Origin of the sequence: Nocardiopsis sinuspersici, from assembly GCF_001998325.1 — a bacterium.
GTDB lineage: Bacteria > Actinomycetota > Actinomycetes > Streptosporangiales > Streptosporangiaceae > Nocardiopsis > Nocardiopsis sinuspersici.
In genome coordinates this window covers 3,322,589-3,434,237 of record NZ_MCOK01000001.1, presented here as the reverse complement: position 1 = coordinate 3,434,237, position 111,649 = coordinate 3,322,589, and the positions used below count along the sequence as shown (strand labels likewise).

Here is a 111,649-nt window from a genome sequence, read left to right as displayed (position 1 = left end):
GGCGACGCCCCCGGCATCTTCGGCGACCTGCTCGACCTCGACCACGGGGTGTCGCGCACCGGCCGCCTCACCGACGGCTTCGTCGTCCTGGCCGGGGGCCGCTCGGGCCGGCGCTGGACCCGCCCCATCGTCATGGAGAGCATCCTGCGCGGCGCCATGGGCCGGATCAGCGCCTACCGCCGCGTGCGCCTGCACAACGTCAGCACCGCCGCCATCGCCGGATACGCCGCCGAGGGCGTCATGCAGGCCCTGGCCGAGCTCATGGACAACGCCGCCAACTTCTCCGCGTACGGCACCGAGGTCCACGTCTACGTCCAGGAGGAGGACACCGGCCTGACCGTCATCGTGGAGGACGGCGGTCTGGGCATGCGCATGCGCGAGCGCAGGCTGGCCGAGAGCCTGGTCACCCACCCGCGCGACCTGTCCACCCTGCGCGGAACCCGCATGGGCCTGGCGGTCGTGGGCCGCCTCGCCGACAAGTACGGGCTCAGCGTCAGCTTCCGGCCCTCGGCACGCGGCGGTATCGGCGTCGTCGTCCTCGTCCCGCCCCACCTGGTCACCGACTCCCGGCCCGTGCTCGACGGGCCGGGCTCCGCCCGCGACACCGGGCGGCGCTCCCTCCCCGCCGAGGACGCCGCCCACGACCGTGTCCTGGCCGCCGCCCCGGCCGCGTCCTCGCGCCGCGCCTCCGGGCTGCCCCAGCGGCGGCGCGGCCAGACCCTGGCGGCGGCGCTGCGGGAGGAACCGCGCCAGCTCTCCCAGCAGCCGGCGCACATACCCGGAACCGGCGACCCCGGCACCAGGTTCGCGGCCTTCCGCGACGCGGGCGGCACCGGTGACGCCCCGCACGGGACGCGGTGACACCCACTCCACCGCTCCGGCCGCACCGGACCCACCGGTCGCCCGGCACGACGAAGAGCCCAGACAAGCCGAAGGGAAGAGCGAAGGCCCGATGGAGACCATGGACACCAGTCTCGACTGGCTTCTGGAGAACCTGCGCCACAGGACACCGGGCATCCGCCACGTCCTCGTCCTGTCCAGGGACGGACTCAAGATGTGCCACACCAGAGAACTGCACGTGGACCGCGCAGACCAGCTCGCCGCGATCTCCGCGGGCATCCAGAGCCTGTCCCTGAGCGCCTCCGCCGAGTTCGGGGACGGCGGCGGGGCGGGCCAGGCCATGGCCGAGTTCGGCGGCGGGGTCCTGCTCATCGTCGGCGCGGGCGAGGGCGCCCACCTGGCGGTCGTCACCACCCAGGAGGCCGACGTCGGCGTGGTCGGCCACAACATGAACGAGCTCGTCGAGCAGATCGGCGGCTTCCTGACGGCGGCGCCGCGCCGGACCGCCCGGACCGACTGGATCGGGGAGGGCGACCGGATCGGCATGACCGGGGAGACCGGCCGGGGCGGTCGGACCGAGTGGGCCGGAACGGGCGCCGAACAGACGCGATGAACCACGGACCTCTCCAGCGGGAGTCCCCGGACCGCCTGTACACCGTGACCGGCGGACGCGGCGACGCCGACGCCGACGCGCTCGACTCGGTCACCCTCATCGTCTCCGAGTGCGAGCCCGTGCCCGGAATGCAGTCCGAGCACGCCGCGATCCTGCGGATGTGCGTGTTCCCGACCGCCGTGGTGGAGGTCTCCGCGGAACTCGGGCTGCCCGTCAGCGTCGTGCGGATCCTGCTGCTCGACCTGCTGGACACGGGGCGGGTGGCGGCCCGCCACCCCGCCTCCTCGGCCCAGCGTGCCGAGGGACACGACCCCGAGACCCTGAAGCAGGTGCTCCTTGCCCTCCAACGCCTCTGAACAGCGGGCCGCGCCGGTGCTCCGGGCCCCGCTCGCCACAACGGCCGACAACGCCCTCAAGATCGTCGTCGTCGGCGGCTTCGGCGTCGGCAAGACCACCCTGGTCGGCTCCGTCAGCGAGATGCGCCCGCTGAGCACCGAGGAGGTCATGACCCAGGCCGGCGAGGGCGTCGACGACGTCAGCGCGGTCCGCGACAAGCGCACCACCACCGCGGCCTTCGACTTCGGGCGCATCACCATCGACGAGCGGCGCGTGCTCTACCTCTTCGGCGCCCCGGGCCAGAAGCGGTTCTGGTTCCTGTGGAACCAACTGTTCACGGGCAGCCTCGGCGCGGTCGTCCTCGTGGACACCGACCGGGTCCGGGACTCCTGGTACGCCATCGACCGGCTCGAACACCACCGCACGCCCTTCGTCGTCGCGGTGAACCGCTTCGGCCCCGGCCCCGGTCCCGGCCTCGCCGAGGTGCGCCGAGCCCTCGACGTCTCCGACCGGGTCCCCCTGGTGGACTGCGACGCGCGCAGCCGCGAGTCCAGCCGCGACGTCCTGGTCACCCTCGTCCAGCACGTGTCCGGACCCGTACGCGGGTCCGCGGCCGTGCCCGCGTCCACCTCCGTGCCCACGTCCGCATCCACTCCCGAGGACACGCAGTGAACGACACCCCGGGCCTGACGGAGGCCGCCGCCCCGCCCAGCAGCGGTCCGCCGTCCCCCGACCACGCCGAGGCCGTCCGCTTCTACGGCCCCGACATCGCCCGCGATCCCGCCGGGCTCTACGAGGAGCTGCGCAGGCGCTTCGGCCCGGTCGCGCCCATCCTGCTGGACGGGGACGTCCCCGCCTGGTTCGTGCTGGGATACCGGGAGCTGCACCACGTCACCAGCAGGCCCGAGTGGTTCGCCCGGGACTGCCGCCGCTGGAACCAGTGGGACGACATCCCCGAGGACTGGCCGCTCCTGCCCTACGTGATGTGGACCCCCTCGGTCATGTTCGCCGAGGGGGCCGACCACCAGCGCCGCGCCGGGGCGATCGGCGACGCCCTGGACGCCACCGACCGCATCGACCTCAAGGCCCTGTGCCAGCAGGTCGCCGACGGGCTCATCGACACCTTCTCGGCCGAGGGCGAGGCCGACCTGGTCGGCCAGTACGCGCACCACATCCCCGCCGGGGTGGTCGCCCGCCTGTACGGCATACCGGAGGGGGAGGTCCCGGCCATGGTGCGCGACATCCTCCTGTCGCTCGACGTCACCGCCGACGCGGGCGGGGCCCACCAGCGGCTCCACACCCGCATGGGGAACCTGGTCGCCGACCGCCGCCGCGCGCCCCGCGACGACGTGCCCTCCCGGCTCCTGCTGCACCCGGCGGGCCTGAGCGACGCCGAGGCGGTCATCGACCTCCTCGTCATCCTCGCCGCGGCCCAGGCGCCCACCGGCAACTGGATCGGCAACACCCTGCGGCTGATGCTGGTCGACGACCAGTTCTCGCTCACCCTGCAGGGGGGACGCAGCAGCTCCGGCGAGGCCCTCAACGAGGTCCTGTGGAAGAACACCCCCACCCAGAACTTCATCGGCCGGTGGGCCGCGCAGACCTGCGAGCTGGGCGGGCGCCGTATCCGCCGCGGAGACCTGCTCGTCCTGGGCCTGTCCGCGGCCAACTCCGACCCCCGCCTGCACGCCGGGCTCCCCGACATCTACGCCGGCAACCGCGCGCAGATGTCTTTCGGGCACGGCGAGCACGGGTGTCCCTTCCCCGCTCCGGAGTTGGCGACGACGATCGCCCGCACGGCGGTGGAGAGCCTGCTGGACCGGTTGCCGGACGTGCGGATGGCGGTTCCGCCGGACCGGCTGGAGTGGCGGCCGTCGGTGTGGATGCGCGGGCTGTTCGAACTCCCGGTGCGGTTCACGCCGGGGAGGTAGCGCACCGAGGAGGCGGCGGGACGGAGGATGGCGCGGCGGGAGGAGGTGTCCGTCCTCCCGCCGCGCACCGCGGCCCCGGTGGCTCGGCGGCTCGGCGCGGCCGGGTCCGGCGGTCTCTCAGCCGGTGGTCGGGGTGAAGCGCAGCGGCAGCTCCCGCAGCCCCCGGGTGAAGGCGCCGGCCTCCTCCAGGGTCGCGCCCTCGGCCAGGCGGACGTCGGGCATGGCGTCCAACAGGTGGTCGGTCGCCACCCGGACCTCGGCCTCGGCCAGGAGGGCGCCCACGCAGAAGTGCCGCCCCAGGGCGAAGGCCAGGTGCTCGGCCGCGGCGGTGAACGAGGTGGCCTCCCGCAGCTCGGGGCGCAGGACGTCGAAGGTGTCGGGGTCGGTGAAGTGGTCGCCGTCGCGGTTGGCGGAGCCGATCAGGCAGATGAGGGTCGCGCCGGCGGGCACGGTCCCGCCGCCCAGTTCCACGTCGTGCCGGGGCTGGCGCATGATCATCTGCACGGGCGGGGTGTGGCGCAGGGTCTCGGCGAACGCGCGCGGGATCAGGCTCCGGTCCTCCCGGACCCGGGCCAGCTGCTCGGGGTGGGAAACCAGGTTCGCGAACATGCTCGCCACGGCCTTGTCGGTGGTCTCCCCGCCCGCGGCCAGCAGCAGGCTGCAGAAGGCCTTCACGTCCTCGTCGCTCATCCGGGTGCCCTCGACCTCGGCGGTGCACAGGGTGGACAGCAGGTCCTCGCCGGGGTTCTCCCTGCGCTCGCGGATCACCGGCAGCAGGTGGGCGGCGAGCTCCTCGCGTGTGCGCAGCCCCTCCTCCGCGACCTCGGAGTCCTGGGAGAGGTTGCCCAGGAAGGCGATGATCGACGTGTACCACCGGTGGAACCGGTCGTGGTCGGACCTGTCCAGGCCGAGCATGTCCACGATGACGTTGATCGGGAACCGCGTGGCGAACTGCGAGACCAGGTCCACCTCGCCCGCGTGGCGGAAGGCGTCGACCAGCTCACGGCTGTTGCGCTCGATGACGGGCAGGAATCGCTCCCGCAGTTCCGTGCCGCGAAAGGCCGGGGCGACCAGGGCCCGCCGCACCGCGTGCTCGCGCCCGTCCATCTGCAGGATGGTGCGCCCGTGGACCGGCTCCAGTTGCCAGTCGTAGTTGCGGGTGGTGAAGACCGGGTCCTTGAAGGCCCGTCTGACGTCCTCGTAGCGGGAGACGACATAGCTCTGTGTGGCCTCGTGCCAGAAGAGGGGAGCGTGTTCGCGCATGAGGCGGTAGGCGGGATATGGATCTGCGAGGAACTCCTGGGAAAGGATGTCCGGGACCTCGGGAGCCACGGTCATGTCCGTCTCCTTCGCCGGTGGGGGGAGGCGCGCGTCTCCACAGTAGGTTTCACCCCCGAGCGGGTCCAGGGAAAAGGGTCCTTTCCTGTCTTTTGGTGCCGAAGGGAATAATGACCGGAATTCCTTTTATGGGAGATATGTCAGTTGACGGATCAGGCTCCGGCGGTCCGCTCCGACTCCTCCCGGGCCTCGCGGGCGATCCGGTCGAACTGGGCTCCCATGGCCTCGGCCAGGGCGTTCGCGGCGGACAGGGGGCGGACCATGACGACGAGGTCGTCGATGAGGCCGTCGTCGTCGGTGTGCAGGAGGTCGCAGCCGTTGATCCGCCTGTCCCCGACCCTCGCCTCGAACACGAGGACGTGGTCGCGCCCGTCGGCGCCGGCGATCTCACGCACGTAGCGGAAGTCCTCGAAGACGCGGGAGACGCCGCGCACGATCGCCGCCGTGATCGGCCTCCCCTCGTAGGGCTGGAAGGCGACGGGGCTGGTGAAGACGACGTCGTCGGCGAGCAGGGCGTGGACGGCGTCGTGGTCGTCCGCCTCGACGGCGGCGCGGAAGGGATGGGTCACGGCACTCTCCATGATCAATTCGTTGATTAGGTGTGTTGGAGAGTAACAACGGCCGACCGCGGGTGTCCAGGGCAACAACGAGTTGTCTAGGTGCGTCGTTGCCTAGTGGCGGTTATGCTGCCGGCATGGCACTGCGCAACGCCGTGATGGCCGCCCTTCTGGACGGCCCGGCCTCCGGATACGACCTGGCGAAGAACTTCGACGCCTCCGTGGCCAACTTCTGGGCGGCCACCCCCCAACAGCTCTACCGCGAACTCGACCGCATGGAGGCCGACGGGCTGGTCGAGGCCACCGTCGTCGAACAGGAGCGGCGTCCCAACAAGCGGGTCTTCTCGCTCACCGACGAGGGACGCCGCGTCCTGCGCGAGTTCATCGCCGAACCGCCCCGCCCGGCCGCCGTACGCGACGAGCTCCTCGTCCAGTTGCAGGCCGCCGACGCCGGGGACCCCGAGGCGGTACGGGCCTCCGTCGCCGAGAGGATCGAGTGGGCGCGCGGCAAGCTGGCCCGTTACGAACGCCTGCGGGAGCGCCTGCTCGACGGCCGCACCGAGGAGGAGCACCTGGCCCGCGCCGAGCGGATCGGCCCCTACCTCACCCTCATGGGCGGCCTGGCGCTCGAACGCGAGAACGTGCGCTGGGGCGAGCGGGTCCTGGACGCCCTGGACCGCCGCGCCGCCGTCCGCCGGGCCTGAGCGCTCCCGCCCGCCCGGAGACGACGGCGCCCGGCCCGCTCGGAGCCCGGCCCCCCGTCCCCGTCCCCCGGCAGGCGCCACGCCGCCGTTCACGCGAAGGCGTCCTCCCCGGTCAACTCGGCGGAGAACGCCCACAGGCGCTCGGCCTGGACGGGGTCGACCGCGTGGTCGCGCACGCCGGCCCGGTCGGGGTCGGTCCCGGCGGGCACGGCGACGTCGCAGTCCTCGCAGTACACACCGCCCACCCCGTCCAGCTCCGGGGAGGCGGCCGCCCACACCTGGGTGGCCGCGCCCTGCTCCGGCGTCTTGAACGCCGGGTCGGCCAACGCGCCGTTCTCGTCGATCCAGCCCCGGTCGACCATCTCCTCCCGCGTCATGTGCCGCTGCAACGGGGTGAGGATCGCCCCCGGGTGCAGGGAGAACGCCCGCACGCCGAAGGCCGCGCCGAGCCGGTCCAGGTGCACCGCCAGCAGCGCGTTGGCGGTCTTGGACTGCCCGTAGGCCAGCCACCGGTCGTAGCCCCGGTCGAACCACGGGTCCTCCCACCGGATCGGCGAGGCCTGGTGCCCGGCGGAGGACACCGACACCACCCGCGCCCCGCCGTCGGCCAGGGCGGGCCACAGCCGGTTGACCAGGGTGAAGTGCCCCAGGTGGTTGGTGGCGAACTGGTACTCCCAGCCGGGCCCGGCCGTGGCCCGCGGACAGGCCATCACCCCGGCGCCGTTGACGAGGACGTCGATCGCGCGCCCCGTCTTCAGGAAGCGGGCGGCGAACCCGCGCACGTCGTCCTGGTCTGACAGGTCCAGCCCGTCGACCTCCACCCCCTCGATGCCCTCCAGGGCCTCGGCGGCCGCCTCGGGGCGTCGCGCGGGGACGACGACCCGGGCGCCCGCCCCCGCGAGGGCCCGGGTGGTCTCCAGTCCGATCCCCGAGTACCCGCCGGTGACGACCGCCAGGCGCCCGGTCAGGTCGACGCCCTCCAGGACCTCGCGCGCGGTGCTGCGCCCGCCGAAGCCCGAACCGATTCTTTGCTGTGGTGTGCCCATGCCCGGAACCCTAGGAACTGGAGCGCGCTCCAGGTCAAGCTCTCGGCCGGTTCCGGACCGGGCTCCGGGCCGGGCGGCGCACACGGAGGGGGAACGGCCGGCACGTCGGCGCCCCGGGCCCGTGCCCTCCCGGGCCTCCTCCGGCCGACCCGCCGGTGCACCCACCGCCTTCGCGGCCGTGTCACCGCCACACCGCGGGGGCGTTCCGAAAGCCCGGCCACCACTGGGATAGCGTGATCGCGACCACCCCCTCAGCACCGAGGAGCGAGCGCGCGATGAACGTGGAACACAGGGACGTCGAGGTCAACGGAATCCGCCTGCACATCGCGGAGCAGGGCAGCGGACCACTCGTGCTGCTCCTGCACGGCTTCCCCGAGAGCTGGTACTCCTGGCGCCACCAGTTCGCCCCGCTGGCCGAGGCGGGGTACCGCGTGGTCGCCCCCGACCAGCGCGGCTACGCCCGCAGCGAGCGGCCCGAGGAGGTGGACGCCTACACGCTGCCGCACCTGGTCGGCGACGTCGTCGGCCTCATCAGGGCCCTGGGCGAGGAGAGCGCGGTCCTGGTCGGCCACGACTGGGGTGCGCCCGTGGCCTGGAGCACCGCCATGATGCGCCCCGACCTGGTCCGCGGCGTGGTGGGCCTGAGCGTCCCGCCGTTCCCGCCCGCCATGATGCCCGCGCCCTCGGTCACCCGCAGGGTCTACGGCGAGGGCTTCTACCAGGTCTACTTCCAGGAACCCGGTGTCGCCGACGCCGAACTGGCCGCCGACCCCGCCTCGTTCCTGCGCCGGGTCCTGGTCGGCGCCTCGGGGGACAACCCGTACGCGGACGAGCCGCAGCTGTGGATCGTCCCCGAGGGCTCCACCCTGCTGGACTCCCTGCCCGAGCCGGACGAACTGCCCTCCTGGCTCACCGAGGAGGACGTGCAGGCCTTCGCCCGCGACCACGCCCTGCACGGCGCCCGGGCCTACACCGGACCGCTGAACTGGTACCGCAACATCGAGCGCAACCAGGGGCTCATGTCGCCCTTCCAGGGACGCGGCATCGACGTCCCCGCCCTGTACATGGTCGGGGACATGGACATGGTCACCGTCATGCGCGGGATCCCCGAACTGCGCGAGGCCCTGCCGGCGATCGCGCCGAAGCTGCACGACAGCGTCACCCTGCCCGGCTGCGGCCACTGGACACAGCAGGAGCGTCCCGCGGAGGTCAACGCCGCCCTGGTGGACTTCCTCGCCCACCTCGGTACGCGGAGCTGAGCGGTCCCTATCCGGTACCGGTCCCTACCCGGTGACCCGGGCCGCGGGGGCCGGGGCGCGGTCCGGGCCGGGACCGCCGGCGTAGACCCCCGCCAGGGCGGACAGCACCTCGGAGCAGCCCGCGGCGACGGTGAGCGCGGCGACGTCGTCGGCCCGGGTGCCGCCCCGGTTGAGGACCACCACCGGCATGCCCCGCTCGACCGCGCGCTTGACGTAGCGCCGCCCCGAGAAGACGGTCAGCGACGAGCCCGCCACGAGCAGGGCCGACGCCCCGTCCACCAGGTCGTAGCCCTCCATGACGCGCGCCTTGGGCACGTTCTCGCCGAAGTAGACGATGTCCGGCTTGAGCACGCCGCCGCACGACTCGCAGTCGGCCACCCGGAACCCCTCGGTGGCGGCCAGGGCCGCGTCGGCGTCGGGGGCGACCTCCACGTCGGGGACCCCGTCGGCGAAGCCGGGGTTGAGCGCGCCGAGCCGCTCGGCCAGCGCGTCGCGGGCGGTCACCTCCGAGCAGGACATGCAGACGACGCGGTCGTAGCGGCCGTGCAGGTCGATCACCCGCCTGCTGCCCGCCTTCTCGTGCAGGGTGTCCACGTTCTGGGTGATGACCCCCGCCAGGGCGCCGGAGGACTCCAGCGCGGCCAGCGCGCGGTGGCCGTCGTTGGGCAGGGTCCGGTGCACGTGGCGCCAGCCCACGTGGTTGCGGGCCCAGTAGTGGCGGCGGAACGCGGCGTCGCCGACGAACTGCTGGTAGGTCATCGGCTTGCGCGGCGGCGAGTCCGGGCCGCGGTAGTCGGGGATACCCGAGTCGGTGGACAGGCCCGCCCCGGTCAGCGCGACCACGGGCCCCTCGCCGAGGGCCTCGCGCATCCGGGACGCCAGGACCTGCGGGTCGTCGGCGTCGAGCGTGTTCCTCACGCCTTCGAGGGTACGCGGCGGTCCGGATGCGCGAGGCCTCCCCGGCGGGTCAGGCGCTTCTCTCCAACTTCTCCACGGCGCGCTCCAGGACGGCCTCGAAGTCCTCCGCCATCCGCTCGTCCGCCTCGGCGGCGACCTCGGCGCGATGGGAGTCGTAGCAGTCGGGGCGGCTGTCGTCCCTGCACGCCTCGACCAGTTCCATCGGCGACAGGTCCGAAGAACCGCCCAGGTCGAGCGCCATCAGGACGAAGTACATGTCCTCGACCTGGCCCCACGCGGTTCTCGCCACCATCTCCATGCCCTCACCGGACAGGGTCATGACGAACATGCCTCCTCCCTCGGGTAGGGCGGACGAGTTCGCGGAGGAGAGTGTGCCCTCGAACTCGGTTCCCTCGTTGGCGACGGTCATCCTGGAACAGGAGTCCAACATCTGCTCGAACCCGGCTTCGTCGGCCGACACGTCACCGAAGTCTCCCGAAACAAGGACGTAGCTGTAGACGACGGCGGACCCCGAGGAGGAACCGGGCCGGGTCGCGGTCTGGCCCGCACCCTCGACGGCTTCCTCCGGTAGTTGTTCGGGGCCTCCGCCCAGGGCGGCCCCGCACTCGGCCGGCTCCACGTTGCCGAGGTCGCCCGTGGCCGAGGCCCCGTCGAAATCCTCGATGTCGATCTCCTCGACGGTGAACCCGTCGGGGTAGGCCTCCGGGGGCAGCAGCAGGGCGTCCAGACGTTCGCTGCCGCGTAGTTCGAGCTGTGGGTCGCAGGCGGTGGTCAGGACCAGGGCCGCGAGGAGGGGCAGGGCGCCGTAGCGGTACAGGGGAGCCATGGGAGAGCCTCGTCGTCGTGTCGTTGCTGTGCCGACACGTTCCGACTCCGCCGGAACACGCGCGGTTCCCGTCCTCTCCGTCCGGATCCGGCCGCCTGGCAGGCCTCGTGGCCGTGGGAGGGGCCTCCCGGGAGCGGGCACCCGCTGGATGAGCGCGCGCCCGAGGCCCCGCAGCTGTGGAAGGGGCTCTCCGGGGACCGGCGCCCGCCGGTCACCGCTCGGACGAGGACTGGCGGCGGGCGCCCCCGTACCAGGGGCGCCCGCCGTTCGCGGGCCGCGGGGCCAGCAGGCCGACCGGTTCAGCCGAGGCAGACGAGCAGGTCGCCGCCCTCGACCTTCTGCACCGGGTCGACCGCCACCCGCGTGACCCGTCCCGCCACGGGAGTGGTGATCGAGGCCTCCATCTTCATCGCCTCGATGGTGGCCACCGTCGCTCCGGCCTCCACCTCGTCGCCCTCGGCGACCGCCAGGGTGACCGCGCCCGCGAAGGGCGCGGCGACCTGCCCGGGGTCGTTCTTGTCCGCCTTCTCCGCGGTACGCACGTGCGAGGCCAGCGCGCGGTCGCGGATCTGCAACGGGCGCAACTGGTCGTTGAGCGTGGCCATGACCGTGCGGACCCCGCGCTCGTCGGCCTCGCTCACCGCCTCCAACTGGATGAGCAGCCGCACACCCGGGGACAGGTCCACCGAGTACTCCTCGCCCTCGCGCAGACCGTAGAAGAAGTCCGTGCTGGACAGCACGCTGGTGTCGCCGTAGGCGGACCGGTGCTCCTCGAAGTCCCGCGTCGGGCCGGGGAAGAGCAGCCGGTTGAGGGTGGCGCGCCGGTCCTCGGCCAGTCCGGCGCGGTCCTCCTCGCTCAGCTCCTCCGTGTCCCGTGCCGGGGGCCGTCCCTCCAGCGCCCGAGTGCGGAAGGGCTCGGGCCACCCGCCCGGGGGGACGCCCAGTTCACCGCGGAGGAAGCCCACCACCGAGTCCGGGACGTCGAAGCGCCCCGGGTCGGCCTCGAAGTCGGCCGGGGACACCCCCGCGCCCACCAGGTGCAGCGCCAGGTCGCCCACCACCTTGGAGGAGGGGGTGACCTTCACCAGGCGGCCGAGCATCCGGTCGGCGGCGGCGTACATCGCCTCCACCTCCTCGAAGTGCTCGCCCAGCCCCAGCGCGACCGCCTGCGTGCGCAGGTTGGAGAGCTGCCCGCCCGGGATCTCGTGGTGGTACACCCGCCCCGTGGGCGAGGACAGCCCCGCCTCGAAGGGGGCGTAGACCCGGCGCACCGACTCCCAGTAGGGCTCCAGCTCGTTGACCGCGTCCAGGCTCAGGCCGGTGGAGCGCTCGGTGTGGTCGAAGGCCGCCACGACCGCCGACAGCGACGGCTGGGAGGTGGTGCCCGCCATCGAGGCCACCGCGCCGTCCACCGCGTCGGCCCCGGCGCCCGCCGCCGCGAGGTAGGTGGCCAGTTGGCCGCCCGTGGTGTCGTGGGTGTGGATGTGCACCGGCAGGTCGAACTCGCGGCGCAGCGCCGTGACCAGCCGCTCGGCGGCCGGGGCGCGCAGCAGTCCGGCCATGTCCTTGATCGCGAGCACGTGCGCGCCCGCGTCCACGATCCTCTCGGCCAGCTTCAGGTAGTAGTCGAGGGTGTAGAGCTTCTCGCCGGGGTCGGACAGGTCCGAGGTGTAGCACAGCGCCACCTCGGCCACCGAGGTCCCCGTCTCACGCACGGCCTCGATCGCCGGACGCATCTGCTCGACGTCGTTGAGCGCGTCGAAGATCCGGAAGACGTCCACGCCCGTGTCCGCGGCCTCCTGCACGAACGCGCTGGTCACCTCGGCGGGGTAGGGGGTGTAGCCCACCGTGTTGCGCCCGCGCAGCAGCATCTGCAGGCAGATGTTGGGCACGGCCTCGCGCAGCGCGGCCAGCCGCTCCCAGGGGTCCTCGGCCAGGAAGCGCAGCGCCACGTCGTAGGTGGCGCCGCCCCAGCACTCCAGCGACAGCAGCTCGGGCAGGGTGTGGGCCACGGCGGGCGCCACGGCCAGCAGGTCGCGGGTGCGCACCCGGGTGGCCAGCAGCGACTGGTGGGCGTCGCGGAAGGTGGTGTCGGTGATCCCCAGGCCCGGGGACTCGCGCAGCCACCGCGCGAACCCCTCCGGTCCCAGCTCGGCCAGGCGCTGGCGCGAGCCCGGGGGCGGCGATCCGGCCTCGGGCAGCGGCGGCAGCTTCGTGGCCGGGTCCACCAGTTGCGGGCGCTCCCCGTGCGGCTTGTTCACCGTCACGTCCGCCAGGTAGGTCAGCAGGCGGGTGCCGCGGTCGGCGGAGGGGCGCGCGGTCAGCAGCTGTGGGCGCTCCTCGATGAAGGAGGTGGTGACCCGGCCCGCCTGGAAGTCGGGGTCCTCCAGCACCGCCTGGAGGAAGGGGATGTTGGTGGCGATGCTGCGGATACGGAACTCGGCCACGGCCCGCCGGGCCCGGCTGACCGCCGTGGCCAGGTCGCGGCCCCGGCAGGTCAGCTTGACCAGCAGGGAGTCGAAGTGCGGGCTGATCTCGGTGCCCGCCGCGGAGGTGCCGCCGTCCAGGCGGATGCCCGAGCCGCCCGGGGACCGGTAGGCGCTGATGGTGCCGGTGTCGGGCCGGAAGTCGTTGGCGGGGTCCTCGGTGGTGATGCGGCACTGTAGCGCCGCGCCGCGCACGTAGACGCCCTCCTGGGAGATCCCGAGGTCGGGCAGGGTCTCGCCGGAGGCGATGCGCAGCTGCGACTGCACCAGGTCCACGTCGGTGATCTCCTCGGTCACCGTGTGCTCGACCTGGATGCGCGGGTTCATCTCGATGAAGACGTGGCTGCCGTCCGCGCCGACCAGGAACTCGACCGTGCCCGCGTTGCGGTAGCCGATCCTGCGGGCGAAGCGCACGGCGTCGTCACAGATGCGCTCGCGCAGGTCCGGGTCGAGATTGGGCGCGGGGGCGAGCTCGATCACCTTCTGGTGGCGCCGCTGCACCGAGCAGTCGCGCTCGTAGAGGTGGACGACGCCGCCCTCGCCGTCGGCGAGGATCTGCACCTCGATGTGGCGGGGGTCGACCACGGCCCGCTCCAGGAACACGGTGGCGTCGCCGAAGGCGGTGGCGGCCTCGCGCATGGCGGCCTCGATCGACTCGCGCAGCTGCTCCGGCCCCCGGACGCGGCGCATGCCCCGGCCGCCGCCACCGGCGACGGCCTTGACGAACAGCGGGAAGCCGATCCCCTCCGCGGCGGCCACCAGGGCCTCCACGTCGTCGGAGGGCTCGCTGGACTCCAGGACGGGCACGCCCGCCTCACGGGCGGCGGCCACGGCGCTGGCCTTGTTGCCGGTCAGCTCCAGCACCTCGACCGGCGGGCCCACGAAGGTGATCCCGGCGCGGTCGCAGGCGCGGGCCAGCTCGGGGTTCTCCGACAGGAAGCCGTAGCCGGGGTAGACGGCGTCGGCCCCCGCCTCGCGGGCGGCGCGGATGATCTCGTCCACGGACAGGTAGGCGCGTACCGGATGGCCGGGTTCGCCGATCTGGTAGGCCTCGTCGGCCTTGAGCCGGTGCAGCGAGCCGCGGTCCTCGTGGGGGAAGACAGCGACGGTGCGGGCGCCCAGTTCGTACCCGGCGCGCATTGCGCGGATGGCGATCTCGCCCCGGTTGGCCACGAGCACTTTGTGGAACACGGAGGTCTCCTCCTGGTCGGTCACGCGTCATGCCGGGGAGTCCGGCGCCGTTGCCGGGGCCCACGGTCGGGCGGGTCAGGGGCACGATAACCAGAAGGCGGTTCGGGAAAACCACCCGGGTGCGCCCTTCGCGCAGGTGGCGGCGCTCCACCGCTGGTCACGTCATACACATCCTGCCGGACTCGACGGCCCCGGGCGTGCACGGGTGCGCCTGGTCACACGGATGCGGACGCGGCCTTCGCACGCCTGCTCCGGCAGACGGACCGATCCGCCGGGGACGCGGGTCCTGGTCACCCCCGGTGGGATTCCTCCGTCCGGGCGGCTCCGTGGCCGTCCGTGCTCGGAGGTCGCGCCGGATAGGTGACGGTGCGGTCGTCGTGCACCACGGCCCCCGAGGTGAGTCGGGCGGCGTCGACGCGGTGAGCAGCCATGATGTGGAACACCTCGTCGCCGTGGGCGAGCAGGTGGTCGGCGATGAGGCGCCGGTGGCATCGCCACCACACCGCCTCCGAGCACATCACGGCGGCGCGGTGGTCTTCGCCCGCCTCACGTAGCCGGGCGAGCCCCGACCCGAACTCGGCTGAGAGCCCGTGGTCGGCGTAGTTGTGAAAACCGCGGTTGCGCCAGAACCCGTTGACCTCGGGAGAGGTGTTCCCGGCGACCGGGCGCCGCCCGCCGAGTTCAGCGATACGTGAGTACCGTACGCCGACGTTCCGTAGGGCCCGGGCGAGGACGTCCTCGTCGAACTGCGGGTTGCGGCGGGAGCCGGGGAGCTTTCGCACATCGACCACCACCTCCACGGCGGCCTCGTGCAGCAAGGCGGCGAACTCTCCGAACGTGCGGTCGGAGTGGCCGATGGTGAAGAACGGCGGCGCCATCGCGGTCAGCCGTCGCCGGACGCCCGGGTCAGGGACCCGTCCTTGTGTACTGCCACGTGGTCGGTCCTGTCGCTCTCGATCTCGTACTGCGGCTCGTCCTCGGAGGCGCGACGCGTACGGCCCCTGAACGTGAAGTCGCGGGTGTGGACCCTGGAGACCGTGCCGGATACGCGTCCGGCCTCGGAGTTCCAGCTCACGTGGTCGCCGACGTCGAAACGGCGTGTCATCGCCTACCTCCTCCGGCCGTGGCGCAACGGCGCCTGGGGGACGGGTCCTCGGCTGCCTCGGACATCCTCAGGGTATGCGGGCAGAGCCCTCGGCGCCCGCCGGGAGACACGGCGTGTGCTCCGTCCGGGTGCCGGAGGCGGCCCTTGCGCACCCGGACGCCGTCCGCGGGTCCCCGGCGCCACCCCGGTGACGCCTCCGGCCCGTCCGTCAGCCGGACCGCGCGAGCGTGTCCGGGGACAGTGCCAGTGCGCTGGGGAGGGCGTCGAAGGCCCGCCCGACCTCGGTGATCAGTGTCTCGGTGTCGTCCGAGCCGCCCCGGTGCTCGCGTGTGCGCATCCAGTTCTTGGTGCCGTAGCGCACCGAGGCCAGGGCCATCTCGCCGATGAGCCGCAGCCGTACGTCCTCGCGGCCGTCGATTCCGAGTTCGTCCTCCAGCATCCCGACCAACCGCTCATGGAGGTCCTGTGTGGTGCCCGCGTGGTGCACGCGCAGGGCCGGGGTGCGGGCCGCCAGCCTCCGGGTGGCCAGGTAGCGCTCGGCCCAGTCCTCGGACAGGCCCCGGACCGCGTGCGCGTAGCAGTCGCGCAGCCGGGGCAGCACCGGCCCGCTGATCCGCAGTCGTGCCACCTCGGCGGCGTAGGCCTCCCACAGCTCGCCCTCGGCGGCCATGGCGACCTCCTCCTTGGAGGAGTAGTAGCGGAAGAAGGTGCGCACCGACACCTCGACCGTGTTCACCAGGTCCTCCAGCGTGGTCTCGTCGAATCCCCGTTCGAGGAACATCCGCAGGGCGGTGTCGGCGAGCACGCGTCGTGTACGCAGCTTCTTGCGCTCGCGCAGGGGGAGGGCGGGCTCCTCGTTTCCCAGGGGCTCGACGGTCATCGGGCCAGCATAGCGGCGGCGCGTTCGGGGACCGGGAAACCCGTTGCCCACTGACGCCGGTGATGGCATAGTGCCTATGAGTGTATTTTGCCAGTGACTGGCAGATTGGCCGGGCATCCGGCCACCCCCTTCTCCGAGAGCGAGCACATGAACGACGAGAGCACCGCCCCCGTCCCGCGGGGCCAGCGCGTCGAGGCGCTGGGAGACCAGCTCGTCAAGGTCCACGACATGCTGCGGGCAGAGCTGGCCTCGCTGCGCCGGGACCTCGCGGCGGGGAGGGGCGCCTCCGGCGACGGGGTGCCCTTCGAACAGCAGCTCCGCAAGAAGTGCCTGTCCTTCTGCGGGTTCCTGCACGGCCACCACACCGCGGAGGACGAGCGCCTGCTGCCCGGACTGGCCGAGAGCCATCCCGGGCTCGCGCCCGTCCTTGAGCGCCTGACCAGGGAGCACTCGGTCATCAGCAGGTCGCTGGACCGGATCCAGGAACTCGTGGAGAGCGGCGACCCCGTCCGTGTCCGCGACGACGTCGAGCGCTTCGCCGCCGAGGTGGAGGCGCACCTGGACTACGAGGAGCGCCAGATCGTGGAGGCCCTGAACTCCTACGGCCCCGTCGTCATCTGAGAGGTGCCGCCGGAGGGCCCGGACCGGGAAGCCGTAGTCTGACTGTCCAGGATGTCGGAGTAGTGGTCACTTCGGGGCTGTGAGGGCTCCGGGGGCCGAGGACGGAGCGGGGGACCGGGTTCCTTGGTGGCTGGGGAGGACGCGCGGATCCTCGCGCTCGAACGGCACGTCCGGGAGTTCTGGCACGGGCACGAGGTGGAGGACGTCACCTGGGAACAGGCGCTCGTCCTCGACCGGGTTCCGGACTTCACCACCTACCGGGTGGCGCCCAGGAGCGCCGGCGAGGCCTGGGTGTACGTGACGGCGGGTTCGTCCGTCCACGAGGCCGGGGGCGGCACGGAGTTCTTCGTCATGTCACCGGTCGCGGCGCAGGTCCACGCAAAGACCCTGGCCATGGTGAGCCACCTGCACTCCTTCGAGGAGTACCGGCTCGGCGTGGGCTCCGTGATCGACGTCGGCGGCCCGTGGATGGACGGCTCGCGCATGGACCACCTCCTGGTGTGCCTGCCCTACTCCTACGGCCCCGCGCTCGAACGGGCGCCGGAGGAGGCCGGGAGAGCGCGGTTCCTGTGGCTGCTGCCGATCCACCGGAGCGAGGCGGCCCTCATCGGAACCGAGTCGCTCGACGCCTTCGAGGAGATCCTGGAGGCGGAGGGCGTCAACGTCCTGGACCTGGACCGGGCCCCTCTCGTGTGAGGCGGGCCGCCGTCCTTCCCGGCCGGGGCGACCGCCGACCCCGGAAACGGCGAGGACCCGCCACCCTCTCGGGCGGCGGGTCCTCTGCTCGGACGCGGGGAGCCGCACGGTACGGGCGGACCTGTCCCCAGGTCCCTCAGTCCTCACCGCTGCGGCTCCGGTCCGTCAGCCGCGCGGGTCGGCGATGTTGCTGACGGGCCCCTCGACGCGGTAGTCGTCCAGCGCGGTGACCACGTACGCGGTGCCCTTGTCCTCGGTCTCCAGCGAGGTCCTCCCGGTCACGCGCACGAGGTTCTCGGAGGACAGCACGTCGCAGTACTTCTCCACGTCGCCCGACTCCACCAGCTCGGCCTCCTCGGAGTTCAGCCGGTAGACGGCGTAGGAGCTCGCCCCCTCGGTCTTCTCCCACTCCAGCCTGGCCCGGTCGTCCTCGGACGTGGCGGTCAGCCCGCTCACGGCCTCGACCAGCGGCTCCCCCTCACGGGAGTCGTCGGACAGCGGCGGCAGGGCGGGGTCGCTGTAGTGGTCGCCGGCGAGTTCCTCGTAGGCCTCGTCGGCCACGTTCGTCAGGGACTTGAAGGAGAAGTAGACGTCTCCCCCGACCTCGGGGTAGTCGGCGGTGTAGTGGAGCTGGCTGCTGAGCGTGTCCCTGTCCCAGCCCTTGTCGCCGGCGCGGTAGGCGGCCTGGCCGATGTAGAGGTCCACGTCGGTGCCCTCGACCTGCTCGGACCACCACGGCACCAGCTTCTCGTAGTCGGCGACGTCGAATCCGCGCTCCCAGTAGAGCTGGGGCACGACGTAGTCGACCATCCCCTCCTTGATCCAGGTCCGGGTGTCGGCGTGCTGGACGTCGTAGGACTCCAGGCCCGAGGTGTCCGAACCGTTGGGGTCGCTGGTGTCGTTGCGCCAGATGCCGAACGGCGAGATCCCGAAGCGCACCCAGGGCTTGGTCTCCTGGATCTGGTCGTGCACGCCGCTGACGAACTCGTTGACGTTGTCGCGGCGCCAGTCCTCGCGGTCCTCGAAGTCCTCGCCGTGCTTCTCCCACGACTCGTCGTCGTCGAACTTCTCGTCCCCGTCGGGGTAGGGGTAGAAGAAGTCGTCGAAGTGCACGCCGTCGATGTCGTAGCGCTCCACGACGTCCATGATCACGCGGGTGACCCACTTCTGGACCTCGGGGTTGCCCGGGTCCATGAAGCCCTCGCCGCCGTAGCGGATCATCCAGTCGGGGTGCTTCTTGACCGGGTGGTCGTCGGCGAGCTCCTCGATGTCGGAGTCCATGCCGACCCGGTAGGGGTTGAACCAGGCGTGCAGTTCGAGGCCGCGCTCGTGGGCCTCGGCCACCGCGTACTTCAGCGGGTCGTAGCCGGGGTCGCCGCCCTGCTCGCCGGTGAGGTACTTGGACCACGGCTCCAGGTCCGACTCGTAGAACGCGTCGGCGGTGGGGCGCACGTGCAGGAACACCGTGTTCAGTTCGAGGTCGGCGGCCTCGTCGAGGCGCTTGTCCAGCTCCGCCTTCTGCTTCTTCTCGCTCAGGCCCGGTTCCGAGGGCCAGTCGATGTTGCCGACCGTGGTCAGCCACGCGCCGCGCATCTCGCGCTTGTCCTGCGTCGCCTCGCACTTCGCGGCGGCACCGGGGCCGGGGCCGGGGCTGGTACCCGGCGCGGCGGGGTTGTCGGCGGCGCCGACGATCGCGTATCCGGAAACCATGAGTCCCGTGGCGGCGGCCACGGCCATCCACCGGGAGCGCCAGCGGGGTGAGAGGCCGGCTCGTCGTCCAGGGGTCAAGAGAACTCCTTGAGCTGGGGAGACGTCGTGTCGACGTCGCATCGGACCTCAGAGTAGGCGAAGGAGTAACGTTTTGGACAACGTTGGGCCGATTCGTGGTTTGGATCTCATCTGACAGGGGAGAACAATCTGTCGGCCGCTGAGAGGTGCCTTCTGAGGGTTCCCTCCTCCAACACCGCCGACGGCGTGAACGTTCCCGCTCGCACACATTGTTCTGGGAGGTCAGGCCGCCTTCGGGACGCGGGCATCCAGCGGGCGGGAGTACGGCGACCGCCCCGCCGGGTGCGTCCCGGCGAGGGCGGCGGTGGCGCCCTCGGACCGTTCCGCGGGCGCGGCCCGGGCTCAGGAGGGGACGAGGACCCCCGCGAGCAGGAGCACGGACAGCAGCGCCGCGACGGTTCCGGCCGCTACCAGGTAGTGGCGCGGCCGTGAGGCCCCGGGCATCCACGCGACGACCGCGGTCACGGCGGCCAGGGCGGTGGTCCCGACGGGCAGCAGCAGCCGCCAGGCGCGGTCGAAGGAGTCCATCGGCAGGTAGGCGTTGGCCCCGTACAGAGACAGGACCAGCGCGGGAAGGCCGATCACGGCCGCCCCGGCTCCGACCGCCAGCGTGAAGCGCTCCTGCGCCTCGGTGCCCTGTGCCACGGCGAAGGTCGACATGCTGCCGAGCAGCGAGTGCAGCCGCTCGACCTCCTCGGCCAGCTCCCGGTCCATCGCCTCGCAGTGCCGGATCCCCGCGCGCAGTCTCGGCGTCCACCCGGGTTCCCCGCCGGCCTTCGCCTCCGGCTCCCGGACGCGCCGGTAGGCCTCCCGGTCCCACAGCCAGACCCACAGCCCCGACCGGGCCGCCTCCACCGCCTGGTCGCGTGCCCGGCCGACGGCGGTGGACAGCTCCACGGCCGCCGCGAGCAGGGGGCGGAGCGGCCCGCCCGCCCGTCCGGCGAGGTGGTCGGCCATGCTCTGTTCGAGTTCGTAGCGCAGCTCACGCAGGCGGAGCACCTCGTTGCGGGAGGACTCGGCGAACGCCTTGGCCATGGTCACCGCCGTGGAGCGTTCGTCCCCGACGACCGCGTGGGCGGGTTCGGCCAGTGAGGCGACGAGTGCCTCGTCCGCCTCTCCGGGGACGACCGGCTCCTGGTGCCAACCGCCGGTCTCGGACCACACCGCCTGCACGGCCAGGGTGACCCGCGCGGCGGTGTCCCGCCCGGTGCCGACCCGGAACTGGCCGACGACGACCCTGCGCCGCCCGTGGGGGCCCACGACCCTCAACAGCGGTGCGGCGAGGAGCACCCGGGCGCCCGACAGCCCGGCCTCCCCGCGCCCGGGGGCGTCCAGGGGGGACGAGACGACCCCTTGTACGACCTCCGCCTCGGTACCGTGCCCCTCCCGGCGGGGACTGCCCGCGAGTACCTTGCGCTGATTCCGCCCGGATTCCATGGAGAAAGACACTAGGGCCCGGTGTTCGCGCGTCCGCGGGCACCCCGGTGTGAACGGCTTCGCCGCGGGGCCGGGCGCCGCGCGCCCCGGGCGCGGTCCGCCATCCGCCATCCGTCGGCCGCGGTCCGCGCACCCCGGGCGCGGTCGTGTTCACGCCTCAGGGCCGCCCGTGCTCACCGCGCGGCGCTCAGGTCCCGGGCGCCGCCGTGGACTCGCGCACCACGAGCCCGGGAGGGGCGATGGCGGGGACCTCGGCCGCCGTGCCGCCGAGTTCGGCGACGAGCCGCAGCGCGGCCGCGCGCCCGAGCCCCACCAGGTCCTGCCCGACCGTGGTCAGCCGCGGCTGCACGAGCGCGCCCAGGGGCAGGTCGTCGTGGCCGACCACCGACAGGTCCCGGGGCACCTCCAGTCCCCGCCTGCGCGCGGCGTTGATGCCCGCGATCGCCATCATGTCGTTGGCGTACAGGATCGCGGTGGGCCGATCGGCCAGGGACAGCGACTCCTCGGTGGCGGAGGCCGCGGCCTCCGCGGTGAAGTCGGGGACCGGCAGCAGGACGGGGGAGAGCCCGTGCCGCCGGGCCGCCTCCTCGAAGACACGGCGGCGGAAGCCGGTGTGCACGCGGTCCTCGGGGCCGAGGACGTAGGCCGCGCGGCGGTGGCCCAGCGCGGCCAGGTGCTCGACCGCCTCGGTCACGCCCCGCTCCTGGTGGGGAGCGCGCACCGCGGGGACGGGGTCCTCCCGCCACGGCGTGCCGATCAGCACCGCGGGCAGCCCGAGCCCCCGCAACAGGTCGAAGCGGGTGTCGCGGACCAGGCTCTCGGTGAGGATGACGCCGTCGACCCTGCGCTCCTCGGCCAGGCGGCGGTAGGCGCGCCGCTCGGCGTCATCCTGACCGCCCACGATGTGCAGCAGCAGCCCGTAGTCCACGGGGGCGAGTTCGCGCTCGATCCCCGAGATCAGCACGGTGAAGTGCGGGTCGGAGGTCAGCAGGTCCGGCGGGCGGCGCGAGACCATGCCGATGGCCCGGGTGCGCGCCCCGCGCAGAGCCACGGCCGCGGCCGAGGGAGACCACTGGAGCTTGTCGACCGCCTCCAGGACGCGCCTGCGGGTGGGCTCGGCGATGCCGCCCTTGTTGTTGACCACCTTCGACACGGCCGAGACCGACACCCCCGCCAGCGCGGCGACGTCGGAGATCGTGGGACGGCCGCCGCTCCTGCCGGCGCCCATCACCGTGCTCCGGGCCTGGGCGGGACACCGGACACGGGGGCTGCCTCGCGCACCAGTGCCGCTCCCTTCGTGGTCGTGGGATCCCGTCGCCGCGCCCGGAAGGGGCGGCGCTGACCGGGGCGGTCAGATTACCAGCCGCCACGGGGCCGGCCCCGGATTCTTCTGATGTCCGGAAACCGTTGCACACACGCGTGTCACGCGTGCTTCCCGTCGACAAAGGCTTACAGGGGGGTCGACAGCCCCGCCAGGAAAACGATATACCTACGGCGAAGGAACCGCGAGGAAGGGCCGTTATGCAGCGCAACTCCGCCAAGCTCGGTACGGTCGGCCAGCCCCTGGTCTGGGTCGGCGCCAACTTCTGGTCCCGCACCGGGGGGCCGCTGATGTGGCGCGACTACGACGGCGCGGTCATCGACGGGGAACTGCGTGTCCTGCGCGACCACGGCATCACCGTGACGCGCAGCTTCCTGTACTGGCCCGACTTCCAGCCCACCCCCGACACCCTCGACCCGCGCATGCTGGAGCGGTTCGACGACTTCCTCGAACGCCACCGGGCCCTGGGCATGCACACCATCCCCACGTTCATCGTCGGCCACATGTCGGGACAGAACTGGGACCCCGCCTGGCGCGAGGGCCGCGACATCTTCTCCGACGCGTGGTTCGTGGACCGCCAGGCCTGGTACGTACGGAGCGTCGCCGAGCGCTGGAAGGACCACGAGAGCGTCACCGGGTGGCTCCTGACCAACGAGATCCCCATCTACGCCGACTGGCGGGGGCGCGGCATCGGCACCCTGGACCACCGGGCGGTCACCGCATGGGCCCAGACCCTGGTCGGGGCGCTGCGCGAGGCGGGCGCCCACCAGCCCGTCTCCGTCGGCGACGGCTCGTGGGGCGTGGAGACGACCGGGGCCGACAACGGCTTCCGGGTGCGCGAGCTCGAACCCCTCGTCGACTTCCACGGACCGCACGTGTACCGGATGGAGGACGACCCGGTACGGCAGAACCTCGGCGCCGCCTTCACCTGCGAACTCCTGGACCTGGGCGGCAAGCCGGTGGTCATGGAGGAGTTCGGCGTGACCTCGGACTACACCTCCGAGGAGAACGCGGCGCACTACTACCGCCAGACCCTGCACAACACCCTGCTGGCGGGCGCCACCGGCTGGATCCCGTGGAACAACACCGACTACGACGCGCTGTACGACCAGGAGCCCTACAGCCACCACCCGTTCGAGATGCACTTCGGCCTCACCGACGACCGGGGCGAGCCCAAGGCGCAGCTGAGGGAGGTCCGGGAGTTCACCGACCTGCTGCGGCGCACCGACTTCGCGCGGCTGTCGCGCCCGGACACGTCGGTCGCCCTGGTCGTGTCCTCCTTCCTGGAGCGGATGTACCCCTTCACCCAGCCCGAGGACGCGAGCAGCGTCCTGGCCCACACCCGGCAGGCCTACGTGGCCGCGCGCGAGGCGGACCTGCCGGTGGGCGTCGCCCGGGAGGCCGACGGCCTGCCCGAGGACTGCGCCCTGTACCTGCTGCCGTCAGCCAAGCAGCTCACCGCGCCCGCCTGGCGCCGGCTCGTGCGCCGGGCCGAGGAGGGCGCCACCGTCTACGCCTCCTACTTCGTCGGCGGGCACGGGACCCAGCGCGGGCCGTGGTGGCCCAAGCTGGACGAGACCTTCGGGGTGGTCAAACAACTGCGCTACGGACTCACCGACCCCATCGAGGACGACCGGCTGCGCATGACCTTCCGGCTGGACTTCGGCGGTGTCGGCGCGGGCGAGACGCTGGAGTTCCCCGTCGCGGGCAACGCGCACTCCCGGACCTTCCTCCCGGTCGCGGCGGACGGCGCCGAGGTCGTGGCCACCGACGCGCACGGGCGTCCGGCACTGCTGCGCAGGCGCACCGGCAAGGGACAGCTCGTGCTGTGCACCTACCCGCTGGAGCACATGGCCGCCCTCACCCCGGCCGTCAACCCCGAACCCACGTGGCGGCTGTACGCGGCCCTGGCGGAGGAGGCGGGGGTCCGCCCCCACGTGCGGGTGGAGGATCCCCGAGTCCTGGTGGGCACGATGCGCCACGAGGACGGGCGGGAGCTGGTCTGGTTCCTCAGCCAGCACCCGGAGCCCCTGAGCGCCGAGCCCGTCCTGGACCGGGGCCGCCTGGCCGACCTGGACGGGGCCGGGATCGGCGCGGTGGACCTGCCGGCCTACGGGGTGAGGGTCGCCGAACTCCTGCCCTGAACCACCACCGGGCCGAGGGCGGGGAGGAGAGCCCCGCCGCCGACCGGGACCGAGGACACCGACACACGAGGAAAGCACCGATGAGGATCACCTCCGCCGACGTCATCGTGACGTGTCCGGGGCGCAACTACGTCACCCTGCGGATCACCACCGAGGACGGCGTGACCGGCCTCGGCGACGCCACCCTGAACGGCCGTGAACTGTCCGTGGCCTCCTACCTGCGCGACCACGTCTGCCCGCTGCTGATCGGCCGCGAAGCCGGGCGGATCAACGACATCTGGCAGTACCTGTACCGGGGCGCCTACTGGCGGCGCGGTCCCGTGACGATGACCGCGATCGCCGCGGTGGACTGCGCCCTGTGGGACATCCTCGGCAAGGAGGTGGGCAGGCCCGTCCACCAGCTGCTGGGCGGCGCGGCCCGCGAGGGCGTCATGGTCTACGGCCACGCCAGCGGCGGGTCCGTCGACGAACTCCTCGACTCGGTCGCGGAGTTCCTGGACCGGGGCTACCGGGCGGTCCGCGTGCAGGCCGCCGTACCCGGGCTGGAGAGCACCTACGGGCTCCACCACCCGGGCACGGGCGCCACCTACGAGCCCGCCGACGCCGCGGTGCCCACCGACAACGTGTGGCACACCCCCGCCTACCTGGACTTCGCGCCCGAGATGGTGCGGGCGGTCCGGGAGAGGTTCGGCTACGGCTTCCACCTGCTGCACGACGTCCACCACCGGCTCTCCCCGCTGGAGGCGGCCCAGCTGGGCAAGGCGCTGGAGCCCTACCGCATGTTCTGGATCGAGGACCCGACCCCGGCCGAGGACCAGGAGGCGTTCCGCACGATCCGCGGGCACACCACGACCCCGCTGGCCGTGGGAGAGGTCTTCAACTCGATCTGGGACTGCCAGCACCTGATCACCGAACGGCTCATCGACTACGTCCGGATGTCGGTCTCGCACAGCGGCGGCATCACGCACCTGCGCAGGGTCTTCGACCTCGCCGACCTGTACGGCGTGCGCACCGGCTCGCACGGCGCGGGCGACCTGTCGCCCGTCTCCCTCGCCGCGGCCCTGCACCTGGACCTCACCGTGCCCAACTTCGGCATCCAGGAGTACATGGGGCACCTGGAGCCCGCGAGCGAGGTGTTCCGGACCACCCACACGTTCGAGGACGGCTACATGCACCCGGGCGACGCGCCGGGCCTGGGCGTGGAGATCGACGAGGCGGCCGCGGCCCGCTACCCCTACGAGCCCCGGTACCTGCCGGTCAACCGCAGGCTCGACGGCTCGATGCACGACTGGTGAGCGGGGTCACCCGTCCAGCCTCCACGCGGTCACGGTGACCTCCCCGCCGTCGGCAAGGTCCAGCTCCACGGGTGAGGCCTGCCGGGGCGCGCCGGCGTAGGGGGCGGCGTGCAGCACGCGCGCGGCTCCGTCGGAGCGAGCCGCCGCGTCCCAGTTGAGTGTGGCCAGGGCCCGGCCGCCGACGGGCACGGTCACCGTGGCCGGGCCCGGGTCCTCGTCCGTGAAGGAGCTTCCACGGATGACCTCGACGTCGATCTCCGCGCCGTCCTTGCCGGCGAAGGCCACGTCGGGGTAGCCGTCCAGCACGCAGGGGTCCTCTGAGCCGTTCACGAACCGCAGGGCGAGCAGGCGGTGGCCGGTCGCGCTGGCGGGGGCGCCCACGAGGATGTCGCCCCGCCCGGGCGCGCACCAGGCGGGGTCGGGGTCGTGCTCGCCCGGAGCGACCTCCGGCGGCGGTGTGGCCCCGGGCCGGGGCACGGGGACCGTCCCGGGCGCCTTCGCGGCCGGGGCCCGTGCGGTGTGCCGGTTCAGGGCCTCCTCGGTGCCGAGGGCGACGGAGACGGTGGACACGGCGACCACCAGGGCCAGGGCCGCGCAGAGTCCCGCGAGGAGCGCGGGGCCGGGGAGGGGGACGGCGGAGCTCTGGTGCGGCCACCGCATCCCGGCGAGGGCGGGGACCCAGGCCCAGAACAGCCCCCAGAAGGCGACCAGGAGGAAGAGGCCTCCCGCGGCCTCCGCCGGGAACGCCTCCCCGACCCGCGCACGTCCGAACTCCCACAGCACCGCGGGCGGCACACCGGCCGCGGCGGTCGTCGTCCACAGGACGAGGAACCGGGCACCACCGGACAGGGGTGGGAGAGAGGAGAGGAGGCGCATCAGGAGGAGATGGCCGAGGAGGAGCACGAGCGCCGATCCGACCGGTACCACGTACACCTCCGGTACCGGCCAGTCCCACACCGTCACCGGACCCGGTGGTGACGCGGCGTCCTGCCCGGCACCGAGGGCGTCGGTGACGAACGCGGGGTACTCGCGGGAGAGCGCGCATCCGGCCCACAGGAACGCCGCCACGAGACTCACCGCCCAGGAGGCGGGGGGAGGGGCGTCCCGGGGGAGGGGAGTGTCGTGGGGGGTCGGCATCGGGCCAGACTACTCACCGCGTGTGCGAGTCACCGCGTGTGCGAGGCGGCTTTCTCGCCCGCAGGAGGCCGGTCCCGGGGCGGGAGGACCTCCACGCCTCGCCCGTCCGCCGCCGGAACCGAGGTTTGACCGATGCGCGCACCCCGCGGCGGGCGCACACTCACGGGGACAACGCGACCCCACAGCGAAGGAACCGACCGTGAGCCACCCCCCACTGCGCGTCTACGACGTCATGGCCTGCGACGTCTACCGGGACTTCGAGGGGACCCCGCTGCCCAAGGAGCAGCACAAGTTCCTGGTGTCCTTCCACCCCACGCCCGGCGTGCCCACCCCCGGCTGGTGGAGTCGATCACCGCCCGCGGCCCGGGCGGGTACGAGGTGGAGTCCACCGACCAGCGCTTCACCCCGGCCGACACCGACGGCCACGTCTACGACCGCACGCTGGACTACTACTGGTACATGGTCAACCTGCCCACCGGCTTCCCGGCCGAGGGCGAGTACACGATCGAGGTTCGCGGCACCGACGGCAGCGTGCAGACCCGCTCGCGTCACCAGGACGGCGGTGTGTCGCGGCGCCTGATCGAGCACTACACCGCGCACCGGAGCGAGGTGCTGGCCTCCTTCGCCCCCTCGGACGGGGAGGAGCTCGACGACGTCCCCGGGGTGGGCGAGCTGCACTGCTCCTGGAGGACCCTGGACCGGCTCGGAGGGCCGGGGGCCTACTACATCCACCGGCTGTCCAAGGGAGCCTTCGCGCGAGAGTTCGACACCCAGCACCTGACGTGGTGGGACAACATCTTCGTCCAGCGCGTGAACGGCCACGCCGAGGCCGGGCGTCGAAGTGCGCTGCGAGTACAGGATCACGTCCCACGGGCGAGCCGGTGAACCCCTGCGGCCACCGCGCTAGGGTGCGACCCCGCTCAGCTCGTTGGGCGCCTCCTCCAGGGTCACCGAGGCGGTGACCTCACCGGACTCCAGGTCCAGGGAGTGCACCCGTCTCGTGGCGGGGTCGCTCACGTAGGCGGTGCCGCCGCGCACGAACAGGGCCGGGCGGGGCCGCTGCCACTCCAGCGGCTCCCGCCACTCGTCCGTCACCTCGATACTGTCCACGACCTCGCCCTTCTCGGGGTCGATCACGTGCAGGCCGCCGTCGGTGCCCAGGACCAGGGCCTCACCGCCGGGTCCACGGCCCAGGGAGCGGAAGGTGTAGCTTCCGGGCAGGTCGACCAGGGTCAGGCCGGCGTCCCTGGTGTCGATAAGGGCGACCCGCTCGGGGCGCTCCAGTTCGGCGTCGGGGTCGGTCTTGTAGTCGCCAAGGACGATCGGGGACTCCTCGCCGCCGGCCTGGTTGCCGATGCGCCCGTAGCCGTCGGGGCTGTCCACCTTGGTGAACCCGCCCTCCTGGTAGATCAGGACGCCGTCCTCGCAGCCGATGACGACCGCCCCGCCCTCGGCGGTGCTCTCGCCGTGGACTCCCGGGCACTCCTCGCTGCGGGCGACCTCCTCCCCGGCGGCGTCCAGGACGACGGCGCCGACGCGCTCCTCCTCGTCTCCGAGGGTCAGCAGCAGTTCGCCGCCGGCCAGTTCGACGGCCACGCCGTGGTGGGCCTCCTCGGCCGTGCGGACGTCGGTCTCGGGCAGGCCGCCGCCGAGGGCGTCGGTGTCGAAGGCGGTGATCTCGCCGCTGCCGTCGGCGAACAGGACCGTCCTGCCCGCGTGCCGGACGACGTGGCCGGGGGAGTCGGCGGGGAAGAGGGTGTCGGTCAGCTCCGCGCCGACGGCGTCCAGGACCTGGAATCCCTCCGAGGTGGAGACGAGCACGTGCCGCTCGTCACCGGCCGGGTTGATCCGGTTGAACCCCTCCAGCGGGATGTCGCCGACGACCTCCAGGGTCTGGCCGTCCAGGACGTACAGGCCGCCGTCGTAGGTGGTCACGACCGGATCGTCGGCGACGGCCTCGGCCGCGGCGGCCCGGTCCTCGCCGTCCTGCTCCCGCGGGGCGTCCTCTCCGGTGCCGCACGCCGTCAGCAGCAGTCCGGCGGACAGCAGCACGGGCAGTACCGCTCCGGGGGCGGGGCGTGGTGGTGCGTTCATGGGATTCTCGCCGTTCTCTCTCGTGCTTCTCGGGGTTCTTCGAGGGGTCCGCGGCCGGCCGGGGCGGCCGCCGCGGTGGTGCCGGGATCCTGGACCCCGGTCACCCGCCACGCAGTCCGGTGGCGATGGACTCGGTGTTGGCGCGCATCATCTCCAGGTAGGTGGCCGCGCCCCCTCCCTCCTCGCTCAGGGACTCGGAGAACAGGGGGACGACCTCGACGCGCGTTCCCGCCTCCTCGGCCATGACGGTGGCCAGGCGGTCGGGCTGGGAGGAGTCGGCGAACACGGCGTCCACACCCGCCTCGCGCACGGCGTCGGACAGGGACTTGAGGTCGGAGGTGCTCGGCGAGGCCAGGGTGGTGCCGCTGGGGATCACGGTGCCGATGACCTCGAAGCCGTAGCGCCGGGCGAGGTAGCCGAAGACGTGGTGGTTGGTCACCAGCTTGCGGTCCTCCTCGGGGATCGCCGCGAACTCCTCGGCCATCCACGCGTCGAGTTCCTCCAGTTCGGCGGTGTAGGCCTCGGCGTTGGCGCGTACGGCGTCGGCGTCCACGCCGTCGACCTGCTCGACGACGTGTCCGGCGATCAGGTCGACCGCCAGGACGACCCGCCGCGGATCGGTCCAAAAGTGCGGATCGGGCTCGCCCGCGCTCTCGTTCTCCGTCCCCGTCGACGCGTCCCCGTCCCGGTGCTCCTCGGATCCGATCTCCGCGTGCCCGTGTTCCCCGTGGCCGCTCTCCGCGGGGCCGTAGGGAAGGGGGTCGACGCCCGCGCCGACCTCCAGTGCGGGCACCCCGGCCTCCTCCGCCGCCGCGACGTTGCGCAGCACCCCCTCCTCCAGGCCGAGGCCGTTGTAGACCACGAGCGCCGCGTTCTCGACGACGGCGGCCTCCCGTGCGGAGAGGGCGAAGGAGTGGGGGTCGGCGTCGGGCCTCATCAGGACGGTGACCTCGGCCTGGTCGCCCACGACCTTGCGGGTGATGTCGCCCAGGATGTTGGTGGTCACCACGATCCCCTCGCCCGTGCCCTCCCCGGGCGAGCAGGCGGCCGACCCCAGGAGGGCGGCTCCCGCCAGCGCGAACGCGGTCACCCTGGACATGAGCGCCGACGGCGTGGCCATGGCGGTCACCGGCCCGTCTCGACCATGAAGTGCGGCGTGGTCCCCGTGTCCAGGGTCCGCGCCACGCGCAGGTCGTCGTCGTAGTCGATCTCGTGGACGACCCCGCCCTCGGCGTCGTTGACGTAGGCGCGGCTGGTGTCCGCCCGGATGACGGGGGCGTGTTCGGGGTCCGTCCCACTGAGCAGGTCGGCGGAGGCGTACTCCTCTCCCGTCCGCGGGTCCAGGGAGTGCAGGGTCCCGTCCCCGGTCAGGGCCAGGACGGGGCCGCCCGCGCCGACCGCGGTCACGGCCACGGCGCCGGGCAGGTCCAGCCGCGTCCACCCCGGTTCGGCCAGGTCCAGGACCCAGACCTCTCCCCCGGTCGACACGGAGGCCAGGGTCGCCGAGCCGGGTCGGTGGTGGAACTCCCCGGTCCGTCCCTCGGCGCCGTCGGGGTGGGGGACCAGCGTGCTCGTGAGCTCTCCGTCGTCCTCGGTGACGTGGAGGGTGCCGTCGGCGCAGCCGATGACCGCTCCGCGCCGGGTGAGGGCCTGGCCCCGGGGCTGGGCGCAGGTGTCGTCGAGGAGCTCCAGGGGCGAGCCGGAGCGGTCGTGGACCCTGACTCCGCCCTCCGCGCCGCCCTCGGCCACCAGGAGGCGGCCCGCGATGGGCAGAACCGCCGCGGCCCCGTCGGGCACGGGCGCGGCCGTCCCGACCTCCCCCTCCTCCAGGGCGGCCCGGTCCAGCACGGCGGCTCCGCCGTCCCGGCCGGTGAGGGCGGTGAGGGCGGTGTCCGTGGACGCCTGTCCCGCCACGAGGCCCTCCAGGGGCCCCACGGCCCGGATCTCGGCCCGGTAGTAGTGGCTGTGGTCCCCGTGGTCGACGGTCCACGCCCCGCTGTCCACGATGTGGGTCGTCCGATGGTCCGACGACGACAGGTAGGCGAAACGGCCGTCACCGGCGATGCCGTCGACGCCCTCCACGGGGTCGAGGCCGGTGACCTCCTCGGTGACCAGGTCGAGCACCCGGACCTCGCCGCTGCGCGCGTCGGCCACCACGAGACGCGACCGGGGCTCGGCGCTCTCCCGTGCTCCCTCGACGTGGCCGTGCGGGGTCTCCTCGGGGGCTTCCTCGGCGCCTCGGGCGTCCTGGCCCGCGCAGCCGGCCGCGAGGAGGAGGGCGGACAGTCCGGCCGCGCCCACCAGCGCGGTGTTGCGGTGTTCACGCGTCATGCGTCACCGGTCTCCTTCGTCTGTAGGGGTTCTCTCGGAGGCGGGGGTTCTTCCAGGGGGCCCGGGTCCGGGCCCGGGGGGTGTGAGGGGGGCCTGTGCGTCACGAGGCGGGACCGCGCGGCGGCGGCGCACGCCGAGGCGAGGAAGAGGGCGGTGGCCACGGCGGTGATGGTGGCCCCGGCCGCCGTCTCCCAGTGCCAGGACAGGAGGAGGCCCAGGAGGACGGAGGCGCTGCCGAGCACGGCCGCGCCCAGCATGATCGCCGCGACGCTGCGCGCCCACAGGGCCGCTGCCGCCGGGGGAGCGATGAGCAGCCCGAACACCAGCAGGGTGCCGACCACGTGGAACGAGGCGACCACGGCCAGGGTGACCAGTCCGAGCAGGACCCCGTGGGCCGCACGGGGCGCCAGGCCCAGGGTGTGGGCCTTGCGGGGGTCGAAGGCCAGCGCGAGGAACGCGCGGTGTCCCGCGACCGCGACCACCAGGGCCGCGGCCAGGGCGACGCCCAGGTGGGCCAGGTCGCGCTCGCGCACCGCCAGGACGTCCCCGAAGAGGAAGCCCGTGAGGTCGACCGCGAAGGAGGCGGAGTGGGAGACGACGATCACGCCGACCGAGAGCATCCCGACGAAGAGCAGCCCGATGCTCGTGTCCTGTGACAGCCGTGACGAGCGGCCCAGCGCCGTGACGCCCGCCGCCATCGCCCCGGCGGCCAGGGCCGCGCCGAGCACCACGCTCTGGCCGAGCAGGGAGGCCAGCGCCACCCCGGGCAGCATGCCGTGGGACATCGCGTCGCCCAGGAAGGCCATGCCGCGCAGGACCACCCAGGTTCCGGCGAGCGCGCAGATGAGGGAGACCAGGATCCCGCCCCACAGCGCGCGTTGGACGAACACGACCCCGAACGGATCGAACAGAGCTTCCATGGTGAGACACTGTACAACGATAATCATTATCGTTTTCACATGGGGGTGGGTATGAGGAGTCCGGCGAACCGGGTGGAACTGGATGGCGTGTACGCGGGTTATGGGAGGCGCGACGTCCTGCGGGGCATCGACGCGGTGATCCCCGCGGGGGCGGTCACGGCACTCGTGGGGCCCAACGGCTCGGGCAAGTCCACGCTGCTCGGGCTGCTGGCGGGCACGGTCCGGGCCCGTCGGGGGAGGGTCGTGTCCGCACGGCGGCCGCGCCCGGCCCTGGTGGCCCAGCGCAGCGCGGTCTCCGACGTCCTGCCCGTCACGGTGCGCGAGGCGGTCGCGATGGGGCGGTGGGCGCACCGGGGGTTCTGGAGGCCGTTGACCGGGCGCGACCGAACCGTGGTGGGGGAGTGCCTCGAACGCATGGGGGTCGCGGACCTGGCCGACCGCCGCCTGGGTGAGCTGTCGGGCGGCCAGCGCCAGCGGGTCCTGGTCGCCCAGGGCCTGGCCCAGGAGTCGGACCTGCTCCTCCTGGACGAGCCGTCGGCGGGGTTGGACCACCGTTCCCAGGAGCGCGTCCGCCTGGTCCTGGGACGGGTCGGCGCCGGCGGGACGACCGTCGTCCACGCGACACACGATTCCCAGGAGGCGCTGGAAGCCGACCACTGCCTCGTACTGGTGGACGGCGCGCTCGTGGCCTCCGGTCCTCCGGCGGACGTCGTCTGGGCCTGGGACGCGGCCCGGGGGAGGACCGGCGCGCGCCCCGAGCGTTCCGTGGAACCGGTCGCTTCCGGCGTCCCTTCCGTGTCCGGGAGGTCATGAGGACGCCTCGGACGCCTCGTGCGGATGGTCCGGCCCCGGCTTGGCGGACCACGGCCGGCCGGGCCGGGGCCGAACGCGGGCGGTCCGCGGCCACACCGCCGCGGCCGGTCGGTGTCCGCGTGGCGTGGCCGTCGCCGGCCCTTCCGACGGCAGGCGGATCAGCGGAGCGGCGGACCGACGGGTCGGCGGGTCAACGTGCCGGCAGATCGGCGGATCAGCGGGCCGGCAGCGCGCGCACCGGGTTCGCGCGTCGCGCCGGGCGCCGCCGGGACCGCATGCGGGCGAGCACCACGGCGGCCCCGCCCAGCGCTCCCGCCGCGGCCAGGCGGCGCACGGCGGTGCGGCGTCCGCCGTGCCAGCCGCCGTGGACCCGTCCGACACCGGGCTCGGGCCGGTACAGGTTCCCGCTGTTGGCGGGTTCGGGCTCGTGGCGGGACAGGTGGTTGCGTTCGACGTGGACCCGCATGACGCGTTCGGCCGCCCCCGGGGCGATCCTGGACATCGTGAGCAGGCCCCGGCCCGGGCCCACGACGACCTCCCGGCGCGGTGCGCGCACCAGGTCGACGATGGTGCGGGCCACCTTCTCGGGGGTGTAGACCGGCGGCATCGCCACGACCCTGCGCCCGGTGTAGTTCGCGGCGTGGTCGAAGATCGGGGTGTCGATCGCGGCGGGCAGCACGGTGCACACGTGGATGTCCCGGTCCCCGGCCAGGGCGAGTTCCTGGCGCAGGGAGGAGTCGAGCGCGCGGACGGCGAACTTCGTCGCCCCGTAGGCGTGGGTGTAGGGCTGGGCGACCACGCCCACGATCGAGGAGACGTCGACCAGCACACCACGGCCCCGCTCCCGGAAGCGGGGCAGTGCCTCCCGCGCGCCGTGGACGTATCCCATGAGGTTGACGTCCACGACCCGCCGGAAGTCCTCCAGGGGCACTTCGGTGAAGGAGCCGAACAGGGTCAGCGCCGCGCAGTTGACCCACACGTCGATCCGGCCGAACTCGCCGGTCGCGCGGCGGGCCAGATCCTCGACGCTCCCGTGGTCGGTTACGTCGGTGACGACCGCCAGCGCGCGGCCGCCGCGGGCACGGCACTCCTCGGCGGCCTCCTCCAGCGCCCGCCCGCCCCGGGCGGCCAGCACCACCGACGCGCCTTTGCGGGCGAGGGCCAGCGCGGTGGCCCGCCCGATCCCGCTGGACGCGCCCGTCACCACGGCGACACAGCCCCTGACCCGCACGACCACCATCTCCCCCGCGTCCGACGGCACACACCCGATAGGGCGACGGCTACCCCGGATCGCCCGGGGCACACGCCGCCCGCCACGGGCCGGGGCGGGTACGGACTCCGCGTCGGAGAAGGCGTCCGTCCGCGCCGCGGACCGGCGGGGACCCCGACATGTTCACCTGGTGCGCACGCCGTTCGTCCGCGGTCCGGTGACCGGGGCCGGGGACCTGCTCAGTCCTGCTTCTGCGCCGCGGGCCGGGCGGTCCGCACCAGGACCAGGGCGGCCCGCAGGGACTCCTCGGCCTCCTCCAGGTCACCCTCGGCGTGCTCGGAGTCCGGGTCGGCGTGCGCGGCGACGAGGGCGTGGGCCGCGAACATCGCGGCCTCGGCCGCCGCGCCGGCGCGTGAGGGGGCGGTGTCGGTGGCCCACTGCCAGTCGGCGATGGTGCGTTCCATACGCCGGTACAGCAGGGCCTGCGCCAGCTCGCGGTCCTGCACGGTGTCGGCCCATGGACCCGCCGCGCCGCCGCGTCCGGGCACCGGGGCGGGTCCGGCTTGCATCTCGCCCGCGGCGATCAGGCTTTCGGCCAGCACAGGCTCATCCTCCCTCTGGGCACCGGCGGGCCGGTGCTCGGGGTCGAAGATCGGTGGAAGACCCAAGGCAGCCAGCGCGCGCACGATCGAATCCGGACCACCCGAAGTCCACATGAGTTTCGCCTCTTGACCATCTGTTGACGCTTGTCAGAACCTGCCTTCCCAAATTGCCGACAATCCATTCGTGGGACCCTAGCAAAACAGGAAGAACCGGAAGTGCGGAGACTTCGGCGGGCACGGCGGGCTCGTGCGACTCCCCGAACCCACGCCTTCCGTGCGGCCCTCCCGCCCCGCACGGCGCGGCGGCTCACACGCGCCTGGACGCGGTGACCGCCGACGCCACCAGCACGGCCGCCGCGAACCACAGGGCCCCCGGAGTTCCCACCACACCCGAGACCCCCGCCCCGACGGCGGGGATCCCGACCTGCCCGAGCCGGTTCCCCCAGACCCGTAGCGCCAGGGCGGCGCCGCGCGCGCCCTCCGGAGCGGCCGTGGTCACCTTCGACATCGTCAGCGGCTGGCCGAAGCCGAGCAGGAAGCCCCCGACGGCCAGCACGGCGCCCAGCACGAACGGGTCGCTGACGGGCAGCGCCACCACCGCCATGGACAGGCCCGCGGCGGCGGTGCTCACCACGATCAGCGCCTCGCGCGACCACCGGAGCACCAGCCGGGACAGCAGCAGGCGGGACAGGAGCGAGAACCCCGCGCGTAGGCTCAGCAGGACACCGACCAGCATCGGAGGGATCCCCCGGTTCTCGGCGACCAGCGGCAGGTAGGCGGTGAGGATGTCCACGGCCGAGAGCAGCGCGAGGCTGGCGAACAGCCCCGAGGGCAGACCCGGCCTGCGCAGCAGGTCCAGTGCGGGAGTCCTCGCCGATCCCCTGCTCCGGGAGGGCGGGGGCATGTGCACACGGGCGAGGGCCAGGAGGGGCGCCATCCCCAGAGCACCGGTCACCGCGGCGACGAGCAGGGCGGACGAGGTCGCCGACAGCAGCGCGTCCCCCGACGCGTCGGCCAGGATCGCGCCGGACAGCAGGGGACCCACGAGTTGGCCGAGGGAGGCCGCCGCGGTGAACCACCCGAAGTCGCGGTCCAGGTGCTGCGGGGCGGACAGGCGGGCGATGAGCCCCTGGCCGGCGACCATGCACAGCAGGTGGCCCAGACCCAGCACGGTGCTGGCCGCGGCGACCGCGAACAGGCCCGAACCGTGCGCGAGCAGCAGGCACCCCGCGCCGAGGATCGCCGAGCCCAGGCCGACGATCCACCCCATGCGCCGTGTCCGGTCGGTCGCCCGGCCCAGGGGGACCGCCACCAGCAGGGGGAGCAGCGCGTAGGCGGCGGTGACCAGCCCGACCGCCACGGCGTCCCCGCCCAGGGCGATCGTCCGGTAGGAGACCAGGGGGCGGGCGAGGTTGAGCGCGGTGTGGGTGAACACGACGCTCACCAGCAGCGGCCAGAGCCACGGCGCCCCGGTGACGCGGCCTCTTCCCAACGTGGTCTCCCTGCCTGTGCGCTCCCCGTCCCGCCGCCGGCGCCTCACGGGCGGCGGCCGCCGGGTGTCCGTCGGCCTCGGAGTCATCCGATGACGTGACCACCCGGTTCTACACGGTGTCCGACCGGCGCTCGGCGGCCGGGGTCGCGGATCGGGAGCGGTCGGCACCCGGGCCGGGGCCGCGGTGGGGTACCGCCCTTGGGGGAGGAAGGCCTGCACACTCCCCTCAGGTGGTCCCGTCCTCCTCGTGACGCCGGTGCTCTCCGTCCGGGGAGTCCGCGGAACGGGCGCACGTCCTGAGCCCGGGGCCGTCCGGCCCCTGCGCCAGGGCCCGGCCCAGCCATGCCCGGGCCGTCGCGAGGTAGTCGCCGGCGATGCCGGTGCCGGGCGCCCAGGACTCGAACCCGTGGGGTGCCCCGGGAACGGAGTGGAAGGCGGCGTCGACGCCCGCCTCCCTCAGCCTCCGCCCGTACTCGCGGGACTCCTCGTGGAAGAGGTCGATGTCGCCGACGCCGATCCAGGCGGGCGGAAGCCCGCTGAGGTCCTCCCGCCGCGCGGGGACGGCGTACCGGGGGACGGCGGACGAGCCGGGCGCGGTGGCGAGGTAGGAGCGCCAGCCGAAGCGGTTGGCCTTGTTGTTCCACATGTAGTGGCCGACCTTGTCCAGGTCGCGCCGGGCGGCGGTGCGGTCGTCGAGCATCGGGGAGAGCAGCCACTGCGCGACCGGCCGCGTGCCGCCCTCGTCGTGCAGCCGCTGCACGAGCGCGGCGGCGAGCCCGCCTCCCGCGCTCTGCCCGCCGACGGCCACGCGCGAGGGGTCGACGCCCAGGGAGCCGGCGTTCTCCCGCAGCCACGTCCAGGCGGCGTGGCAGTCGTTGAGCGCCACGGGATACGGGTGCTCGGGCGCGAGGCGGTACTCGGCGGACACGACGGTGACGCCCAGTTCCAGGGCGGTGGCGTTGCACAGGGGGTCGTCCTGCGCGGCGCGGCCGATGACCAGTCCACCGCCGTGGATCCACAGGAGCGCGGCGTCCGAACGGCGTTCCTCGGGCCGGTACACCCGGACGCCGGGGGCCGCCTCCTCGGGCAGTTCCAGCGTGACGCCGGGCAGGTGCCGGGCGTCCATCCGGTGCATCAGGAAACGCGTGAAGCGCAGGGCCCACGGAAGCCGCACCGGTATCTCCGGAGACCGGAGCAGGGGGCCGCGCAGCTCCGGTGCCACCCTCGACAGCTTCATGACCGCGCTCCCGGGGCGAAGGCCATCGACATGAGGACCCCTCTCGTGGTCGGCGATCGGGCGGCGGTGAGCCTACTGCATCGACCGGCCGCCGTAGAAGCCGACACGGGACCGGTCAGGCCGCAGGACCGGGGTCGCGCAGCGCGTCCGAGACCGCCTTGGCACCGCCGTGGGTGCTGTACCTGCCGTACACCGGAATCTCCACACCGGTGACGAACGAGGATTCGTCGGAGACCAGGAACACGACCAGGGGCGCGATGCCCTCCACCGTCCCCGTCCGCCCCAGAGGAGTCTGTTCGACGCTGGCCCGACGCATCGCCTCCGGGGGCGGAGGCGGGTGAGTGCGCCGGACTGCGTATGCTGCCGTGCCCGTTCCCGGCGGCGCCGATCCAGGAGGCGCTGTGGTGGCATCCGGTGCACCAGCACGACGCGGCGCACACGTGGCTGCGGGAGACGGCGGCGAGGGTGGCGGCCGAGCTCGACCCCTCGGTCGACCGTTCAGCGGAAGGGTGAGGACGCGGGTGAGGAGGCCCGGCCGGGGCGAGGGTGGGCATGGCGAGGGTCCGGCCGGTCGCAGTCCGTCCGGGCGCGACCGGGCGTCGGTGTCGCGTGCTGGTCAGCGGACTGGCCGGAACCGTTGCCGGTGTGACGTGCGGGGTCTCCTCGCCGATGATCTTGCTCCCAGTGGCACTGTCGGTGGTCGAGAGTGTCACTGGGAGCAAGATCATCCTGGATGGCCAGGCCCCGGGGAGTCCTTGTGGTCAGCGCATCAGGAGGAGAGGGCGGCGCTGAGGAAGCCGGTCCACTCGGTGGCGGGGAAGGGGAGGTGTCCGGCGTCGGGGTGCTTGGAGTCGCGGATGGCGGCGCCGCAGGGGAGGTCGCCTACCTCCACACAGTTCTGGTTTTGGGCACTGTGGCTGCTCTTCCGGAAGGTCGCGGGGATATGGGCGACTTCAACGCATTCGACCCTGTCGCTGCTGTAGCTGGACTTGAAGAATCTCGGTTCGGTCCTAGTAGTCATGTCAGTTCTCCTGCTCCATGATCTGCTGGATGAAGTGAGTCGTGTGTGGAGCTTGAAGTGCTGCTGAGTTCAAGTTCGAGAAGATCGTGACATAGCGCTGCACAGAGTCGGAATCTTGGACAAAGAGGCTAGCCGTCGCGGTCTCGGTGTAGGCGATGCAGGGATCGGCAGGGTTGGGGAAGTCCAGTAGGACGAACGAACCAGACAGCCCGGCATGCATGCCCGCATTGAAGGGCAGCACCTGGAGGTCCACGTTTTTCCTGGTGGCCATGTTCAGCAGATGCTGTAGTTGCTCCTGCATAATTTCTGGATCGTCGAGCCGCCTTCTCAGGGCCGCTTCGTCGATCACAGCCCAAAAGTGCGGTGGCTGATACCGCCCCAGGATGTGCTGGCGCTGTAGTCGCGCATCGACGTTGCGTCTGACTTCGTCGTCCGAGTACGCGCGCCCACCTCGGAAGACAGCCTCGCTGTACCTGGGAGTTTGCAGCAGTCCAGGGATGACCTGGCACTGGTATGTCCGAATCATGGAGGCTTCGGCTTCGAAGTCCGGGATGGCGTTACCGCCGAAGACATCCTTGTAACTGGACCACCAGCCTTGCTCCTTTGATTCCCTCGCTAGTTCGTGGAGGGCTGATCGGACTTCCTCTGGTGCCTTGTACAGGTCAACGAGGGCATCGATGTCACGTGCTTTGATGCGGCGTGCGTCTGCGCTCTCGATGTTGCTGAGCGTGGACTGCGGCACGTCGGCGGTTTTCGCGGCCACAGACAGCTTCAATCCCTGTGACTCACGTAGCCGGCGAAGCTCGCGCGCCAGTCGTCGACGGCGCACTGTGGGGCTGAAGGTGCTGTGCATGTGAGGATTCTAAGCTAAAGGTTTTCCGATTATCGTTGACAGCTCGATTATCGAGCCGCATTATATGAGTGTAGTCAGTGACCGGAGCATCACGGACGGTGCATGCCGGTCAGGCTACGCCTTGCCCGTTCCGCGCATCACGGCATCCGTGAGACTCCTCCAACGGGCCCGCGAAACCCCTGCTCACCTCATGTCCATGCAAGGAGTGTGTTCGTCATGCCCGCAACAGTCCCGACTTCCCTGCCCGCACTGGAGAAGGCCACGGTGCCGCTGGCCAGCTTCATCCGGCCCGCCCACCGCCACTACTTCACCCGGCGTCCCGAGCGGCCGAGCTACCGGCTGCGCCGCTACGACTTCGCCGGAACCCCTGCCGTGATGCCGCTGGTGCGGGCGTTCCTGGACACCTGCGCCGCCGCCCGGAGCAGGGACTACCGGTACCTCTTCACACTGCTGGGCAGCGAACTCGCCAACAACGCCATCCGGCACAGCCTCTCGGGCCAGCCAGGTGGCAGCTACACCCTCCTGGTCCACCGCCACCGCGCCGGGATGCACCTGACCTGCCGTGACCGGGGCGGACTCCGGGACGAGGACGCCAGCCTGGCCCTCAGGTTCGACGGCTTGGACCTGGACGCCGAATCGGGCCGAGGGCTGGCCATGGTGAACGCCTTCGCCTCCGAGTGGGGCGACAACGGCAACGCCGAGTTCCGAACCGTGTGGTTCTACCTGGCCTATGACCTCACCGGAAGCCGGTGGAACATCCCCACGGATCTTTGATCTCTGAGCCCGGACCAGCCGACCCAAGACACGAGGCGGGCCCGGAAAGCGCATCACCGCTTCTCCCGGGCCCTGAATCCCCGAAACCAAACCAGTCATAAGTAAGGAAAGAGGATCTGATGCAGAACCCTATCCCCTCGCCCCGCCGTTCGGACGATGTTCGACCGATGCCACTTCCACTTCCGCGCCGGACCCCGCTCGTCGGCCCCGTATGCCCGCCCGTCGCCCTCCACCACCCTCAACGGACGCCTTCGGCGCAGTCCCTTCCCTCGTGTGACCACCCCTCCTGCCGCCTCCGCCGCGCCCAGGGGCTTCCCCGGTTGGGCGGCCACCGCTCCGAGTTCTCCCGCGAACACGCCCAGGCCGCCGCGGTCCAGACTCGTCACCGCCACCTGATCGTCTACTACGGGGAAGCGACGCAGTCGTTCTGGGCCGTCACTCCCACCGGCATGGTCGAGGCCCGCGACGTCGACGCCCTGCTCCTGGTGCTGTGGCCGCACACCACCCCGCACACCGATCCGCCCGCCGCCCGCCCCTGGGCACGACCGACCGACGGACGCGTTCCGGCATCCATCACCGACAGCGGCACCAGTACCGGCACCGGTTCCCGGCCCCGCGTTCCCGCCACGGCCTGAGGGCGCCGGACCGGTCCCCGACCCTCGGTCCCGAACGCAGGGCGGCCCTTCCCGGAAGTCTTCCCGGAAGGGCCGCCACTCGTCCCCGGGCCACTCGTCCCCGGACCTCCCCTCCTCTTCTGCGCGGAGTAAGGAGGAAGTACCCGGGCCCGGACTTACGCGCTGTGCTGGTACGCCGGGTAGGTCAGGTATCCCCGGTCGCCGCCCTGGTAGAAGTCGGCCTCGTCGACCGGGGCGATCGGCAGCCCGGTGCGGAGCCGCTCGACCAGGTCGGGGTTGGAGACGAAGGAGCGGCCGAAGCTGATGAGGTCGGCGCCCTGCCCGAGCCAGTGGTCGGCGTCGTCCCTTCCGGTCTGCTTCGGGCCCATGGGAAGCGTCGGGTTCATGACGAGGGTGCCCGGCCAGACGCGGCGCAGCTCCAGCAGCAGCTCCTCGTCGGCGGTGGCTTCGAGGTGGACGTAGGCCAGCCCGATCGGGGCCAGCTCGGTCAGCAGCGCGGTGTAGAGCTCGCGGACCTCGGTCTCCTCCACACCCCAGAACAGCCCGCCGGGGGAGAGGCGGATACCGGTGCGCTCCGCCCCGACGGCGTCGGCGGTGGCGGTCACGGCCTCGACGGCGAACCGGATCCGGTTGGCCACCGAGCCCCCGTAGGAGTCCGTGCGCAGGTTGGCGTTGGACGAGAGGAACTGGGAGATCATGTAGCCGTTGGCGCCGTGCAGTTCCACCCCGTCGAACCCGGCGACGACGGCGCGGCGGGCGGCCTCGGCGTAGGACCCGGCGTGCTCGGGCACCTCGGACTCCTCCAGCGCGCGCGGCACCGGTGTGGGCCGGGGGCCGGTCGGGGTGAACACGTCACCGACGGCGGGAACGGCCGAGGGGCCGACCGGCTGCACACCGGTGGTGCTCGGGTGCGAGACGCGGCCGCCGTGCATGAGCTGGGCGAAGATCCGTCCGCCGTTGGCGTGCACCGCGGCGGTCACCGGCTTCCAGGACTCGACCTGCTCGTCGGTGTGCAGCCCCGGCGTGCCCGGGTTGGACTGCCCCACCAGGCTCGGCTGCACCCCCTCGGACACGATCAGGCCGGCGGTCGCGCGCTGGGCGTAGTACGTCGCCATGGACGGTGTCGCCAGCCCGCCCGCGGCGGCGCGGACGCGCGTCATCGGCGCCATCACCACCCGGTTGGGCAGGGTCAGGTTCCCGAGTCGGTAGCGCTCGAACAAGCTGGTCACGTCAGGTCTCCTCCGTGGACTGTGCGCCCTTCCCGGGCACGTCGACTACGCTAAAACCTGACATTGATGTGAGGGGCAAGTGCCTGTGCCGCAGTTCACAGGTCACGGGCCACGGCTCACGGGTCACCACGGGTCACAGGCCACAGGGAGGAAGCCGTGCGCATCGGAGAACTCGCGAAACGGACGGGAGTGAGCGTCCGGTCCCTGCGCTACTACGAGGAGCAGGGCCTGCTCACCAGCACCCGCAGCGCCAGCGGGCAGCGGCACTACACCGAGGACAAAGTCGATCGCGTCACCTTCATCCAGCGGCTGTACGCCGCCGGGCTGCCCAGCCGCACCATCATCGAGCTGCTGCCCTGCGTGGACGCGCCCAGCGAGGGGAACTCCGACGCGGCGATGGAGCACATGGAACGGGAACGCGATCGGCTCACCGGGCACATCGCCGAACTGGTGCGCACGCGGGACGCACTCGACTCCCTGATAGCCACGGGCCGCACCTACCAGGAGAAACTGCGCTCCGGCGCTTCCGTCTGACCGCCCTCGCGTGCCCTCCGGGCCCGACCGGCTCCAGGCCGCCTGCCCGCCGCCGTACCTGCCGGGTGCCCGGCCCAGGACGTGCGAAGCGCTCCACCCCGGGCGGGCCACCGCGTCGGGTCCTCCCCCGGTGGTGGCCCGCCGCCGGGAGGCCGGGCACCCGGCCCCGGCTCAGGCGTGGAACCGCCCGGGCTCGTAGTCGCCCCCCGGCTGGCGGAGGATGACGTTCAGCCGGTTGAACGCGTTGATGAGGGCGATCTGCGCCACGAGGGCGGTGAGCTGCTCCTCGTCGTAGTGCTCGGCCGCCTTCTCCCACACCTCGTCGGTGACGTCACCGGCGTCGGCGAGCCGGGTGCCCTGCTCGGTGAGTTCCAACGCGGCCCGTTCCGCGTCGGTGAAGACCGTCGCGTCCCGCCACGCCGCGACCAGGTTGAGCCGGACCGGTGTCTCGCCCGCGTGCGCGGCCTCCTTGGTGTGCATGTCCAGGCAGCCCCCGCAGCCGTTGATCTGGCTCGCCCGGATCTTCACCAGTTCCTGGGTCGCCCGGGGCAGGGACGAGTCGGTCACGGCCCTGCCCGTCGCGACGAGGTGCCGCACGAGCTTCGGGCCGACGTCGGTGCCGAGGGGGTTGAGTCTGGCTGCCATGGTGGTCTCCTTCGTCGTTGGTCGCCTTCCAACCACTTGGACGAGACGGAGCCCCCGGACGTAACACCGTCAGTCGGGACGTCGCGGGACGTCCATCGCCGCGAGGAGCCTCGGATCGATCACCGACAGGACCTCGACGATCCGGCCACCGGCCACGGTGCAGGCCATCACGGCCACCGGCCTGCCGCCGGCGCCCCACACCACGACCCCCGGCTCGCCGTTGACGAGGGCGCGGCGCGCGGTCACCTTCGCGTGGCGTGCGTGCTGTAGCCTCCCGGCCACCTCGGTCGCCCCCAGCCTGACGACCACGCCGCGCGGCGTGTGGGCGCGCCACATCACCTCCGGGTCGAGCACCCGCAGCAGCCCCTCGAAGTCCCCGCTCCGCGCCGCCGCGAGAAAGGCGTCGACCACCGCGCGCTGCTGCCGCCGTTCGCTGGTCGGGCGACGTGTGCCCCGCACCTTGCGGCGGGCCCGGCTGGCGAGCATCTTGGTGGCGTCCGTGGACCTGCCGACGATCTGGCCGATCTCCTCGAACGGCACCGCGAACATGTCGTGCAGCACGAAGGCCAGCCGTTCGGCGGGGTGGAGGGTGTCGAGCACCACGAGCAGCGCCAGTCCCACCGAGTCGGCGAGCAGCACGTCGTCCTCGGGTTCCCGGCCGTCGTCCTCGGTCACCACGAGGTCGGGCAGCCGGTCCTCGTACGGCGCCTCGGGTCTGGTCCCGCGCGAGCGCAGCATGTCGATGCACACACGGCCCACCACGGTGGTCAGCCAGCCTGCGAGGTTGTCGATCGAGGCCGCGTCCTGGCGCGCCAACCGCAGCCACGCCTCCTGTACCGCGTCCTCCGCGTCCGCCCGCGACCCGAGCATCCGGTAGGCCACCGCGACGAGGCGCCCGCGCTGCTCCTCGAAGGCCTCTGCCACGGTTTCCTCCGGAACGGATCCGGTCATGTCGTTACCTTCCACGAGCGGGTTTCGTCATGGATATGACGGGCCCGGAAGGGTCAAGGTAACCGGCAAGGGGAAACTCATGCATCTCGCTCTGTGGATCGTCACCGGACTGCTGGCCGCCGTCTTCCTCTTCGCGGGCGCCGCCAAGCTGTTCGTTCCCCGGGAGAAGCTGGCCAGGGCTCCCGGCGGGGGATGGGCCGAGGACTTCGGCGCGGGCTTCGTCAAGGCCCTCGGCGCGGTCGAGGTTCTGGGCGCGGTCGGCCTGGTCCTGCCCGCCGTGCTCGGCGTCGCACCGGTCCTGGTGCCGCTGGCGGCCGTCGGGCTGATGGTGGTCATGGCCGGTGCGGCGGTCGTGACCTTTCGTCGTCGAGAGCCCCTGCACGCGTTGGTGAACCTGGCCTACCTCGCCCTGGCCGCCTTCGTGGCGTGGGGCCGGTTCGGCCCCGAGTCCTTCGTCGGCTGACCGTGCGGGTCAGGGGAAGAGAGTCCTGTCGAGCATGGCGACGAGGTCCTCTGCGGCGGCGAGCGGGTCGAAGCCGGGGTGGTCCAGGTGCTCGGCCACGATCGCGTCGATGCCGCCGCCGACGATCAGCGCCGTAGTGCGCAGATCCAGGCCGGCGTCCGTCTCCGAGCCCGCCCCGTGTGCCCGCCGGGCGGCGTGCATCAGGTCAGCCAGGGGGCGCCAGCGCTCGCTGGAGCGGCGGTCCTCACCGTCGGCCACCGCGTCGACGATCACCCGGGTGTGCCCGGGGTGGTCCCGCAGGTAGCCGACCATCGAAAGGACGTAGGCGGCGGGCGCCCGCTCGGCGCCGGCGCTCTCGACGGCCGCGCCCACGTGCTCCACCAGACCCGTCAGCGCGCTCTCGTGGGCCGCGCGCACCAGGGCGTCCTTGGAACCGAAGTGGTACAGCACCGCGGCCTTGGTGATACCGGCGGCTTCGGCGATGCGGGCCAGCGAGGTGCCCGCGTTCCCGTTTTCGGCGATGAGCCGGACCGTCACGTCGATGAGCTGGGCGCGTCGCGCCTGTTCGGTCAGGGTGGGCTCTCCGGGCTTTCGCGCCGGGGAACGGGGGTTCTCTCTTGCCATGACTCCAGAACTTACCGTACGGTCAGATTACTTACCAGTCGGTTAGGGGGCGTGGTGGAGAAGAGGAAGCGAAACCGGTGGGTCATCGTGCTCGGCGCCGTCGCCGCCGTGGTGCTCCTCGCCGCGATCGCTCTGCGCACGCCCTCCCCGGTCGGGCACTGGCGCTCGGCCGAGGGGCACGACGCGTTCATGGAGGCCTACGAGGCCGCGATGGCGGAGATGCCCCGGCCGGACGCAGAGATCGACGTGCGCACGGACTACGGCGTCGTGCGGATGTACCGCTTCGAGGGGACGGGAGAGGCGGGCGCCGCGCGGAGTCCGCTGGTGCTCCTGCCCGGGCGTGCGTCGGCCTCGCCGGTCTGGGCGGACAACCTGCCGTCCCTGCTGGAGGTGGGGGACGTCTACACGGTCGACCTGCTGGGCGAGCCCGGCCTGAGCGTGCAGGCCAGGCCCATCGAGGACGACGATGACCAGGCGGAGTGGCTGCACCAGGCCCTCGGCGGCCTGCCCGAGGAGGAGTTCCACGTGGTGGGACTGTCGATCGGCGGCTGGACGGCGGCCAACCTCGCCACGCGCGAACCCTCGCGCCTCGCCACCGTGACGCTGGTCGAGCCGGTGTTCGTCCTCGACGGCATGCCCCTGGAGGTCGTCCTGCGCTCCTTGCCCGCCACGCTGCCCTGGCTGCCGAGGTCCTGGCGCGACGGATTCAACTCCTGGACCGCGGGCGGCGCGCCGGTGGAGGACGTGCCGGTCGCCGACATGATCGAGTCCGGGATGCGCGACTACGCGCTCAAGCTGCCCCAGCCCGCCAGGATCGCTGAGGAGGCGCTCGCCGACCTGGACATGCCCGTGCTGGCGGTCATCGCCGGGGAGTCGGTGATGCACGACCCGGACACCGCGGTCGCCACCGCCGAGCGCGCGCTGAGCCGCGCAACGGTGGAGGTCTACCCCGACGCCTCGCACGCGGTCAACGGCGAGTACCCGCGGGAGCTGGCCGCCGACATCGACGCCTTCCTGGACGGGGCCGACCGCACCTGAGGGGAGCGCACCGGTGCGGTGACCGAGAAGGTGCTGGCTCCCGACAGCGATGATCTTGCTCCCAGTGGCACTGTCGGCGGTCGAGAGTGCCACTGGGAGCAAGATCATCCGGTGAAGGTTCCCGGTGGCCGACCTGGCTGGAGGCGCGTTCGACCAGGAGGCCCCGGCCCCGGTTCCGGCCGCCGCGACCGGGGCCGGGACCGGGGAGAAGCGTCCAGGGGGGAGAACGGGGGTGCGTGTAGGATGAGAGGGAACGAAGACGACATTTCGTTCCAAGAGCGCCCGGCTCGCCGGGCCAAGGGTGTGACGACGACGCACGATCCGGCATTTCAGGTCCGGGCCGCGGTGCCCCTGGCACAGGTCCGGAATCCGTGCCCTTTCCCGCACACCCGTGAGCGCGTTCCACGTTCACGTTTCCTCGTCCGGCAGCAGCGCACGCACGACCCGCTTGCTCCGGGGATTGTGGAGCACCCCATTTGATGGCTCCTTTCACCCACCATCCGACCGCCGTGTCCGACATTTCTCCCCAGGTCTCCACGCGGAGACCGAAGCGGGTGCCCGTTCGGATCCGCGGCGGCACCGGCCCGACGACGGACCCCGAGCGCCGTGACCACCCGCTCGACGTGCTCTGTTCGGACGGCGGCAGGATTGTCCCCGACCCGTCCGGGGTAACCTTCTTCAGCGCGACGGGATTCTCTCTCCCGGCCGCGGCCCGGGCCCGGACCGGAGCACTGGGCGTCGACCTACGGTCGGCCACCCTGTCCACACGGGTCCACACATTTCTGGAAATCACCGGGACGCAGTACCTTCCACCGGTTAACACGAAGACGAGGGAGGCCCTGGTTGATGACTCAAGGTGACAAGGTCGATTCCGGCACGGGAACGGGACGGCGGCGCGGAAGCGACTTCTCCGTCCTCTCCAGGACCGTGAGCGAGGCCGGACTGCTGAAGAAGCGCCCGGGCCACTACGCGGCGCGGATCGCGATCACACTGTCCCTGCTCTTCGCGACCTGGACGGTCTTCGTACTGATCGGGCCCTCCTGGTGGCAGATGCTGACGGCGGCGGCGCTCGCGGTGCTCTTCACCCAGACGGCCTTCATCGGGCACGACGCCGGACACCGGCAGATCTCCGACGACCAGCGGGTCAACACCCTGATCGGATGGATCCTCGGCGACCTGTTGGTGGGACTGGGATTCGGTTGGTGGGTCAGCAAGCACGACCGCCACCACGCCCATCCCAACCACGAGGGCAAGGACCCCGACATCGCCGGAGCCGCCCTGGCCTTCAGCCGGGAGCAGGCCCTCCAGCGCCGCCGCGGCCCGGCCCGGTGGCTGGCCCGCAGCCAGGCGTGGCTGTTCTTCCCGATGCTGCTCCTGGAGGCCTTCCACCTCCACGTCGCGTCGGTGCGCGAGATCGCGGGGAACAGGCTGCCGACGCGGGTCAGGATCGTGGAGGGCACGCTCATGGCGCTCCACTTCATCGGCTACCTCGGGATCATCCTGATCACGCTCACCCCGCTCCAGGCACTGTGCTTCGTCCTGGTGCACCAGGGCCTGTTCGGCCTCTACATGGGCTGCTCCTTCGCCCCGAACCACAAGGGCATGCCCGTCATGGAGGAGGGGACCAAGACGGGTTTCCTGCCCCGCCAGGTCCTCACCTCCCGCAACATCCGCGGGGGCCCGCTGACCGACCTGGCCCTGGGCGGGCTGAACTACCAGATCGAGCACCACCTGTTCCCCACGATGCCCAGGCCCAACCTGCGCCGGGTGCAGCCCCTGGTCCGGGAGGCGTGCGAGCGGTACGGGCTCTCCTACTACGAGACGAGCCTCCTGCGCTCCTACACCGAGGTGTTGCAGCACCTGCACAGGGTGGGCGGCCCGCTGCGTCCGGAACTCGAGTACTGAGTCCTCCTTCGGGAGTGTTCCTCAGGGGCCCGCGGGCGGCGGGCCCGAGATGAGGCGGGGGACACGGCCCGGGTCCGCCTGTCGGGGCCGGTGCGCCTCAGGCGCCCGGGCCGTGTCCGAAGGCGGGAAGGCCGTGCGCGGCCGTGGTCAGAGCGGTGCGGACCAGGCCGCCCACGCCGCCCGGAGGGGCCTCCGGCGAGTCGGGTGAGCGCCGGGCCCGCTCCTCGGCGGCCAGGCGCAGCGCCGCGTTGAGCATGGCCGCCTGCACGCGGACGGACAGGTCGTCCGCGGAGCTCGCGGAGCGGGCGGCGATGATGTCGGCGAAGACCGACTCGGCCGCGTGGTGGACCTCCAGCCAGACCGCCATGAGCCCCGGTTCGGCGCGGGTCATCCGGATGAGGTCCATGACGGAGTCCTCCAGGAGCGGGGCGTCGCCGTCGAAGAGCCCCTCCCGGTCCAGGTACTCCAGCAGGGGCGTGTCCGCCGGGCAGGCGCGCAGGTGACCGGCCACGAGGTCCAGGCCCTCGGTGAGCAGGGGCCGGACGCAGCTCTCCTTGGTGGGGAAGTACCGCCACAGCGTCCTGGTGGAGATCCCGATCACGCGCGCGATGTCGTCGCCGGTGGTGCCCGAGACCCCGTGCGCGGTGAACAGCCCCACGGCGGCGCGTGCGATCTCCATGCGGACGGTCTCCCGGTGCCGCTCGGTCATGGGCGGGCGGCCCCTGCCCGAGCGCACGCGGGCGGAACCGTGGGACGGGGTCCTCGCCACAGCCATCCCTTCGCTCGTCCTGGCTCCAAGGCGGTCCAACCCTATCCCCGCCCACGACTCTCGCGGCAATATTTGTCACTGAACGACAAAAAGTCATAAGGTGACGGACGGCGACCGTGGGGCCACCGCGGTCCGCCCTGCGGCCACGCGGGGCCGACAGTGCCAACGAGAGGACTTTCCATGGCCGACCTGGGCCTGAAGGACAAGAACGCCATCGTCACCGGAGGCGGCTCCGGGATCGGACGGTCGACCGCCCTGCGACTGGCCGAGGGCGGAGCCAGGATCCTGGTCGCCGACCTCGACGCAGACGCCGCCCGGGGCGTGGCCGAGGAGATCCGCGCGGCCGGGGGCACGGCGGAGGCCGTCATCGGAGACCTCAGCCGCCAGGACGTTGTCGACGAGGTCGTGGCCACCGCCACCGACCGCCTGGGCGGGATCGACATCCTGGTCAACAACGCCGGCGTCATGGACGACATGTCCGCCACCGCCGACGTGAGCGACCAGGTCTGGGAGCGGCTGATCCGGGTCAACCTGACCGCGCCCTTCCTGATCACCCGCGCCGTCCTGCCGCACATGGTCGGGAAGAGCGCCGGATCGATCGTCTTCACCGTCTCCGAGGCGTCCCTGCGCGGCAGCGCGTCCGGCGCGGCCTACACCGCCTCCAAGCACGGCGTGGCCGGGCTCGTGAAGTCCACCGCGATCATGTACCGGGACCAGGGCGTCCGCGTCAACGCCGTCGCCCCGGGCGGCACCGCCACCGGTATCAGCGTCGACCTCGACCCCGAGGCCCACGGCCCGGCCGTGCTGGGCGGGTACGCCGCCAACATGGGCCGCGTGGCGCAGCCGGAGGAGCTGGCCGCGGCCATCGTCTTCCTGGCCTCCGACGCCGCCAGCAACGTCAACGGCGTGATCCTGCCGGTCGACAACGGCTGGGCGGCCGTCTGACCGGAGTCCGGGCCCCGTCCGACGGCCCGCCGGGACGGCCGTGAACCGTTGGACGGGGCGATCCGGTTTCCCGGTGCAGGGAAAGGGGAACCGCGGCACCCGCCGTGCCGGCGACCGTTCTCCTTTTCCGTTCGCCGCGGGAAACCCCCTGCCGAATGCGCTCGGGTCCGACTCGTTCGAAGAAGCCACGCCACCGTTTCTCTGGTTCGGTGTTCCATTTCTCCTGAGACGATCTATCAGACCAGGTCACGGCGCGTGCGGGGAATGCGACGCCTCTCGTTCTCGTTGTAACAGAGCAGGCGTTTCCATCGGAAACACCACCCCCGGGAAACCGTTCGGTGAGTGCTGGCCCGGTGGCCCTGCCAAGACGAGGAGAGCGAGAACTCCGGGGGGAGTATTGCGAAACACCGAACACGGGCCGGACGAGTCGGGCGGACGGGTGAGCGGACCGTTCCAGGAACCGCGGGCCGCGGTGGAGGAGGCGACCGGCCGGGCCGCAGCCCCCGCGGCGCTCGCGCTCGTGCCCTCCGGCGTCGATCTCGACTCGATGCCCTCCGAGGCGCTGGAGTCCATCGGCCGGCTCGGCGAGGCGATCTCCGCGGCCGCGAGGCAGGCCCTGGAGGCACGGGCCGCGGCCGGGGAACCGGCGTCCGCCGCACGCGCCTGGAACGTCCTGGTGTCGGCCGACGGGGACTACTCCGTCCGCGAGGCGGCCCACATCCTCAACCGCGACCCCGGCATCTCCACGGGGCAGCGGCGGTTGTTCTCCTTCATCCGTGCCGAAGGTATGGTCTCCTCCGGAACCGACGTTCCCAAGGCCGGGCACGAGCGCCATCTGCGTCTGCGCCCCGTGTCCTACAGCCATCCCCGCACGGGCAGGCGCGTCTCGGCGAGACCGCAGCTACGGGTGACCGCCGAGGGGCTGAGGTATCTCCACCAGCGCTTGGGCGGGCCCGCCCGCCCCGCGGCGGACGAGGCGGCCTGACCTGATCCGTCCAGCCTCCTGGACGCGGACGACGACAGACGGGAGACGGCCGTGCCGACAGGCGAGGACGGGACCGCGCTGGTCACCGGGGCCTCCGGAGGGATCGGCGAGCACTACGCGGCCCGGCTGGCCGAACGCGGATACGACCTCGTCCTGGTCTCCCGCGGCGCGGAGCGCCTCGACACCGTCGCCGCGCGTCTGCGCGAGCGGACCGGGGTCCGCGTCCAGACCCTGGCGGCCGACCTGTCCCGCACCGAGGGCGTCACCTCCGTCGGTCGGCGGGCCGCTGAGGACGACGTCGCGCTGGTGGTCAACAACGCCGGCGTCAACGGGTACGGGCCGTTCGAGCGGGTACCGCCGGACGTGCTGCACCAGGTGGCCGCGCTCAACACGCTCGCACCGACGATGCTGGCCCGTGCGGCCCTGCCGGGGATGATCGAGCGCGGGAGGGGCGCGGTGGTCAACGTGGCCTCACTGCTGGCCTTCTCCGCCGACCTGCCCCCCGGACCGCTGCCGCACCGGGCCGTCTACGCCTCCACCAAGTCCTACCTCGTCACGTTCACGCGCACCCTGGCGGCGGAGCTGCACGGAACCGGGGTCACCGTCCAGGTCTGCTGCCCGGGACCGACCGCGACGGACTTCCACCGCGTCCAGGGGCTGGAGGCCGGAAGCCCCGGAACGGCCGAGCACGGCGGTGAGCCCCGGGGCATGGACCCCGGGGACGTCGTCACGGCCTCGCTGGCGGCACTGGAGAGGCGGGAGGTCGTGTGCGTGCCCGGCCTGACGGACCCGTCGGCGCTCACCGGCCTGGCCGAGGCCGAGACCCGCGTCCGCGACCTGAGCGGCCCCGGCCTGGCCGAGCGCTACCGGACCTGACCCCGGGGCGCTCCGCTCCTCCCCGGAGCCGCGATCACGTGAGCAGGGTGTGGAAGTGCGCGAGCATGCGTTCGGGGTCGGGCTCCAGGCCCGTGATGAGGCCGAAGGCCTGGCCGGCCTGGAACACCGCCATCTCCCCGCCCTCCAGCGTCGGGCACCCCCGCTCCCGGGCCTGGTTCAGCAGTTCGGTGCGCAGGGGGCGGTAGACGACGTCGCACACCCACATCGACGCGCGCAGCATCTCGGCCGGAACGGGGGTGCCCGGGTGGTGCGCCATGCCCGTCGGCGTCGCGTTGACCATGCCGTCGGCCGCGGCCAGGAGCGCCCCGAGTCCGGCGGGCTCGCCCGCCAGGCAGCGCGCCCGCGGAAAGTGCCCGCCCATCCGCTCGGCCAGGTCACGTGCCCGGTCCCGCTGCGTGTCGACGACGGTCACCTCCCGTGCCCCGGAGGCGAGCAGGGCGTAGACCACGGCCGCGCCCGCGCCTCCCGCGCCCAGTACCACGACGCGGTCGAGGGACGCGTGGGGCAGCCCCCTCTCCAGGCAGCGCGCGAACGCCGACCAGTCGGTGTTGTGCCCGACCGCGGTCCCGGACCGGAACACCACCGTGTTCACCGCGCCCAGGGTGGCCGCCTCGGGGGTGAGGCGGTCCAGCACGGGCAGGACCAGCTGCTTGCACGGATGGGTGATGTTGAGGCCGTTGAAGCCCAGGTGGCGGGCCGACCCCACCAGGTCGGCGACCGACTCCGGGGCCAGTCCCAGCTCCGCGAGGTCGATGGTCCGGTAGATCAGGCGGTGCCCGAGCTCGGCGGCCTCGCGCTCGTGCATGGGCGGGGTCAGGGAGGGGCCGATCCCCGTCCCGATGAGCCCCACCAGGTAGGAGCCGGGGGTGGTGCGGGCGTCCGCCGACCCGGCCGTCATCGTGTTCACCTGCTCGCCTCCGCCCGCTGCGCGGCCATGCGGAAGGGGCTGTTGGCGGCCCCGTAGCCGCGGTAGCCGCCCTTGCGCTGCACGACCTCCAGGAAGAGCCGCCCGTCCAGCATCGGCGTGTAGAAGTGCAGGAACTCCCCGTCCCCCGCCCGGTCGTAGAGGATGCCGTGCTCGCGCATGTGCTCGATGGTCACCGGTTCCAGGTCCGTGCGGCACGCCAGGTCGGCGTAGTAGTTGTCGGGGATGCGCAGCGGTTCGATCCCGCCCCGCCGCATCGACCGCGCGACCGCGAACACGTCCTCGCAGCCGAAGGCGACGTGCTGGGAGCCTCCCCGGGCGTCCCTGCCCGGCCCCCGTCCCAGCAGGGAGGCGTTCAGGGCGATGCGCGGCGAGGCTCCGCCCCGGCTCAGCGCGCGGCTGCGCACCAGGCCGTCCGGGGCGGCCAGCTCGGTGCCGTCGTCGGGGTCCAGGCCCAGCACGGAGCGGTAGAACAGCGACGCCTCGTCGAAGTGGTCGAAGGGCTGGAACAGCCCCACGTGGTCGATACCGGTGAGGGGGACCCCGTCGGTACCGCCGCTCCCCTGTGCGGGGGAGGAGAAGTCGGCCAGCCAGTCCTCCCCCTCGGCCGGATCGCTCGGGCAGAAGAAGACGGAGGTGCCGTCGGGCGCGGCGACCGCGTGCAGGACCGACTCGGCCGGATCGCGGCGCCGGGGCAGCTTCGGCGCGAGCAGCCGCTCCGCCCGCCGCATCGCCTTCCCCGCGTCGGCCACCTCGACGCCGAGCGCGGTCACCGCGGCCTCGTCGCTCCAGGTGTGCCCGAGCTGCGGGTCGGTGGCGTTGAGCAGGACGTGCGCGTCCCCGTTGCGCCACAGCTGTACCGGCTTGGAACGGTGGTCGCGGGTGTGGGAGAAGCCCAGGGCCGCCAGGGCCCCGCGCACCCGCTGGACCGAGTGCCCGGGCGCGGCGACCTCCACGAACGCGTAGCCCCTCGCCCGTGTGGGCGAGGGGAGGCGGGTGAGCTCGACCGCGTCCCGAAGGGGCGGGGCCTTCGTCCCCTCCAGGTCACGTGCGCGGCCGACCTCGTCCTCCAGCACGGCCAGGGACCGGAGCGCGTCGGCGGCCGTGCGCCCGGGGTCGGAGGCCCGGAACACGTCGTTGAACACCTCCAGGGACAGCGGGCCGGTGTACCCCGCGGCGAGTACGTGTCCGGTGAACTCCGTCAGGTCGAACGCGCCCTGCCCGGGGAAGCAGCGGTGGTGGCGGCTCCAGTGCAGGACGTCCATGGGCATGAGCGGCGCGTCCGCGAGTTGGAGGAAGAAGATCCTGTCACCGGGGATGTCCCGGATGCCGGCCGGGTCGTGGCCCCGGGACAGGATGTGGAAGCTGTCCAGGCACACCCCGAGCCCGGGGTGGTCGGCCAGCCGGGCGATGCGCCAGGCGTGCCGGTAGTCGTCGACCCACCGCCCCCACGCCAGCGCCTCGTAGGCGATGCGGACCCCGAACGGCGCCGCGGCCTCGGCCAGGCGGTGCAGTTGCGCGGCCGAGCGGGCGTCCTCACCCGTCGAGTCCGCCGAGACGCTGGAGCACACGAGCATGACGTCCACGCCCAGCTCCACCATGAGGGCGAACTTGGCCTCGGCCCGGCGGAGGTTGCGCTCCAACCGGGCCTCGTTCACCCCCTCGAAGTCGCGGAAGGGCTGGTAGAGGTCGATGGTCAGGCCCAGTGACTCGGTCAGGGCCCGGACCTCGCGGGGCGGCAGTGCCGATCCGATGAGGTCGTTTTCGAAGATCTCGACACCGTCGAACCCTGCCTGGGCCGCGGCCCCGAGCTTCTCCTCCAGGGTTCCGCTGAGGGACACGGTGGCTATGGAGCGCCGCATACGTCGTGCTCTTCCTTCTTCCTTGTTTCCCGTGCCTACTCGATCTCCTGGAAGGACTCGTAGAGGTCGAGCCGCTCACCTTCCAGGTTCTGCGCGAAGTACTCCCGGACCTGGGCGCGGAACGTCTCGACGTCCACGTCGTCGACGATCTCGATGGCGTTCTCGGTGCGCCACTCCTCCAGGATCTGCTTCTCCGCCTCCTCGATGCAGGCGCGGTTCTCCTCACGGACGGTGCTGACCGCCTCCTGGAGCACCTTCTGCTGCTCGGCCGAGAGCGCGTCCCAGGTCTGTCCCGAGACCACGATCATCTGCGAGCCGACCTGGTGGCCGGTGAGGCTGATGTGGGACTGGACCTCCACGAAGTTGTCGCCGTCGATGGTCGGGATCGGGTTCTCCTGGCCGTCGACGGTGCCCTGCTGGAGGGCGAGGTAGACCTCCTCGAAGGCGACCGTGGTCGGCTCGGCGCCCAGCGCCTCGGCGTTGGCCAGGTAGATGGGCGAGTCGGGGAAGCGCATGCGCAGGCCCTGGAGGTCCCCGGGCTCGCGGATGGGCTTGTCGGCGGTGAAGTGGCGGTCGCCGAAGTACCAGACGTCCAGGATCTTGGCGCCGGTGGACTCCTCGAAGCCGTCCTTGAGCTTCTGGGACCGCTCGGAGTCGAAGTAGGAGAACAGGTGGTCGGCGTCCCGGAAGGCGTAGGCGGCGTCCAGGACGCCGATCGGCTCGTAGGAGGCCCCGAGCGCGGCCGAGCCCTGCACGTCCATGTCGATGTCGCCCGACATCACCGAGGCGAAGGTCTCGGTGTTGTTACCGAGCTGGCTGTTGGGGAAGGTCTCGACGGAGAAGCCCGCGTCGGCCCCGGCCACGTGTTCGGCGACCAGGTCGATGCCGCAGCGGGTGTGCGGGTGGTCCTCGGGGTAGCTGTTGGCGAAGGTGAGGGTGAGGCCCTCGTCGGCGGAGCCGTCGCCGCCGCAGGCGGTGAGTGCGAGTGCCGCGGCGGGGAGCAGGGCGGCCCAGCGGGTGATGGTGCGCATGGGGGATTCCTCCTTGGGGGGTGGGTCGGTCACGGGTCGTGGGGTGGTCGGGGGTCGGTCGTGGGTCGGTCACAGGTCCAGGAGTCCGGGCAGGAACAGGACCACGTCGGGTGCCAGTGTCAGCAGCAGCAGGACCGCCACCAGCGGGATGAGGAAGGGCGCGGTGCCGCGGAACACCTCGTGCATGGGTGTGCGGGTCGCCGATCCCAGGACGAACAGCACGCCGCCGATCGGGGGAGTGAGCAGGCCGATCATCAGGCTGAGGATCGTGATGACGCCGAAGTGGATCGGGTCGACCCCCACCTGGACGGCGACCGGCAGCAGGACCGGGACCGTGATGACCAGCGCGGCGATCGGTTCGAGCACCGTTCCGATGAGGAGCAGGACCAGGGACACCACCAGCATCAGGATCACCGGGTTGTCGGTGAGGTCCAGCAGGAAGGACGCGACGTTCTGGGGCACCTGCTCGCGGGCGAGCACCCAGCCCAGGAGGCCGGAGGCGGCGAGGATGATGGTGATGGAGGCGGCCGTGGTGGCGGTCTCCACGCCGATGCGCCACAGCGCGCGCGGGCTCAGGGTGCGGTAGCACAGGCCCAGGACCAGGACGTAGGCGACGCCGACCGCCGCGGCCTCGGTGGGGGTGAACAGGCCGCTGAGGATGCCGCCGAGCAGTAGGACGGGGGCGCCCAGCGGACCCAGCGCGCGCAGGGTGGCGGTGCGCAGCTCTCCCCGCTGCGCGCGCCGGCCCGCGAGCTCGGGCTTGTCGCGTGTCCACAGGAACACCGCCAGGGTCAGCCCGCCCGCGAGCAGGAGCGCGGGGACCACCGCCGCGGCGAACAGGCCGGCCGTGGAGACCGCGGCCACGGAGGCGTACACGATCGCGGGGATGCTGGGCGGCATGATGGGGCTGATCAGGCTGGTGGAGGCGGTCAGGCCCAGGGTGAAGCGGCGGGGGTAGCCGGCCTTGTTCATCGCCGGGACCAGCATCTTGCTCATGCCGGCGACGTCGGCCAGGGCCGATCCGCTGATCCAGGAGAAGCCGACGCTCACGCCGATGTTGACGTAGCCCAGACTGCCGCGCACGCGGCCCAGCAGCACCCGGGCGAAGTCGAAGAGCCGGTCGGCGATCCCCGCGTGGTTGGCGATGACACCGAGCAGGATGAACAGCGGGACCGCCAGGAGGGGGAAGCTGTTGACCTCCTGGGCCGCCGTGCGCAGGCTCAGTCCGACGGACTGGCCGCCGAGCACCATGTAGGTCATGCACGGGCCCAGGATCGCGAAGGCGATGGGCACCCGCAGGACCAGCAGGACGAGGACGCCGATGATGACCAGCAGCGCGCTCATCGGACGGCCTCCCCGGAGTCGACGCGGCCCTCACGCTGCGGAGGCTCCGGGACGAGGACGGCGTTGGCCACGGCCCGCAGCGACATGAGCGCCAGACCGGCGAGCGGGATCACGTAGGTCCAGGAGATGGGGATCCGCAGGGCCGGTGTCGTCTGGGGCGAGCCGCCGAAGACGAGTTCGACGGCCTCCAGCGTGCACATCACGCCCACCGCGGCGACCACGAGGTTGGCCAGGATCCACACCCCGCGCAGCGCGCGGCCGGTGAGCACGAAGTCCACCACCTTGAGGGTGATGTGCTCGTCACGCCCCAGGAGGTAGCCGACCAGTGAGAACGACAGCCAGACCAGGCCGAGGCGGGCGAGTTCGCCGGTCCAGACCCAGCCGTCCACGGGCAGGTGGCGCTGGGTGGCCTGGGTGAGCATGAGGACGAGGACCAGCGCGAGCAGCGCTACTCCGAGGACCAGTTCGGCCGTCTCCAGCCACCGCACCGGAGCCGGGCGCGGCCGTGGGGTTCTGTTGCCGGGGGGTGGGGGTCTCTCTGCCATCCGGGCGGGCTCCACTCAACGAACAAGGAAGGGATCGGTGCAGGTCAGGGGCGCGTGAGTCACGCCACCCGAGACGTGATGTGAACCCTAGGTTTCGCGTTCACGCCATGGCAAGCGATTGCCAAAAGTTGTCACAACGCGTAGAAGGGCACCATGAACTCCCCGAAGCGCACCACCATCTACGACGTGGCCCAGGAGGCGGGCGTCGCCGCCTCCACCGTCTCGCGCGCCCTGCGCAACCCGCGCCGCGTCAACGCCGCCACGCGCGAGCACGTCCTACGGGTCGCCGAGCGCCTCGGCTACCGCCCCAGCCCCCTGGCGACCGCGCTGCAGTCGGGGCGGACCGCGACCGTGGCGATGCTGGTGCCCGACATCACCAACCCGCACTTCTTCGGGACGATCCGGGGCGCCGAACGCCGCGCCTCCGCGGCCGGGATCACCTTCATCCTCAGCTACACCGAGGAGTCCGCGGACAACGAGCGCAACCAGATCGAGCACCTGGCGCGCTCGGTGGACGGTTTCATCCTGGCCTCCAGCCGCATGTCCGACGACGGGCTCCTGGAACTGGCCGAGGAGCACAACCTGGCCCTGGTCAACCGGGAGGTGAGGGGCCTGCCCAGCGCCGTGGTCGACAGCCGCGTGGGCAGCCGCCAGATCGTGGAGCACCTGGCCTCGCTGGGGCACCGGTCGCTGGTCTACCTGTCGGGCCCGCACCAGTCCTGGCCGGCAGGCGAGCGGTGGCGGGGACTGCGCGGGAGTGCGAGGAGCCTCGGGATCAGGGCCACGCGGCTGGGGCCCTTCCCTCCCCGCGTGGTCGGCGGCGGCGCGGCGGCCGACGCCGTCCTGGTCACGGGGGCCACGGCCGTGGTGGCGCACAACGACCTGCTGGCCATCGGCGTGCTGCGCCGCCTGGCGGAGCGGGGCGTGAGCGTGCCCGAGCAGATCAGCGTGGTGGGCTACGACGACATCTTCGGGGCCGACTTCTGCGTGCCCGCGCTCACGACCCTGGCCGGCCCCCAGGACGAGGCGGGCCGCTCGGCCGTGGAGCTGCTGCTGGAGAACAGGTCCCGCTCCACGACCCGCACGACCGACCGGCGGGTGATGCTCCCCTCGCACCTGGTCATCCGCGACTCCACGGGCCCGGCCCCCGCCTGAGGCGCGTCTTCGGCCGCCGGGAGGCGGCCACCCGGCCCCGGTGTCCTCCACAGAAGGACTCCGCCCCTTTCGCTAGACGCGTGTCCAGCGAGAATGGGGGCTTGTCGACCACCGCCCCGGAGCGGCCCGTGCCACTCCGCCCAAGGGGCGCGCTCTCAGGGAGGACACCGGCATGCGGTCCGAGAACAGGACCGTCCTCGTCACCGGGGCCGCCGCTCCGGGCCGCCGAGAAAGCGGGCGTGACCGCGCCCTCCTCCTGTGAGGAGGGCACCTGCGGTACGTGCGAGACCCGGATCGTCGCCGGGACCGCCGACCACCGCGGCTCGGTCCTCACCGAGGAGGAAAGGCGGGAGCGAGGCACCGTGATGATCTGCGTGTCCCGCGCCGAGAGGGGCTGCGCCGAGCTGACCCCGGGCCGCTGACGCGCCCGGTGGGCCCCGGTGTGGACGGGCGGGTCACCGTCCGTCCACCAGCTCCACCCAGCCCCGCGCCAGCGCATGCCGCATGTCCGACCACAACGGCTCGTCCGGACCGCCGACGAGCCGCTGGAAGGAGTGGGTGCGCTCGACCGCCATCAGCTGCACCAGGATGCGCGCCTCGGCCCGTACCGGGTCGCCGATCCGGCGGGTGACCGACGTCATGGCACCAGCCGTGCGGCGCAGCATCGCGAACCACTCCTGGCCCGTCGCCGGCTCGTGGGTCAGGGCCTGCTGGATGGCGTCGAACTCCGACCCGTGCTCGTCCCAGAACAGCAGGTGGGCGTCGAACCAGTCCAGTACGGCGGCCATCGTGTCACCGCCGCCCACCAGGATCCCGTCCAGGAGCCGGTAGGCCCCGGTGATCTGCGGCTCTATCGCGCGCATGACCTCCGTGACCAGGTCGGCCTTGGAGCGAAAGTGCAGATAGAAGGTCGCGCGGGACACACCGGCCTCCCGCGCGATCAGGTCCGCGCCGGTGGCCGTGTAACCGCGCGCGGCGAACAGGTCGCGTGCGGCGTCCACGAGCCTGGTCCGTGTCGCCTGCCGTTTCAGGTCCCGCAGGCTCTCCTGGGCCACCCTCACCCCTTTCTTCCGGTCCACAGGGAAACTATCGGTTTCCCTGACGGGGCGGGGCACGGCGGGCGGGGCACCCGCCGTACCGGTCGCCGTGGAGGTCCCGGCCGCCGGCTCAGCGCCGCCCGCGCGAGCCGTAGCCCGCCGCGTGCAGGGCGAGGAACAGCAGCCCGGTGAGGGTGAGGGTCCTCGTGGTGATGAGGTTCTGGATGTTCTCGCCGAGGAGTTCCAGCAACAGGGCGAGCCCGAACAGGATCGCGGCGACGGTGGCTAACACGGGGGCCTCCGGGGGGTGGGAGTGCGTCGGGTCGTGCTTCGCTTACCCGCTGGCCGCGGCGGTAACCGCGCCGTTCCGGTGGTCGCGCACCGGGGCCGGCCGCGACCGTCGAACCGCGGGGGCTCCCGGTGCGCCGACCCGGCCCCGGCCTCCTCGGGCCCGGAGGCCGTCCAGCGGCTCCCGATGCCACCGATGCCCAGGAGCACGGCGGACCGGCGGAGGGGCCGGGGCCATAGGAACTCCCTATGGCGCCTGCTCACATTCGGTCTTTGCCGCCCATTCCCTTCCGGATATACCGTAAAAAACATCGGCGAGGCGCGCACCGGATTTCTCCGGGAATTCGCGCTCCGCGCACGTCGATTCTCTTCCGACGGGCAGGCGAACAAGCAATCGATAGGGCCGGTGGCATGACCACGATCGAAAACGGATCCGGAACACGGGAACTCGCGGGAAAGCGGGCCCTGGTCACAGGTGGCTCCCGCGGAATCGGAGCGGCCATCGTGCGCCGACTCCTGGACGCGGGTGCCGAGGTGCTCACGACCGCCAGGTCGGCGACGAGCACGGTGCCGGAGGGGGCCGCCTTCGTGGAGGCCGACGTGCGGACACGGGCTGGAGCGGAGGCCCTCGCCGCGGCCGCGCGGGAGGTGCTCGGCGGGGTGGACGTCCTGGTCCACAACGCGGGCGAGGCGCGACCGCACGAAGGCGCCTCGGCCATCCCCGACGAGGAGTGGCAGGACGCGCTGGACCTCAACTACCTGGCCTCGGTGCGGCTGGACTCGCTGCTGGTACCGGGGATGCGGGACCGGCGTTCGGGGGCGATCGCGCACGTCTCCTCGGCCGCGGTCCTCACCCCGGTGGGGCCGTTCCTGCACTACACCGCGGCGAAGGCGGCGCTGGAGAACTACAGCCGGGGACTGGCCCTGGAACTGGCCCCGTCCGGAGTCCGGGTCAACGCCGTGGCTCCCGGCAGAGTCGCCACCCCCGGGGGCGAGGCGACGCGGGAGCGGTGGGCGGAGGTGTCCGCGCGCATGGGCGCGGCGCCGGCGGAGACCAACGCCGACGACACCCCGCCGTTGGGACGCGACGGCCTTCCCGACGACGTCGCCCGCGCGGTGCTGTTCCTCGTGTCCGACCGGGCGAGCTGGCTGACCGGGAGGAATCTCGTCGTGGACGGCGGCGAATTCCCCATGGGCTGACGCCGGCGGAATTGCGAAGCACCGGTTCCGAAAAAGGCATTCACCGGACCGCGCCGAGGCGCATCACCGGCTTCTGAGAGAGAACGAGGGAATTCCGGCATGGACCAGTACAGCGGCAAGAACGCGGTGATCACGGGTGGCGGCAGCGGCATGGGACTCGCGATGGCGGGGCTGCTGGTGGAGGGCGGAGCCCGCGTGGTGATCACCGGTCGTTCCCAGGCCACGCTCGACGCCGCGCTGGAGCGGCTCGGCGGGAACGCGGTGGCGGTCCGGGGCGATGTGGCCTCCCTGGCGGACCTGGACGCCCTGGCCGACCGTGTGAAGGACGAACTCGGCACGGTCGAGGCCCTGTTCGTCAACGCCGGCGTCGCCTCCCTCACCCCCTTCGAGTCGACGACCGAGGAGGCCTACGACGAGCTGTTCGCGATCAACGTCAAGGGCGCCTACTTCACTGTGCAAAAGCTCGCCCCGCTGCTGAGCGCGGGCGCCGGCGTCGTCCTCACCACCTCGATCGCGAACGCCGTCGGCATGCCGGACACCAGCGTCTACGCGGCCGGCAAGGCGGCGCTGCGCTCGATGGCCCGCAGCCTCTCCCGCGAGCTGCTCTCGCGCGGGATCCGTGTCAACGCGATCAGCCCCGGCCCCATCGACACGGGAGTCCTGGAGAACACGATGACGGCGGAGGCCGCCGAGCGGTTCAAGGCGGAGCGGGTCGCGGGCAATCCCATGCGGCGCCTCGGCACCACCGAGGAGACCGCCCGGGCGGCCGCCTTCCTCGCCTTCGACGCCACCTACACCGCCGGCGCCGAGCTCGCCGTGGACGGTGGCGCCACCCAGCTCTGAGCCCGTTCCACCCGCTTCGCCACGGGCCCAGGCCCGGCTACGACCGACCGAGAGGTATCCGCCATGACCGTCCAGGGGTCATCCGCCGTCGTCCTGCGCGCGCACCGCGGGCATCTGTCCCAACCGCCCAGCTCGCTGCTCGAAGTGGTCACGCTCCCTCCGCGGGAGCCGGCCGCGGGCCAGGTCCGGGTGCGGAACCTGTTCCAGCAGGTGGTCGCGGCCAACGGCGACCTGATGTTCGAGACCACCCGGATCCCGGTGCCCGTCTTCCGGACCGGCGAGCCGATCCACGGCGGCGCGATCGGCAGGGTCGTCGAGTCGCGCGCCGACGACCTGCCGGTGGGAACCGTCGTGCTGCACATGTCGGGCTGGCGCGAGGAGAGCGTCCTGGGGCCGGGCGAGGCGTTCCCCGTGCCCGACGGTGTCTTCCCCGGTCCCGAGTACCTGCTCAACCAGGGCGTGCCCGCCTACCACGGCATCGTCGACGTCGCCGCCGTCGGCGAGGGTGACGTCGTCCTCGTCAGCGGAGCCGCCGGCGGCGTCGGGTCGATGGCCGCGCAGATCGCCAAGGCACGCGGCGCCGCGTACGTCATCGGCATCGCCGGCGGGCCGGAGAAGGCCCGCTACCTCGTCGACGAACTCGGCCTCGACGCCGCCGTCGACCACCACGGCGACGACCTCGACGACCGGCTCACCGAGCTCGCCCCCGACGGCATCACCGTCTTCTTCGACACCATCGGCGGCCACCAGTTCGAGGCGGCGCTCCGGCACACGGCGTTCGGCGCCCGCTTCGCGCTGTGCGGCGTCCTCGCCGGACAGGTCGCCGGCGGCGACGGCGCACACCCCCGCCTCGACATCATGGCCGCGCTCGCCCACGAGGTGCAGATCCGGCCCTTCACCACCAGGCACACCCCCGACCAGGTCCAGGCCTGGAACACCCACTACGCCCAGTGGTACGCCGAAGGCCGGATCAGGTTCGCGCACACGCTCCTCGAAGGCCCCCTCCAGCGTGCCGTCACCGCCCAGAACGAACTCCTCGCCGGCCTGCACCGCGGCAACGTCATCGTGAGGCTCGCCGGGTAGGCGAGTCCCACGCCGGCGCGGAGACGGTGGTTCCGCGGCGCTCTCAGGTCCGGCTCCGGCCCGGCGCGCTCGCGGGGCCTTCGGCCGCTCCTCCTCCCGGCCGTCAGGACACCGGTGAGAAGGAGGCGGTGCCGTGCCAGGCCTCCAGGCGCAGGAGTTCGAGCAGGGCCGTCTCCCCCGGGCCCGCGTCCCGGCGGACCACGGCGATGACGGGCTGGGACACGGCCGGGGACACCGGGCGCACGAGGTGCTCGTAACCGTGGGGCACCGCGGACGCCGGGACGAGCGTCACCCCCAGCCCGTGCGCGGCCCAGCGCACGGCCGTCGCAGTCTGGGACACGCGGGCGCCCGTGGCCGGGGTCAGCCCGTTGTCCCGCAGCACACTCAGCAGCACGCCGTCGAGCGCGCTGTCGCGGTCGAACCTCACCCAGGGCTCTTCCTCCAGCGCGCGCAGCACGACCCGGTCCGCGGCGAGCAGCCGGTGCCCGGCGCCCAGCACCACGACGAACTCCTCGTCGCCGAGGTGGTGGGCGTCGGCGGGGCTCTGCTCGCACGCCGCCATCAGGGCGAGGTCCACCACGCCCTGGCGCCCCAGCCGCTCCAGCTCGGCGGAGCTCGGCTCCTCGAAGACGGTGACCTCCAGCCGTGGGAAACGGCGGCGCAGCGCGCCCAGCGCGCCCGGCAGTTGCCGCGTGCCGAAACCCATCTGCACCACGGCCACCAGCTCGCCCACCAGCTCGTCGGCACCGGCCCGCGCCGCCGCCCTCGCCCGCCGCGACGCGCTCACCGCGGCCTCCGCCTCCCGCAGGAACGCGCGGCCGACCACGGTGGGCACCAGCCCGGTCGGCGTGCGGGCGAACAGTCTCACGCCGAGTTCCCGCTCCAGGGCGCGGATCTGCTGGGAGACCGACGGCTGAGCGACGCGCAGCAGCTCCGCCGCCGCCGTCACCGAGCCCTCCTCGGCAACGGCCAGGGCGTACTCGTACTGACGAAGGCTCATCGGCTCCCGTCCGCCTTCCCGCGGTGGACCGCGGTCCACCGCGTTCTCATCGTCTTCATGGTGGATGCCACAACACGGGAGCCGACGCGTTTACTCCGCGCCCGCCGCGACCACGCGTGAACCGGGAGGGTGCGCCGCACCCGGGTCCACGGGGGCCTGGTACGCCGGGCCGGCGGCGTGGAGTGTGGTGTCGGCGGGGGAGAGGAACTCCCGCCAAGAGGGAGGAAGCACCATGACAGACCACCCCTACGCCGGCCTGTGGGTCACCGCTGACGGCCGCATCCGCCACGAGCTGCTCCCGGAGGGCCGCTACGTCGAGGCCCGCGGTACCCGCGAGCGCGCCTACACGGGCCGCTACACGGTGACCGGCGCGCACATTGACTACGTCGACGACACCGGCTTCACCGCCGATGGGGACTTCGTCGACGCGGACACCCTGCACCACGCGGGCATGGTGCTCACGCGCCGTACCGAGTAGGAGGACACCCGGCGAAGGACCGCGTGCCACCGGCGCCCGCCCGGGAGGTGACACGCGTCCCGCGACTCAGAGAAGGTTGTCGATGGCGTACTCCGGCCCGAGCGCGAGGGCCGCGCGGACCTGCTCGGCCGCCTCGTCCTCGGAGAGGACCGGCGCGGTCGCCCGGTCGGGCAACGGCTGGCCCCAGCGGCTGAAGTAGTCCTCCAGCCCGGGAGGCGTGACCATGCACAGCATCCGCGCGTCCCGGTCGGAGGAGTTGTGGAAGAAGTGGGGCGCCCGGGCCGGGATGTTGACCGTCTCACCGGCCCGAACGATGGTCTTCTCGCCACGGAACGTGAACTCCACCTCGCCTTCGACGACGTGGAACATCTCCTCGAAGTCGTGCCGGTGCGGCGGCGGCCCGCCTCCCGGCGGCACGTGCATGTCGATCAGGCCGTACCGGCCGTCGGTGTCGGCCCCGGTCAGCAGGATGGTGTAGTCGTCGCCCACGACGCCGTAGTGCGGCAGGCCGGGATCGCTGTCCGGGCGGCGTACGGCGATCGTCCGGGTCGGATCGTCCGGACCGATCCCGGCCGCCGCCGCACCCGGTGCGTCCGAGGGCGGACCAGGCGTGCGACGGGTGAGGCGGATCACCGGCAGCAGCCGGGACGCCTTGGCCTGGTACGTCCCGAAGGCGGGTGCCGTCCGCACGAACCGCGCGAACGCGGTCTCCCGCTCCTCACCGGCCAGTTCGACGGCTCGCACCGGTACGGTGACGCGGCCGCCGTCGACCACGGCCTCGATCTCGGCGTCGGGGTGTGCCCGCAGGTTGACCGCCCAGGCCGGATCGCGCGGCGCGCCCATCGCCGAACCGACGACCAGCCAGTCGTCGCCGTCGCGCAGCGACATCGCCGGGTTGATCCGCTCGGCTCCGCTCCGGGCGCCGCGGTGGTGGATGAGGACGAGGTCGGTGCCCCAGGCCCCGACCCGGCCGGCGTGCGCCCGGAACTCCGCGATGACGCGGTCGTTGAACTCGGTCATGGTTCTCCCTCCAAGGCCGGGCCGCGCTCCGGGTTCCGAGCGCGGTCCGGACGAGTCGACCCCCTGCTTAGTTGTCCGAACAACGAATTGGGCGGCTTCATTCCCGGCGGGTTCGGGCGTGCGGATCCCGGCGCCCGAGGATTCCTCGCGGCGGTGGAGAGCCGCTGGGAGGCGGGCGTCTCCCGCGCCGCCGGGACAGAGCGCTTCCGGCCCCGCGGAGGCCCATCGGCTCCTCGGAAGGGGTGATCGGGACGGAGCCCTCCCGCTGGTGTCCTCGCTCTTCGCGCCGCCCGGAAAAAATCCGTGCCCTGTGTCGATCGGGGCCCGTCCCGTTCGTCGGGAGGTTGAGAGAAGCACTCGGAGAAACAAGGAGACAGCCATGCGCCCCCTGATCGTCACCGCCTTCGTGTCCGTCGACGGAGTCATGGAGGCCCCCGGCGGCGAGCCCGGATACCGCAACTCCGGCTGGACCTTCAAGGACGTCGAGATGGACGAGGCCGCGTACGAGATCAAGGCCCGGGAACAGGAGGAGGCCACCGCACTCCTCCTCGGCCGCCGCAGCTACGAGGCCTTCGCCCCGGTCTGGCCGACGATGGTGGAGGAGTTCGCCGGCTACAACGCCATGCCGCGGTACGTGGTCTCCACCACGCTCGCGGAGGAGGACCCCCGCTGGCCGGCCACGATCCTGCGCTCGACCGACGACGTCGCCGCCCTCAAGGAGACCGAGGGCGGACCGATCTCCGTCCATGGCAGCTCCGTCCTGGGCCAGGCCCTCGCCGACGCCGGGCTGGTCGACCGCTACCACCTGCTCGTCTTCCCGCTGCTCCTCGGTGCGGGCAAGCGGCTCTTCGGAGACACGGACAAGGACACCACGAAGCTGCGCCTGGTCGAGCAGGAGGCGTACTCCAACGGCGTCCAGAAGCAGGTGTTCGACGTCGTCCGCTGAAACGCGGCACACCGCGCTCCCACCGCGCCGCCGGGCCGGGAACGTCGGACGACTCGTCGACGATCCCGGCCGGTCCGGCCACCGGCGCCGGGCCGGAAACGCCGGATCATCGTGGCCGCCTCCGCCGGGGAGCGCGGCGCGCTCCTTGGCGGATCGGCAAAGGCACTCGCGGGAAGCGCAAAACCCGGGGTAGCGTGAGGGGATGAAGCGGGACGGCGATGAGCTGGAGGCCGCGCTGGCCGCGGTCGGGCCACGGCTGCGTGAGCTGCGCCGCCGCAGTGGAGCCACCCTCACAGCCCTGTCGGAGACCACCGGTATCGCGATCAGCACCCTGTCCCGGCTGGAGTCCGGTCAGCGCAAGCCGGGCCTGGAACTGCTGCTCCCCCTGGCGAAGGCCTACCAGGTGCCGCTCGACGAGCTCGTCGGCGCCCCGGCCAGCGGCGACCCCCGGGTGTATCCGCGCCCGTTCAGCCGCAACGGCATGACCGTCGTCCCGCTGACCCGCAAACCCGGCGGGCTACAGGTGCACAAGCAGATCCTCCCCGCCGGCCTGACCGACCGCCTCGAACCGGATCCGCGCTCGCACGAGGGATACCACTGGCTGTACGTCCTCAGCGGGCGGCTGCGGATGGTGCTCGGCGACCAGGACTTCGTCCTCGGCGCCGGCGAGGTCGCCGAGTTCGACACCCACCTCCCGCACTGGTTCGGCAACGCCGACGCGCGCCCGGTGGAGTTCCTGAGCATCCTCGGCCCCCAGGGCGAGCGCTTCCACATCAGGGCCCGCTACCGGCGCGACTGACTCCGCCGCCTTCGCGGCACGATGACCCGCGTAGGTCCCGGGAGCGAGGCGGGCAGCCGGTCGAGCGCTGCCGCGCCGGCGCGCTTCCACGTCCACTTACCACCGGGCGGGCCCAGCTCACCGGCCCGGGCCGATCTCCAGGAGCCCCAGGCAGCGCATCAGCGCCCACCCGCGCGCCCGGCGGACCGCGGCCTTCCGGCCCCGGCGTACGCGTCGAAGATCCGCGTGGCCGCACCGGCGGGAAGCAGCAGCCACGCCGCCGAGAGGTCCGTGGCCGGATCACCGGCGCACAGTTCACCGAAGTCGACCACGCCCGCCAGGATGCCGCCGGCGACAACGGCGTTCGCCGGGTGGAGGCCGCCGTGCACCCACACCGCGGGCCGGTCCCACTCGACGGCCGCGGTGTCCTGCACCCCGCGGTCCGACCACTGCCTCTTTGCGCCTCGTAGGATTCGAACGTGCTCGTGGCCCCCCTGAGGTGGTGGACCGGGTGCTGATCCAGGGTTCCGTGACGTGGAACTCCTGGTTCGCGGGAAGCCCTGCCTCCGTCAGGAAGTGCTTCCGTCAGGAACTGCTTCCGTCCGGCGGCGTCCCTCGGAAACCTCCTCTCGTCGCTGCACCCGGTGAACTTGGGGCCGATGACTTCCTTCAGGTACTCCTTGCCGTGTAGTACTGCTTTCCGCCCGTCTTCGCGGTCAGTTCGGGGAAGTCGGCGTTACGCCATCCGGTGGGCGTAATCCCGAGCCTTGCTCCCTTGAGGATCTCCGTACTCGCGTTACTCTCAGCCATCACGTCCCCCGTCACTTCTGCGTGTTCGTCTTGAGGACGCTGAGCACGTCCTGGACGGCCACGTGCGCCATGGCCATGCTCGTGTGCGTCGGGTTGCTCGCGTTGCCGAACGGGTGCAGCCCGTTGCCACCGAGCCAGAGGTTCGAGGTCCCGCACACCCTGGACGTGGGCGTGACCACGTGGTCACGCTCCTCCTTCACCTGGGCCTTGCCGTCATTGGCGTCGTCGCGGCCCATCCGCGTGGTCCCCGCCACGTGCAGGGGCAGTCCCGGAACCAGGAACTGGGGCTCCGAACCGGGCATGAAACCGCCCAGGTGGGAGGCGACCCTGACCATGTCGGCCATCATCTCCCCGGCCGTGTGCCGCTCCTGCTTGGTGAGCTGGAAGTGGAAGGTGGGCTGGGGCATGTCGAAGGAGTCGACGTTGCGGAACTTCAACGTGTCGCCCTCGCGGTAACGCTCGCTGAACTCGACCCGGTTGCTGGCCCTGGGCCGGGACAGACCGAACCAGCGCAGGTCGACGATGAGCCGGGTGTCGATGTTGGGCGGGACCGCCCCGTAACTGAACGCGTCTCGGTGGATCTGGCAGTGCCAGGGGCGCTTGGTCGATGCCGGGATGTACAGGTTCGGCTCCGGCTCGTCCTTGGGGAATGGGATGGGGTCGGCCGGGGCCTGGCGGGAGTTGTCCTGGTGCTCATCGAGGATCTTGCGCTGGGCGGCGCGATAGGTCTCGACCCGCTTCTTCGCCTCCTGGGCGAACTTCTTGTCCCCCTCTCCGGTGACCTGGCCCAGGTGCTTCTCCAGGTCGTCCAGGTGCTCCTGCCGGAGCACCACCTGGCAGAAGGCCATGGGCTGCTCGGTCATGTACTTGCCGACGGGCAGCTTGAGCTTCTTGTCGAGTTCGGAGGCGTACAGCAACTGGGCGGTGAGGATCGGGCCGCAGGCGATCACGTACGCCTTGGCCTCGACCTCCGCGGTCTCGTTGAGATTGCGCAGGTTGCGCAGGTGGACGCTCTTGACCCTCGCCGCCGAGTCCGCAGATCCCCCCTCCAACTCGATCCGGGTGGCCTGCCACTCGGCCTGGAGTTTGAAGTCCGCATCGCCGCTCCCCTTTTTCCAGGCGGGGTCGGCGAGCTCGCCCAGCACGGTGTCGGCCCCGCTCCAGGTGACGAACTCCTGGTGGCCGTGTTCGTTCTGGTCCTTGCGCCGCTCCACCGCGAGGGGCAGTTCCGAGACCTGGAAGCCCGCGTCCTGGTTGAGGACCTTCTTCACCAGCTGGTGCCGGGCCGAGTGCCGGTAGGCCTCGGTGGTGCGCTTGAGCGCCGTGGTCGAGTGCTCGTAACCTTTCTTGAGTTCCTGGGCGCCGAGCGGGTACTCGGCCTCCTTGCCGTCCGCGTCCACCCAGGTGCGCTCCAGGGCCTCGTTGAACTCGGGCATCGCGCAGGTCCAGTGGGTGGCCATCCCGCCGACCGCGTAGGTGGCGGCGCAGGCGCCGAGGTTGTCCTCCTCCTTCTGGTGCGGGTTCTGGTTGTTGAGTACGAAACCCGCGTACTCCGCCGCGTCGTAGTGGTAGGCGGAGGGGTCCAGCGTCGTCGGGATGTCGCTTCGGGTGGACACCGACAGCGGGTGCAGGTGCCCCTTGATGACGTTGACGAACTCGTCGATGTTGCGCTGGTAGAGGAAGGAGTTCTTCTGGTGCTCGCCGTAGCGCCCGGCCGTCTGCGGCCCGGCGTCCACCATCAGCACGTTCTTGCCCTTGGCGTGCAGGTCGTGGGCGAACAACGACCCGATGGGGCCTGAACCCACGACGAGGACGTCTGTGGAGATCTTCTTCGTCACTGTGTGTTCCTCCAGGTGCTCCGTCGTCACTTTCCGGCGTGCAGGTAGTACTTGTAGGCCTTGCTCACGGTGTCGCCGAGAACCAGTCCGGCGTTGTCCTTGTGCCTGAGGCGGGCGTCGTTTCCGAGCCAGTCGTCGAGCGTTTCCCGGAGCGCTTCCAGGCGCCGCTGGTCGGGGTCGGAGAGGACGACCACGAGAGTTTCTTCGAACAAGGGTTACACCGTCCACGCTGCGGAGGGGGTCAAATCCTTGGGGTGAAATGCGGGCTTTCTGGCGAGGTCGGAGCCAGACCAGGCAGCTGACAAAAACCGTAACAGCGGGTGAGCGACAAGAGCAGTCAGAGGAAAAATATCTCGTATTACGGGTGGACCAAAAAAAGGAACGTGCGCCCTGCCAGGGGAAACAGCAGAAGAACTTCAGTCACAAGGAAGTTCACATGCGAACACAAAGGGGGAATTGGACATGTAGTTAAAATAGATTAATCGAGTGATGTTCTGTTGGGGGAGAGGTGGTTGGGGATTGACTCCTGGAGGTGGAAGTCGGCCTGGTAAGGCAGGGCAAAGAGGGCATTCGGTGTGGGAGTGCTTCGTGTGGAGGAGGGGAAGGCTCCGAAAATCCATTTTCGCTGGCTTGTTGAAGACCGAACGAATAACGTGGGCCTTACGTGCTTTCCGAAAAAACATGTTCTGTTTCTGGAGTATCCGGTGACACATGCGAACACCGCATCCTGAACATCTGTTCTCATGAGTTCGCCGGTACCGACACGTGTCAGTGCCGGAGAACCCGGGGCCCTCGGCTCGCGGCGTCGTCGAGGTGGGCGGCGTAGGAGTCCGTCGAGTGGTCGCGAACGCCGTCGGCGCCAGGGGAGGGCAGGTCGGCGGTACGGCCCTGGAAGGAGTCGGTCAGGCCGCCGGGCAGCGGCATCCGCTCCTCGTGCGGGCGCCCCTCAGCGTCGATGTGGCGCACCTCGGGGATGTGGCGATAGAAGGGCTCGGGCGGCACCTGGGCGACGGTGTCGTCGTCGTTGACGAAACGGGACGTCCGGCCCCCGTAGGCCTCTGCGAGGGTGGAGTCGCCGGTGCGCGGCTTGCCGAGGGTGTGGAGGCCGCCGGAGAAGTACACGCGGGCTGCGGCCGGCATCGTCGGCGCGCCGCCCAGGCTGTGTCCGGTGAACCACGTGCCCGACCGTTGGTGTGCAGCTCCGTGACGGCTTCCCGGAAGCCGGGGCGGACCGCACGAGTGCCTCGTCCGTGACCGAGTCATCCGGCCGAAAGCCCCCGGCCCCGTCGCCCGGCCTTCACCGGCCCGGGAAGGGCGGCGGATCCACGTCCGGCCCAACCTGCCCGGGCCGCCCCGCGGCGGCCGGTCCGCTCGCGCGCCACGGCGCGCCCGGGACGGCTCCTTGGACGTGGCACCTGGTCGGGGCATGTGGTGCGAACGCCGTGCCCGCCCATGTCACTGTGTACCGGGCCGTTTCGTCTCAGGGGCGTAACCACCGTCAGGAATGGAGGGGGTCACCGTGACCACCACAGCGGTCGCCCTGATCACCGGAGCGAACAAGGGCATCGGACTCGCGATCGCCAGGTTGCTGGCCGAGCGCGGGATGACCGTGCTGCTCGGCGCGCGGGACCGGGAACGGCGGGCCGAGGCCGCCGCGGAGCTGAGGGCGGAGGGCGTCGAGGTGCGTCCGATCGCGCTCGACGTCACCGATCCGGACACGGTCCAGGCCGCGGCTGCGCACATCGACGCGCGGTTCGGGCGGCTCGACGTGCTGGTCGACAACGCGGCCACGTCCAAGGGGTTCCACCACCTGCCCGGCGAGGCCGACCTCGACGCCGTCCAGAGGGCGTTCGACACCAACGTCTTCGGCGTCGTCAGGGTCACCAACGCCATGCTGCCGTTGCTCGAACGGTCCGGGGCCGGCCGCGTCGTCAACGTCTCCTCCGAGGCGGGGTCGGTGACGCTGATGGCCGACACCGGAGGAGACCTGTACCGGCTGCCCGCGCAGGTCGACTATCCGACGTCCAAGGCGGCGCTCAACTCTTTGACCGTCGAGTACGCGAAGGAGCTCCGGGAGCAGGGCATCAGGGTCAACGCGGTCACCCCCGGGCTGTGCGCCACGGACTTCAACAAGGAGCTCGGCATCCCGATCCCCCGGACCGCGGCCGACGGTGCCGCCGTCGCCGTCGAGCTGGCCGTCGGCGGATTCGGCGACCCCACCGGAGGGTTCTTCAGCGAGGACGGCCCCGTTCCCTGGTAGCCGCCGGGCACGAACGGCCGTGGAGAGGGAGGAGCGGGCCCCCGGAGGAGCCCGCTCCGAGGACGGCCTCCCGGAGCCTCCCGCGCCGCGGACCCCGCAAACGCCTCAGGCCAGAGCGTGTGCTCTGGCCTGAGGTGATGCTGGTGGCCCCTGGGCGAACCAACCACAACCCGCGTGGCGAAGCCTCGCATCGGGGGCCTGGGGGTCGTCCCCCAGAGGAGGTGACGAGACGACTCGGTGAGCGCGGTCACGCGCGAACAGGGTCGCCTCGGAGGCGAGTGGGCGATACAGGACTCGAACCTGTGACCTCTACCGTGTCGAGGTAGCGCTCTAACCAACTGAGCTAATCGCCCTCATCGGGGATGAGGTAAAGCCTGCTGCGAGGCGGAGACGGGAATCGAACCCGTGTGCAGGGATTTGCAGTCCCTTGCCTCAACCACTCGGCCACTCCGCCGGAACGACATGGGGAGCCGTCGAGTGACACCCATGCGGGCCTCTCCGAGCGGACGACGGGATTCGAACCCGCGACCCTCACCTTGGCAAGGTGATGCTCTACCAGCTGAGCCACGTCCGCGTGCGCTCCGGGGCGGACCCCGGAGCCGGGACCACCCTGCCGCCCGTGGGCGGCGGGATGGAACCGTTCGAGCGGACGACGGGATTCGAACCCGCGACCCTCACCTTGGCAAGGTGATGCTCTACCAGCTGAGCCACGTCCGCGCGGCGAGTCCGGCGGCTCCGGGGGGTTGCCCCGTCAGCGCCGTTCGCTGCTTCCAGAACTCTAGCGGATTCCCCGGCCAAGCGCGAAATCGGTTCCACGGAGCGTGCCCGAGCCCCGCCGTGGCAGGCCCCGCGAACGACCCGCCGAGGCGGCGAGGGCTACTTCTCCACCTGGGCCGCCGAGGAGGGCATGTCGGGTCGGGGCGGTGCCGAGAGGTACTGGCCGACCCTCTCGATCACCTTGTTCATCTCGTAGGCGATCAGTCCCACGTCACTGTCGGCGTCCGACATCAGCGCCATGCAGGCGCCCTCTCCGGCCGCGGCCACGAAGAGGAAGGCGCGGTCCATCTCGATGATGCTCTGACGGATGCCGCCCGCCGCGAACTGCTTGCTGGCCCCGCCCGCGAGACTGTGCAGTCCCGAGGCGATCGCGGACAGGTGCTCGGCGGCGGGGCGGTCCAGCCCACTGGAGGTGGCCATGAGGAGGCCGTCGGTGGACAGGACGATGGCGTGCTGTGTGCCGGAGGCACGGGTGAGGAGATCGTCCAGCAGCCAGCTGAGCTCTCCGCGGGCGGTACTCGGTGGGGTCATGTCTCTTGCTCTGTCCGTTGGTGGGGCGTGACTGGGACACGCGGACTGCGGGCCGCCGCCGACCGGTCCGTGGGGGAGGAGCTCGGCCGGCCGCTGCCGGTCCCGCATAAGCGTTGCCCAGATGATAGTCATTCGTAACTTATCTGTCCGGCCGCCACGGTGTGTCCCCTTGGAGGACCTGTGAGACCGAGGCGTGTGACCAGTCGCGATGGCGGGGTGGTCCGGCCGGGGCGGCGGGCCGGCGGCCGGTGCTGGTCAGAGGACTTGCCAACCCGTGGGGTGGCGGGTACGGGGACGTGGGACCCGGAGCGGGGCCGAGGTGGGAGGATCGGTGGTGACACCGGCCCGACCTGGGCGCCTGAGAACTTGGGGGTTGGAAATGAGGGTGTGGATAGCGGGTGCCGGGTACGGCCGCGGCGCCGTCGTCGACGAGAGCGAGGCGCGTATCCCCGTGGCCGACCACGGGATCACGGTGGGGGACGGGGTCTTCGAGACGGTGCGGGCCCAGGGCGGCCGCCCGTTCGCCCTCACCCGCCATCTGAGGCGGCTGGCCCGCTCCGCCGAGGGCCTGGGCATGGCCGAGCCCGACCTGGAGCTGATCGCCGACGGCGTCGCGCGGGCCGTGGCGGCCAACCCCGACCTGACCGACGCCAGGGTGCGCATCACCGTCACCGACGGCGCCGGACCGCTGGGCTCGGACCGCTCCCCGGGCGAGCAGACGGCCATCGTGGCCCTGGGGCCCTTCCCGGGGGTCGCTCCGCACACCGACGTGGCGCTGGCCCCCTGGCCGCGTAACGAGTTCGGTGCACTGGCCGGGCTCAAGACCACCTCCTACGCCGAGAACGTGCGCGCCCTGGCCCACGCCAAGCGGCTCGGCGCCAGCGAGGCGGTCTTTCGCAACGTGAGCGGCAACCTGTGCGAGGGAACCGGCAGCAACGTCTTCGTGGTGCTGGACGGCAGGCTGGTCACCCCGCCGCTGTCGGCCGGACCGCTGGCGGGCATCACCCGCGAGCTCGTCCTGGAGTGGTTCGGCGGTGAGGAGGAGGACGTCCCCATGGAGCGCCTCTCCGAGATCACCGAGGCCTTCCTGACCTCCACCGGGCGCGACGTGCAGCCGATCCTGCACATCGGCGACCAGGAGGTGTCCGGGGAGCCCGGCCCGGTCACGGCCAAGGCCATGGCGGTGTTCGCCGAGCGCTCCGCGGCCGACATCGACCCCTGACACACCCGGACACGCCCGACCACGCGGACACGGCTGAGGGGCGGCGCACGGCGCGCCGCCCCTCAGTCATGTCGTCTCACGAGTCCCCGGGGGAACACGGGATCAGGAGTGGAGGTGCTGCTGGATCTCCTCGTCGAGGTCCACGAACTGGTCCTCCTGGCCCGCCGGGACGATCTCGTAGGTCTTGTGCAGGAACTCGGCCAGCGGAGCGACCTGGGTGTCGAACTCGGCCTGGCCGAAGGGGGAGGAGAGCGCGATGCTCACACCGCGGTCGCCGCTTTCGTCCTTGGAGGGCCACACCCGGACGTCGCCCTCGCCGACCGGGCGCACGATGCCGACCGTGAGGAGCTCACGGGCGAAGATCCACTCGACGGGGTTGTCCTCGCCGGTGTGGAAGGCGACCCGAATCGCGTACGGGTCCTCAGCGCTGTAATCGAGCCGTGCGACCAGCGGGACCGCTGTTCGCTCGGGAACCACGAGCCGCAGGCCCAGCTCGGCGGTGGCAGTGGTGTCGCTACTGTTCATGTTCGCCAAACCTTTTCTCGTCCGCCCTTGCTGTTGCGGCGCGGGTCGGTTGCCGTCTCACTGGCTCCAACGCGGCTTCCCGCGGAACATGACGTGAGTACGGAGGCTTTCTTGGTGGGATTGGGACCGGAGTTCTCGCTGCCCGCCCAGCGGGTCCAGCGCGCCGCTGCACGGCTCCACGATCCTTCGTCACTGTAATGACCAGGAGAAACCAAAGATTTCCCCATGTCGGGTGTCCCACGTCACGGGAAGGTCATGTCCGGGTGCTTCCCGGAGGGACCGCGGAGGTTGGAACTCCCTATCACCGCAGGGTTCGGGGCCGACAGCGGACACTCCCACGGACCTTTCGAAAGAGTAATGTGAGCTCTGTCACACAGCGATGGATCCGTCGGACGGGTCCGTGTGCGCCGACCACCCCCGGACATGCGCTAGAGTTTTCCTTGTCCGAACGACGGGTCGGGCGGGGAAGTCACCCGGGGCGATTAGCTCAGTTGGCTAGAGCGCGTCGTTCACACCGACGAGGTCACTGGTTCGAGTCCAGTATCGCCCACAGCGAAGAGGGGCCGGATCCGTAGCACACGGATCCGGTCCCTCTTTTTCGTTGCACGCACCCGCGGTGGGCACGGAAGCCGTACGTCCCCCACCGGGAGGACGCTTCCGCGGCCGCCCCTACTCGGCGGGCGGTGTGCCGGGCAGCGGGCGCCGGCGTGCCGCCCTGCGCTCCCGGAGGCGCCGGAGGAGCTCGTTCCTGAGCCGCATCCCGTACCGCTCCGCGCGGTGGAACCACATCTGGGCGGGCCGCACCAGCCGTCGGGCCCACCGGAACTCGGTGCTGATGATGACCAGGCCGAGGACGACGGCGGCCAGACCGGGCCCGGGAGCGATCATCATGAGGAGCCCGGCCAGGAGCACGAGGGCGCCGACGGTCCCCACGAGGATGCGCCAGGGCAGGTGCAGGACCGGGTGGGTGTGCATGCGCCTGCGGAACAGGCGCAACCTTGCTCGTAGCCGCCGCCACATACGCACACGGGTACGGTGGCGGGGGGATGTCTCCGGGGCCGGTGGGCCGGTCGGTGGGCTCGGTGACATGCGCTCACAGTATTCGGTCGAGGCGAGTGGATGCATGCGGGTCGACTGGGTGCGGTGGTCGGGAGCGGTCGTCGGATGTCTGCTGATTGTCACCGATCCGGATGTCGGGATCAATGGCCCTCCACGGGACTGTGCACGGCCTCCGAAGGGTCTGCTCCTGTCACAACGAACTCCTGTCCGAACTCGTGCCCCCGTCCGTCGCCCTTCACGCGACACAGATCGGGATACCCGAATTCCGGACCGAGTCCACAGCCGAATCCCGGACCGGACCTTCTGCCCCCCCACGGCCGCGGAGGGCGGCTCCCGCGGACGCCGCCGACGTGGGCGCCGGACGACCTGTGGACGACCGAGGCGGACCCGTTCCGGAGCCGATAGCATCGAAGGCAGACGCCCGACCGCCCGCCCGAGGCGGTCGCCGCGCGTTCGACAGCAATCCACGTCTTTCTAGGAGTCACCGTGTCCGCCGCGCCTGAGCTGCACATCACCCTCGCCGGAACCCCGCGTGCGGTGGCGGCCACCACCACGGCGGGGCAGGCACTGGAAGCCGACGGCAGGACCGTCATCGCGGCGCTGGTCAACGGCGAGCCGCGCGACCTCGCCCGGGAGCTGCACGACGGTGACGCCGTCGAGCCGATCACCATCGACTCCGAGGAGGGCCGGGCGATCCTGCGCCACTCCACCGCGCACGTCCTCGCCCAGGCCGTCCAGGAGCTCTTCCCCGAGGCCAGGCTGGGCATCGGCCCGCCCGTCGAGAACGGCTTCTACTACGACTTCGACGTCGCCGAGCCCTTCACCCCCGCCGACCTGAAGAGCATCGAGAAGAAGATGCAGCAGATCGTCAAGCAGGGGCAGCGCTTCGACCGCCGCGTCGTCTCCGAGGAGGACGCCCGCGCCGAGCTGGCCACCGAGCCCTACAAGCTGGAGCTGATCGGCCTCAAGGGCGGCGCCACCGAGGCCGCCGAGGGCGCTGGGGTGGAGGTCGGCGCCGGTGAGCTGACCATCTACGACAACGTCCACCCGCGCACCGGCGAGCTGTGCTGGAAGGACCTGTGCCGCGGGCCGCACCTGCCCACCACCCGGGTCATCCCGGCCTTCAAGCTCATGCGCACCGCCGCGGCCTACTGGCGGGGCAAGGAGACCAACCCGCAGTTGCAGCGCGTCTACGGCACCGCGTGGGAGAGCAAGGACGCGCTCAAGGCCCACCTGGCCTTCCTGGAGGAGGCCGAGAAGCGCGACCACCGCAAGCTCGGCTCCGAGCTGGACCTGTTCTCCATCCCGGACGAGATCGGTTCGGGCCTGGCGGTCTTCCACCCCAAGGGCGGCACCGTCCGCCGGGTGATGGAGGACTACTCCCGCAAGAGGCACGAGGAGAGCGGGTACGAGTTCGTCTACACCCCGCACGCCACCAAGAGCACCCTGTTCGAGAAGTCCCAGCACCTGAGCTGGTACGCGGACGGGATGTACCCCCCCATGCAGCTCGACGGCGGCCAGGACTACTACCTCAAGCCGATGAACTGCCCGATGCACAACCTGATCTTCGACGCGCGCGGGCGCTCCTACCGTGAGCTGCCGCTGCGCATGTTCGAGTTCGGCACCGTGTACCGGTACGAGAAGTCGGGCGTGGTGCACGGCCTGACCCGCGCCCGCGGCTTCACCCAGGACGACGCGCACATCTACTGCACCAAGGAGCAGATGGCCGACGAGCTGGACTCGCTGCTGACCTTCGTGCTCGACCTGCTGCGCGACTACGGCCTGGACGACTTCTACCTGGAGCTGTCCACCAAGGACCCGGAGAAGTACGTCGGCGACGACGAGGTCTGGGCGGAGGCCACCGAGACCCTGCGCGAGGCCGCGCAGAAGCAGGGCCTGGACCTGGTCATGGACCCGGGCGGGGCCGCCTTCTACGGTCCCAAGATCTCGGTACAGGCCAAGGACGCCATCGGCCGCACCTGGCAGATGTCCACCATCCAGCTGGACTTCAACCTGCCCGAGCTGTTCGACCTCCAGTACACCGCCGCCGACGGCTCGCGCCGGCGCCCGGTAATGATCCACCGTGCCCTGTTCGGCTCCATCGAGCGGTTCTTCGCCGTCCTGCTGGAGCACTACGCGGGCGCGTTCCCGGCCTGGCTGGCACCGGTGCAGGCGGTCGGCATCCCCATCGCCGACGAGCACGTGCCCTACCTGCAGGAGGTCGCCGCCAAGCTGCGAGCCGAGGGCATCCGCGTCGAGGTGGACGCCAGCGACGACCGCATGCAGAAGAAGATCCGCAACGCCCAGAAGCAGAAGGTGCCCTTCATGCTGCTGGCCGGCGACGAGGACATCAGCAAGAACGCGGTGTCCTTCCGCTACCGGGACGGCTCGCAGAACAACGGTGTGCCGGTGGACGAGGCGGTGGCCGAGATCGTGGCCGCCGTCCGCGAGCGCCGCTAGCGGGTCGCGGCCCGCCGGCGCCGCCGGGAGGCCGTGCCGACGCCTCGCGCCGCACACGTGGGGAGCGCCCATCCGAGGGGAACGGATGGGCGCTTCGCCGTTCGGGGGCTCCTCAGCGCTCGTCGCCCTGCGCCGGGGGCTCCTCGTCGTCGCGGAACAGGTCCGCGCGGGAGATGCGCGCGGTCGAGTCGGGGTCCGGGGTGGTCTCCTCCTCGTCGTCGCGGAACAGGTCCGCGCGCGAGATGCGATGCGTCGCGTTGGGGTCGCTCATGGGGGTGTTACTCCTTGTTGCTACGGGGCAAGCGGATCCTATCCGCCCCTCGCGAGCAGGCCGAACGCCCGGAGGGCGTACGTGCCGGCGGCGGCGCCTCTCAGCGTCCCGGAGCACGCCGTTTCCAGGCCTCGGCGGGGATCCGCTCCACGAGGTCGATCAGGTAGTCGGCGATGGTCAGGGCGCGGTCGGGGTCCAGCCGCATGGTCGCCCAGGTGAGGACGTAGTCCCCGCTGAAGCGCACGGGCAGGGACCGCGACCGGGGATCGGCCAGCAGCCACTTGGTGACCACGCCGTCGAGCACGGCCTCGGTGAACGCGGGGTCGCTGCCCGAGGCGTGGAAGGTGCTGTCGAAGGTGTCGTCGGAGGCGCCCCGGTCCCGTCTGCGCAGGATCTGCAGTTCGGCGCCCGGCCCGGGGGTGCGCACGGCCACGATCCGGTGGGTGTGCCGGACCCTGCCCGTGCCCTTGCCCATCGTGTGCGTCTGCTCGAAGGCGACCACCGGGTACTGGCGGCGGCGCCCGGTGAGCACGTGCTGGGCGCGCGGGTGCGGGCCGACGGCGGACCGGGGGAGGGTGGCCTCCCCCAGCGGACGCGGAAGGTGGTCGGTGTAGGTCCATCCGTGCGTGTGCGCCCAGCTCCGCAGTTCGGCCGTGCGCTCCTTGCGAAAGTGCGCGGCGACCACGACCGTGCCGGCCGACACGACGACGGCGACCAGCGCGATCACAGACAGGGCGCCTTCCATCCGGTGTCTCCTCCGGGCGGGGGATGTGGTTGACCGTGGGCCCGCCAGGAGCCCACCGTGCGGTGTCCGGGTCCGGAAAATCAGGGACCCGTGATGGTGGTACGGGTCCATTCTGTGTTGATTGTGGGGACTTGTCACCCCTTGGCGTTGTCCTCCGGTGACTCACCGGAGTTCACAGGGCCCTCGCGTTCCGTTCCCTATCTACCCGAACCGATCTCGGCGGCACCACCGCGAGCGAACCGTGCGTCCACCACCTGCGCGAACACGGTACGCATCGGCGCCCATGCGCCTTTTCACGCCCTGTCGCACGCGGTTTCCCGCTTTTTCCCGGACCTCTGGTAATTCCTTAAGTACACAGGGTGAAAAGTGTCCGGAGCCGGCCACGGACAATCCGCGTCGGCGCCGGGAAGAAGGCGCTTCGGCTGACAATGGCCGCCGTGGCGGTGGGGGCGAAAGGAGCCTTCGGGTCGGCCCTGGGGCTCGGTCGGCCGGCATCGGTTGTGACCCACGACACACTGCCGTCGCGTCACGAACCGGGGTCGGCCCGCATCTGGTGGTCGTCAGCGGCGGATGAGGGAAGGCGAGACGATGAGCGCACAACACACGACCGGTACGGCGACCCCGCGCCGTGTCCTGGTCCTGGGGGCGGGCTACGCGGGCATGTCCGCGGCGGTCCAGCTCGCGGCCCGGGTCGGTGGGCGCGAGGACGTGCGGGTGACCCTGGTGAACGCCCAGGAGCGGTTCACCGAGCGGCTGCGGCTGCACATGAGCGCGACCGGGCGGCGGCTCGCCGAGCTGAGCGTCCCGGAGCTGCTGGAGGGCACGGGTGCGCGTTTCGTGCGCGGCTGGGTGAGGGCGGTGGACGCGAAGACGAGGACCGTGCGCGTCGACGACGACCTGGTCCTGCACTACGACACGCTGGTGTACGGGTTGGGCGGTGTGGCCGACACGGCGGCGGTGCCGGGCGCCGAGGAGCACGCGTACACCCTGGACGGCGCCCGGGACGCCGAACTGCTAGCCGACCGGCTGGCCCGGCTCGGCCGCGGCACGGTGGTGGTCGGCGGCAGTGGTCTGACCGGCGTCGAGTCGGCCGCCGAGATCGCCGAGCGGTACCCGGAACTGGGCGTCGTGTTGCTGGGGTCGCGCGAGCCCGGCGCGGACATGAACCCCGGGGCCGGGGCGTATCTGCGGTCGGCGCTCCGACGTCTGGGCGTGAGGACGCGCGACGGGGTCGAGGTGGCGAGGGTGCTCCCCGACGCGGTCGAGCTGACGTGCGGGGAGCGCGTCGCCGCCGACGTGGTCCTGTGGACCGGCGGTACCCGGGCGGCGCCGCTGGCGGCCGCCGCCGGGCTGGCCGTCGACGAGCGCGGCCGCGTCGTCACCGACACCGCGCTGCGGTCGGTCTCCCACCCGCGGGTGTACGCCGTGGGCGACGCGGCCGCGGTCCGCCAGGGATACGGCGTCATGCACGGCACCTGCCAGAGCGGCATGCCGACCGGTGTGCACGCGGCGGTCTCGATCGTCCGTGAGCTGGAGGGCAGGCGGCCCAAGCCGTTCCGCTTCGGCTACTACCACACGCCGGTGAGCCTGGGGCGCGGTGACGCGGTCGTGCAGTTCACCCGCCCCGACGGCAGTCCCCGCCGGGCGTACCTGACAGGTCGCACGGCGGTCCGGTACAAGGAGACGGTGTCGGCCTCCCCCCTGGCCGACGTACGGCCGCATGAAGAGGATGCCCGCCTCGGGCGCGTTCTGGCCCCGTGGCGGCCGTTCGAACCGGGAGGCGTGATGGACCACCCGATCCCGGACGCCGACCAGCAGGTCTTCCACGAACACCGCCGACTGCTGTTCTCGGTGGCCTACCGCCTCCTCGGCACCGCGGCCGACGCCGAGGACGCCGTCTAGGAGGCCTGGATCAAGTGGTCGGGCGCCGACCGCTCCCAGGTGGCCGACCCCAGGGCGTACCTGACGCGGATCGTGTCGAACGAGGCACTGGCACGGCTGCGTTCTGCCCGGTACAAGCGGGAGGCCTACGTGGGGCCCTGGCTGCCGGAACCCGTCCTCACCAGCGATGACACCGCCGAGAAGGTCGCGGAGGCCGATTCGGTGTCGATGGCGATGCTGGTGGTGCTGGAGACACTGAGCCCGCTCGAACGGGCGGTGTTCGTGCTGAGGGAGGTCTTCGGCTTCGGCCACGCCGAGATCGCGGAGGCGGTGGAGCGCTCCGAGGCCGCGGTGCGCCAGGCCGCGCACCGCGCCCGTGGGCACGTGCGGGCCCGGCGGCCGCGCTTCACCGCGGACCGGGCGCGGCGGCGCGAGGTCACCGAACGCTTCCTCTCCGCCGCGTCCGGCGGTGACGTCAACGCTCTGATGGAGCTGCTGTCCCCGGACGTCACCCTGTGGACCGACGGCGGGGGAAGAGTCCGCCAGGCTCTGCGTCCGGTCGTGGGCGCCTCCACGGTGGCCGCCTGGTTCGCGGCCATCGGCACAGTCACCTACCAGGGCGTCGAGCCCACCGACATGGACGCCGAACTCGTGGAGGTCAACGGCGGCCCGGGCATACTGTTCACCGGACCGGACCGCGTCATCGCCACCGTCACCCTCGACCTCGACGCCCGGGGCCGCATCACCGCCGTCCACAACGTGGCCAACCCGGACAAGCTCCGGGCCGTCTCCGGGGGCACCGCCCGCGACCTCGGGACGGGGTGAGCCCCGGGAGCACGGGCGGTCCCGGACGATCTCGGACCGTCCGGGGCCCGCCGTCCGGTAAGAGGGGAGGAACCGGAGCCGACGGTGGGGAGCCGTCACTCCTCCCGGGCGTTCCCCGCCCGCCGGAGTTCCCGGGTCTCCCGGGCGACGCCCAGCCCCACCTGGACCGCCCGCAGGACCAGCACCACCACGGGACCGTACTCGGTCACCGCCTGCGTCAGGATCTCCATCCGTCGCACCTCCGCACCCTTCTCCGCCGTGTCCGGCACGGCCCTGTTCCCACCGCACCGAACGTGCGGTGACTCCAGAGGTACGGATAGTGAGGGTTGTCCGGAACCGGTCACGAACAATCCGCGAACAACCCAGGCGTAGACGGGTTGTTCACTGAACAATCGACGTTGTTCGCCCGGCAGGACACGTTCGAAGGGAGCCCCATGGGACGACCACAGGATCCCGTCGACCCTGACGCGCCGGAGGAGGCGCGTGCACTGGCCGAGCGTCTGCGCGACGCCATGGACGACGCCGGGTACAACGGGGTGAAGGAGCTGGCCGAGGCGGCGGGCAAGGCGGCGGGCACGGTCTCCGACGCGCTCAACGGCAAAAGGGCGTCCTGGGAGACCGTGAAGGCGGTTCTCGGGGCGTGTGACGTCCGTGTGAGCAGCGAGTGGTCCGCGCGGTGCGAAGCCGCCGCACAGGCACGGAGACAGCGTGGCCAGCGCGCACGGAGCGTGCGGGACGACCCGGCCGCCGAGCAGCGCGGGCCCGGCCTGTACTCGATCCGGCCGCCGATCGGTGAGCTGCCCACGCGTGTGCGGGGCCGCGACGGACTTCTCAGGTCACTGCGGGAGACGCTGGCGGCCCCGGGCGAGCACGTCGAGGTGCTTCACGGCCTGGGCGGCTGCGGGAAGACGACCGTCGCGCTCAGTCTGGCCCGGGACGCACGCGAACGCGGGTACACGGTCTTCTGGGTCCCCGCCGACGACCACGACCGGATGGTCACCGCCCTGCGCGAGATCGCTCTGGAACTGGGCGCGGACGAAGAGGAGGCGGCCGACGCCTGGGCGGGTCGGGCCAGTGCCACCGACCTGCTGTGGCGCCACCTCGACGCGGCTCAGCGCCCCTGGCTGCTGGTGCTCGACAACGCGGACGATCCCACGCGGCTGGCGGCCCCGGACCGGGTGCCCGGTGACGGCACCGGCTGGGTCCGGACCAGTGGGACCGGGCTCACCGTGGTGACCACGCGGGTGGGTTCCGCCGAGGTCTGGGGTGGGGCCACTCGGCGCCATCCGGTGGACGTGCTCCCGGCCGACGACGGCGCCGACATCCTGATCGACCTCGCGGGCAACGCCGGAACGGAGGCGCAGGCCCGCCTGCTCGCCGAGCGCCTGGGCGGACTCCCGCTCGCGCTGCGCCTGGCCGGCGCCTACCTGGCACGGACCGCGAGCGGTGTGGGACTGCTCCGCCGAGGCGGTGGCCCCTCGAAGCGGATACGGACCTTCGACGCCTATCTGGAGGTCCTGGGCGACCTGGGGCCCGAACTCCTGGACCGGGGGGCCGGGGGAGGGGCGGCCGCCGACACCGAGCACCTGCACCGACGGCTGATCAGCCGGACCTGGGAACTCTCCCTCGACCTGCTCGACGAACAGGGCCTGGTAGAGGCGCGCCCGCTGATGCGCCTGTTGTCGTGCTTCGCTCCCGAACCCTTTCCGGCGGACCTGTTGGACGTCGACATCGCCGCCCGGCGCGGACTGTTGTCGGACCCGCCCGCCCTGGAGCGCGTGGACACCGCTCTGACCTCCCTGGTGGACCTCAGCCTGGTGGAGGTCGTCGACGTCGCCGACAGCGCGGGGACTCCCGAGGACGAGGAGCCCGTTCCGTGCCTGCGTGTCCACCGCGTGGTCCAGGAGTCCAATGCCCGCCACGTTCGCGAGTCGTCGAAGCGGGAACGCGCGGCGGTCTGGGGCACGGCCGTGGACATGCTCGCCGCGGGTGCGGCATGTGAGCCGGAGTCGCCCGGGAACTGGACCTGGTGGCGGCTGATCTCCCCGCACGTCATCGCGGTCGTGTCCCGGGTGGAGGACGACTCGACGGAGATACTGCGTTCGGCCGTGCGCTCGGGGATCGAGGCGTTCACCTTCCTGGTGTTCACGCACCAGTACGAGACGGTCCTCGCACTGTCCGCGGTGCTCCACACGCGTTGCGAAGCCCTGGATGCCGAGGACGAGGTCCGGTTGACGGTGCGGAACAGACATGCGCTGGCCGCCATGGAGGATGACGAGCAAAAGGCCGAGTACGCCGACCTCCTCGCCACCCAGCGAAGGGTTCTGGGCGAGGAGCACCCGGAGACCCTGATGACGCGGCACAACCTGGCGGCCACGAACTCCCTGGACGGCGATCCCGCCGAGGTCGAGTCCGAGTTGCGCGCGGTCCTGTGGGCCCGGCGCCGTGTGCTGGGCCCGGACAGCCCGTACACGGCGTTCACACAAGGCGTGCTCGCTCAGTTCATGCAGTTTCGCGGGGACAAGGACGGGGCCCACGCCCAGTACGACGCACTCATCGACGACTACCGCGGAGAACGCTCCGTACTGGATCACCACAGCCGTCACCAGATCGCTCACCGCCTGGACGAGATGGGGCGGTTCCCGGAGGCGGAGGTGGAGTACCGGCGCATCCTGTCGGAGCTGGAGGAGGCCGGAGCCGGCGCGACGGGGATGTACAGGGACCTCGTCCGCTGCCTGGCCGTCAACCTCCGGAAACAGAAGGTTCCGGAGGCCAGGGCCGAGAGCCTGCACTACGTCTCCCTGACGGAGCGGGCCGAACCCTTCGACGACCAGACGTACTACGCCGCGCTCCACATGCACGGGGACGCCCTCTGGGCGCTGGGTGCCCATACGGATGCGGAGGGCGTGTACCTCGGCGTGCTGGAGAAGCGGCGTTCCGGGGGCCACGACGAGCAGGACTCGGCTCTGCTCCAGGACCGCAAGTGCCTGGCGCACATCTGGGAGGAGACGGGACGGGGAAGGCGGGCCACGGAGGAGATGACCGCGGTGTACGAGGCCTACAGGGACGTGTTGGGTCCCGACGCCGAGCGGACCAGGTCCTCCCTGGCCTGTGTGTGCCACATGCTCCGCACCTGTGGAGACTGGGAGGGAGCCGAGCGGTGGTACCGCGCCCTCCACGAATCGGAGCTACGGGTGTTCGGGGAGGACCACGCCGAGCCCCTGATGTCCCGGTTCCGGCTCGTGTGGGCACGGTACGAGAACGGCGCCCTCGAACGGGACGGCGCGCTGGAGGAGATGGAGCGGGCGGTCTCCGCCCTGCTGGAGGTCGGAGGTGCCCGGCAGGAGTGGACCGACTCCGCCCGCGAGCGGATCGAGAAGATCCGCGCGGGGAACGGCTGACACGCACGCCGGCGGAGCGGACCCCCGGGAACAGCGCTCCCGGGGGTCCTCGACCGTGGTGGACCGGACGGACCTACGCCGGCAGGCCCAGCTCGCGGGCGATGAGCATCTTCTGCACCTCGCTGGTGCCCTCGCCGATCTCCAGGATCTTGGCGTCGCGGTAGAAGCGGCCCACGGGGTAGTCGTTCATGAACCCGTAGCCGCCGAAGACCTGTGTGGCGTCGCGCGCGTTGTCCATGGCGGCGTTGGAGGCCACCAGCTTGGCGATCGCCGCCTCCTTCTTGAACGGCTCGCCCGCCAGCATCCGCGAGGCCGCGTCGTAGTAGGCCAGCCGGGCGGTGTGCGCCCGCGACTCCATCTCGGCGATCTTGAACTGGATCGCCTGGTAGCTGCCGATGGAGCTGCCGAAGGCGTGCCGCTCGTGGGCGTAGCGCACGCTCTCGTCCACGCACCCCTGCGCCAGGCCGACCGACAGCGCTGCGATGGCGATGCGGCCCTCGTCCAGGATCCGCAGGAACTGCGCGTACCCGCGTCCGCGCTCGCCGACCAGGTTGGCCTCGGGCACCCGGCAGTCCTCGAACACCAGCTCGTTGGTGTCGGAGGCGTTCCAGCCCACCTTCGAGTACTTCTGGCCCACCGAGAAGCCCGGCGTCCCCCTCGGCACGAGGATCGAGGAGATCTCCGGCCGTCCGTCCTCCCGCCGACCCGTCACGGCGGTCACCGTCACCAGGGCGGTGATGTCCGTGCCCGAGTTGGTGATGAACGACTTCGTCCCGTTGATCACCCACTCGCCGCCCTCCAGGCGCGCGGTGGTCTTCGTGGCCCCGGCGTCGGAGCCGCCGTCCGGCTCGGTCAGCCCGAACGCCCCCAGGGCCTCGCCCGAGCACAGCTTCGGCAGGTAGGCCTTCCTCTGGTCGTCGGTACCGAACCGGTAGATGGGCATCGCCCCCAGGGACACCCCCGCCTCCAGGGTGATGGCCACCGACGAGTCCACCCGGGCGAGCTCCTCCAGCGCCAGGCACAGCGCGAAGTAGTCGCCGCCCATGCCCCCGTGCTCCTCGGGGAAGGGCAGCCCGAACAGGCCCATCCGCCCCATCTTGGCGACGACCTCGTACGGGAAGGCCTCCCGCTCGTAGTAGTCGCCGATGACCGGGGCGACCTCGCTGCGCGCGAACTCCTCCACGGCGGCCCGCAGGTCGGCGTGCTCGGTCGAGAGCTGGTGACGGTTCATCGCTGGTTCTCCTCGCTGGTGGCGGGGACGGACACGCCCTGGGTGTCGGCGGGTCCGTCCCGAAGGGGTTCGACGGTGACCAGGACGGCGTCCATGGGTACGGACGCGCCGGGACGCACCGCCACGGTCGCGACGGTCCCGTCGACGGGTGAGGTGACGGAGTGCTCCATCTTCATGGCCTCGACGACGACGAGCGGGGTGCCCGCCCGTACCGTCTGCCCCACCCGGACCGGGACGTCGAGCACCGTTCCGGGCATGGGGCTGCGGACCGTGCCGTCGGCGGCGGCCTCGTCGTCGCGCAGGGCGGCCGCGACGGGCTCCTCGTGCAGGGCCCACGCGGCACCGTCCGTGCCCAGCCACCGGTGCGCGGTGGCCGGGTCGTGGGCGCGCCTGTAGGTGCGGGTGCGGCCCGCGTAGGTGACGCGCAGCCAGGCTCCGTCGGGGGAGCGGCGGACCCGGGCCGTGGCGGGCCCTCCCGCCCGTCGCCCCCCGGCGCCCACGACCGGAGCCTCCGGCTCGGCTCCGTCCACACGCACCCGGTAGGTGTCGCGCTCCACGCGCTGTACGTGGACGACGGCGGGGTCGTGCCGGGGCGCCCGCAGGCGCCACGGCGTCCACGCCCGCTCGCCCATCCGCCACCCGTCGGGGACGGCGAACCGGTCCGCGGTGGCGGGTCCCTCCAGGTCCAGCTGGTGGTCCAGGGCCGCCGCCGCGTACACGTCCTCGGGAGGGGCCTCGGGGGCGGGCTCGGGCGGGTCGGACTCGATCAGGTCGGTGCTCAGGTCACCGGCCACCACGCGCGGGTGGCGCAGCAGGCGGCGCAGGAACGCGGTGTTGGTGACGCAGCCGAGCAGGAGGTAGGCGGCCAGGGCGTGGTCCATCCGGTGCAGCGCCTTGGCACGGTCGGGGCCCCAGGTGATCACCTTGGCGAGCATCGGGTCGAACGCGGAGGTGATCTCGCCGCCCACGGCGATCCCCGAGTCCACCCGCACCTCGTGGCCGGAGGGCTCGTGGAGGGACAGGATCGGGCCGCCCGTGGGCAGGAAGCCCCGGTCGGCGTCCTCGGCGTAGATCCGCGCCTCCACGGCGTGCCCGTGCCAGGACACGTCCTCCTGGGCGAAGGGCAGCGGCTCGCCCGTCGCCACCAGCACCTGGAGCTCGACCAGGTCGACGCCGCGCTCGCCGCGCACGGCCACGACCTTCTCGGTGACCGGGTGCTCCACCTGGAGGCGGGTGTTCATCTCCAGGAACGAGAAGGACAGCTCACCGTCGGAGCCCGCCTCGGCGATGAACTCCACCGTGCCCGCGCCCACGTACCCGCAGGAGCGGGCGGCGGCCACGGCGGCCTCGCCCATGGTGGCGCGCTGGGCCTCGGTGAGCAGCGGGGAGGGCGCCTCCTCCACCACCTTCTGGTGGCGGCGCTGCAGGCTGCACTCGCGCTCGCCCAGGTGGACGACGTTGCCGTGGCCGTCGGCCAGGACCTGCACCTCGATGTGCCGGGGCCGCTGCACCAGCCGCTCCACCAGCAGGGTGGAGTCGCCGAAGGCGGCCAGGGCCTCCCGGCGGGCGGCCGCGGCGCCGGCGGCGAGCTCGTCGGGGGAGTGCACGGCCCGCATGCCCTTGCCGCCGCCGCCGGCGGAGGGCTTGATGAGCAGCGGATAGCCGATCTCGGCGGCGGCGCCGAGCAGCGCGTCGTCGTCCATGGGCCGGCCGGGCTTCTCGGTGAACCCGCCCAGGACGGGCACGCCCGCGGCGGCCACCGTGTCCTTGGCGCGGATCTTGTCGCCCATCGCCTCGATGGCCGAGGGGGGCGGTCCGACGAAGGTCAGCCCGGCGTCGGCGCAGGCCCGGGCGAAGTCGGCGTTCTCGGACAGGAAGCCGTAGCCGGGGTGCACCATGGCGGCGCCGCCGTCCAGGGCGGCGGCCACGATCGAGGCGGCGTCCAGGTAGCCCTCCACCCGCAGTGCGCGGTCGGCGGCCAGGACGTGCGGTGAGTCGGTGTCGGCGTCGGTGTACACCGCCACCGAGCCGATCCCCATGCGGTTCAGGGTGCGGATGATCCGCAGTGCGATCTCGCCCCGGTTGGCGACGAGCACCGCCGCGGGGGTCAGGGGTCGTGGTGTGGTGGTCAAGGGTTCCTCACATCCGGAAGACGCCGTAGCCCACCGGTTCCAGCGGCGCGTGGCGGGCGGCGGACAGGGCCATGGCGAGCACGTCGCGGGTGTCGGCGGGGTCGATCACACCGTCGTCCCACAGGCGTGCGGTGGAGTAGTACGGGCTGCCCTGCTCCTCGTACTGGTCGCGGATGGGGGCCTTGAACTCCTCCTCGTCCTCGGCGGACCACTCCTCACCGCGCGCGGCGAGCTGGTCGCGGCGGACGGTGGAGAGCACCGAGGCGGCCTGCTCGCCGCCCATCACCGAGATGCGGGCGCCCGGCCACATCCACAGGAAGCGGGGGGAGTAGGCCCGGCCGCACATGCTGTAGTTGCCCGCGCCGAAGGAGCCGCCGATGACCACGGTGAACTTGGGGACCCGGGCGCACGCCACCGCGGTGACCATCTTCGCGCCGTGCTTGGCGATGCCGCCCGCCTCGTAGTCGCGCCCCACCATGAACCCGGAGATGTTCTGCAGGAACACCAGCGGCACGCCGCGCCGGTCGCACAGCTCGATGAAGTGGGCTCCCTTGAGCGCGGACTCGGCGAACAGGATGCCGTTGTTGGCCACGATCCCGACCGGGTGGCCGTGGATGTGCGCGAACCCGGTGACCAGAGTGGTGCCGTACTCGGCCTTGAACTCGGTGAACTCGCTGTCGTCCACGACGCGGCCGATGACCTCGCGCACGTCGTAGGGGGTGCGGGTGTCGGCGGGGACCACCCCGTACAGCTCCTCGGGGTCCAGCGCCGGGGGACGGGGCTCGCGCACCTCCCAGGCGGGAGGCTCGGGCGGTCCCAGGGTGTCGGCGATGCGCCGGACGAGGGTCAGGGCGTGGGCGTCGTCGTCGGCCAGGTGGTCGGTGACCCCCGAGATCCGCGAGTGCAGGTCGCCGCCGCCCAGTTCCTCGGCGGTGACGACCTCGCCGGTGGCGGCCTTCACCAGGGGAGGGCCGCCCAGGAAGATCGTGCCCTGGTCGCGGACGATGACCGCCTCGTCGCTCATCGCCGGGACGTAGGCGCCGCCCGCCGTGCACGAGCCCAGTACCGCCGCGATCTGCGGGATGCCCAGCCTGGACATGGTGGCCTGGTTGTAGAAGATCCGGCCGAAGTGCTCGCGGTCGGGGAACACGTCGTCCTGCATGGGCAGGAACGCGCCGCCGGAGTCGGCGAGGTAGACGCACGGCAGCCGGTTGTGCAGCGCCACCTCCTGGGCGCGCAGGTGCTTCTTGACGGTCATGGGGTAGTAGCTGCCGCCCTTGACCGTGGCGTCGTTGGCGACCACGACCATCGGGCGGCCCATGACGCGGCCCACGCCGGCGATCATCCCCGCTCCGGGGGCGTCCTGGCCGTCTCGGCCGTAGAGCCCGTAGGCGGCCAGGGGCGCGATCTCCAAGAAGGGGGAACCGGGGTCCAAAAGGAGGTCGACACGGTCGCGTGGCAGGAGTTTGCCGCGTTCGACGTGCCGTGCCCGGGTCTTCTCCGGGCCGCCCAGGGCGGCGGTCGCGATCCGCTCGCGCAGCTCCAGGGCGAGGGCGCGGTTCGCCGCCTCGTTGGCGGCGAAGGCGGGCCCGGCGGTGTCCACCGCGGTGCCGAGCACAGATGCCCTGCTCATGTTGTCCTCTCGTGGAGGGGTGTTAATGCTCACTAACATCTGCGATGTTAGTAACTACTAACATAGGTGTCCAGGGCCGGGGCGTCTCCGGTGTGAGAAGGAGGGCGGATGGCGGTCAGACCCGCGGGTCGGCGCAGGACGGCGATCCTGGGCGCGGCGGCACGGCTCTTCGCCGAGCACGGCTACCGGGGCGTGTCCATCGACGACCTCGGACGTGCCGTCGGCACCACCGGTCCCGCCCTGTACCGGCACTTCCCCGGTAAGCAGGCGCTGCTCGGCGAGGTGCTGGTGGACGTCAGCGACCGGCTGGCGGGCCGGGGCCGGGAGCTGGTGGCCCGGGCGGCGGGCGCCGAGGAGGCCCTGGACGCGCTGCTGCGCGGGCACATCGCCTTCGCGCTGGACGAGCCTGCCCTGATCACCGTGCACGACCGGGAGCTGGGCAACCTCACCGCCGCCGACCGGCGCCGGGTGCGCCGCCTCCAGCGCGGCTACGTCGAGCAGTGGGTGGGCGTGCTGGCCGAACTCCGCCCGGGCGCTCCGCCCGCCGTTCTGCGCGCCGCCGTGCACGCGGCGTTCGGGCTGCTCAACTCCACTCCGCACAGCCGGGGAGAACTGTCGCGCCCACAGATGGCGCAGTTGCTGCTGGACATGGGGCGGGCCGCCCTGACCGTGCCCGCCGCCCCGCCGAGCTGAGCGGGGGAGCGGGAGCGGCAGTGGCGTGACCGTGGTGAGCGGGGGCCGCGGAGCCACGGAGGCCCCGGGCCCCGTCGGGGCGTCCCCGGGGCCGGCGCCGGATCCGGGCGGGGAGCGGCACCGAGGCCGACCGGTCCCCGCCCGGAGCGGTACGCGGCCGTCTCACCGGCCCGCCCCGCACGCCGACGCGGGCCTTCCCTACGGCAGGGTGCCGCCGGTTCCCTCCGCGGGCGTCATGGTCTCCCCGGGCGTCGTGGTGCTCGTCGGGGCCTCCTGGACGCCGGTGTCCGCCGGAGCCTCCTCCGCCGGGGAGGGGTCCTCCTGCAGGCTCTCCGCGTCGGGGACGTGCGGCCCCAGCAGGTCGCTGAGGACGTGGCCGAGGATTCCCTCGTCCCGGGGATCGGCGAAGGCGGCGCCCGTGCCGGACACCGCCAGTCCTCCGGCCAGTACGGTCGCGACGGCGACCCTGGTGAACGTACGCATAAGTGTTCACGACTCCTTTCGAGTCAGGATCCAGTACTATCCGTGATAATTCTGTGACACAGAGTCACCAGTGTCCACGAACCTCCGGATACGGGAGTTTCGAAGCGTCCGCGGACCCTCCTCCGCACAGGGGCGCGCCAAGAAGGGGCAAAGTCCTCGAAACGCCGTGCGCGGGAGCCGTCGGGCGGTCCGCCCGCTCCATACATTGGCCACCGCGAAGTGGGTAGTGCTGCGTCCAACGGCTACGGACGCACTCGGCTGCAGACGCACGCAAGGCGTCCCGCCCCACGACACGGAGAAGGAGCGCTGTACATATGTCTCGGCCTCGGATCGTGGTGGTCGGCGCGGGTTTTGGCGGTCTACACACCCTGCGCCACCTCGAACGCCGTATTCCGGCGGGTGCGGCGGACATCGCCCTCGTCGCGCCGCACGACTACATGCTCTACAGTCCGCTGCTGCCCCAGGTGGCCTCGGGGCTGCTCACACCGCAGTCGGTGGCCATGTCCGTACACCGGCTCACCAAGCAGACCAGGCTCGTCCCCGGGCACGCCATCGGCGTGGACACCCAGGACCGTGTGATCGTCGTACGGCGGCCCACCGGTGAACTCGCCCCGATCCGCTACGACCGGCTGGTCCTGGCGCCCGGCGGCGTCACGCGGGCCTTCGACATCCCCGGCCTGTCCGAGCACGCCTACGGCGCCAAGACCCTGGCCGAGGCGGTGCTCCTGCGCGACCACGTGCTCTCCCAGCTCGAACTGGCCAACGACAGCCGCGACCCGGCCGAGCGCGAGGAGCGCTGCCGCTTCGTCGTCGTCGGCGGCAGCTACACCGGCGTGGAGACCGCGGCCTCGCTCATGCGCCTGTGCGAGGAGGCGGCCAAGCGCTACCCGGACCTGCGCTCGGTGATCCGCTGGCACCTGGTCGACATCGCGCCCAAGGTCCTGCCCGAGCTCGGCGACCGCCTCGGCAACAAGGCGCTCGACCTGCTGCGCTCCATGGGCATCGAGGTGAAGCTGAAGGTGTCCGTGCGCGAGGTGACCGCCGACAAGGTGGTCCTCACCGACGGCCGCGCCCTGCCCTGCCGCACCCTCATCTGGACGGCGGGCGTCTCGCCCAGCCCGCTGATGGAGACCCTGGACAAGCCCACCCAGAAGGGCCGCCTGGAGGTGGACCCCGAACTGCGGGTACCCGGCCTCGACGACGTGTTCGCGATCGGCGACGCCGCGGCGGTGCCCAACCTCTCGGAGGAGAGCGCCTACTGCCCGCCGACCGCGCAGTACGCCACGCGCCAGGCGTCCACCGTCGCCGAGAACGTGGTCTCCTCCATCCTGAGGCGCCCGATGAAGGAGTTCCGGCACAAGGACATGGGCCTGGTGGTGGACCTGAGCGGGAACGACGCGCTCGCGCGCGTCATGCAGACGGAGCTGAGCGGGCTGCCCGCGCTGGCCGTCACCCGCGGCTACCACATGATGTCGGTGCCCTCCGCGACCGCGCGGGCGCGCATCCTGGCCAACTGGGGCATCCGGGCGTTCACCGGAGGCGACATCTCGCGCCTCGGGTTCGCCGACGGGGGGCGCCCCTCGTCGTTCGTGGCCAACGAGGCGGTCGACTACCTGGACGCGCAGTCCACGCGCAGGGAGGGCGCGCGCCTGATGGACAACATGCGGGAGCGCTACGGCGAGGACTGAGGGACGCACCGGATCCGCGCGGCCGGCGCCTCCGGCGTACACCGGCCGACCGGTCGCGGGGCCGGTCGGCCCGCGGGCCGCGGCCGCCGGAGCCCCGGGGAGCGTCCTCCCGGAGCCCGGCCCGAACCGGTGGAGCCGGGCGGCCGGAGGGGGACCGTTAGGAGCGGACCAGGCGGGCGATCGCGTCGGAGGCCTCGCGCACCTTCTCGTCCGCCTCCTCGCCGCCGTTGGCGACCGCGTTGGCCACACAGTGCTTGAGGTGCTCGTCGAGCATGGACAGCGCGAAGGACTGCAACGCCTTGTTCGCCGCCGCGGTCTGGGTCAGGATGTCGATGCAGTACTGGTCGGACTCCACCATCCGCTGCAGGCCCCGGATCTGCCCCTCGATACGGCGCAGCCGGTTGATGTGGCTCTGCTTGTCGTCACTGTAACCGTGGGTCGCAGCCATGCTCCCGCTTCCGTGTCGTTCCTGCTCAGATGCCATTACCATACCCCCTCGCGGTATCCAACGACCGGGGCTGGGAACGCATTCCTCCGGTGTGCGCGCCTCGCGGGTGCGCGCGTCGCCGCCGAAGTAGCCGTAACAGGAGTTTCCCAGACGAACGGGAACCGGGCACCGGCGCCGGGCGCGGGAACGGTGCCCGCACCGGCCCCCCCGTGTCCGCCGCCGGACGCCAACACCGGGTCTGGTCTGGGTAAATCGCGGGTGTCGGGTCCTTGCCCGGGTCCCGGGTCGCGCCCACCATGGCGGTATGAACGACAGTGCCGAGAACGACATCATGGCCACCATCCGAGGGCTGATCGACGAGGAGCACGCGCTCCGCTCCACCTCCGAGGGGCTGGACCCGAACGACCGCACCCGTATGAAGGAGGTCGAGACGGCGCTCGACCAGTGCTGGGACCTGCTCCGGCAGCGGCGGGCCCGCAGCGAGTTCGACCAGAATCCCGACGAGGCCGAGGTGCGGCCCGCCTCCGAGGTCGAGAACTACCGGCAGTAGGCACCGAAGGGCGAAACCTCGCGTGCTCCACGCGCGTCAACACGGGTACACCGGCGCCGGGGCGGGAACCGCACGGCCCCGCCCCCTCTGGAGCACGGAAGGACGTGCATGTTCGCCACACTCACCGGTCTGGGCCTGGCCTCCGCGGCGGGACTCAACGCCTACATCCCCCTCCTGGCGGTCGGGCTGATCGCCCGCTTCACCGACCTGCTCATGCTCGGCGAGTCCTGGCGGTGGATCGAGCACCCCGTCACCCTCGTGGTCCTCACCGTGCTGCTGGCCGTGGAGTTCGTCGCCGACAAGGTGCCCGCCTTCGACAGCGTCAACGACGTCCTCCAGACCGTCGTGCGCCCCACCTCCGGCGGCATCACCTTCGGTGCGGGCGCCTCCGCCGTGGAACTCACCGAACTCACCGGGACCACCGGCGCCGCGTCCGGTGCCGCGGTGGTGGAGGGAGGCTCCTGGGGGCCGGTCGTGGCGGGTGTGGTCGTCGCCCTGCTCTTCCACCTGGCCAAGGCCCTGGCCCGGCCGGTCGTCAACACCGTGACCGCGGGCTGCGCCGCCCCGGCCGTCTCCTTCCTGGAGGACGTGGCCAGCCTCGTCACCTCGCTGCTGGCCATCCTGCTGCCCGTCCTCGTCCTCGTCGTGTTCCCGCTCATGGTGCTGGCCGGGGTGTGGGCGGCCCGGCGCGGGCGGCGCCTGCGCCGCGAACGGCGCGGGGGCGGGGAGGAGGCCGGGGCGGCGGCGTGAGCCCGGCGTGGCGCGCGGACCGGGGCGAGGCGGCCCCGGGTCCGCGCGCACCCGGGCCGAGGTGGCGTAGAACGCATATCCGTACCCGGGCGAATGCCCGTAAAGTGCAGCCAATGGCTGAGACGAATTTCGACCGACACGACATCACCCACATCGTCTGGGACTGGAACGGCACCCTCCTCGACGACAACCACGCCAACCTCGCGGCGGTGAACGCCGTGTGCGAGCTGTTCGGCCGCGACCCGGTGGAGATGGACTACTGGCGCTCCGTCTTCCGGCGCCCCCTCGTCCCCTGCTACGAGGAGCTCCTCGGCCGCGCCCTGGAGGACGGCGAGTGGAAGCGGGTCGAGCAGCTCTACGACAGCAGCTACCTGGAGCACCTGCCCTCCTGCGAGCTGACCACGGGCGTTCCCGACGTGCTGCACGAGTGGGCCCGCGGCGGGGGGACCCAGTCCCTGCTGTCCATGGCCGCGCACGACCACCTGGTCCCGCTCATCACCGAACGCGGACTGGTCCCCCACTTCACCCGGGTGGACGGCCGCCAGTTCGAGACCGAGGACGACTCCAAGACGGAGCACCTGGTGCGCCACCTCGACCAGCAGGGCATCGACCCGTCCCGGGTCGTGCTGGTCGGCGACATCGACGACGACGCCCGCGCCGCCCGCGAGGCCGGGGCCCGTTCCGTCCTGGTCGCCACCGGCCTGATGTCCCGCGACCGCCTGGAGGCGACGGGCTCCCTCGTGGTCGACTCCCCGGTGGCCGCCGTGGCCGCGCTGCGCGGGGCCTGAACCCTTCCCGCGGCGACCGTCAATGGAGGGCTCCCACACCCTTCCGCCCACCGCCGGGTGACCCCTCCACAGTGGCGGTCACCCTCCGGTGACCTGCGCACTCGCTGCGTGCCCCGGCCCCCGCCAACCCGAGGCCGGGGCGTCACCGCCCTCACAGGGTGTTGTTAGATGGGTCGCACAGCAACACACAGCCGCGCAAATGGGAAGGCGGGCCAATGACGGAGAGCAGCGTGCCCCGTGTGCTCTGGCAGCCCGACGAGGAGAGGATCGCCTCCTCCAACATCGTCGCGTTCGCCCGGTGGGCCGCGGAGCACAAGGGAGTCCAGGCCTTCGGAGAGGGGGACGCCGCCCCCGGGTCCTTCGACTACGACTCCCTGTGGCGCTGGTCGGTCACCGACGTCGACGGCTTCTGGGAGTCGGTCTGGGAGTACTACGGAGTCCGCTCCGAGACCCCCTACGAACGGGTCCTGGGCAAGCGGACCATGCCCGGGGCCGAGTGGTTCCCCGGCGCCACCCTCAACTACGTCCAACACGTCTTCGAGGGCCGTGACGACGACCGCGTCGCCATCCGGCACGCCACCGAGCTGCGCCCCCTGGGGGAGTGGACCTGGGGCGAACTGCGCCGCCGCACCGCCGCCATAGCCGCCGGACTGCGCGGACTCGGCGTGGGCCCCGGCGACCGCGTGGTCGCCTACCTGCCCAACCTGCCCGAGACCGTCGCCGCGTTCTACGCCGTGGCCTCCCTCGGCGCCGTCTGGTCCTCCTGCTCACCGGACTTCGGCGTGCGCAGCGTCATCGACCGCTTCGCGCAGATCGAGCCCAAGGTCCTCCTCGCCGTCGACGGCTACCGCTACGGCGGCAAGGACTTCGACCGCCGCCCGGTCGTGGAGGAGCTGCGCACGGCCCTGCCCACCGTCGAGCACACCGTCCTCCTCGACTACCTCCGCCCCGGCGGGACCCTCGACGGCACCCTCCCCTGGGAGAGGCTGGAGGAGTCCGGAGCCGGAGCCGGAGCCGCACCGGAGTTCACCCCCGTCCCCTTCGACCACCCCCTGTGGGTGCTCTACTCCTCGGGCACCACCGGTCTGCCCAAGGCCATCGTGCAGGGGCACGGCGGCATCCTCCTCGAACAGCTCAAGAACCTGCACCTGCACCTGGACGCCCAGGAGCACGACCGGGTCTTCTGGTTCACCACCACCGGCTGGATGATGTGGAACTTCCTGGTCAGCGTCCTGCTGACCAAGGCCTCCATCGTCCTGTACGACGGCAGTCCCGCCCACCCGTCACCCTCCACCACCCTCAACGGACGGCCTCCGGCCGCGGGGTCCCCCTCTTCGTCACCCTCCACCGCCCTCAACGGACGGCCTCCGGCCGCGGGGTCCCCCTCTTCGTCACCCTCCACCGCCCTCAACGGACGGCCTCCGGCCGCGGCACCCGCTTCTCCCGACCTGGGATCCCTGTGGGACCTGGCCGCCGACGCCGGGGTCACGGTCTTCGGCACCAGCGCCGGGTTCCTCTCCTCCTGCATGAAGGAGGGCGTCAGCCCCCGTCGGGGCCGCGACCTGTCCGCGCTCAAGGCCATCGGCTCCACCGGGTCCCCGCTCAGCCCCGAGGCCTTCGCCTGGGTCTACGACGAGTTCGACGAGGACCTCTGGCTGTTCTCCACCTCCGGGGGCACCGACGTGTGCAGCTGCCTGGTCGGCGGCACTCCCACCCTGCCGGTCCACGAGGGCGAGATCCAGTCCCGCGCCCTCGGCATGGCCGTCGCCTCCTGGGACCCCGACGGAAGGGAGCTCGTCAACGAGGTCGGCGAGCTCGTCGTCACCCAGCCGGCCCCGTCCATGCCCCTCTTCCTCTGGGGGGACGACAGCGGCGAGCGCCTTCACGACAGCTACTTCTCCGTCTACCCGGGTGTCTGGCGCCACGGCGACTGGATCGAGATCACCGACCGCGGCACCGCCGTCATCTACGGCCGCTCCGACTCCACCATCAACCGCGGCGGCGTGCGCATGGGCACCAGCGAGATCTACCGCGCCGTCCTCGCCCTCGACGAGGTCGTCGACGCCCTCGTCGTGGACGTGCCCCAGCCCGACGGCTCCTCCCGGATCGAGCTGTTCACCGTCCTGCGCGAGGGCGCCGACCTCGAAGGCGACCTCCCCAAGGAGATCGCCCGCCGCATCCGCACCGACTGCTCCCCCCGCCACGTCCCCGACCGCGTCCGCGCCATCGGCGCCGTCCCCCGCACCCTGTCGGGCAAGGTCCTGGAGGTGCCGGTCAAGCGCATCCTCATGGGCGAGAGCCCCGACAAGGTCGCCAGCCGCGACTCGCTGGCCAACCCCGAGGCGCTCGACTTCTTCAGCGCGCTGAAGGAGGAGTAGGAGGGCACGGGGCGCCCGGGCCGGCGGCCGCCTCCGCTCCCGGCGGCCCGGGCGTCGCGAGGGGCGGGGCCCGCCGCCCCGGCACGCCCGTGGCCGTCTCCGGCCACGGGCGTGCCGGGCGTTCACTGTCGCGGCACGGCGCGGGGGCATAGCCTGACGGGCGTGGCACAGAACCAGTCTGACGACACCTCCGCCGCGCCCGTGGGCGCTCCCTCCCCGAAGCTCCGGATCGACGGTATCGACGCGGCGCGCGCCCTCGCGGTCTTCGGGATGTTCGTCGTCCACCTCGGCGTGGAGTCGATGGGCTTCCTGTCACCCGAGAACTACGCCTGGGACCTGCACAGCGTCGTGCGGGGCAACTCCTCGGCGCTCTTCGCCCTCCTGGCGGGGGTCTCCCTGGCACTGATGACCGGGCGCACCGAGCCGGTGGGCGGCGACCCGCTGCGCAGGGCGAGCGTGCGCATCCTCACCCGCGCGGCGCTCATCGGCGTGCTCGGCCTGCTGCTGGACCTCATGGCGGTCCCGGTCGCCGTCATCCTCACCTACTACGCGGGCTTCTTCCTCCTGGCGCTGCCGCTGGTCAGACTGCGCTCCGGCATGCTGTGGACCGTCGCGGGCGCCCTGGCGGTGGTCGGCCCGCCGGCCTCGTTCCTGCTGCGGGACAGCTTCTTCCCGCCCGTCCCGCGCACGGGGGCGGTCACGTCCCTCACCGAGTTCTTCCTGACCGGCTACTACCCGGCGATCACCTTCATGGTCTACGTCCTCGCCGGGATGGCGGTGGGCCGCCTGGACCTGACCGCCCTCGCGGTGCGGCTGCGCCTGCTGGCCACCGGTGCCGCACTGCTGGTGCTGGGCCACGCGGGCTCCTGGCTGCTGCTGTACCCCCTGGGCGGCCTGGACCGGCTGGTGGAGGCCAGCGGCCCCGCCCTGACCGGGCTGCCCCCCGGCATGGTCACCGACCCGGCGGTGGCGGAGGACGTGCGCTACGCGGTGACCGACAAGATGGAGTCGATCTCCGGCCAGGTGCCCACCGACTCCTGGTGGTGGCTGGCGATCGGCACGCCCCACACCGGCACCACCTTCGAGATGGCCGAGGCGGTCGGCCAGGGACTCGTGGTGCTGGTGGTGTGCATGTTCCTGTGCGACCGCCTCCGCGTCCTCATGTACCCGCTGGTCTCGGTCGGCCGGATGCCGCTGACCGTCTACACCGGACACATCCTGGTCCTGGCGGTGGTCGTCTCCGTCTCCGGGTTCGGATGGCACCAGCCCTGGCTGCTGGAGCAGTTCGTCCTCGGCGCCCTGGTCCTCGCCACCCTGTGGCGGCTGCTCGTGGGCAGGGGGCCGGCCGAGTTCGTCCTCGGAGAGGCGGCCGGCGGCATGGTCTCACTGGTGGAGGAGCGCAGAGCGGTCGGCGGACCTAACGGTGGCCGTCCCGGCGGGTGATGTTGGCCGAGGTGCGGTCGCGGTGGGCGAGGGAGTCGGTGGTGGTCCGGGAGTTCTGCCGCATGAGCCTTCGCGCGTCGTCGGCCGCCGACCGTGCCACCGCGGGGCTGGCCACCGGGCGCTGCGACATCTCCGTGTCCTCGGGCAGGCCGATGTCCATGGGCAGGCCCGCCCTGCTGATCACCCGCAACTGGGAGGCCTCCTGGGACCTGGAGGGCCGGATGTCGCCGTTGGGGGTCCGCCACGCCTTCATGCGGGCGCGCAGCCACGCGGTGCCCTGGTGGTCCGGGCCGCTGGGCCAGGGCACACCGTCGGGACGGTGGCCCAGGGCGTGCAGCACGTCGGCGACGGTCCACCCGGCCGAGAAGAACCGCGCGGTCTCGTCCCGCAGGACCCGGAAGTCCACCCGGCGCAGCGAGACGTCCTCGCGGTGCAGCGTCTCGCAGGCGTTGTGCACGTCGCGCGGGGTGTGCCGGGGACGGTGCAGCGGATCGGCCTCGGGCTTGCGCAGCAACGAGTCGTCCACCGTCACGATCACCTCGCCCCGGCGGTTGTCCCAGATGTCGACCTCCTCGCGTGCCCAGCCCTGGGACTCGGCCAGGGCCGTCGCCATCTTCCGCAGGTCGACCTGGTCGTCGTCGCTACTGATCCGAAGCTCCGCCATGGTGACCAGGTTAGGCGCTTCCGCCCCCGAGCGGGCCGCCCCGTGAGTCCCCGTCGCGGGTCCCGTCCCGCGGATCCCTCCCCGTGCCCTCCGCGTCCCGCTCAGGCCTCCGCCTCGTGGTCAGGGCCGGTGGCGGTGCCGGTCATCCGCTCCGCGCCCCGCTCAGGCCTCCGTCTCCGTGTCCCGCTCAGGCCCCCGCGGCCAGGGGACGGGTCATCACCAGCTGCGCCTCGCCCTGCGCGTCCAGGAAACGGTGCCCGGTGGGGGCGAACCCGGCGGCGCGGTAGACGTGCGCCGCCACGTGGTTGGCCTCGTTGACGCACAGCACCAGTTCGGTGGCGTGCGGGGCCACGTCGGCGGCCAGCCGGTCCAGCAGCGGGGCGGAGCACACGGCCCGGCCCACGCCCCGGCCCTGCCAGGCCGTGGTGAGGTAGAAGGCGCGCAGCAGCACGGCGCGCGCCGGGTCGGGGACCAGGTCGCGGGCGTGCACGGCCCGGTCCAGGACACCGAACCCCGCACAGGCGGCCCGGGCCGCGGCGGCGTCGGCGACGGGGAGCCCGGAGACGGTGACGGCGAAGGGCGTGCGCGCCGGGTCGGCGTCGGCGGCGGGCAGGGTGGTCACCGGCGGCCTGACGTGCCCGCGCTGACCGGGCGGCAGGCGGTGCCGGAGCACGGCCCGCCGCAGCAGGGCCGCCTCGGGGGCGCGCAGGTCCAGCCGCACCAGGCGCACCGGTTCCGCCCCGGCGGGTGCGGAGCCGCCCGTGTTCGCGTCCGCCCCCTCGTCCGCGTCCGCGCCACCACTCCCGTCGGTCCGTCGGTCGGCCCGTCCTGCCGTGTCCACTGGCGCCCTCACTCCCCTCGTGTCGCGCCAGTCTCGCACCCGGCGTCCACCCGTCCGGAGGCGTGGTCCGGTCTAGACCGCGCACACTCACACAGAAGGACGGGAAAGGGCCTTCGTGTCCGTTTTCAGGCATTCCCGTGCTCCGATTGGGCGAAAGCACGAAGGCCCGTCACGGATGTCCTTGGATCCTCCTCCAACCTTGGACGGTGCGGTCCCGGCGGATGCTGACGTCCATCCCGCCCGGCGTTAGGGTGACTGCCTGACGGCCCGGGCCGGGGGAGACCCTCCCTCCACCGCGCCGGCCAGGAACCGTTTCCGCTGGCCACGGCGGACGGACCAACGAGCAATCCGATCGAGCTGTAGGTGCCCGTGCCCCACACCGCATTCGCGCCCGAGGCGACGACCAACCGCGCGCTCCGGGCCTTCCTGCACGGACTCCCGGGCGTGGACGAGGTCGGCGCGCGTGCCCGCGCCCAGGACCTGTCCACCCGGTCCGTCAAGACCACCGCCAAGGCCCAGGCCATCGACCTGGCCATCAGCATGGTGGACCTGACCACCCTGGAGGGCGCCGACACCCCCGGCAAGGTCCGGGCCCTGTGCGCCAAGGCCGCCCACCCCGACCCCACCGACCGCACCGTGCCGCGCGTCGGCGCCGTGTGCGTCTACTCCGACATGGTCGCCACCGCCGTCGACGCGCTGCGCGGCACCGGGGTCGGCGTGGCCTCGGTGGCCACCGCCTTCCCCTCCGGCCGCGCGCCCATGGAGGCCAAGCTCGCCGACACCCGCCGCGCGGTCGCCGACGGCGCCGGCGAGATCGACATGGTCATCGACCGCGGAGCCTTCCTGTCCGGCGACTACCTCAAGGTCTTCGAGGAGATCACCGCGGTCAAGGAGGCCTGCGGCACCGCCCACCTCAAGGTCATCCTGGAGACCGGCGAACTGGTCACCTACGACAACGTGCGCCGCGCCTCCCACCTGGCCATCCGGGCCGGGGGGGACTTCGTCAAGACCTCCACCGGCAAGGTGTCCCCGGCCGCCACCCTGCCGGTCACCCTGGTCATGCTGGAGGCGGTCCGCGACCACCACGCGGCCACGGGAAGGCACGTGGGCGTCAAGCCCGCGGGCGGCATCCGCACCACCAAGGACGCCATCCGCAACCTGGTCCTGGTCAACGAGGTCGCCGGCCCCGACTGGCTGACCCCCGACCTGTTCCGGATCGGTGCCTCCAGCCTCCTCAACGACCTGCTGATGCAGCGCACCAGGCTGTCCACCGGCACCTATCCGAGCCCCGACTACTACACGCTGGACTGAGAGCCGTGATCTTCGAGTACGCGCCCGCACCGGAGTCCCGCTCCGTCGTCACCCTGCGCGAGACCTACGAGCTGTTCGTCGACGGCGCCTTCACCCCGGCCGAGGGCGGCGAGTACCTCACCACGCTCAACCCGGCCGACGAGACCAAGCTCGCCCAGGTCGCCGTGGCCGGACCCGCCGACGTGGACCGGGCCGTGGCCGCGGCCCGCCGCGCCCACGAGACCGTGTGGAGCCGGATGCCGGCCGCCGAGCGCGGCAAGTACCTGTTCCGCATCGCCCGCATCATCCAGGAGCGCTCGCGCGAGCTGGCCGTGCTGGAGTCCATGGACAACGGCAAGCCCATCAAGGAGACCCGGGACGTCGACCTGCCGCTGGTCGCCGCCCACTTCTTCTACTACGCCGGGTGGGCCGACAAGCTCGCCCACGCCGGCCTGGGCCCCGACCCGCGACCGCTGGGCGTGGCCGCGCAGGTCATCCCCTGGAACTTCCCGCTGCTCATGCTCGCGTGGAAGATCGCCCCCGCCCTGGCCACCGGCAACACCGTCGTGCTCAAGCCCGCCGAGACCACCCCGCTCACCGCGCTGGCCTTCGCCGAGATCTGCCAGGAGGCCGACCTGCCCCCGGGCGTGGTCAACATCCTCACCGGGGCGGGCGAGACCGGGCGCGCGCTCGTGGAGCACCCGGGCACGGACAAGGTCGCCTTCACCGGCTCCACCGACGTCGGCCGCCAGATCGCCCGTTCGGTGGCGGGCACCGACAAGCGCCTCACCCTGGAGCTGGGCGGCAAGGGCGCCAACATCGTCTACGACGACGCGGCGATCGACCAGGCGGTCGAGGGCATCGTCTCGGGCATCTTCTTCAACCAGGGCCACGTGTGCTGTGCCGGTTCCCGGCTGCTGGTCCAGGAGTCGATCGCCGAGGAGCTGATGCCCCTGCTCAAGGCCCGCATCTCCCGCCTGCGCCTGGGCGACCCGCTGGACAAGAACACCGACATCGGCGCGATCAACTCCGCCGCCCAGCTGGAGCGCATCCGCGAGCTCACCGACACGGGCGAGGCCGAGGGCGCCGAGCGCTGGTCGCCCGCCTGCGACCTGCCCCAGAGCGGCTACTGGTTCGCGCCCACCGTCCTGACCGGCGTCAGCCAGGCCCACCGGGTGGCCCGCGAGGAGATCTTCGGCCCCGTGCTCTCGGTGCTGACCTTCCGCACCCCGGAGGAGGCCGTGGCCAAGGCCAACAACACCCCCTACGGGCTCTCCGCGGGAGTGTGGACCGAGAAGGGCTCCCGCATGCTGTGGACCGCCGAGCGCCTGCGCGCCGGAGTGATCTGGTCCAACACGTTCAACAAACTCGACCCGACCAGCCCCTTCGGCGGCTACAAGGAGTCGGGATACGGCCGCGAGGGCGGGCGTCACGGATTGGAGGCCTACCTTGGCTGAACGGCGCAACACCAGGAAGGCCGCCAGGGGTACGGCGGAGGCGGGCGGGGGCACCGACGGCCCGGCGCCGTCGCGCCTGGCGGTCCGCAAGACCTACAAGCTCTACCTGGGCGGGGCCTTCCCCCGCTCCGAATCGGGCAGGAGCTACCCCGTGACCTCCGACAGCGGCCAGCACCTGGCCAACGCCTCGCTCGCCTCACGCAAGGACGCCCGCGACGCCGTGTCCGCCGCGCGCAAGGCCTTCGGCGGCTGGTCCACGCGCACCGCCTACAACCGCGGCCAGATCCTGTACCGGGTCGCCGAGGTGCTGGAGGGCCGCCGCGACCAGTTCACCGCCCAGGCCGTGGCCGCCCAGGGCCTGTCCCGGGCCGAGGCCGACCGGGTGGTCTCGGCCGCCGTCGACCGGTGGGTGTACTACGCGGGCTGGACCGACAAGGTCGCCCAGGTGCTCGGCGGCGCCAACCCCGTCTCGGGGCCCTACTACAACCACTCGGCCCCCGAGCCCACCGGCGTGGTCGCGGTCCTCGCGCCACAGCACGCGCCCCTGCTCGGTCTGACCAGCGTGGTCGCCCCGGTGATCGCCACCGGCAACACCGCCGTCGTGGTCACCTCCGAGACCGCTCCGCTGGCCGCGATCGACCTGGCCGAGGTGCTCGCCACCTCCGACCTGCCCGGCGGTGTGGTCAACCTGCTCACCGGACGGGTGCCGGAACTGGGTCCCCACCTGGCCGCGCACGCCGACGTCAACGCCCTGGACCTGACCGGCGCGGGAGGACTGGCCGTGGAGTTCGAGAGGGCCGCGGCCACCACCCTCACCCGGGTGCTGCGCCCCGGCCCCGGAACCGACGGAGGCGAGGAGGCCTGGCTCGACCCCGACCCGGGCACCGCGCGCATGACCCCCTTCCTGGAGACCAAGACGGTCTGGCACCCCGTCGGGACCTGAGGCACACCCACACGGATCGATCTTGCTCCCAGTGGCACTGCCAGTGCTCCACAGTGACACCAGGAGCAAGATCATCGGCGGGGGAGCCCCGCACGTCACACCAGAAACGTTTTCGGCCAGCGCCAGGCACGAACGAACGGAGAAGCGCACTGTGACTCGCACACCCCAGGCCGCCGCCGAGGAGGCCGCCGCCGAACTGCGCTCGCGCACCGGTGTGGACGGCTACGACGTCGCCCTGGTCATGGGATCGGGGTGGGCGCCCGCCGCCGACCTGCTCGGCGCGTCCGGGCACGAACTGGCCTCCGCCGACCTGCCCGGCTTCGTGCCCCCGGCGGTGGAGGGCCACAGCGGCACCGTCCGCAGCATCAGCGACGGCGAGCGCGACATCCTCGCCTTCCTGGGCCGCACCCACCTGTACGAGGGCCACGGCACCTCCGCCGTCGTGCACGGCGTGCGCACCGCGGTGGCGGCCGGGGCCAGGACGATCGTGCTGACCAACGCCGCGGGCGGCATCAACCCCGCCTACCCCGTGGGGTCCCCGGTCCTCATCGCCGACCACCTCAACATGACCGCGCTCTCCCCGCTGACCGGCGCGACCTTCGTCGACCTCACCGAGACCTACGACTCCGGTCTGCGCGAGCTGGCCCGCTCGGTCGACCCCACCCTGCCCGAGGGCGTGTACGCGGCCATGCCCGGCCCGCACTTCGAGACCCCCGCCGAGATCCGGATGCTCCGCGCCATGGGCGCCGACCTGGTCGGCATGTCCACCGTGCTGGAGGCCGTCGCCGCACGCGCGGCGGGCGCCCGGGTCCTGGGCCTGTCCCTGGTCACCAACATCGCGGCCGGACTCCAGGACGCCAACCTCGACCACGAGGACGTGCTGGCCACCGGCAGGGAGGCCGCGGGAACCGTCGGCCGACTGCTCGCCGACATCGTCGCCAAGCTGTGAAGGGAGCGGTTCCCCGATGACCGCCGACATCCTCGACCAGGCCAGGCGGTGGCTCGCCCAGGACCCCGACCCCGACACCCGCGTGGAGCTGTCGGGGCTGGTGGAGCGCGCCGAACGGGGTGAGGCCGCCGCCCTGGACGAGCTCGCCGACCGCTTCGGATCGCGCCTGGAGTTCGGCACCGCCGGGCTGCGCGGCGCACTCGGCGCGGGCCCCAACCGGATGAACCGCGTGGTGGTCATGCGGGCGGCGGCCGGGATCGCCGCCTGGCTCGGCGACGGCCGCGGACACGTGGTGATCGGCTACGACGCGCGCCACCGCTCCGCGGACTTCGCGCGCGACAGCGCCTCCGTCCTCACCGGCGCCGGGCACCGGGTGTCGCTCCTGCCCGAGCCCCTGCCCACCCCCGTCCTGGCCTTCGCGGTCCGCGACCTGGGCGCCGACGCCGGGATCATGGTCACCGCGAGCCACAACCCGCCGCAGGACAACGGCTACAAGGTCTACGTCGGGGGCGGTGAGGCGGCGGGAGCCGACGCGGGCACGCAGATCGTCTCCCCGGCCGACGCCGAGATCTCCGCCAGGATCGACGCCGTGGGCCCGGTCGGCGACCTGCCCTCGGGCAAGGACTGGACGGTGCTGGGACACGAGGTCGTGGACCGCTACCTGGACGCGGTCACCGCCCTGGTCCCGGACGGGGAGCGCGACCTGGCCACCACCTACACCGCCATGCACGGTGTGGGCGGCCGCGTGCTGCTGGCGGCGATGGAGCGGGCCGGGTTCCCCCGTCCGTCCGTGGTCGCCGCCCAGTTCGACCCCGACCCCGACTTCCCGACCGTGGACTTTCCCAACCCGGAGGAGCCCGGCGCCATGGACATGGCGCTGGCCACCGGCGCCGCCGACGGCTCCGACCTGGTGATCGCCAACGACCCCGACGCCGACCGGCTCGCGCTCGCGGTTCCCGGACACGGGCTGCTCACCGGCAACGAGGTGGGCGGACTCCTCGCCGAGTACGTGCTGGACCACACCACCGGGCCCGACCGGGTGGTGGCCACCTCGATCGTCTCCTCCAGCCTGCTCGGCAAGATCGCCCGCGACCGCGGGGTGCACTACGAGGAGACCCTCACCGGCTTCAAGTGGCTGGCGCGCGCGGGCGCTCCCGGGCAGCGGCGGGTCTTCGCGTTCGAGGAGGCGCTGGGCTACTGCGTGGGCGGTGACGGCGGCCGTCCGGTATCGGACAAGGACGGTGTCAGCGCGGCCCTGGCGGCGTCGGCGCTCGCGGCCCACGCCCGGCGCGGGGGCCGGACGCTGCTCGACCTCCTCGACGACCAGGCGCGCCGGTACGGACTGCACCTGAGCGACCAGCTCTCGGTGCGGGTGGAGGACCTCGCGGAGATCTCCGCGGCGATGCGGCGGTTGCGCGCCGAACCGCCCGCCGCGTTCGGGTCCCTGAGAGTGGCCGGGGTCGACGACTTCGCCGCCGGGCACGCGGGCCTGCCGCCGACGGACGCCCTGCGCTTCAGGCTGGAGGACAGGGGGCGTGTGACGTTGCGCCCGTCGGGGACGGAGCCCAAGCTGAAGGCCTACGCCGAGGTGGTGCTGGATGTGGACGGCGACGTCGCGGCCACCCGCGCACTGGGCTCGGGCCTGCTCGCCGAGCTGATGGCCTCGGTCGCCGGAGTGGTCAGGGGTTGAGGGGCCTCACTCGCCGTCGGCGGGTTCCACGACCGGCCGGTGTACGACCTCGTCGATGACGGTGAGCGTCTGGGTGGACGTCACCCCGGGAAGGGACTGCAACCGGGTCAGGATCAGGTCGCGCAACTGGTTGGTGTTGGCGACGCGGACGAGGAGGACTATGTCCGCCGAGCCCACGACGTACCAGCAGTACTCGATCTCCGGGTAGGAGGACAGGATCTCCCGGTTGGCCCGCCAGTCCGGCTGGCTGCCCGAGATGAGGACGAGCGCGGTGACGCCGAGGCCCATCTTGGAGTGGTCGGTCACCACGGAGTAGCCGCGGATGACGCCCTCGTCGGTGAGCCGCTTGATCCGGTTGTAGGCCGTCGCCCGGGACACGTTGGCCAGGGCGGCGATCTCGGTGATCCCGGTCCGCGCGTCCTTGGCGAGGGCGCTCAGGATCGTCTGGTCGGTCGTGTCCGGCCGCCGGCCGTTCCTACGTTGGTCGCCCATGGCCATGTGCGTGCTCCTCGTGTGCTCTTGTTTCAGGATGTCCCCCTTGCCGTCGTCATTGACCGGGGCTAACGAAGTACCAGGTAAACGTTGTTTCCGTCTATCGGAATCTCAGTCGGCGAGACCAGGGGTGGGGGGCGGACCGGCCGCCGGGGGTGGGGCGGCCGGTGGAACGGGGGGAGCGGGGACCCTCGTACGGATTCGACGGGCGGGGGCGCGTCGGTGGTGTCCGACTGTACCCATGGTTGACGCGGCCGGCGGGTCGCCGGTTTCCCCGACTGACGGGTAACCACGCGGTGGTCCCCGGAACGAGACAGAAGTTCTCGTCGAAGGGCCTCTCAGGGGTTCATGTGTCGTGGATTCACGGATTTTCCTTGACGGGATGTTCGGATTGCCCCGAGTGGGCACCCCTGACGTCGAAGTGCTCACTCTGAGTGTTCGAATGCGGGCGTTCCGTGGAGGAGTCGGTGTGGCGATGGCGGGCGGGCCCGTGTCGTCGGCGGCGTCCTGGGGTTCGTGAGGGTTGGTGGTGGTTCCTATGTGTATAGGACCGTGTGTCGTTTTCGTGGGCAGTGCGGGTCGGATCCTAGACGATCAAGGACTTAAGAAGCCAGTTCGTCCCCGTATGTATCAACTATCTGCTTATATCTAGCGAAAGTGTCGAATCTTGCGGAGAATTGGCGCATAGGACACAACCGCCCAGAGCCCGGTCCGTGCCACCACACGCGGCAGGGCCACGTTGGGAGCCGCTCGACATGCCCGCCCGTCGCCCACCATCGCCCCAGAGCCCGCTTCGCGGGAGGCGCGGGGCCACCACCCTCAACGGAGGCACCGTGCGCCCAGTCTCGCCAACCCACGAGCCAGCGGGCCGGGAAGCCATCGACGTGGACCACCTGTCCCCCGACCTCACCCGCGCGCTCTACCGGGACATGAGGACCGCTCGCGACCTGGACACCGAGGCCATCGCCCTGCAGCGCCAGGGCGTCTTCCCCGCCTACGTGTCCGTGCGCGGGCAGGAGGCCGCCCAGGTCGCCAGCGCTTCGGCGCTGGACCCCGCACGCGACTTCGTCTTCCCCACCTACCGCGAGATGGCCTCCGCCCTGGCCTACGGCGTGGAGATGGTCGGCTACATGTCCACCCACCGCGCCCTGTGGCACGGCGGCCTCCACGACGTCGCGGCCTCCCGGTTCGGGGCCGTCAACGCCGTGGTCGGCGGTCCCGTCCCGCACGCGGTCGGATGGGCCGTGGGGGAGCGGTTGCGCGGTGACGACGGCGTGGCCCTGGCCTACTTCGGCGACGGCGCCAGCTCCGAGGGCGACATCCACGAGGCGATGAACTTCGCGGGGGTCTTCGGAGCTCCCGTGGTCTTCTTCTGCCAGAACAACCAGTGGGCGCTGTCGGTGCCCAACGACCGCCAGATCGCGGGCGGCTCCGTCTCCGCGCGGGCCGGGGGATACGGCATGCCCGGCGTCCTGGTGGACGGCAACGACGCGGGCGCGGTCCACCAGGCCACCGCCGAGGCCGTGGCCAGGGCCCGCCGGGGCGAGGGGCCCTCCGTCATCGAGGCGCTCACCTACCGCGTCGAGCCCCACTCCACCTCCGACGACCCCGGCCGCTACCGCGACGAGTCCGAGACCGAGCGCTGGCGCGACCGCGACCCCGTCACCCTGCTGCGCGAGGCGCTGCTCGCCGCCGGGCACGCCGACGAGGCCCACCTCGCCGAGGTCGACGCCCGGGCCGCGAAGGAGGCCGAGCGCATCCGCGACGGCGTGGCCAACGCTCCCGAGCCCGACGGCTCGGACCTGTTCACCCACGTCTTCCGGGAGACCACCGAGGAGCTGACCCGGCAGCGCCGCACCTGGCAGGAAGAGGTCGAGCTGTGACCGAGCTGATCGAACGCGCCGACACCGCCGCCGACACCCCCGTGGTCGAGCTGTCCATGCAGCAGGCCATCAACCGCGCCCTGAGCGACCTGCTCACCGAGGACCCCGAGGTGCTGGTCTTCGGTGAGGACGTCGGCACCCTGGGCGGGGTCTTCCGCGTCACCGAGGGGCTCCAGAAGGAGTTCGGCGACAAGCGTGTCTTCGACACCCCCCTCGCCGAGTCCGCGATCATGGGCATGGCGGTCGGCCTGGCCATGAACGGCTGGAGGCCCGTCCCCGAGCTCCAGTTCGACGGTTTCGCCTATCCCGCGATCGACCAGATCGTCAACCAGGTGGCGCGCATGAACTACCGCACCCGCGGCGCGACCCCCATGCCGATCACGCTGCGGCTGCCCTCCTTCGGCGGCATCCAGGCGCCCGAGCACCACGGGGAGAGCCTGGAGGCGCTCTTCGCGCACACCCCCGGCCTCAAGGTCGTCGCGCCCTCCGACCCCGCCGACGCCTACAGCCTGCTGCTTCAGTCGGTGCGCTCCGACGACCCCGTCGTCTACATGGAGCCCAAGGCCCGCTACTGGGAGCGCAGGCCCGTCCAACTGCGTGAGCCCAGCGATCCCATCGGCACCAGCCGCATCGTGCGTCCCGGCCGCCACGCCACCCTCATCGCCTGGGGCGCCATGGTGCACCGCTGCGTGCAGGTGGCCGAACTGGCCGCCGAGGACGGCGTGGACCTGGAGGTGCTGGACCTGCGCTGGCTCAAGCCCATCGACGCCGCCGGGCTGGCCGCCTCGGTCTCGCGCACCAGGCGCGCCGTGGTCGTACACGAGGCGCCGCTGACCGCCGGGCTCGGCGCGGAGGTCGCCACCCTGGTCACGGAGAACTGCTTCCGGGACCTGGCCGCCCCCGTCCAGCGCGTCACCGGCTTCGACGTGCCCTACCCCGCGGGTCCCCTGGAGCCGCAGTACCTGCCGACCATCGACCGCGTCCTGCTCGCGGTGCAACGGACCCTGGAGTACTAGAGCGACATGGCACAGGAGAACTTCACCTTCACGCTCCCCGACCTGGGCGAGGGCCTGGTCGAGGCGACCGTCCTCGAATGGCAGGTCGCCGTGGGCGACGTGGTCGAGCGCAACGCGCCCCTGGTGGAGGTGGAGACCACCAAGTCCGCGGTGGTCATCCCCTCGCCCAAGGCGGGCAGGATCGCCGAGCTGCACGCCGAGGAGGAGCAGGTCGTGCCCGTGGGCGAGCCCCTGGTGACCTTCGAGGTCGAGGCCGCCGACGAGCCCCAGGCGGGCATCGTGGGCCGGGTACCCGCCGAGGAGGCCCGGCCCGCGCGCAGGGTACGGCTCAGGCCCCCGTCGGACTGACGGCGGCACCGGGCCGCCGGGACACTCCGTCGGAGAAAACCACGAACAGTGGCGCCCGCGGGCGCCACTGTTTCGGAGAAATCTCTCACTGTGTCTTTGGCGGCCCTCTCGTATTCTCCAGAGACAGTGATTGAGGGTTCCATGTCCGCGAATCTCGCCGGCGACGTGACAATGCGCTATGTGGATTTGCATCCACAGGCGCCCGGGGACGGAGTTCCCGTACTTTTGCTGCACGGTTTCGGCACCGACTTCGGTATGAATTGGCGTGCCGCCGGATGGGCCC

General features: G+C 72.0%; 108 protein-coding genes, 5 tRNA genes and 1 pseudogene (2 of these 114 cut by a window edge). 54 read left to right on the top strand and 60 right to left on the bottom strand.

The features are described 5' to 3' along the window. From NOSIN_RS14835 to NOSIN_RS14815, 5 genes and pseudogenes are all read left to right on the top strand, one after another. Positions 1-861 carry the 3' portion of a sensor histidine kinase gene (locus tag NOSIN_RS14835; RefSeq protein ID WP_077691308.1) on the top strand. It extends 750 nt beyond the left edge of the window, so only the last 861 of its 1,611 coding nucleotides appear in the window; its start codon lies beyond the left edge, outside the window; its stop codon occupies positions 859-861. Positions 862-952: 91 nt separating this feature from the next. After that, positions 953-1,351, top strand: a pseudogene (locus NOSIN_RS14830) (roadblock/LC7 domain-containing protein); the annotation flags it as partial. A gap of 98 nt (positions 1,352-1,449) precedes the next feature. Next, on the top strand, positions 1,450-1,809 hold the full coding sequence (locus NOSIN_RS14825) for a DUF742 domain-containing protein (RefSeq protein WP_077691306.1): 360 nt from the start codon (positions 1,450-1,452) through the stop codon (positions 1,807-1,809). Beyond that, positions 1,790-2,461: a GTP-binding protein gene (locus NOSIN_RS14820; RefSeq protein WP_077691305.1), complete on the top strand. Its 672-nt coding sequence runs from the start codon at positions 1,790-1,792 to the stop codon at positions 2,459-2,461. The genes NOSIN_RS14825 and NOSIN_RS14820 overlap by 20 nt, the downstream gene beginning before the upstream one ends. Beyond that, positions 2,458-3,720, top strand: a complete 1,263-nt coding sequence (locus tag NOSIN_RS14815) for a cytochrome P450 (RefSeq protein WP_077691304.1) — start codon at positions 2,458-2,460, stop codon at positions 3,718-3,720. Before NOSIN_RS14820 ends, NOSIN_RS14815 begins: the two co-directional genes overlap by 4 nt. 117 nt (positions 3,721-3,837) lie before the next feature. Here NOSIN_RS14815 and NOSIN_RS14810 read toward each other — a convergent pair whose 3' ends face one another. Together NOSIN_RS14810 and NOSIN_RS14805 are read right to left on the bottom strand one after the other, a co-directional pair. Continuing rightward, entirely contained in the window at positions 3,838-5,058 is a 1,221-nt protein-coding gene (locus tag NOSIN_RS14810) for a cytochrome P450 (protein ID WP_077691303.1), read from the bottom strand. A gap of 152 nt (positions 5,059-5,210) precedes the next feature. Beyond that, positions 5,211-5,639 carry a nuclear transport factor 2 family protein gene (locus NOSIN_RS14805; RefSeq protein WP_077691302.1) on the bottom strand — a complete coding sequence of 143 codons (429 nt, stop codon included), beginning with the start codon at positions 5,637-5,639 and terminating at the stop codon, positions 5,211-5,213. A 113-nt stretch (positions 5,640-5,752) separates the two neighbouring features. Between NOSIN_RS14805 and NOSIN_RS14800 the strand changes: the two genes are divergently transcribed. Beyond that, a complete protein-coding gene (locus NOSIN_RS14800) occupies positions 5,753-6,319 on the top strand; it encodes a PadR family transcriptional regulator (RefSeq protein ID WP_077691301.1) in 567 nt (188 codons plus the stop codon). Positions 6,320-6,408: 89 nt separating this feature from the next. Here NOSIN_RS14800 and NOSIN_RS14795 read toward each other — a convergent pair whose 3' ends face one another. After that, complete coding sequence (locus tag NOSIN_RS14795) at positions 6,409-7,365, bottom strand: SDR family NAD(P)-dependent oxidoreductase (protein WP_077691300.1); 957 nt, start codon at positions 7,363-7,365, stop codon at positions 6,409-6,411. Positions 7,366-7,640: 275 nt separating this feature from the next. Here NOSIN_RS14795 and NOSIN_RS14790 point away from each other — a divergent pair, with 275 nt between their 5' ends. Further along, positions 7,641-8,624: an alpha/beta fold hydrolase gene (locus NOSIN_RS14790; protein WP_077691299.1), complete on the top strand. Its 984-nt coding sequence runs from the start codon at positions 7,641-7,643 to the stop codon at positions 8,622-8,624. 24 nt (positions 8,625-8,648) lie between these two features. On the opposite strand, the gene NOSIN_RS14785 is transcribed toward NOSIN_RS14790, so the two are convergent. From NOSIN_RS14785 to NOSIN_RS14755, 6 genes are all read right to left on the bottom strand, one after another. Next, positions 8,649-9,542, bottom strand: a complete 894-nt coding sequence (locus tag NOSIN_RS14785; RefSeq protein ID WP_143832938.1) for an NAD-dependent protein deacetylase — start codon at positions 9,540-9,542, stop codon at positions 8,649-8,651. A gap of 49 nt (positions 9,543-9,591) precedes the next feature. After that, a complete protein-coding gene (locus NOSIN_RS14780; RefSeq protein ID WP_077691298.1) occupies positions 9,592-10,368 on the bottom strand; it encodes a hypothetical protein in 777 nt (258 codons plus the stop codon). Between the two features lie 299 nt (positions 10,369-10,667). Next, on the bottom strand, positions 10,668-14,045 hold the full coding sequence (locus NOSIN_RS14770; protein ID WP_077693602.1) for a pyruvate carboxylase: 3,378 nt from the start codon (positions 14,043-14,045) through the stop codon (positions 10,668-10,670). Between the two features lie 290 nt (positions 14,046-14,335). Further along, positions 14,336-14,923 (bottom strand): DUF488 domain-containing protein, encoded by a 588-nt coding sequence (locus NOSIN_RS14765; RefSeq protein ID WP_077691296.1) that lies wholly within the window; start codon positions 14,921-14,923, stop codon positions 14,336-14,338. 5 nt (positions 14,924-14,928) lie between these two features. Next, the gene (locus NOSIN_RS14760) at positions 14,929-15,150 is read right to left on the bottom strand and encodes a hypervirulence associated TUDOR domain-containing protein (protein ID WP_077691295.1); all 222 of its coding nucleotides are present in this window, start codon (positions 15,148-15,150) and stop codon (positions 14,929-14,931) included. A 208-nt stretch (positions 15,151-15,358) separates the two neighbouring features. Beyond that, entirely contained in the window at positions 15,359-16,030 is a 672-nt protein-coding gene (locus NOSIN_RS14755; protein WP_077691294.1) for a TetR/AcrR family transcriptional regulator, read from the bottom strand. A 93-nt stretch (positions 16,031-16,123) separates the two neighbouring features. Here NOSIN_RS14755 and NOSIN_RS14750 point away from each other — a divergent pair, with 93 nt between their 5' ends. Continuing rightward, positions 16,124-16,651: a hemerythrin domain-containing protein gene (locus NOSIN_RS14750; protein WP_236743372.1), complete on the top strand. Its 528-nt coding sequence runs from the start codon at positions 16,124-16,126 to the stop codon at positions 16,649-16,651. A 126-nt stretch (positions 16,652-16,777) separates the two neighbouring features. Further along, positions 16,778-17,347, top strand: coding sequence for a suppressor of fused domain protein (locus tag NOSIN_RS14745; protein ID WP_236743371.1), 570 nt, complete (start codon positions 16,778-16,780; stop codon positions 17,345-17,347). 165 nt (positions 17,348-17,512) lie between these two features. Here NOSIN_RS14745 and NOSIN_RS14740 read toward each other — a convergent pair whose 3' ends face one another. The 3 genes from NOSIN_RS14740 to NOSIN_RS14730 form a co-directional block, all read right to left on the bottom strand. Then, a complete protein-coding gene (locus NOSIN_RS14740; RefSeq protein ID WP_077691292.1) occupies positions 17,513-19,084 on the bottom strand; it encodes a glycoside hydrolase family 10 protein in 1,572 nt (523 codons plus the stop codon). Positions 19,085-19,477: 393 nt separating this feature from the next. Beyond that, complete coding sequence (locus tag NOSIN_RS14735) at positions 19,478-20,572, bottom strand: hypothetical protein (protein WP_077691291.1); 1,095 nt, start codon at positions 20,570-20,572, stop codon at positions 19,478-19,480. 187 nt (positions 20,573-20,759) lie between these two features. Further along, positions 20,760-21,800, bottom strand: coding sequence for a LacI family DNA-binding transcriptional regulator (locus NOSIN_RS14730; protein WP_077691290.1), 1,041 nt, complete (start codon positions 21,798-21,800; stop codon positions 20,760-20,762). Between the two features lie 293 nt (positions 21,801-22,093). Between NOSIN_RS14730 and NOSIN_RS28020 the strand changes: the two genes are divergently transcribed. Next, on the top strand, positions 22,094-24,037 hold the full coding sequence (locus NOSIN_RS28020; protein ID WP_077691289.1) for a cellulase family glycosylhydrolase: 1,944 nt from the start codon (positions 22,094-22,096) through the stop codon (positions 24,035-24,037). Positions 24,038-24,117: 80 nt separating this feature from the next. Next, the gene (gene manD / locus NOSIN_RS14720; RefSeq protein ID WP_077691288.1) at positions 24,118-25,332 is read left to right on the top strand and encodes a D-mannonate dehydratase ManD; all 1,215 of its coding nucleotides are present in this window, start codon (positions 24,118-24,120) and stop codon (positions 25,330-25,332) included. 6 nt (positions 25,333-25,338) lie between these two features. Here the strand turns inward: manD and NOSIN_RS14715 are convergent, their stop codons facing one another. After that, positions 25,339-26,469, bottom strand: a complete 1,131-nt coding sequence (locus NOSIN_RS14715) for a DUF4232 domain-containing protein (protein ID WP_077691287.1) — start codon at positions 26,467-26,469, stop codon at positions 25,339-25,341. A 339-nt stretch (positions 26,470-26,808) separates the two neighbouring features. On the opposite strand from NOSIN_RS14715, the gene NOSIN_RS14710 reads away from it, so the two are divergent. Then, a complete protein-coding gene (locus tag NOSIN_RS14710; protein WP_227014791.1) occupies positions 26,809-27,354 on the top strand; it encodes a hypothetical protein in 546 nt (181 codons plus the stop codon). A gap of 18 nt (positions 27,355-27,372) precedes the next feature. Here NOSIN_RS14710 and aztD read toward each other — a convergent pair whose 3' ends face one another. The 4 genes from aztD to aztB form a co-directional block, all read right to left on the bottom strand. Next, entirely contained in the window at positions 27,373-28,563 is a 1,191-nt protein-coding gene (gene aztD / locus NOSIN_RS14705) for a zinc metallochaperone AztD (protein ID WP_077691286.1), read from the bottom strand. Between the two features lie 100 nt (positions 28,564-28,663). Further along, positions 28,664-29,683, bottom strand: a complete 1,020-nt coding sequence (gene aztC, locus NOSIN_RS14700) for a zinc ABC transporter substrate-binding protein AztC (protein WP_077693600.1) — start codon at positions 29,681-29,683, stop codon at positions 28,664-28,666. Positions 29,684-29,688: 5 nt separating this feature from the next. Further along, complete coding sequence (locus NOSIN_RS14695) at positions 29,689-30,894, bottom strand: WD40 repeat domain-containing protein (protein ID WP_077691285.1); 1,206 nt, start codon at positions 30,892-30,894, stop codon at positions 29,689-29,691. Next, positions 30,891-31,814, bottom strand: a complete 924-nt coding sequence (aztB, locus tag NOSIN_RS14690) for a zinc ABC transporter permease AztB (protein ID WP_170293695.1) — start codon at positions 31,812-31,814, stop codon at positions 30,891-30,893. Before aztB ends, NOSIN_RS14695 begins: the two co-directional genes overlap by 4 nt. 51 nt (positions 31,815-31,865) lie before the next feature. On the opposite strand from aztB, the gene aztA reads away from it, so the two are divergent. Then, positions 31,866-32,627: a zinc ABC transporter ATP-binding protein AztA gene (gene aztA, locus NOSIN_RS14685; protein ID WP_077691284.1), complete on the top strand. Its 762-nt coding sequence runs from the start codon at positions 31,866-31,868 to the stop codon at positions 32,625-32,627. A 214-nt stretch (positions 32,628-32,841) separates the two neighbouring features. Here the strand turns inward: aztA and NOSIN_RS14680 are convergent, their stop codons facing one another. From NOSIN_RS14680 to NOSIN_RS14650, 7 genes are all read right to left on the bottom strand, one after another. Beyond that, positions 32,842-33,888, bottom strand: a complete 1,047-nt coding sequence (locus NOSIN_RS14680; protein WP_206057633.1) for an SDR family oxidoreductase — start codon at positions 33,886-33,888, stop codon at positions 32,842-32,844. Positions 33,889-34,076: 188 nt separating this feature from the next. After that, positions 34,077-34,439: a hypothetical protein gene (locus NOSIN_RS14675; protein WP_227014792.1), complete on the bottom strand. Its 363-nt coding sequence runs from the start codon at positions 34,437-34,439 to the stop codon at positions 34,077-34,079. Between the two features lie 307 nt (positions 34,440-34,746). Next, the gene (locus tag NOSIN_RS14670) at positions 34,747-35,931 is read right to left on the bottom strand and encodes an MFS transporter (protein WP_227014793.1); all 1,185 of its coding nucleotides are present in this window, start codon (positions 35,929-35,931) and stop codon (positions 34,747-34,749) included. A 226-nt stretch (positions 35,932-36,157) separates the two neighbouring features. Beyond that, complete coding sequence (locus tag NOSIN_RS14665; RefSeq protein ID WP_077691281.1) at positions 36,158-37,168, bottom strand: alpha/beta hydrolase; 1,011 nt, start codon at positions 37,166-37,168, stop codon at positions 36,158-36,160. Positions 37,169-37,283: 115 nt separating this feature from the next. Then, positions 37,284-37,484 carry an SDR family oxidoreductase gene (locus NOSIN_RS27780; protein ID WP_077691280.1) on the bottom strand — a complete coding sequence of 67 codons (201 nt, stop codon included), beginning with the start codon at positions 37,482-37,484 and terminating at the stop codon, positions 37,284-37,286. Positions 37,485-37,937: 453 nt separating this feature from the next. After that, positions 37,938-38,189: a DUF397 domain-containing protein gene (locus NOSIN_RS14655; RefSeq protein ID WP_077691279.1), complete on the bottom strand. Its 252-nt coding sequence runs from the start codon at positions 38,187-38,189 to the stop codon at positions 37,938-37,940. Position 38,190: 1 nt separating this feature from the next. After that, positions 38,191-39,042, bottom strand: a complete 852-nt coding sequence (locus NOSIN_RS14650; RefSeq protein WP_077691278.1) for a helix-turn-helix domain-containing protein — start codon at positions 39,040-39,042, stop codon at positions 38,191-38,193. Between the two features lie 216 nt (positions 39,043-39,258). On the opposite strand from NOSIN_RS14650, the gene NOSIN_RS14645 reads away from it, so the two are divergent. Both NOSIN_RS14645 and NOSIN_RS28205 read left to right on the top strand, forming a co-directional pair. After that, the gene (locus NOSIN_RS14645) at positions 39,259-39,816 is read left to right on the top strand and encodes an ATP-binding protein (RefSeq protein ID WP_077693598.1); all 558 of its coding nucleotides are present in this window, start codon (positions 39,259-39,261) and stop codon (positions 39,814-39,816) included. A gap of 320 nt (positions 39,817-40,136) precedes the next feature. Then, positions 40,137-40,451, top strand: a complete 315-nt coding sequence (locus tag NOSIN_RS28205) for a hypothetical protein (RefSeq protein WP_375539662.1) — start codon at positions 40,137-40,139, stop codon at positions 40,449-40,451. Positions 40,452-40,606: 155 nt separating this feature from the next. Here NOSIN_RS28205 and NOSIN_RS14635 read toward each other — a convergent pair whose 3' ends face one another. Continuing rightward, entirely contained in the window at positions 40,607-41,680 is a 1,074-nt protein-coding gene (locus NOSIN_RS14635) for an alkene reductase (RefSeq protein ID WP_077691276.1), read from the bottom strand. Between the two features lie 156 nt (positions 41,681-41,836). Between NOSIN_RS14635 and NOSIN_RS14630 the strand changes: the two genes are divergently transcribed. Then, positions 41,837-42,214, top strand: coding sequence for a MerR family transcriptional regulator (locus tag NOSIN_RS14630; protein WP_077691275.1), 378 nt, complete (start codon positions 41,837-41,839; stop codon positions 42,212-42,214). Positions 42,215-42,385: 171 nt separating this feature from the next. On the opposite strand, the gene NOSIN_RS14625 is transcribed toward NOSIN_RS14630, so the two are convergent. After that, positions 42,386-42,859, bottom strand: a complete 474-nt coding sequence (locus tag NOSIN_RS14625; RefSeq protein ID WP_077691274.1) for a carboxymuconolactone decarboxylase family protein — start codon at positions 42,857-42,859, stop codon at positions 42,386-42,388. Positions 42,860-42,928: 69 nt separating this feature from the next. Beyond that, positions 42,929-43,810 carry a sigma-70 family RNA polymerase sigma factor gene (locus tag NOSIN_RS14620; RefSeq protein WP_077691273.1) on the bottom strand — a complete coding sequence of 294 codons (882 nt, stop codon included), beginning with the start codon at positions 43,808-43,810 and terminating at the stop codon, positions 42,929-42,931. A gap of 79 nt (positions 43,811-43,889) precedes the next feature. On the opposite strand from NOSIN_RS14620, the gene NOSIN_RS14615 reads away from it, so the two are divergent. Beyond that, positions 43,890-44,273 (top strand): DoxX family protein, encoded by a 384-nt coding sequence (locus tag NOSIN_RS14615; RefSeq protein WP_077691272.1) that lies wholly within the window; start codon positions 43,890-43,892, stop codon positions 44,271-44,273. A gap of 9 nt (positions 44,274-44,282) precedes the next feature. Here the strand turns inward: NOSIN_RS14615 and NOSIN_RS14610 are convergent, their stop codons facing one another. Further along, positions 44,283-44,897: a TetR/AcrR family transcriptional regulator gene (locus tag NOSIN_RS14610; RefSeq protein ID WP_077691271.1), complete on the bottom strand. Its 615-nt coding sequence runs from the start codon at positions 44,895-44,897 to the stop codon at positions 44,283-44,285. A gap of 54 nt (positions 44,898-44,951) precedes the next feature. Here NOSIN_RS14610 and NOSIN_RS14605 point away from each other — a divergent pair, with 54 nt between their 5' ends. The 3 genes from NOSIN_RS14605 to NOSIN_RS14595 all read left to right on the top strand — a co-directional run bounded on the left by NOSIN_RS14605 (position 44,952) and on the right by NOSIN_RS14595 (position 47,840). Further along, positions 44,952-45,935 carry an alpha/beta fold hydrolase gene (locus tag NOSIN_RS14605; protein WP_077693597.1) on the top strand — a complete coding sequence of 328 codons (984 nt, stop codon included), beginning with the start codon at positions 44,952-44,954 and terminating at the stop codon, positions 45,933-45,935. 554 nt (positions 45,936-46,489) lie between these two features. Next, on the top strand, positions 46,490-46,795 hold the full coding sequence (locus tag NOSIN_RS14600) for an STAS domain-containing protein (RefSeq protein ID WP_077691270.1): 306 nt from the start codon (positions 46,490-46,492) through the stop codon (positions 46,793-46,795). After that, complete coding sequence (locus NOSIN_RS14595) at positions 46,782-47,840, top strand: fatty acid desaturase family protein (RefSeq protein ID WP_077691269.1); 1,059 nt, start codon at positions 46,782-46,784, stop codon at positions 47,838-47,840. The genes NOSIN_RS14600 and NOSIN_RS14595 overlap by 14 nt, the downstream gene beginning before the upstream one ends. 97 nt (positions 47,841-47,937) lie before the next feature. Here the strand turns inward: NOSIN_RS14595 and NOSIN_RS14590 are convergent, their stop codons facing one another. After that, on the bottom strand, positions 47,938-48,549 hold the full coding sequence (locus NOSIN_RS14590) for a TetR/AcrR family transcriptional regulator (protein ID WP_077693596.1): 612 nt from the start codon (positions 48,547-48,549) through the stop codon (positions 47,938-47,940). 240 nt (positions 48,550-48,789) lie between these two features. Here NOSIN_RS14590 and NOSIN_RS14585 point away from each other — a divergent pair, with 240 nt between their 5' ends. The 3 genes from NOSIN_RS14585 to NOSIN_RS14575 all read left to right on the top strand — a co-directional run bounded on the left by NOSIN_RS14585 (position 48,790) and on the right by NOSIN_RS14575 (position 51,415). Next, the gene (locus tag NOSIN_RS14585; protein ID WP_077691268.1) at positions 48,790-49,554 is read left to right on the top strand and encodes an SDR family NAD(P)-dependent oxidoreductase; all 765 of its coding nucleotides are present in this window, start codon (positions 48,790-48,792) and stop codon (positions 49,552-49,554) included. Between the two features lie 397 nt (positions 49,555-49,951). Continuing rightward, on the top strand, positions 49,952-50,539 hold the full coding sequence (locus NOSIN_RS14580; RefSeq protein ID WP_227014795.1) for a phage antirepressor KilAC domain-containing protein: 588 nt from the start codon (positions 49,952-49,954) through the stop codon (positions 50,537-50,539). A gap of 51 nt (positions 50,540-50,590) precedes the next feature. After that, positions 50,591-51,415, top strand: a complete 825-nt coding sequence (locus tag NOSIN_RS14575) for an SDR family NAD(P)-dependent oxidoreductase (protein ID WP_077691267.1) — start codon at positions 50,591-50,593, stop codon at positions 51,413-51,415. 34 nt (positions 51,416-51,449) lie between these two features. On the opposite strand, the gene NOSIN_RS14570 is transcribed toward NOSIN_RS14575, so the two are convergent. The 5 genes from NOSIN_RS14570 to NOSIN_RS14550 all read right to left on the bottom strand — a co-directional run bounded on the left by NOSIN_RS14570 (position 51,450) and on the right by NOSIN_RS14550 (position 57,143). After that, positions 51,450-52,334: a shikimate dehydrogenase gene (locus NOSIN_RS14570; protein ID WP_077693594.1), complete on the bottom strand. Its 885-nt coding sequence runs from the start codon at positions 52,332-52,334 to the stop codon at positions 51,450-51,452. A gap of 5 nt (positions 52,335-52,339) precedes the next feature. Further along, entirely contained in the window at positions 52,340-54,223 is a 1,884-nt protein-coding gene (locus NOSIN_RS14565; protein WP_077691266.1) for a bifunctional sugar phosphate isomerase/epimerase/4-hydroxyphenylpyruvate dioxygenase family protein, read from the bottom strand. Positions 54,224-54,258: 35 nt separating this feature from the next. Continuing rightward, entirely contained in the window at positions 54,259-55,254 is a 996-nt protein-coding gene (locus NOSIN_RS14560) for a sialic acid TRAP transporter substrate-binding protein SiaP (protein WP_077691265.1), read from the bottom strand. A 69-nt stretch (positions 55,255-55,323) separates the two neighbouring features. After that, a complete protein-coding gene (locus NOSIN_RS14555) occupies positions 55,324-56,598 on the bottom strand; it encodes a TRAP transporter large permease (RefSeq protein ID WP_077691264.1) in 1,275 nt (424 codons plus the stop codon). After that, positions 56,595-57,143: a TRAP transporter small permease gene (locus NOSIN_RS14550; RefSeq protein ID WP_077691263.1), complete on the bottom strand. Its 549-nt coding sequence runs from the start codon at positions 57,141-57,143 to the stop codon at positions 56,595-56,597. Before NOSIN_RS14550 ends, NOSIN_RS14555 begins: the two co-directional genes overlap by 4 nt. A gap of 153 nt (positions 57,144-57,296) precedes the next feature. Between NOSIN_RS14550 and NOSIN_RS14545 the strand changes: the two genes are divergently transcribed. Together NOSIN_RS14545 and NOSIN_RS28015 are read left to right on the top strand one after the other, a co-directional pair. After that, positions 57,297-58,298 carry a LacI family DNA-binding transcriptional regulator gene (locus NOSIN_RS14545; RefSeq protein WP_077691262.1) on the top strand — a complete coding sequence of 334 codons (1,002 nt, stop codon included), beginning with the start codon at positions 57,297-57,299 and terminating at the stop codon, positions 58,296-58,298. A gap of 80 nt (positions 58,299-58,378) precedes the next feature. Continuing rightward, a complete protein-coding gene (locus NOSIN_RS28015; RefSeq protein WP_269087589.1) occupies positions 58,379-58,720 on the top strand; it encodes a 2Fe-2S iron-sulfur cluster binding domain-containing protein in 342 nt (113 codons plus the stop codon). 33 nt (positions 58,721-58,753) lie between these two features. Here the strand turns inward: NOSIN_RS28015 and NOSIN_RS14535 are convergent, their stop codons facing one another. After that, the gene (locus NOSIN_RS14535) at positions 58,754-59,353 is read right to left on the bottom strand and encodes a TetR/AcrR family transcriptional regulator (RefSeq protein ID WP_216349815.1); all 600 of its coding nucleotides are present in this window, start codon (positions 59,351-59,353) and stop codon (positions 58,754-58,756) included. Positions 59,354-59,465: 112 nt separating this feature from the next. Continuing rightward, positions 59,466-59,627, bottom strand: coding sequence for a hypothetical protein (locus NOSIN_RS27245; protein WP_170293696.1), 162 nt, complete (start codon positions 59,625-59,627; stop codon positions 59,466-59,468). Between the two features lie 407 nt (positions 59,628-60,034). On the opposite strand from NOSIN_RS27245, the gene NOSIN_RS14530 reads away from it, so the two are divergent. From NOSIN_RS14530 to NOSIN_RS14520, 3 genes are all read left to right on the top strand, one after another. Beyond that, positions 60,035-60,823: an SDR family oxidoreductase gene (locus NOSIN_RS14530; RefSeq protein WP_077691260.1), complete on the top strand. Its 789-nt coding sequence runs from the start codon at positions 60,035-60,037 to the stop codon at positions 60,821-60,823. Positions 60,824-60,922: 99 nt separating this feature from the next. After that, entirely contained in the window at positions 60,923-61,666 is a 744-nt protein-coding gene (locus NOSIN_RS14525; protein WP_077691259.1) for an SDR family oxidoreductase, read from the top strand. 63 nt (positions 61,667-61,729) lie between these two features. Further along, a complete protein-coding gene (locus tag NOSIN_RS14520; RefSeq protein WP_077691258.1) occupies positions 61,730-62,749 on the top strand; it encodes an MDR family NADP-dependent oxidoreductase in 1,020 nt (339 codons plus the stop codon). A gap of 103 nt (positions 62,750-62,852) precedes the next feature. Here the strand turns inward: NOSIN_RS14520 and NOSIN_RS14515 are convergent, their stop codons facing one another. Further along, positions 62,853-63,749 (bottom strand): LysR family transcriptional regulator, encoded by an 897-nt coding sequence (locus NOSIN_RS14515; protein ID WP_077691257.1) that lies wholly within the window; start codon positions 63,747-63,749, stop codon positions 62,853-62,855. Between the two features lie 232 nt (positions 63,750-63,981). Here NOSIN_RS14515 and NOSIN_RS14510 point away from each other — a divergent pair, with 232 nt between their 5' ends. Further along, the gene (locus tag NOSIN_RS14510; protein ID WP_077691256.1) at positions 63,982-64,227 is read left to right on the top strand and encodes an Atu4866 domain-containing protein; all 246 of its coding nucleotides are present in this window, start codon (positions 63,982-63,984) and stop codon (positions 64,225-64,227) included. Positions 64,228-64,293: 66 nt separating this feature from the next. On the opposite strand, the gene NOSIN_RS27480 is transcribed toward NOSIN_RS14510, so the two are convergent. Beyond that, positions 64,294-65,247, bottom strand: coding sequence for a nitroreductase/quinone reductase family protein (locus NOSIN_RS27480; RefSeq protein WP_077691255.1), 954 nt, complete (start codon positions 65,245-65,247; stop codon positions 64,294-64,296). A gap of 379 nt (positions 65,248-65,626) precedes the next feature. On the opposite strand from NOSIN_RS27480, the gene NOSIN_RS14500 reads away from it, so the two are divergent. After that, positions 65,627-66,193 (top strand): dihydrofolate reductase family protein, encoded by a 567-nt coding sequence (locus NOSIN_RS14500; RefSeq protein ID WP_077691254.1) that lies wholly within the window; start codon positions 65,627-65,629, stop codon positions 66,191-66,193. Between the two features lie 202 nt (positions 66,194-66,395). Then, positions 66,396-66,992: a helix-turn-helix domain-containing protein gene (locus NOSIN_RS14495; protein ID WP_077691253.1), complete on the top strand. Its 597-nt coding sequence runs from the start codon at positions 66,396-66,398 to the stop codon at positions 66,990-66,992. A 158-nt stretch (positions 66,993-67,150) separates the two neighbouring features. Here the strand turns inward: NOSIN_RS14495 and NOSIN_RS27770 are convergent, their stop codons facing one another. The 4 genes from NOSIN_RS27770 to NOSIN_RS27765 form a co-directional block, all read right to left on the bottom strand. Further along, entirely contained in the window at positions 67,151-67,444 is a 294-nt protein-coding gene (locus tag NOSIN_RS27770; RefSeq protein ID WP_375539663.1) for a phosphotransferase, read from the bottom strand. Positions 67,445-67,792: 348 nt separating this feature from the next. Further along, complete coding sequence (locus tag NOSIN_RS14485) at positions 67,793-69,619, bottom strand: GMC oxidoreductase (protein ID WP_206057635.1); 1,827 nt, start codon at positions 69,617-69,619, stop codon at positions 67,793-67,795. Between the two features lie 26 nt (positions 69,620-69,645). Then, positions 69,646-69,831 (bottom strand): hypothetical protein, encoded by a 186-nt coding sequence (locus NOSIN_RS26790; RefSeq protein ID WP_143832937.1) that lies wholly within the window; start codon positions 69,829-69,831, stop codon positions 69,646-69,648. 556 nt (positions 69,832-70,387) lie between these two features. Beyond that, positions 70,388-70,882 (bottom strand): lipase family protein, encoded by a 495-nt coding sequence (locus tag NOSIN_RS27765; RefSeq protein WP_227014797.1) that lies wholly within the window; start codon positions 70,880-70,882, stop codon positions 70,388-70,390. A gap of 256 nt (positions 70,883-71,138) precedes the next feature. Here NOSIN_RS27765 and NOSIN_RS14475 point away from each other — a divergent pair, with 256 nt between their 5' ends. Then, on the top strand, positions 71,139-71,879 hold the full coding sequence (locus NOSIN_RS14475) for an SDR family NAD(P)-dependent oxidoreductase (RefSeq protein WP_309232763.1): 741 nt from the start codon (positions 71,139-71,141) through the stop codon (positions 71,877-71,879). 279 nt (positions 71,880-72,158) lie between these two features. Here the strand turns inward: NOSIN_RS14475 and NOSIN_RS14470 are convergent. From NOSIN_RS14470 to NOSIN_RS14450, 5 genes are all read right to left on the bottom strand, one after another. After that, positions 72,159-72,232 (bottom strand) — tRNA-Val (locus NOSIN_RS14470). A gap of 29 nt (positions 72,233-72,261) precedes the next feature. Beyond that, positions 72,262-72,333, bottom strand: a tRNA-Cys gene (locus NOSIN_RS14465). 47 nt (positions 72,334-72,380) lie between these two features. After that, a tRNA-Gly gene (locus tag NOSIN_RS14460) sits at positions 72,381-72,453 on the bottom strand. 70 nt (positions 72,454-72,523) lie between these two features. Next, positions 72,524-72,596, bottom strand: a tRNA-Gly gene (locus NOSIN_RS14455). Positions 72,597-72,755: 159 nt separating this feature from the next. After that, the gene (locus tag NOSIN_RS14450; RefSeq protein ID WP_077691250.1) at positions 72,756-73,187 is read right to left on the bottom strand and encodes a roadblock/LC7 domain-containing protein; all 432 of its coding nucleotides are present in this window, start codon (positions 73,185-73,187) and stop codon (positions 72,756-72,758) included. A 379-nt stretch (positions 73,188-73,566) separates the two neighbouring features. On the opposite strand from NOSIN_RS14450, the gene NOSIN_RS14445 reads away from it, so the two are divergent. Beyond that, complete coding sequence (locus NOSIN_RS14445; protein WP_077691249.1) at positions 73,567-74,409, top strand: aminotransferase class IV; 843 nt, start codon at positions 73,567-73,569, stop codon at positions 74,407-74,409. Positions 74,410-74,511: 102 nt separating this feature from the next. Here NOSIN_RS14445 and NOSIN_RS14440 read toward each other — a convergent pair whose 3' ends face one another. After that, a complete protein-coding gene (locus tag NOSIN_RS14440; protein ID WP_077691248.1) occupies positions 74,512-74,934 on the bottom strand; it encodes an SsgA family sporulation/cell division regulator in 423 nt (140 codons plus the stop codon). Positions 74,935-75,410: 476 nt separating this feature from the next. Here NOSIN_RS14440 and NOSIN_RS14435 point away from each other — a divergent pair. Then, positions 75,411-75,484 (top strand) — tRNA-Val (locus tag NOSIN_RS14435). A 119-nt stretch (positions 75,485-75,603) separates the two neighbouring features. Here NOSIN_RS14435 and NOSIN_RS14430 read toward each other — a convergent pair. Beyond that, a complete protein-coding gene (locus NOSIN_RS14430; protein ID WP_077693591.1) occupies positions 75,604-75,909 on the bottom strand; it encodes a PGPGW domain-containing protein in 306 nt (101 codons plus the stop codon). Between the two features lie 570 nt (positions 75,910-76,479). Here NOSIN_RS14430 and thrS point away from each other — a divergent pair. Beyond that, on the top strand, positions 76,480-78,453 hold the full coding sequence (thrS, locus tag NOSIN_RS14425; RefSeq protein WP_077691247.1) for a threonine--tRNA ligase: 1,974 nt from the start codon (positions 76,480-76,482) through the stop codon (positions 78,451-78,453). Positions 78,454-78,565: 112 nt separating this feature from the next. Here the strand turns inward: thrS and NOSIN_RS27240 are convergent, their stop codons facing one another. Together NOSIN_RS27240 and NOSIN_RS14420 are read right to left on the bottom strand one after the other, a co-directional pair. Further along, positions 78,566-78,724: a hypothetical protein gene (locus tag NOSIN_RS27240; protein ID WP_170293697.1), complete on the bottom strand. Its 159-nt coding sequence runs from the start codon at positions 78,722-78,724 to the stop codon at positions 78,566-78,568. A gap of 100 nt (positions 78,725-78,824) precedes the next feature. Beyond that, entirely contained in the window at positions 78,825-79,469 is a 645-nt protein-coding gene (locus tag NOSIN_RS14420) for a hypothetical protein (protein WP_077691246.1), read from the bottom strand. Positions 79,470-80,057: 588 nt separating this feature from the next. On the opposite strand from NOSIN_RS14420, the gene NOSIN_RS28110 reads away from it, so the two are divergent. Both NOSIN_RS28110 and NOSIN_RS14410 read left to right on the top strand, forming a co-directional pair. Continuing rightward, a complete protein-coding gene (locus tag NOSIN_RS28110; RefSeq protein ID WP_309232764.1) occupies positions 80,058-81,371 on the top strand; it encodes an NAD(P)/FAD-dependent oxidoreductase in 1,314 nt (437 codons plus the stop codon). Between the two features lie 9 nt (positions 81,372-81,380). Next, a complete protein-coding gene (locus NOSIN_RS14410) occupies positions 81,381-82,175 on the top strand; it encodes a sigma factor-like helix-turn-helix DNA-binding protein (RefSeq protein ID WP_309232765.1) in 795 nt (264 codons plus the stop codon). Between the two features lie 95 nt (positions 82,176-82,270). Here NOSIN_RS14410 and NOSIN_RS28010 read toward each other — a convergent pair whose 3' ends face one another. Beyond that, on the bottom strand, positions 82,271-82,405 hold the full coding sequence (locus NOSIN_RS28010; RefSeq protein WP_255528306.1) for a hypothetical protein: 135 nt from the start codon (positions 82,403-82,405) through the stop codon (positions 82,271-82,273). Between the two features lie 204 nt (positions 82,406-82,609). On the opposite strand from NOSIN_RS28010, the gene NOSIN_RS14405 reads away from it, so the two are divergent. Continuing rightward, positions 82,610-85,576: a tetratricopeptide repeat protein gene (locus NOSIN_RS14405; protein WP_077691245.1), complete on the top strand. Its 2,967-nt coding sequence runs from the start codon at positions 82,610-82,612 to the stop codon at positions 85,574-85,576. A gap of 73 nt (positions 85,577-85,649) precedes the next feature. On the opposite strand, the gene NOSIN_RS14400 is transcribed toward NOSIN_RS14405, so the two are convergent. From NOSIN_RS14400 to NOSIN_RS14390, 3 genes are read right to left on the bottom strand one after another with little or no spacing between them, the layout of a single operon-like run. Beyond that, the gene (locus NOSIN_RS14400; RefSeq protein WP_077691244.1) at positions 85,650-86,807 is read right to left on the bottom strand and encodes an acyl-CoA dehydrogenase family protein; all 1,158 of its coding nucleotides are present in this window, start codon (positions 86,805-86,807) and stop codon (positions 85,650-85,652) included. Continuing rightward, on the bottom strand, positions 86,804-88,939 hold the full coding sequence (locus tag NOSIN_RS14395) for an acetyl/propionyl/methylcrotonyl-CoA carboxylase subunit alpha (protein WP_077691243.1): 2,136 nt from the start codon (positions 88,937-88,939) through the stop codon (positions 86,804-86,806). The genes NOSIN_RS14400 and NOSIN_RS14395 overlap by 4 nt, the downstream gene beginning before the upstream one ends. Before the next feature lie 7 nt (positions 88,940-88,946). Continuing rightward, positions 88,947-90,557: a carboxyl transferase domain-containing protein gene (locus tag NOSIN_RS14390; protein WP_077691242.1), complete on the bottom strand. Its 1,611-nt coding sequence runs from the start codon at positions 90,555-90,557 to the stop codon at positions 88,947-88,949. A gap of 123 nt (positions 90,558-90,680) precedes the next feature. Between NOSIN_RS14390 and NOSIN_RS14385 the strand changes: the two genes are divergently transcribed. Continuing rightward, positions 90,681-91,265, top strand: a complete 585-nt coding sequence (locus NOSIN_RS14385) for an SACE_7040 family transcriptional regulator (protein ID WP_077691241.1) — start codon at positions 90,681-90,683, stop codon at positions 91,263-91,265. 198 nt (positions 91,266-91,463) lie between these two features. On the opposite strand, the gene NOSIN_RS14380 is transcribed toward NOSIN_RS14385, so the two are convergent. Then, on the bottom strand, positions 91,464-91,748 hold the full coding sequence (locus NOSIN_RS14380; RefSeq protein ID WP_077691240.1) for a hypothetical protein: 285 nt from the start codon (positions 91,746-91,748) through the stop codon (positions 91,464-91,466). Positions 91,749-92,062: 314 nt separating this feature from the next. On the opposite strand from NOSIN_RS14380, the gene NOSIN_RS14375 reads away from it, so the two are divergent. Next, complete coding sequence (locus NOSIN_RS14375; RefSeq protein ID WP_077691239.1) at positions 92,063-93,436, top strand: NAD(P)/FAD-dependent oxidoreductase; 1,374 nt, start codon at positions 92,063-92,065, stop codon at positions 93,434-93,436. Between the two features lie 157 nt (positions 93,437-93,593). Here NOSIN_RS14375 and NOSIN_RS14370 read toward each other — a convergent pair whose 3' ends face one another. After that, positions 93,594-93,884: a metal-sensitive transcriptional regulator gene (locus NOSIN_RS14370; protein ID WP_077691238.1), complete on the bottom strand. Its 291-nt coding sequence runs from the start codon at positions 93,882-93,884 to the stop codon at positions 93,594-93,596. A gap of 304 nt (positions 93,885-94,188) precedes the next feature. Here NOSIN_RS14370 and NOSIN_RS14365 point away from each other — a divergent pair, with 304 nt between their 5' ends. From NOSIN_RS14365 to NOSIN_RS14345, 5 genes are all read left to right on the top strand, one after another. Beyond that, positions 94,189-94,434, top strand: a complete 246-nt coding sequence (locus NOSIN_RS14365; RefSeq protein WP_077691237.1) for a DUF2630 family protein — start codon at positions 94,189-94,191, stop codon at positions 94,432-94,434. A 108-nt stretch (positions 94,435-94,542) separates the two neighbouring features. Beyond that, a complete protein-coding gene (locus NOSIN_RS14360) occupies positions 94,543-95,184 on the top strand; it encodes a DUF4126 domain-containing protein (RefSeq protein ID WP_077691236.1) in 642 nt (213 codons plus the stop codon). Between the two features lie 113 nt (positions 95,185-95,297). Next, positions 95,298-95,972, top strand: coding sequence for an HAD family hydrolase (locus NOSIN_RS14355; RefSeq protein ID WP_077691235.1), 675 nt, complete (start codon positions 95,298-95,300; stop codon positions 95,970-95,972). 215 nt (positions 95,973-96,187) lie between these two features. Further along, positions 96,188-98,350: an acetoacetate--CoA ligase gene (locus tag NOSIN_RS14350; RefSeq protein WP_077691234.1), complete on the top strand. Its 2,163-nt coding sequence runs from the start codon at positions 96,188-96,190 to the stop codon at positions 98,348-98,350. Between the two features lie 162 nt (positions 98,351-98,512). Next, positions 98,513-99,793, top strand: coding sequence for a heparan-alpha-glucosaminide N-acetyltransferase domain-containing protein (locus tag NOSIN_RS14345; RefSeq protein WP_077691233.1), 1,281 nt, complete (start codon positions 98,513-98,515; stop codon positions 99,791-99,793). On the opposite strand, the gene NOSIN_RS14340 is transcribed toward NOSIN_RS14345, so the two are convergent. Further along, positions 99,768-100,457 (bottom strand): hypothetical protein, encoded by a 690-nt coding sequence (locus NOSIN_RS14340; protein ID WP_077691232.1) that lies wholly within the window; start codon positions 100,455-100,457, stop codon positions 99,768-99,770. The two genes, NOSIN_RS14345 and NOSIN_RS14340, sit on opposite strands and share 26 nt — an antisense overlap. A gap of 187 nt (positions 100,458-100,644) precedes the next feature. Next, positions 100,645-101,187 (bottom strand): GNAT family N-acetyltransferase, encoded by a 543-nt coding sequence (locus NOSIN_RS14335; RefSeq protein ID WP_077693590.1) that lies wholly within the window; start codon positions 101,185-101,187, stop codon positions 100,645-100,647. Positions 101,188-101,661: 474 nt separating this feature from the next. Between NOSIN_RS14335 and deoC the strand changes: the two genes are divergently transcribed. From deoC to NOSIN_RS14310, 5 genes are all read left to right on the top strand, one after another. Next, the gene (gene deoC / locus NOSIN_RS14330) at positions 101,662-102,609 is read left to right on the top strand and encodes a deoxyribose-phosphate aldolase (RefSeq protein WP_077691231.1); all 948 of its coding nucleotides are present in this window, start codon (positions 101,662-101,664) and stop codon (positions 102,607-102,609) included. Positions 102,610-102,614: 5 nt separating this feature from the next. Continuing rightward, positions 102,615-104,045 (top strand): aldehyde dehydrogenase family protein, encoded by a 1,431-nt coding sequence (locus tag NOSIN_RS14325; protein ID WP_077691230.1) that lies wholly within the window; start codon positions 102,615-102,617, stop codon positions 104,043-104,045. Continuing rightward, positions 104,038-104,988: an aldehyde dehydrogenase family protein gene (locus NOSIN_RS14320; protein WP_077691229.1), complete on the top strand. Its 951-nt coding sequence runs from the start codon at positions 104,038-104,040 to the stop codon at positions 104,986-104,988. Before NOSIN_RS14325 ends, NOSIN_RS14320 begins: the two co-directional genes overlap by 8 nt. Positions 104,989-105,139: 151 nt before the next feature. After that, positions 105,140-105,937 carry a purine-nucleoside phosphorylase gene (locus NOSIN_RS14315; protein WP_077691228.1) on the top strand — a complete coding sequence of 266 codons (798 nt, stop codon included), beginning with the start codon at positions 105,140-105,142 and terminating at the stop codon, positions 105,935-105,937. 16 nt (positions 105,938-105,953) lie between these two features. Continuing rightward, complete coding sequence (locus tag NOSIN_RS14310; RefSeq protein WP_077691227.1) at positions 105,954-107,627, top strand: phospho-sugar mutase; 1,674 nt, start codon at positions 105,954-105,956, stop codon at positions 107,625-107,627. A gap of 6 nt (positions 107,628-107,633) precedes the next feature. Here the strand turns inward: NOSIN_RS14310 and NOSIN_RS14305 are convergent, their stop codons facing one another. Then, positions 107,634-108,125, bottom strand: coding sequence for an Lrp/AsnC family transcriptional regulator (locus NOSIN_RS14305; protein WP_077691226.1), 492 nt, complete (start codon positions 108,123-108,125; stop codon positions 107,634-107,636). 878 nt (positions 108,126-109,003) lie between these two features. Between NOSIN_RS14305 and NOSIN_RS14300 the strand changes: the two genes are divergently transcribed. The 4 genes from NOSIN_RS14300 to NOSIN_RS14285 all read left to right on the top strand — a co-directional run. Continuing rightward, a complete protein-coding gene (locus NOSIN_RS14300) occupies positions 109,004-110,002 on the top strand; it encodes a thiamine pyrophosphate-dependent dehydrogenase E1 component subunit alpha (protein WP_077691225.1) in 999 nt (332 codons plus the stop codon). Further along, on the top strand, positions 109,999-111,018 hold the full coding sequence (locus tag NOSIN_RS14295) for an alpha-ketoacid dehydrogenase subunit beta (protein ID WP_077691224.1): 1,020 nt from the start codon (positions 109,999-110,001) through the stop codon (positions 111,016-111,018). Before NOSIN_RS14300 ends, NOSIN_RS14295 begins: the two co-directional genes overlap by 4 nt. Positions 111,019-111,024: 6 nt before the next feature. Then, complete coding sequence (locus NOSIN_RS14290) at positions 111,025-111,366, top strand: biotin/lipoyl-containing protein (RefSeq protein WP_077691223.1); 342 nt, start codon at positions 111,025-111,027, stop codon at positions 111,364-111,366. Between the two features lie 141 nt (positions 111,367-111,507). Next, positions 111,508-111,649: the start of an alpha/beta fold hydrolase gene (locus NOSIN_RS14285; RefSeq protein ID WP_077691222.1), read on the top strand. It continues 590 nt past the right edge of the window; 142 of the gene's 732 nt are visible here — the first part of the coding sequence; its start codon is at positions 111,508-111,510; the stop codon falls past the right edge of the window.

Coding starts and splice junctions, on each gene's coding strand:
- NOSIN_RS14825 (WP_077691306.1), top strand. CDS start 1,450: ATGAACCACGGACCTCTCCAGCGGGAGTCCCCGGACCGCCTGTACACC.
- NOSIN_RS14810 (WP_077691303.1), bottom strand. CDS start 5,058: ATGACCGTGGCTCCCGAGGTCCCGGACATCCTTTCCCAGGAGTTCCTC.
- NOSIN_RS14805 (WP_077691302.1), bottom strand. CDS start 5,639: ATGGAGAGTGCCGTGACCCATCCCTTCCGCGCCGCCGTCGAGGCGGAC.
- NOSIN_RS14800 (WP_077691301.1), top strand. CDS start 5,753: ATGGCACTGCGCAACGCCGTGATGGCCGCCCTTCTGGACGGCCCGGCC.
- NOSIN_RS14795 (WP_077691300.1), bottom strand. CDS start 7,365: ATGGGCACACCACAGCAAAGAATCGGTTCGGGCTTCGGCGGGCGCAGC.
- NOSIN_RS14790 (WP_077691299.1), top strand. CDS start 7,641: ATGAACGTGGAACACAGGGACGTCGAGGTCAACGGAATCCGCCTGCAC.
- NOSIN_RS14780 (WP_077691298.1), bottom strand. CDS start 10,368: ATGGCTCCCCTGTACCGCTACGGCGCCCTGCCCCTCCTCGCGGCCCTG.
- NOSIN_RS14765 (WP_077691296.1), bottom strand. CDS start 14,923: ATGGCGCCGCCGTTCTTCACCATCGGCCACTCCGACCGCACGTTCGGA.
- NOSIN_RS14760 (WP_077691295.1), bottom strand. CDS start 15,150: ATGACACGCCGTTTCGACGTCGGCGACCACGTGAGCTGGAACTCCGAG.
- NOSIN_RS14755 (WP_077691294.1), bottom strand. CDS start 16,030: ATGACCGTCGAGCCCCTGGGAAACGAGGAGCCCGCCCTCCCCCTGCGC.
- NOSIN_RS14740 (WP_077691292.1), bottom strand. CDS start 19,084: ATGGCCGTGGCCGCCGCCACGGGACTCATGGTTTCCGGATACGCGATC.
- NOSIN_RS14735 (WP_077691291.1), bottom strand. CDS start 20,572: ATGGAATCCGGGCGGAATCAGCGCAAGGTACTCGCGGGCAGTCCCCGC.
- NOSIN_RS14730 (WP_077691290.1), bottom strand. CDS start 21,800: ATGGGCGCCGGCAGGAGCGGCGGCCGTCCCACGATCTCCGACGTCGCC.
- NOSIN_RS28020 (WP_077691289.1), top strand. CDS start 22,094: ATGCAGCGCAACTCCGCCAAGCTCGGTACGGTCGGCCAGCCCCTGGTC.
- manD (WP_077691288.1), top strand. CDS start 24,118: ATGAGGATCACCTCCGCCGACGTCATCGTGACGTGTCCGGGGCGCAAC.
- NOSIN_RS14715 (WP_077691287.1), bottom strand. CDS start 26,469: ATGCCGACCCCCCACGACACTCCCCTCCCCCGGGACGCCCCTCCCCCC.
- aztD (WP_077691286.1), bottom strand. CDS start 28,563: ATGAACGCACCACCACGCCCCGCCCCCGGAGCGGTACTGCCCGTGCTG.
- aztC (WP_077693600.1), bottom strand. CDS start 29,683: ATGGCCACGCCGTCGGCGCTCATGTCCAGGGTGACCGCGTTCGCGCTG.
- NOSIN_RS14695 (WP_077691285.1), bottom strand. CDS start 30,894: ATGACGCGTGAACACCGCAACACCGCGCTGGTGGGCGCGGCCGGACTG.
- aztB (WP_170293695.1), bottom strand. CDS start 31,814: ATGGAAGCTCTGTTCGATCCGTTCGGGGTCGTGTTCGTCCAACGCGCG.
- aztA (WP_077691284.1), top strand. CDS start 31,866: ATGAGGAGTCCGGCGAACCGGGTGGAACTGGATGGCGTGTACGCGGGT.
- NOSIN_RS14665 (WP_077691281.1), bottom strand. CDS start 37,168: ATGAAGCTGTCGAGGGTGGCACCGGAGCTGCGCGGCCCCCTGCTCCGG.
- NOSIN_RS27780 (WP_077691280.1), bottom strand. CDS start 37,484: ATGCGTCGGGCCAGCGTCGAACAGACTCCTCTGGGGCGGACGGGGACG.
- NOSIN_RS14655 (WP_077691279.1), bottom strand. CDS start 38,189: ATGACTACTAGGACCGAACCGAGATTCTTCAAGTCCAGCTACAGCAGC.
- NOSIN_RS14650 (WP_077691278.1), bottom strand. CDS start 39,042: ATGCACAGCACCTTCAGCCCCACAGTGCGCCGTCGACGACTGGCGCGC.
- NOSIN_RS14645 (WP_077693598.1), top strand. CDS start 39,259: ATGCCCGCAACAGTCCCGACTTCCCTGCCCGCACTGGAGAAGGCCACG.
- NOSIN_RS14625 (WP_077691274.1), bottom strand. CDS start 42,859: ATGGCAGCCAGACTCAACCCCCTCGGCACCGACGTCGGCCCGAAGCTC.
- NOSIN_RS14620 (WP_077691273.1), bottom strand. CDS start 43,810: ATGACCGGATCCGTTCCGGAGGAAACCGTGGCAGAGGCCTTCGAGGAG.
- NOSIN_RS14615 (WP_077691272.1), top strand. CDS start 43,890: ATGCATCTCGCTCTGTGGATCGTCACCGGACTGCTGGCCGCCGTCTTC.
- NOSIN_RS14610 (WP_077691271.1), bottom strand. CDS start 44,897: ATGGCAAGAGAGAACCCCCGTTCCCCGGCGCGAAAGCCCGGAGAGCCC.
- NOSIN_RS14595 (WP_077691269.1), top strand. CDS start 46,782: ATGACTCAAGGTGACAAGGTCGATTCCGGCACGGGAACGGGACGGCGG.
- NOSIN_RS14590 (WP_077693596.1), bottom strand. CDS start 48,549: ATGACCGAGCGGCACCGGGAGACCGTCCGCATGGAGATCGCACGCGCC.
- NOSIN_RS14585 (WP_077691268.1), top strand. CDS start 48,790: ATGGCCGACCTGGGCCTGAAGGACAAGAACGCCATCGTCACCGGAGGC.
- NOSIN_RS14570 (WP_077693594.1), bottom strand. CDS start 52,334: ATGACGGCCGGGTCGGCGGACGCCCGCACCACCCCCGGCTCCTACCTG.
- NOSIN_RS14565 (WP_077691266.1), bottom strand. CDS start 54,223: ATGCGGCGCTCCATAGCCACCGTGTCCCTCAGCGGAACCCTGGAGGAG.
- NOSIN_RS14560 (WP_077691265.1), bottom strand. CDS start 55,254: ATGCGCACCATCACCCGCTGGGCCGCCCTGCTCCCCGCCGCGGCACTC.
- NOSIN_RS14555 (WP_077691264.1), bottom strand. CDS start 56,598: ATGAGCGCGCTGCTGGTCATCATCGGCGTCCTCGTCCTGCTGGTCCTG.
- NOSIN_RS14550 (WP_077691263.1), bottom strand. CDS start 57,143: ATGGCAGAGAGACCCCCACCCCCCGGCAACAGAACCCCACGGCCGCGC.
- NOSIN_RS14545 (WP_077691262.1), top strand. CDS start 57,297: ATGAACTCCCCGAAGCGCACCACCATCTACGACGTGGCCCAGGAGGCG.
- NOSIN_RS14530 (WP_077691260.1), top strand. CDS start 60,035: ATGACCACGATCGAAAACGGATCCGGAACACGGGAACTCGCGGGAAAG.
- NOSIN_RS14525 (WP_077691259.1), top strand. CDS start 60,923: ATGGACCAGTACAGCGGCAAGAACGCGGTGATCACGGGTGGCGGCAGC.
- NOSIN_RS14520 (WP_077691258.1), top strand. CDS start 61,730: ATGACCGTCCAGGGGTCATCCGCCGTCGTCCTGCGCGCGCACCGCGGG.
- NOSIN_RS14515 (WP_077691257.1), bottom strand. CDS start 63,749: ATGAGCCTTCGTCAGTACGAGTACGCCCTGGCCGTTGCCGAGGAGGGC.
- NOSIN_RS14510 (WP_077691256.1), top strand. CDS start 63,982: ATGACAGACCACCCCTACGCCGGCCTGTGGGTCACCGCTGACGGCCGC.
- NOSIN_RS27480 (WP_077691255.1), bottom strand. CDS start 65,247: ATGACCGAGTTCAACGACCGCGTCATCGCGGAGTTCCGGGCGCACGCC.
- NOSIN_RS14500 (WP_077691254.1), top strand. CDS start 65,627: ATGCGCCCCCTGATCGTCACCGCCTTCGTGTCCGTCGACGGAGTCATG.
- NOSIN_RS14495 (WP_077691253.1), top strand. CDS start 66,396: ATGAAGCGGGACGGCGATGAGCTGGAGGCCGCGCTGGCCGCGGTCGGG.
- NOSIN_RS27765 (WP_227014797.1), bottom strand. CDS start 70,882: ATGACTCGGTCACGGACGAGGCACTCGTGCGGTCCGCCCCGGCTTCCG.
- NOSIN_RS14450 (WP_077691250.1), bottom strand. CDS start 73,187: ATGACCCCACCGAGTACCGCCCGCGGAGAGCTCAGCTGGCTGCTGGAC.
- NOSIN_RS14445 (WP_077691249.1), top strand. CDS start 73,567: ATGAGGGTGTGGATAGCGGGTGCCGGGTACGGCCGCGGCGCCGTCGTC.
- NOSIN_RS14440 (WP_077691248.1), bottom strand. CDS start 74,934: ATGAACAGTAGCGACACCACTGCCACCGCCGAGCTGGGCCTGCGGCTC.
- NOSIN_RS14430 (WP_077693591.1), bottom strand. CDS start 75,909: ATGCACACCCACCCGGTCCTGCACCTGCCCTGGCGCATCCTCGTGGGG.
- NOSIN_RS27240 (WP_170293697.1), bottom strand. CDS start 78,724: ATGAGCGACCCCAACGCGACGCATCGCATCTCGCGCGCGGACCTGTTC.
- NOSIN_RS14420 (WP_077691246.1), bottom strand. CDS start 79,469: ATGGAAGGCGCCCTGTCTGTGATCGCGCTGGTCGCCGTCGTCGTGTCG.
- NOSIN_RS28110 (WP_309232764.1), top strand. CDS start 80,058: ATGAGCGCACAACACACGACCGGTACGGCGACCCCGCGCCGTGTCCTG.
- NOSIN_RS28010 (WP_255528306.1), bottom strand. CDS start 82,405: ATGGAGATCCTGACGCAGGCGGTGACCGAGTACGGTCCCGTGGTGGTG.
- NOSIN_RS14405 (WP_077691245.1), top strand. CDS start 82,610: ATGGGACGACCACAGGATCCCGTCGACCCTGACGCGCCGGAGGAGGCG.
- NOSIN_RS14400 (WP_077691244.1), bottom strand. CDS start 86,807: ATGAACCGTCACCAGCTCTCGACCGAGCACGCCGACCTGCGGGCCGCC.
- NOSIN_RS14385 (WP_077691241.1), top strand. CDS start 90,681: ATGGCGGTCAGACCCGCGGGTCGGCGCAGGACGGCGATCCTGGGCGCG.
- NOSIN_RS14380 (WP_077691240.1), bottom strand. CDS start 91,748: ATGCGTACGTTCACCAGGGTCGCCGTCGCGACCGTACTGGCCGGAGGA.
- NOSIN_RS14375 (WP_077691239.1), top strand. CDS start 92,063: ATGTCTCGGCCTCGGATCGTGGTGGTCGGCGCGGGTTTTGGCGGTCTA.
- NOSIN_RS14370 (WP_077691238.1), bottom strand. CDS start 93,884: ATGGCTGCGACCCACGGTTACAGTGACGACAAGCAGAGCCACATCAAC.
- NOSIN_RS14365 (WP_077691237.1), top strand. CDS start 94,189: ATGAACGACAGTGCCGAGAACGACATCATGGCCACCATCCGAGGGCTG.
- NOSIN_RS14360 (WP_077691236.1), top strand. CDS start 94,543: ATGTTCGCCACACTCACCGGTCTGGGCCTGGCCTCCGCGGCGGGACTC.
- NOSIN_RS14355 (WP_077691235.1), top strand. CDS start 95,298: ATGGCTGAGACGAATTTCGACCGACACGACATCACCCACATCGTCTGG.
- NOSIN_RS14350 (WP_077691234.1), top strand. CDS start 96,188: ATGACGGAGAGCAGCGTGCCCCGTGTGCTCTGGCAGCCCGACGAGGAG.
- NOSIN_RS14340 (WP_077691232.1), bottom strand. CDS start 100,457: ATGGCGGAGCTTCGGATCAGTAGCGACGACGACCAGGTCGACCTGCGG.
- NOSIN_RS14310 (WP_077691227.1), top strand. CDS start 105,954: ATGACCGCCGACATCCTCGACCAGGCCAGGCGGTGGCTCGCCCAGGAC.
- NOSIN_RS14305 (WP_077691226.1), bottom strand. CDS start 108,125: ATGGCCATGGGCGACCAACGTAGGAACGGCCGGCGGCCGGACACGACC.
- NOSIN_RS14290 (WP_077691223.1), top strand. CDS start 111,025: ATGGCACAGGAGAACTTCACCTTCACGCTCCCCGACCTGGGCGAGGGC.